Genomic DNA, 96,493 nt, shown 5'->3' on the forward strand with positions numbered 1-96,493 from the left:
GGTCGACTGACACCCATCGAATACGAGACGATCAACACCCCTCAGGTCGCACTCGCCGCCTGAGACCATCTGACACCTATCCGTGCAGCAGACCCCACCGCCCAGATCCTGCACACGCTGCGCGCCAACAACTTGTCCCGGCCGAGTCGTCGCGGGCCCAACACCCTGCCCGACGACATCGACCGGCTCCGCATGGCAGCGCTCATCAACCGCCATATCACGACCGTGTAGGCCACCCGTCACCGACAGGCACGCCAGGCCGAGGGCTTGTGGGACGAACTGGCACCCTGGCACTCGACCCCAACCCTGGTCTTCGTAGGAAGTCCGCGCCACGACCGGCGGCGCTCAGCTACCAGAACCTCCTGAGCTCTGTCCAACAAGTAAGCACCCCTGGCGCGGGCCGAGACTTGTTGGCGACGGAAAACGGATCGCATCTCATGAGCGTTGGTGCGAGCAGTGGCTCTGAGTGCCGGGGACCGACCTGGGCGAACGAGCAGATGGTGTGGCTGCGCGTGGAGGACGTGTTCCGGACCATCCCCCGGCGGCCTCCCGCCAGGTTCTGACTGGCTTGTGTGCGGTCACGCCCATGCGCCTAGGACCGTCGGGGAAATCGGGGTAACAGGGGTCTAACCGGGACGTAGCGGCCGGGTTTGGCTCCCCGGGGGAGGTTTTTCGAGATTGATGCCCCCGCAGCCTTGCACGCGCCCACCGTCCAGATCGGCTTGATACAGCGGTTCTCGCGGGGTCGTAGACGCCCGCTGCGCAGGCTCCCCCGGGGGAGGTTTGGGGGAGGTCCAGGAGTAACAAGTTTGCATAAGTGCAGGTCAGAGCGTTGCAGTTTCCTCCCCTCGCGGGGGAGGCGCCAGAGCGGGGGTGTCAACGTTTTGCGCCTCTGACCTGCGGTTTCACTGTGTGCGCCTGGCCAGATTCGAACTGGCGACACCCGCTTTAGGAGAGCGGTGCTCTATCCCCTGAGCTACAGGCGCGCGGGCACGAACACGGCGGATCGGCCCGGTGGGACGCCCGACAGCCTAGCGTCCCGGCCCGGGAGTCTCCCAACCGCGACGCGCTGTCGAACCCGAGCCGGGCCGGGCCCCGGGGCGCCGGTGCGGCCCGACGCGGCGAACCCGAGGTTGGTCAGGCAACCGGCAGCAGCTGCCTGACCAACCTCGGGTTCGGCACCCTCGGGGCCGCGCACCCTCGGCTTCGGCAGCCCAGGGCCGAGCACCCAGCGGTCGCGCGTCACACGGCCGCGAGCGCCTCCGTCGGGGACATGCGCGCGGCCCGCACCGCCGGGTAGATCCCGGCGACCGCCCCGATCGCGAGCGTCGCGACGAGCCCGCCGACCACGACGACGGGTGGTACGGCGACCGGCCAGCCCTGCGAGGTCGCGTACCCCGCGGTGATGCCGACGCCGATCAGGACCCCGGCGGCCCCGCCCAGGAGGGACAGCACCAGGGACTCGACGAGGAACTGCCCGCGGATCTGGCCCCGGGTCGCGCCGAGCGAGCGGCGCAGCCCGATCTCGGCGCGCCGTTCGAGGACCGAGATGACCATGGTGTTGGCGACCCCGATCCCACCCACGAGCAGCGCGACCGCGCCGAGCCCGACGAGCAGCCCGGTGAACGCCTCGTCGGTGGCCTGCTGGGCCGCGAGCGCGTCCGAGGGGCGCGAGACGTCGACCTCGTTGGGTGCCTGCGGGTTGGCCGTGGCTCCGAGGACGGCACGCACCTGCTCGACCGCGTCCTCGCGGGTGCGCGTGTAGATCGTGGTGGGCAGCTCGTCCCAGTCGAGGTACGTCGCCGCCGCCTCGCGGCCCACGAGGGCCCCGAGGTCCATCTCGGGGGCCAGCGGCACGGGGTCGAGGATGCCCACGACCGAGAACCACTGGTCCCCGATCCACACCAGGACGGCCGGGTCCGGGGCCGTGATCCCGAGGCGCTTCGCGGTCGTGTGCCCCAGGACGACGGCGGGGTATCCCGCCGTCGCCTCCGAGAGCCAGGTCCCGTCCGCGACGGTGCCACCGATGGGGTCGAGCAGGTCGAGGTCCGCGGCGTACACGCCGATCCCGCCGGACTCCCCGGTCGGGATCAGGTCCGAGCGGTACGCCTTGGCCGTGAGCAGCGCGACCGAGGTCGCGGTCTCGACGGGTGCGATGCGGCGCACCATGTCGACCGACTCGGGCGGCAGGGTCGCGGCCTCCCCGAACAGGTCGGTCCCGGGTGCGACGCGCAGGAGGTTGGTCCCGAGGGCCGCGAGCGTCCGGTCCAGCTCGGCGCGCGAGGAGCTGGAGATCCCGACGACCGCGACCATCGCCGCGATGCCGATCGCGATGCCCAGCGCCGAGAGGACGGCGCGCAGCGGGCGGGTGCGCAGCCCGGTCGCGCCGACACGCAGGACGTCCGGGGCTCCGAGGCGTGCGGGGCGCAGCGTGGTCAGCACGATGCCTCCTCGTCGGTCGTGGTCGAGGGGGCGCCCAGAGCGCCCCCAGTGCCCCCAGTGCCCCCAGCGCCAGCGCCAGCGCCGGCGAGGACCGTCCCTGCCCCGCCCGGGGCCAGGGTGCCGTCCGCGACGATCTCGCCGTCGCGCATCGCGACCTGCCGCGGCAGGGAGGCCGCGAGCTCGCGGTCGTGCGTGATGATGACGACCGTCGTCCCGACGGTGTGCAGGTCACGCAGCACGTCCATGACGCCGGCACCGGCGGCCGTGTCGAGCGCGCCCGTGGGTTCGTCGGCGAGCAGGAGAGGAGGGTCCCCGACGACAGCGCGCGCGATCGCGACGCGTTGCTTCTCGCCGCCCGACAGCTCGTGCGGGCGGTGGGTGAGGCGGTGCCCGAGGCCCACCCGGTCGAGCGCCTCGGCGGCACGGCGTCGTCGCTCGCGGCGCCCCACGCCCCGGTACAGGAGCCCGTCGGCCACGTTGTCGAGGGCCGGGACCCCGGCCGCCAGGTGGAACTGCTGGAAGACGAACCCGATGCGGCTCGCGCGCAGCGCGGACAGCTCGCGGTCGTCGAGGTCGTCGACGAGGAAGTCGTCGACGAGGACCCGGCCGGACGTGGGGCGGTCGAGCGTCCCGATCACGTTGAGCATGGTCGACTTCCCCGATCCCGAGGGCCCGACGATCGCGAGGAGCTCGCCGCGGTGGACGTCGAGGTGGACGTCGCGCAGCGCGGCGACCCCGCCGGGGAAGACGCGGGAGACCTCGTGCAGGGTCACGACGGGTCCGCCGCCGTCTCCGGGGGCGGTGCCCGGCGTCCCCGTGCCGGGCGTGCCGCGTGGGTCCGGGTGCGCGACGGCGGCTCGCGCCACGGCGACGGCGCTCACGACGGCATCCCGACGACGTCGCCGTCGGTCACGTCGCCCGTGACCTCGACGCTCCCGTCGGCGAACATCCCGGTCTCGACGGCCACGACCCGTGTCGTGGCGCCGGTGACGACCTCGACGCCGTAGCCGCCCTCGGCGAGCGCGAGGAGCGCGGCGACGGGCACGGTGAGGACGTCGGGGCGTTCGGCCGCGACGAACGTGACCTTCACGGAGCCCGCGTCGGCGTCGGTCCCGTCGGGGAGCGCCACCGTCACGGGGACGACGGTCTGGTCGGAGGCCCCGGGCATGCCGCTCTCGTCCTCGACGACCTCCGGGTTCCCGACGGCGGTGATCACGGCCTCTGCCGTCGCACCGCCGGGGAGCTCGACCGTCACGGTCCCGCCCTCGACCGCCCGGTCCCGGTCGGCGAGGTCGAGGTCGACCGAGATCGCCCGGGTCGACGCCCGTGGTCGTGAGGATCTCCGCGGCCGCGGGGTCGCCGACGCGGACCTTCAGCGCGTCGACGCGCACCGGCCCCGGGGCGACGACGACGTCGGCCGGGGCGACCGTGCCGGTCCTCTCGAGCCCGCGGTCCTTCTGCCAGGTCTTGACGGCCTGGGCTGTCGAGCCCGTGAACCTGGTGTCCACGGTGAACCCGGTGTACCCGAGCGCCGCGAGGTTCTCCTCGAGCTGGCGCACGTCGTCGCCCTCGGTGCCGATCCCCAGCTCGCGGTAGACGGGCAGCGTGCCGAGCAGCAGCACGGTCGGGTGCTCGTCGACTTTGAGGAGGGCTCCTCCGCGGTCGACGACGTCCCCCACCCCGGGCAGCCAGGTCACCGTGCCGCCGCCCCCCTCGGCTCCGCCGGCGCCCTGGACCCCGCGCGTGACGGCCTCGCCGTAGCCGAGCGTGCCCTTGACGGTCGTGCGCTGCACGAGCGTCTGGCGGGTCACGGTGGCCGTCTCGGTGGGGCCCGCCGCGGCGGGTGCGGGGTCGCTCCCCCGGCTGAACCCGGTCAGTGCCACGACGACCCCGGCGCCGATCACGAGTGCTCCTGCCACCCCGCCCAGCACGGCCCGGCGTCGTGGGCGCCGGTCCGGGGCGGGCGCTCCGGGCAGGGCGCCGCGGCGGCTCACTCGTCACCGGCCGGCGTGCCCGACCCGATGCTGAGGCCCGCGGGCGAACCGGGCTCGTTGCAGGCCTCCAGGGCCGCCTCGAACGCCTCGAGGTCGTCACCCACGTCCCCGGCCGCGGTCATCCCGCCGTTCGGGTCGGGGTCCGGCATGTCCATGCCCTGGTCGCGCATGCACTTGGCGAAGGCCCGCTGCGCCTCGAGGTCCTCGGGGCTCGTCCTCACGGGTTCGCCGCCGTCGGGCAGGAACTCCTTGCACGCCTCGAACGCCTCGTCCATCTCGTCCGCGGTGCCGGCCTCGACGGCACCCGACGTGACCGCCAGCCCTCCGTCGGCGTCCGGGTCGGGCATGTCGACGCCGTTGTCGCGCATGCAGCCCGCGAACTTCCGCGCCAGGTCGTCGCGCTCGGCGTCGGTCAGGTCCTCGGAGGACGTCCCGCCCTCGGTCGGAGCGGTCTGCCCCTCCCCGCCGTCGGCGCTCGCGACGCCGGGGGCGTCGTCGGGCGTGCAGGCCGCGAGCGTGAGGGCGAGGAGCGCGACGACGACGGCCGCCGAGGCCGGGCGGCGCCCCGCCGCCCGGGCGGTCCGCCCTCGCAGGTTCTGGTGGATGGTCATGATGGGTCCTCACGTCGGTCCGGGTCCCGGGCGCCTCGCACGACCGCCCGGGAGCTGCTTCACGAGCAGTTCACCGGACCCCCTGTGAGACCTCCGTGAGCCGGTCCCTCACAGAGATCTCACAGCCCCCACCGTCATGCTCTTCAGGTGCGGGTGCTGGTGGTGGAGGACGAGGAGCTGATCGCGGAGGCCGTCGCGACGGGACTGCGACGGCTCGCGATGGCGGTCGACGTCGCGCTCGACGGGCACGAGGCCCTGGCGAGGATCGACGTGAACGCGTACGACGTCGTCGTGCTCGACCGCGACCTGCCCGGGGTGCACGGCGACGACGTGTGCCGGGCGATCGTGGCCTCCGAGCACGACTCGCGCGTCCTCATGCTCACCGCGTCGGGCGGCGTGCTGGACCGGGTGAACGGCCTCGACCTGGGCGCCGACGACTACCTCGTCAAGCCCTTCGCGTTCGCCGAGCTCAGCGCCCGCGTGCGCGCCCTGGGCCGTCGCGCCCGGCCGGCATCACCGCCCGTCCTCGAACGCTCGGGCCTGCGCCTCGACACGAGCCGGCACGAGGTCTACCGCGAGGGGACGTTCGTGCACCTGTCCCGCAAGGAGTTCGGCGTCCTGGAGGAGCTGCTGCGCGCCGACGGACGCCCCGTGTCCGCCGAGCACCTGCTCGAGAAGGTGTGGGACGAGAACATCGACCCCTTCACGGGCGTCGTGCGGTTCACCATCAAGCAGCTGCGCCGCAAGCTCGAGGACGCCTCGCTCGTCGAGACCGTCACGGGTGTCGGGTACCGGGTCCCGTGAGACCTCCGCGCGGGATCCCGGCCCGCCTCCTCCCCCGCCCGACCCTGCGGGCCCGGCTCACGGCCGTGTACGCCGGGGCGTTCGTCGTCGCGGGGGCCCTGCTCGTCGCTGTCCTGTACGTCCTGCTCGCAGCGGCCATCGACCGGCAGCCGGTCGACTCGGTGGGTGTCGCCGTGGGCGCCGTCGAGGCCACCGAGCCGGGCCTGTACTCGACTCTCGACCCCTCGCTGAGCGCCGGCCTGGTCGCGGGCGGGACGGTGCCGCTGCAGGCCGCGGAGACCGTGGACCCCGCCATGACCGGTTCGACCGGCTCGACCGGCACGCAGACCTTCGACGACCTGCGCAGGATCGTCGAGGCCAACAACCAGGAGGCCCGCGACCGGACCCTGCGCACCGTGCTCACCTGGTCGGTCGTCGCCCTCCTCGGGATCGGCGTCCTGGCGGTCGGCTTCGGGTGGGTCATGTCGTCTCGCGTGCTCGCCCCGCTGCACCGGATCACGGCCACGGCCCGTCGGGTCGCGGACGACAACCTCCACGAACGCATCGCGCACACCGGGCCCGACGACGAGCTCAAGGACCTCGCGGACACCTTCGACGCGATGCTCGAACGGCTCGACCGCGCGTTCGACGGGCAGCGGCGCTTCGTCGCGAACGCGTCGCACGAGCTGCGGACCCCGCTCACGATCACCCGCACCGTCCTGGAGGTCGCGCTCGACGACCCGGGCACCGGGCGCGACGCGCGTCACCTCGGCACGACGCTGCTCGCCGTGAACGCCCGCCAGGAACGCCTGATCGACGGTCTCCTGACGCTCGCCGCGGCCGACCAGTCACCTCTCGTGCCCGAGCCCGTGGACCTCGCGGAGGTCGCGGCGCAGGCCGGCGCGACCGCGGGGGCCCCGGCCCGGGAGGCCGGCGTCGCGCTGCACGTCGACACCGAACCGGCCCGCACCCTCAGCGACCCGGTCCTGCTCGAACGCCTCGTCCAGAACCTCGTCGACAACGCGGTCCGCTACAACGAGCCCGGCGGTCGCGTCGCCGTCGTGACCCGCCCCGGGCCTGGTGGCACGGTCGAGGTCGCGGTGTCCAACACGGGGCCCGTCGTCCCGTCGTACGAGGTCGAGGCGCTGTTCGAGCCGTTCCGTCGGCTCGGGCGCGACGGCGCCGTCGCCGACCGTCGCGGGGGCTACGTGCGTGGCGGCGTCGGGCTCGGTCTGTCGATCGTCCGCTCGGTCGCGGCCGCGCACGGCGGCCAGGTCACGGCCGAGCCGCGCGAGGGCGGCGGGCTCACGGTCTCCGCCCGGCTCCCGGGCCTTCCGGAGGGAGACTCTGCGGCGGGGCGTCCGCCGTCGGCGCGCGGCTCGACGGCTCAGCCGGGCATCGGGACAGGCATCGGGACCGGTACGTCCGAGCCGCCCTCGACCGTGCGGCGCGCCCCCATCTGGACGATCGCGGGCGCCGGCACGAACCCGCCCGCGATCAGCGCCTCGCCCTGACGGAAGAACGGGGTGGCCGCGAGCAGCTCGGGCGGCGCGAACCCGTAGACGCTCTCGAGCTCGACCAGGTCGGCGGGCGAGCTCATGCGCATGACGATCACGTTGTCGCACTGCGAGAGCACGTTCGGGTGGATCTTCGAGGGTCGCTGCGTCGAGAGCAGCAGCCACAGCCCGAACTTGCGCCCCTCGGCCGCGATCTGGACGACGCGCTCGGTCGTGAGCCGCTGGAGCTGGGTCGAGGGCTCGGCCGAGACCACGTTGTGCGCCTCGTCGATCACGATCAGGCGCGGCGTGCGCTCGGCGCGCGCGGCCCACAGGTCGTCGAGGAGCGCGAGCGAGACCGCGAGCTGCTCCTCGTGCGTGTGCAGGCTCCCGAGATCGACCACGACCGCACGGGGCCCCTCGGACAGGACCTCGCTGACCGACTGCCCGACGCCCGCCCACACGTCCCAGTCCAGGATCCCCAGGTTCTCGACCCGCTGGGCCAGGCGGAGCGCGTCGGGCTCGCCCGTCGCGCGCAGCGCCGAGGGGATGGTGTGCGGGTCGAGCCTGCCCTGGGTCGCGATGCTGCGCGGTCCGGCGGTCCCCCCTGCGGCGCCTCCCGGTACGGAGGCGTCCTCGATCATCCGCAGGAACGTGTTGTACTCGCCGCGGTCGGTCAGCGGGTCGAGCTGGAGCACCGCGGCCTGGCTCGCGGCCTCCATCGCGGTCAGCCGGGCGGTCACGGGGTGGTGCTCGCCGTCGTTGCGCAGGACGCGCACGTCGAGCGCGCGCAGGCGCGCGGCGTCCTGGGGCGACGCGGTCTCGAGCAGCTCGCCGATCCGCACGAAGTCCGAGTTCGGGTCGAGGATGACCATGGGCAGGTCGGTGTCGATGAGGAGCTGTTCGAGCAGCACCCCGAGCGCGTACGTCTTGCCCGAGCCCGACTGCCCGCACAGGAACGTGTGCCGGTTGAACCGGTGCGGCTGGAGCAGGGCGTCGACGTTCCCCCGGACGTGGTGCAGCTCGCCGATCCGCAGCGTCGCCCGCTCGCGCGCCTGGAGCGCCTCGAGGACCCCGGCGCCGGCGGGCGAGAGGTCCTGCGACGTGAACGGGTCGCCGCCCGAGGTCGCCACCGTGCCGTCGGGGCGCAGCTCGCCGAGGACCCGCCCGTGCCCGACGGCGTCGCCCGCCTTGGTCGCACGCGTCAGGACCTGCCCCATGACCAGGGCGGCGCCGGGGTGCGCGGCCGTCTCGGGGAACGTCACCCCGATCGTCACGAAGTCCCCCGGCCCGATGCTCGACGAGCGCGGCAGGCGGTACGTGAACCGCCGCCCGTCGAAGGACTCGGACAGCGTCGTCTCGGTCGTCATGCGGGGCCTCCGGGGTCGCAGGTCGCGGTGCACGACAAGGATCGACCAGCGCGGGCGGAAGCGCACCCGCAGGCGCGGCCCGCCGGGCGGAACCCTGCCCGACGGCGCAGCCCGCCCGCGAGGTCCGTCCCGCCGGGGGCGGGGGCCGGGTGACGTCAGGCGGCCGGCGGCCGCCCGTACGTGAGCACCCGGAACCGGACACCGTCCTGCGAGGTCTGCCAGGCGTCGCCGACCGTCACCGGGACGCCGGTGCGGTCCGTGGGGCCCGCGAGCACCCAGTCGCCGTCCGGCCCGGCCTCGATCCCGGGAGCGAACGCGTCGCCGTCGACCTCGAGGTCGATCTCGGTCACGACGCAGCGGTCCGCGAGCGGCAGGGTCGCGGCGTACACCTGCGCGCCGCCCATGACCCAGACCTGCCCCGAGCCCGACTCCTCGGCGGCAGCCGACGCGAGCGCGAGCCCCTCCTCGACGGACGGGGCGACCACGACGCCGGTGCCGGTGGCGCCCGGGCGGGCGGCGCCGTCGGGCACCCAGCCGTCCTGGCGCGTCACGACCACGTTGAGCCGCCCCGGCAGGGGGCGGAAGCGCACGGGCAGCGAGTCCCACGTGACCCGACCCATGACGACCGGGTGGCCCGTGGTGACGCGACGGAAGTGCGCGAGGTCCTCCGGCAGGTGCCACGGCATGACGCCGCCCGCACCGATCACGGGGCGGCCCGCGGCGTCGCGCGCCTGGGCCCAGATCAGTCCGACGACCGGACGGCTCACACCGCCACCGGCGCCTTGATCGTCGGGTGGTGCTGGTAGCCCACGACCTCGACGTCCTCGTACGTGTAGTCGAACAGCGAGTCGCGCGGGGCCAGGCGCAGCGTGGGTGCCGGGTAGGCCTCGCGGCTCAGCTGCTCGCGCACCTGCTCGACGTGGTTGTCGTAGACGTGGCAGTCGCCGCCCGTCCACACGAAGTCTCCGACCTCCAGGCCGGACTGCGCCGCGACCATGTGCGTGAGCAGCGCGTAGGACGCGATGTTGAACGGGACGCCCAGGAACAGGTCCGCGCTGCGCTGGTAGAGCTGGCACGAGAGCCTGCCGTCGGCCACGTAGAACTGGAACATCATGTGACAGGGTGGCAGCGCCATGCCCCCGAGCTCGCCCACGTTCCACGCCGAGACGATCATGCGCCGCGAGTCCGGGTCGGTGCGCAGCGTGTCGAGGACCTGGCTGATCTGGTCGACGTGCTGCCCGTCCGGCGTGGGCCACGAGCGCCACTGGACGCCGTAGACGGGGCCCAGCCCGCCGTCCTCGTCGGCCCACTCGTCCCAGATCTTCACGCCGTGCTCCTGGAGCCAGCGCACGTTCGAGTCCCCGCGCAGGAACCACAGCAGCTCGTAGACGATCGACTTGAGGTGCACGCGCTTGGTCGTCACGAGCGGGAAGCCCTGCGACAGGTCGAAGCGCATCTGGTGGCCGAACACGCTGCGCGTGCCCGTCCCCGTGCGGTCCGACTTGTGCGTCCCGGTCTCCAGGACGAGCCGGAGGAGGTCTTCGTAAGGGGTCTCGATCGGGCCAGGCATGGTCGGATCCTAGGCAAAGTTTCCACCGTATCGTGAACCGCCACGCGAACGTTCCACACATCGGCCGCTAGGATCGGCGTCTCCTCAAGGGTGAGAAGATCAGCAGCATGACGAACCCCACAGCCGCAGCCGAAGAGATCCCCGCGTCGTCCCCGTCACCGGCGGACGCCCTGTGGGTCGAGCGCACCGGCACCCGCACGTACACCGGCTTCTCCGCTCGCGGGGCGAGCGTGTCGATCGGCCCCGCGAGCGCGGGCGCGGTCTTCACCCCGGGCGAGCTCCTCAAGATCGCGCTGGCCGCGTGCGCCGGCATGAGCAGCGACGCGCCGTTCGCGCGCCGCCTGGGCGACGACTACGAGGTCACGATCCGCGTCGACGGCGCCAAGGACATGGCCGAGGACCGGTACACGGCGATCACCGAGCACTTCGAGATCGACCTGACGGGCCTCGAGGACGACGCGCGCGAGCGCCTGCTCAAGGTCGCGGACCGTGCGATCGAGACGACGTGCACCGTGGGGCGAACGGTCCGGAACGGTGCCACAGTGGAGCACACCTTCGGCCCGGTCGTGGGAGCCGTCGGCGAGTAGCGGGTCTGCCGCAGTCGTCGCGGGTCCCCGCGTCGAGGCGTCGAAGGACAGCCGCCACCACGAGGAGGGAGTCGTCCGATGAGTCGTAGGAAGAAGGACGCAGAGGCCCAGGTGGCCGTGTGGGGGACGTCGGACAGCGTGCGGCCCGAGCCGCAGCGCGGGCGTCTGACCGCGGTCGAGGACGCCCCCGAGGGGCAGCCCGCCGACGACTGGGGCGACCTGCGGAGCACGCCCCTGCTCGACGCAGCCCTGGACAAGGCCGTGACGATCCCGTCGTCGGTCATCCGCGCGCACGTCGACTCGGTGCGCCGGCGCAACCCGCACGCGTCCCCCGCGCAGGTCATCGGGATCCTCGAGCGCGAGTACCTCATGGTCATCGGGGCGGCGGGCGGTGCGGTGGGCGCGGCAGCGGCGTTCCCGGCCGTCGGCACGGGCATCGGCATCGCGCTGACCGCGAGCGACGTCGCCACGTACTTCGGCTCGTCGGCCGCGTTCTCGCTCGCGGTCGCGGACGTGTACGGCTTCGAGGTCGACGACGCCGCACGCCGCCGTGCCCTGCTGCTCGCCTCGGTCCTCGGGGACAAGGGGTCGGAGCAGGTCGAGAGGGCGGCCGCGGGGTCGGCCATGGCGTGGGGCAAGGTCCTCATGACGAGCATGCCGTCGAGCACGCTCAAGAAGGTCAACAAGGCCCTGACGAACAAGTTCCTGCGCACCCAGATGGTCAAGCACGGTGGCCTCGCGCTCGGGCGGCTCGTGCCGTTCGGGGTGGGCGCGGTCGTGGGGGTCGCGGGCTCGCGCGCGCTCGGCAAGACCGTGATCAGCCAGACGCGGCGGGCCTTCGGTCCGCCCCCCTCGACGTTCCGGCAGGTCCTGGAGGTCGTCGAGGTGCCCGACGGCGCCGCTCCCCCGCTGCTCGTCCCCGCACCTGCGGAACGGCTCGGCGTGGTCGACGCACCGGTCCCCGGGGCGGGGCCGGGGGTCGTCGACGAGGCGGCCGGACGTGCGGCCGTCCGGGACGCCCACGGCGGGGCGGGGGCGCCCCGCGGCATCCGGTCGGTGCGTTGGCGCCGACCCGGGAAGTCCTCGTGACCGCTGCCGACGAGCGACGTCCGGCCGCCGGCCGCGTCGAGCTCACGCACGTGCTGCCCCTGAGCGCCGAGCGGGCGTTCGCGCTGGTCGCGGACGTCCGCACGCACCCCCGCTGGGTGCCGCTGAGCCGTGGGACGTTCCACGGCGCGGACGGCTCCACGGTGCCCGCGACCGCGTGGCGGCCGGGGGTGGGGGCCGAGTTCACGATGGTCTCCGGACCGTTCGCCCCCCAGGGGGCGCCCGGGTTCCCCGACCGGATGCGGGTCACGGAGTGGGTGCCGCCCTCCGACGGCAGGGCGGGCCGGGCGACGTACCTGAAGCTCGGGCCCGCGCTCCTCGGGGAGGCGGGGATCGTCGTCGTGCCCCTGGCCGCGCACCACCTGCCGGACGTGCACCGGCGCGAACCGGTGGGCCGCTGCGCCGTGACGTGGTGGGAGGACGTGTATCTCGCGGGTCCCCTGCCGCGGGCCGTGACGGCCCCGTTCGCCGCGCGCGTGCTGGACCTCATGATCCGGCTGTCGCTGCGCCGTCTGGACCGGATCGTGGCGCGGGGGCGGTGACGCTCCGCTGCCGAGAACGGGGTTGAGGCCGGGAACCATCAGGTTCCCGGCCTCGACCCCGTTCTCGCCCGGTCAGGCCTGGTCCGCCTCCAGGTCAGCCGGCGGCTCGGTCGCGGGCTCGGCCGACGCCTCGGCGTCCGCCGTCTCCGCCGGGCCCGCGAGGATCAGGTAGAGCTCGCGGCGCGTGCGCTCCAGGAGCGCGAGCGCCTGGGCGGCCTGCTCGTCGGTGCCCGTGCGGGCGACCTGCCGCAGGGCGTCCGCGACCGACGCGAGCGCGCCACGGAGCTGACGTGCCGGACGGGTCCCGGCGTCGGCGACGTCCTGCCACGGGGTGCCCAGGTCGTCGGCGTGCTCGGTGACGTAGGTGCGGCCGGCGTCGGTGAGGCTGGCGAGCTTGCGCCCGCCCGAGGCCGTGATGGTCACGAGGCCCTCGTCCTCGAGCAGGCTCAGCGCGGGGTAGATCGCGCCGGGGCTCGGCCGCCACGCACCTGACGTGCGCTCACCGATCTCCTGGATGACCTGGTAGCCGTGCATGGGCTCCTCGGCGAGGAGCAGCAGGACCGCGGCGCGGATGTCTCCGCGGCCCGCGCGGCCGCCCGGGCCACGACCTCCGGGGCCGCGGTGCCCGCGACCACGGGGACCGCCGGGGCCGCCTCCCGGTCCGCGGTGGCCGCGGGGACCGCGGCCCTCGAACCGGTCGTCGAAGCGCTCGTCGTGACCGTGGTGGCCGGGGTGCTCCGGGTGGTCCCGGTGGTCGTGGGTGTCGTGACCGTCCTCGGGTCGGCCGGGGCCGTCGGGACGACCACGGCCGGGGAGCCCGGGGCCGTCGGGGCGTCCTCCGCGGCGACCGCGAGGGCCCCCCGGGATGTCGCCGAAGTCCGGGCCGAAGCCCTCCGCGGACGGAGGGAAGTCGTCGCGTCGGCGACGGGTGCGGCCCCCGAAGGGGTCGAGGGCGCCTGCGCGGCCGGAGCGGTCGCGGGGCGGGCGGGAAGCGTCTGGGTGCTGGTGGGGGGTACGCATGGGGATTCTCCTGCAGGGTCGTGTCGTGTGGGGCCCTTCGCGGGCGTCCGAGCATTCGGGCTCGGGAGGCGGGTGCCGGCGGGTTCTCGTCGGTTCTCCGACGGGTCCTCGGCCTGGCGTCCGGGTCCTCGGCGCGGTGCGGTCTGCCCGCCTGCCGCGTCGATGAATTAAAGATATATCGTTGACGTATCGATAGTCAACCCCCGATCTCGATCAGGTTGCGGGACCCGCCCCCCACCCGGTTCGCCCGCCACGAGACACCGTCCAGGTCGTACAGTGACGGGAAGGCCCAGGCGGCGCTCGCACCGCCCGGGACCGGCAGTCAGCAGCACCCGTGCAACGACGCACGACCCCGCACCGTCGCACGTCCCACGCCCACCGAGACCCGACAGAGGCGCAGATGACGACCAGCACACCGGGACCCACGCGGGTCCCCCGGCACTACCTCATGTGCCGCCCCACGTACTTCACGGTCAGCTACGAGATCAACCCGTGGATGGACCGCGCCCGACCCGTCGACACCGCGCTCGCCGTCTCCCAGTGGGAGCGCCTGCGCGACGTGTACCTCGACCTCGGGCACCGCGTCGAGCAGATCGCCCCCGAGCCCGGCCTGCCGGACATGGTCTACGCGGCCAACGGCGCGACCGTGGTCGACGGCCTGGCCTACTCCGCGCTCTTCCGCCACCCCGAGCGCGCCCCCGAGGGCCCCGCCTACCTCAAGTGGTTCGCCGACCGCGGCTACGTGACCCACTCGGCCGACCACGTCAACGAGGGCGAGGGCGACCTGCTCGTCGCGGGCGACGTCGTGCTGGCCGGCACGGGGTTCCGCACCGAGCGCAGCGCGCACCAGGAGGCCGCGAACCTCTGGGGCCGCGAGGTGGTCACGCTCGAGCTCGTCGACCCGCGCTTCTACCACCTCGACACCGCGCTCGTGGTGCTGCGCGGCAGCGAGGGCGCGCCGCGCCTGGCGCCCGGCGGCGCACCGCCGCCGTTCCTCGCCCCCCTGCCCGACGGCGCCGCTCCCCCACCCGAGGCCCCGCACCTCGCGCCCGCCCCCACCGCCCAGGTGCCGCTCGACCTGGCCTACTACCCGCCCGCCTTCTCGCCCGCCTCCCAGGAGGTCCTGGCCGAGAGGTTCCCCGACGCGCACCACGCGACCGAGGACGACGCCCTGGTGCTCGGGCTCAACGCCGTGAGCGACGGGCGGCACGTGGTCCACACCCCGGCCGCGACCCACTTCGCGGGTGCCCTCGCCGAGCGGGGCTACGAGACGATCGCGGTCGACACGTCCGAGCTGCTGCGCGGCGGCGGCGGCGCCAAGTGCTGCACGCTGGAGATCCGGTCATGAGCGCGCAGAGCCAGGCCGTCCCGGCCGCCGCGACCACGACGGGCAGCGCCGCGCCCGCCGCACCGGACCGCGCGACGGGAGCGACGCCGTCGGGCGGTGCGCACCCGGGCTCGCTCGCGCACAACTACCACCCGCTGCCCGTGACCGTCGCGACCGGTGAGGGCGCCTGGGTCACCGACGTCGACGGTCGACGCCACCTCGACCTGCTCGCCGGGTACTCGGCCCTGAACTTCGGGCACCGCCACCCCGCGCTGATCGACGCCGCGACCGAGCAGCTCGGGCGCGTGACCCTGACCTCGCGCGCGTTCGACCACGACCTGCTGCACCCCTTCGCGGACCGCCTGACGCAGCTCGTCGGCCCCCTCGTGCAGGGCGGAGGGCCGGGCGCGGTCCCGATGATGGTCCCCATGAACACGGGCGCCGAGGCGGTCGAGACCGCGATCAAGATCGCCCGCAAGTGGGGCTACGAGGTCAAGGGCGTGCCGGCCGGGCGGGCGAGCATCGTCGTCGGGCACGGGAACTTCCACGGCCGCACCACGACCATCGTGTCGTTCTCCGACGACCCCGACGCGCGCGACGGGTACGACCCGTTCACCCCCGGCTTCCGCCTCGTGCCCTACGGCGACGCGCAGGCCGTCGCGGACGCGATCGACGAGACCACGGTCGCCGTCCTCATGGAGCCCGTCCAGGGAGAGTCGGGCGTCGTCGTCCCCCCGGACGACTACTGGCCCGCGCTGCGCCGCGTGTGCGACGAACGCGGGGTCCTGCTGGTCGCGGACGAGATCCAGTCCGGCCTGGGCCGCACCGGGACCACGCTCGCGTGCGAGCTGTGGGACGTGAAGCCGGACCTCGTGACGCTCGGCAAGGCCCTGGGCGGGGGTGTCGTGCCCGTCTCCGCGGTCGTCGGGAGCAGCGACGTCCTGGGGGTCCTGACGCCCGGGACGCACGGGTCGACGTTCGGCGGCAACCCGCTCGCGTGCGCCGTCGGGCTCGCGGTCGTCGGGCTCCTCGAGACGGGCGAGCACCAGGCGCGCGCCCGCGACCTGGGGACGCACCTGCACGCCCGGCTCGCACGCCTGGTCGACGAGGGGCTGCTGACGGGCGTACGAGGCGTGGGGCTGTGGGCCGGGATCGACCTCGACCCCGCCCGCGGGACGGGCCGCGACCTGTGCGAGGCGCTGCTCGTGCGCGGCGTCCTGGCCAAGGACACCCACGGCTCGACCATCCGGCTCGCTCCCCCGCTGGTGATCGACCGTCCAGACCTCGACCTCGGGATGGCCGCTCTGCGTGACGCACTGACGCAGCTCGCCGCAGATCGGTAGAGTCCGGAGGGTGACCACTCCTGCCTCCGACACCTCCACCCGCCTCGCCGAGTGGCAGCAGGCCTACGCCGACCTGCAGTCCCTCGGCCTGAAGCTCGACCTGACCCGCGGCAAGCCGTCCGCCGAGCAGCTCGACCTCTCCGACGCCCTCCTGGCACTGCCGGGCGCAGGAACGGTCACCGACGAGAACGGCACCGACGTGCGCAACTACGGCGGGCTCGACGGCCTGCCGCAGCTCCGTCGCATCTTCGCCGAGCTGCTCGACGTCCCCGTGGACCAGCTCCTCGCAAGCGGCAACTCGAGCCTCACGCTCATGCACGACACGCTCGCGTTCGCGATGCTGTTCGGCGTGCCCGGCTCGCCGCGTCCCTGGTCGCGCGAGGAGAAGGTGCGGTTCGTGTGCCCCGTCCCGGGGTACGACCGTCATTTCGCGCTGTGCGAGGCGTTCGGCATCGAGATGGTGACCGTCCCCATGACGGCCGACGGGCCCGACGCGGAGGCCGTCGCCGCCCTCGTCGCGGACGACCCGACCATCAAGGGCATGTGGGTCGTGCCGACCTACGCCAACCCGGACGGGTCCGTGGTCTCGCACGAGGTCGCCCAGCGCCTCGTCTCGATGCCCACCGCGGCCCCCGACTTCCGCATCATGTGGGACAACGCGTACGCGGTGCACCACCTCACGGACGTCGAGACCGAGTCCGCGCCCGCGCTCGCCCTGGCCGCGGAGGCCGGCAACCCGGACCGGGTGCTGCTCTACGCGTCGACCTCCAAGATCACGTTCGCCGGGGCGGGCGTCTCCTTCCTGGGCGCCTCCCCCACCAACGTCGCCTGGTACAAGAAGCACCTCGCGGCGCAGGCGATCGGCCCGGACAAGGTCAACCAGCTCCGCCACGCCCAGTTCTTCGGCGACGCCGACGGGGTGCGCGCCCACATGCGCAAGCACCGCGACATCATCGCGCCCAAGTTCGAGGCCGTGGACACGATCCTGCGCGAGCGCCTGGGCGCGGAGCCCGGCGTCTCCTGGACCTCGCCGCGTGGCGGGTACTTCGTGTCGCTCGACGTCGTGCCCGGCACCGCGTCGCGCGTCGTCCAGCTCGCCAAGGAGGCCGGGATCGCCCTGACGCCCGCGGGCGCCACGTTCCCGTACGGCAAGGACCCTCGTGACGCCAACATCCGCCTGGCCCCGACGCTGCCCCCTCTCGACGAGGTCCGCGTCGCGATCGACGGCGTCGCGACGTGCGTGCTCCTCGCGGCCGCCGAGAAGGCGGCTGCCTGACGCCCTCCTGCACATCGCCGTACCCGACGGGCGGCCGCGGACCCCTGGTCTGCGGCCGCCCGTCGTCGCATGATGGAGGTCTCGGTCGCTGCGGCGCCCGCCCCCGTCGGCTCGGTCGCCTGGTGGACAGGGTCACCCGGTCGCGACAGGACGTGGCAGGACGGGCCGACGCGACCAAGGACCCGGCCGCCCGGGGCACCGATGAGTTCTCGCTCCTCCCGCGGTCGGAACTGGACAGACCCGTGCACCACCCCTGAAGGGAGCACGCATGACCAGCCCACCAGATCTCGCGATCGAGGCCCACGGCCTCGTGAAGCACTTCAAGGAGACCCGCGCCGTCGACGGGATCGACCTGGTCGTCCCGACCGGCACGGTCTACGGGGTCCTCGGCCCCAACGGCGCGGGCAAGACGACGGCCGTCCGCATGCTCACGACCCTCCTGCGCCCCGACGCCGGCACGGCCCACGTCCTGGGGCACGACGTCCTGGCCCAGCCCGACGCGGTCCGCTCGCTCGTGGGCCTCACAGGCCAGTACGCGTCGGTCGACGAGGACCTCACGGGCGCCGAGAACCTGATCGTGATCGCCCGCCTGTACGGCTTCACGACCTTCGCCGCCAAGCGCCGCGCCCTCGACCTCATGGAGGCGTTCGGGATCGCCGAGGCCGCGAACCGTCCCGTCAAGACGTACTCGGGCGGCATGCGCCGCCGCATCGACCTCGCGGCGAGCCTCGTCATGAGCCCTCGCGTCCTGTTCCTCGACGAGCCGACCACAGGGCTCGACCCCCGCAGCCGCAACCAGGTGTGGGACATCATCCGGGTCCTCGTGGCCGACGGCGCGACGGTCCTGCTCACCACCCAGTACCTCGAGGAGGCCGACCAGCTCGCGGACCGCATCGCCGTGATCGACCACGGCAAGGTCATCGCCGAGGGCACCGCGACCGAGCTCAAGCGCTCGGTCGGTGCGGGGTCGGTGAGCCTGCGGCTCGCGGCCTCCGGAGACCGCACCCGGGCCGCGGAGATCGTCGAGCGCACGCTCGGGGCGGAGGTCGTGCTCGCGGCGGACCCGTACGCGTTCTCCGCGCGCGTACCCGACGACGGCGCGGACCTCGCGGCGCAGGTCCTGCCGGCCCTCGCGGACGCCGGGATCACGGTGCCCGAGTTCACGCTGGGGCAGCCGAGCCTCGACGAGGTCTTCCTCGCCCTCACGGGCCAGCCGGCCGACGAGGGCGACGAGGACGGCGAGAGCCGCCCGGCCGGCGGCGACGGCGACGGGGGCGACCGGTCCACGCGCCGGGGACGGCGCGCTGCCCGCGGCAGCGCCCCCGGGGCGCGCGGCGAACCCAGCAGCACGATCGACGGGGAGGTGGCCTGATGGCCGCGACACAGACCGAGGTCATCACGACCCCGGAGGCGCAGGCCCTCCGGGCGGCGATCTCGATGGACCAGCACCCGACGCGACCCTCTCCGCTCGCGAACACCCTGACGTTCGCGTGGCGGGCGCTGCTCAAGATCAAGCACGTGCCGGAGCAGCTCTTCGACGTGACCCTGACGCCGATCATCTTCACGCTCATGTTCACGTACCTGTTCGGCGGGGCGATCGCCGGGGACCCGGAGACGTATCTCCAGTACCTGCTGCCCGGCATCCTGGTGCAGACGGTCCTGATCATCACGGTCTACACGGGGTTCACGCTCAACACGGACATCACCAAGGGGGTGTTCGACCGGTTCCGGTCGCTGCCGATCTGGCGGCCGGCCCCCATCGTGGGCGCGCTCCTGGGTGACACCGTCCGCTACACGATCGCCTCGGTCATCACGGTGGGCCTGGGGCTCGCGATCGGGTTCAGGCCCGAGGGCGGGGTCGTCGGGGTGCTCCTGGCGGTCGTCCTGCTGCTGGTCTTCGCGTTCGCGATCAGCTGGATCTTCACGATCCTGGGCCTCGTGATGCGCACGCCCAACGCGGTCATGGGGGTCTCGATGCTGATCCTCATGCCGCTGACGTTCGCGTCGAACATCTTCGTTGACCCGGACACCATGCCCGCGGTGCTCAAGGCGTGGGTCGAGGTCAACCCCGTGAGCCACCTCGCGACCGCGGTCCGGGCGCTCATGGCCGGCACGGCGACGTTCGACCAGATCGGCTGGGTCCTGCTCGCCTCCGTGGTCCTGACCGCGATCTTCGCGCCGATCACCATGCACCTGTACCGGACGCGCAACTGAGCGCTCCTCGCCGGTGCCTCAGGACGGGCGCGACCCCGCGGTCGCGCTCGTCCTGACGCTGCTGTGGACGGCTCTCAGCTCGCCGACGCCCCGTCACCGGCGGCCGGGACCTTCTCGTCCTCGCAGCGCTTGGTCACGACCATGACCGGGCAGGCCGAGTGGTGCAGCACGGCCTGGCTCGTCGAACCGAGCAGCAGCCCGGTGAAGCCGCCCCGCCCGCGCGAGCCCACGACGATGAGGTCCGAGGCCGTCGAGAACTCGGTGAGGAGCTCCGCGCCGGTCCCGTCCAGGACGATGCGCTTGATGGAGACGTCGGGGTTCTCGGCCTCGTGCCGGTCCACGATGACGTTGAGCCCCTCGGTGATGTCGTCCAGGACCTGCTGGTGGTCGATCGAGGCGGGCAGCCAGGCGAGCAGCCCCGCACCGGCCCCCACGGGGACCCCGGCGACGGCCACGAGCTCGGCCTTCCACGCCCGCGCCTGCTTGATCGCGTGCCGCAGGGCGATGTCCGCCGAGGGCGACCCGTCGACGCCGACGACGATGCGCTTGAGCGGGGCGACGGTCGGCAGGTCGCCTGCCTCGTCCGTCCCCGACTTCAACGGCACGACGACGGTGGGGCACCGGGAGTGCGCGGGGAGCGCCGAGGACACGGTCCCGAGGAGCCGTTCGGTGAACCCACCGCGCCCCCTCGTGCCGACCACGACCAGGCCGTAGTCCTTCGAGAGCTCGACGAGGACGCCGGCCGCGTCGCCGGTCGCGATCGCCGCGGTGGTCCTGACGCCTGCGGCCTCTGCGCGCTGGGTGGCCTCTGCCAGGACGGCCTTGGCACCCTCCTGGATGGCGGTGTCGTCGAGAGCGGCGTAGCCGCCGTCGAGCGAGGCCGCGGTGAAGGAGGGGAGCGAGTACGAGCACACGACGTGCAGGGGCCAACCGACCTGGCGGGCGTACGCAGCAGCCCAGTCCAGCGCGTGCAGGCTGGGGGCCGATCCGTCGACGCCGACGAGCACGATCTCCGCACGGGTCATGGTTCCGTCTCCTTCCGAGGGCAAACGTCCATCCTGAGACAAACCTATCGAAAGAACAGGCAAAGTCCACCGTGGTGCCGGGGTTCGATCGACCGCGCGTCGCGACCGTCCCGGAGGCCTGGGGCCGCCGCCCCGCCCCTGCCGCTCACCACCCCGACCCCGCCCGGGCAGGGCGGGGTCCCACCGGGCACGACAGAGCCCCGCCACCCCGCACGAGGCGGGAGGACGGGGCTCTGGTGGACTGCGGAGATCACTCCCGCGCGGCCTCGGAGGACCGCTGGTGGTCTCAGGCGACGCGGATGAACGTCGGGTTCGACTGCCAGATCTGACGGACCTGGATGGTCTTGCCGGGACGCGGCGCGTCGATCTGCATGCCGTCACCGGCGTAGATCGAGATGTGGCCGGGGGTCCAGATGAGGTCACCGGGCTGAGCGTCGGCACGCGACACCTTGGTGCCCACGTTGCCCTGGCCGCTCGACGTGCGAGGCAGGCTGATGCCGGCCTGCGCGAACACGTACTGGGTGAAGCCCGAGCAGTCGAAGCCGTCGGGCGAGGTGCCGCCGTAGACGTACGGGACGCCCACGTAGCGGGTGGCGATCGAGACGATCGAGGAGCCGGCGGCGGAGGCCGGGACCTCGACCGCAGCCTTCTTCTCGGTCGTGGCCGTGCTGGCCGCAGCGGTGGCCGTGCGCTCGCTGGAGCGCGACGGGGTCGTGGTGGCGCGGGTCTCGACGACGCGCTCGACCACGGGCTCCGGTGCCGGGGTCACGGCGACGGCCGCGCTCTCGATCGCGAAGCCGGCCTCGGCGGCGACCGTGACGGCCGGAGCGGACTCGAGCGCCGCGCGAGCCTGCGTCGTGAGGGCGTTCAGGTCGACGGTGTTGAGCTTGGTCGAGTCCTGCTCGACGGGGGCTGCGGTGGCAGCGGTGCCGCCCAGCATCGAGACGATGAGTCCCGACGAGGCAGCGACGACAGCGGTGCGGCGGCCGACGGAGGAAGCCGTCGCCGCCGAAGCAAGGGTGGAAAGCGGGCGTCGTGCTGCACGATGGCGTGCGCCGTTCGTCACTGCGTTCACTGGATACCTCTCCTGGACGCCTGCGAGGTCAGCTGTCGGGTTCGGGTGGGAGAATCACCCGGCCGTCAGGACCGAGGTCCTTCAGGCTTCACCCCAAGGGCACCGTTGCCGGTACCCGAATTTGGGTCCCCCGTCCCTGTCAGCGGGTCGTGGTGTTCCTCTCGCGGTGACAGGGTTAGGCGTTCCGCGCGAGGGCTCCGACGAATGAGTCTTCCGTGAAGCAGAACCGAACGTACACGACCCGGGGGTGAATGTCACGTTCCCGTCACGACGTTCCGGAAGGGCCGGGCAGAGCGGGACGAAGCACCACAAGACCGCCGCCCGGGAGCCCCTGCGGGGCCGCCACGCGGCTGCCCCCCGACCGACCCCGGACAGCACGCCGCCCCGCGCCCCCGGGAGGGTGCAGGGCGGTGGGAGCCGTCGTGCGCTGCGCTCAGGGCGCGGTGACGAAGATGTGGCGAGCGACGTCGTCGGGCAGGTCGAGGACCGTCTCCGCGCCCGTCGCGGACACCGTGAACGCCCCGGCCTCCGGCGTGACCACGACCTCCTGGCGAGGCAGGATCCCCGCAGCCGCGAGACGCACGAGGAGGTCCGTGTCCGTCTGGAGCGGCTCCGCGATGCGCTGGACGACGACGCGCAGCTCACCAGGAGCGCGCCCCGCACGGTCCTGGGCGGCCACGAACGCCGGCAGGGACACCACGCCGTCGAGGTACTCGATCTCCTGGATGTCCTCACCCAGCTCCGAGAGCCCGGGGATGGGGTTGCCGTAGGGGTCGTAGTGCGGGTGGTCGAGCAGGCCGATGAGGCGCTTCTCGACGAGCTCGCTCATGACGTGCTCCCAGCGGCAGGCCTCGACGTGCACGAACTCCCAGTCGAGCTTGATGACGTCCGTCAGCAGGCGCTCCGCGAGGCGGTGCTTGCGCATGACGCGCTGCGCCTTCGCGTGGCCGTCGGGGGTGAGCTCGAGGTGACGGTCCCCCGTCACGACGACCAGACCGTCACGCTCCATGCGCGCCACGGTCTGGGAGACGGTGGGACCCGAATGGCCGAGACGCTCCGCGATGCGCGCGCGCAGAGGGACGATCCCCTCTTCGTCGAGCTCGTAGATGGTCTTCAGATACATCTCGGTGGTGTCGATCAGGTCGGTCACGTCGCGCTCCTGTCGCTTGGGGGCTCGGGGGCACCTGCCGCACCGGCGGGCCGCTGACCACTAGTTTAGGTCCGAGCCACCGACATTGTGGACGCCTGCCGGTGCGTGCGCCACGCCGGACTATCGTGGCCCTGTGCCTGAGCCCACCCAGATCACCGTCCCCCCGCACCTCCTGCCCAGCGACGGCCGCTTCGGCTGCGGCCCCTCCAAGGTCCGCGAGGCCCAGGTCCGCGCACTGACCGAGGCGGGCACGTCCCTCCTGGGGACCTCCCACCGCCAGGCCCCGGTCAAGTCCCTGGTGCGCCGCATCCGCTCAGGGCTCGCCGACCTGTTCCACGCCCCCGAGGGCTACGAGGTCGTCCTGGGCAACGGCGGCGCGTCGGCGTTCTGGGACGTCGCGACGCTGTGCCTGGTGCGCGAGCGCGCCCAGCACGCGGCGTTCGGCGAGTTCGGCGCCAAGTTCGCGACCGCGACCACGCGGGCGCCCTTCCTCGAGCCGTCGCAGGTCGTCACCGCTCCCCCGGGGTCGGTCGCGGTGCCGCGGCTCGCGGACGGCGTCGACGTCTACGCGTGGCCCCACAACGAGACCTCGACGGGCGCCATGGCCCCGGTCCGCCGGGTCCCGGGCTCGCGCGAGCAGGGGGCGCTGACGCTCGTCGACGCGACGTCGGGCGCGGGCGCCCTGCCGGTCGACCTCGCGGAGACGGACGTCTACTACTTCGCGCCGCAGAAGGTCTTCGGGTCCGACGGCGGGCTGTGGGTCGCGATCCTGTCCCCCGACGCCGTCGCGCGCGTCGAGGAGATCGAGTCCGGCGACCGCTGGGTCCCCGAGTTCCTCTCGCTCCAGGCGGCCCTGACGAACTCGCGCCAGGACCAGACCCTCAACACGCCCGCGGTCACGACGCTCGTGACGTTCGCCGAGCAGGTCGACTGGCTCAACGAGCAGGGCGGCCTCGCCTGGTCGAGCGCCCGCTCGGCGACGTCCGCCGAGACCCTGTACTCCTGGGCCGGGGCGCGCGAGTGGGCCACGCCGTTCGTGACGCGCCCCGAGGACCGGTCCACCGTCGTCGGGACGATCGACCTGGACGAGTCGATCGACGCGACCCAGGTCATCGCGGCCCTGCGCGCCAACGGGATCCTCGACGTCTTCCCCTACCGCAAGCTGGGGCGCAACCAGCTGCGCATCGGGATGTTCCCCGCGATCGAGCCCACGGACGTCGAGCTGCTCACGCGCAGCATCGACTTCGTGGTCGACGCCCTGGCCTGAGTCACCGCGACGCAGACGTGGCCCCCCCCCGGGGGGCCCGGCCGGGCCCCGCCCGGGGTGCCCGGGGCGGGCCCACGTCCGTTTCACGCACCTGCTCGCCGCGACCGCCCGGACCGCCGAGCGGTGCCGCCCGGCTCACGGCCGAGCGGGGTCACGCCGCCTCGGCGACCTCCTGCGCGTCCTCGACGCCGAGCCGCTCACGCGTGTCGCTGCGGCCGGCGCGCCGCGCGGCGCCGCCCGCGGGGTAGGTGACCAGGAGGTGCGGGCGCTGGGTCACGCGGTAGGAGACCGTGAACTTCCAGTTCCGCATGGCCCAGATCGCGGCGCCCACGGAGACCAGCAGGGCCGTGATGGACCCGATCCCGATCGCCCAGCGCGGACCGTACGCCTCGGCGATCCAGCCGACGATGGGCGCACCCACGGGCGTCGCGCCCAGGAACACGATCATGTAGAGCGACATGACGCGCCCGCGCATGACGGGGTCGGTCGTCATCTGGATGGTCGTGTTGGCCGCGGTCATCATGGTCAGCGACATGAAACCGACCGGGATGCACGCGAGCGCGAACGTCGTGTAGCTGGGCATGAGCGCCATGACGCCGGTCGCGACCGCGAACCCGAACGCCGACCCGATCACGAGCCGCACGCGCGGCCGCTCGCGGCGCGCCGCCATGAGCGCACCGGTCAGGGAGCCGATCGCGAGGATCGACCCGAGCATGCCGTACTCGCCCGCGCCCATCCCGAACTCGACGCGCGCCATCATGGCGGACGTGAGCTGGAAGTTGAGCCCGAACGTCGACACGACGCTCAGCACGACCATGATGACGATGATGTCGGAGCGGCCGCGCACGTAGCGGATGCCCTCGCGGATCTGCCCCTTCTCGCGCGAGGCGCTCGGCAGCCGGTGCATCTCCCGGGTCCGCATGCGGGACAGCGCGAAGATCGTCGCCCCGAAGCTGATGCCGTTGATGATGAAGACCCAGCCGGTGCCCACGGCGGCGATGAGCAGGCCCGCGACGCCGGGGCCGATGAGCCTCGCGGCGTTGAACGACGCGCTGTTGAGGCCCACGGCGTTGGAGAGCTTGTCGCTGGGCACCATCTCGGCGACGAACGTCTGGCGCACGGGTCCGTCGAGCGCGGACACGCAGCCGAGCGCGAGCGCGAACCCGTACACGTGCCACAGCTCGACGTGCCCCGAGAGCACCAGGGCGCCGAGCCCGAGCGCGAGCAGCCCCGAGGCCCCCTGGGTCGCCATGAGCATCTTGCGGCGCGGGAGGCGGTCCGCGAGGACGCCCGCCCACGCGGACAGCGCGAGGACCGGCGCGAACTGCAGGGCCGTGATGACGCCGACGGCGACGCCGGAGTTCGCGGTCAGGACGGTCAGGACGAGCCAGTCCTGCGCGATGCGCTGCATCCAGGTCCCGACGTTCGCGACGAGCGCGGAGCCGAACCACAGGCGGTAGTTGTAGTACTTGAGCGAGGAGAACGTCGCGCTCATCGGGCGGCGATCCGGGTCAACAGGTCACTGGCGCGGGCCAAGGTCTCTCTTTCCTCCGGGGTCAGGGCGGTCAGCTGCTGGGTGAGCCACGCGTCGCGGCGGCGTCGGGTCTCCTTGACCTCCAGCACGCCGGCATCGGTCAGCGCGACGACGACCTGGCGCCCGTCCGTGGGGTGCTCGACCTTGTGGACCAGGCCGAGCTCGACGAGCGCGTTGACGGTGCGCGTCATGGAGGGCGGCCGGATGCGCTCGTGCGTGGCCAGCGCACCGGGGGTCATGCCGCCGTGCTTGTGGAGCACGGTCAGGACCCCGAACTGGCCCTCGGGGAGGTCGGCGCCGCCGCGCTGCGAGCGCAGTGCGCGCGAGACCCGGGTCAGGGCGACACGCAGGTCACCGCCGAGAGTCGCGGGCCGACACTGCGCCTTCGTGGGGGACGAGGACGTGGTCGGTTCCGCAGCAGGCATTTCCTTACCTTAACTCATTACCTTAGGTAAGGAAAGGGTCCGGGGTGGGTAAGAACGCTCCCGGGGACACCCGACTCGCCCCGAACGTCCGCTATGGTGTGCGCCGTGCATCAGGAACTCACCCTCGCCGAGACGCTCAACCTCCTCGGGCTCATGGGCCGCAATCTGCCGTCCTTCATCACCTCCGTCACGGGGCGCGACGACGCGCTCGACCTCGTCGCGGAACCGCGCCAGGTCAAGCGCCTGCCCGCGCCCCTCAAGCTCGCGACGCGCCTCGCGCCCACCGTCCGTGCCACGCTGCGCGTGGTCGACGTGACCGACGGCGTCGCGACGTTCTCCGTGGACGCGCACGCGGGCGGCTTGCCGGCGCACAAGCTCCTCGGCCTCGCCGCGAACCGGATCGAGACCGTCGTGGCCGCCAAGGGGCTGCCGGCCGGCTCGGTGCGCGTCCTGCCCGACGCCCGCATCGCCCTCGACGTCCAGCGCCTCCTCCAGGCCCGCCTCCCCGGGGCCAGCGTCGCGGACGTGGCGTTCCGGGACGGGCTCGTCGTCCTCGACGGCACCGCCGCCTGACCGACCTCCCCTGGGGCCTCTCGGCCCGTCCCGCCGCTCAGCGACGCCCGGCGACGCTCAGCGGCGGGACCAAGCCGCCGCTGAGCGGGTGGGTTACCGCCGCCGATGAGCGGCGGGACAAGCTGCCCTCAGTGTCGGGGTGACGCCGTCGCTCGGTCGAGCAGGTCGAGGAAGGTCCGGTAGTACTCCTCGACATAGTGGACGGGCGAGCGACCCCACCGGTGGTCGGGGTCACCGACCACGAGATGCGCCGGCACCCGGACGAACTGGTGCGGCGCCAGGTCCCTCCGCAACCGCCCGTACATGTACTCCAGCAGGTGGTTCGCGTCGGCTGACGCCTGGTGGTCGAAACGCGTGCCGTCGGCACACCGTTCGGCCCACCGCGCCTGGTGCACGACGATGCGACCCGCCAGACCAGCCGCCCGCGCCTCGGCCATGAAACGACGACGACCGGCCTCCCAGGCCATCAGGAAGTCGATCGATCCCGGAAGGACCCGGTGGAGATCGGGCGAGATGCCGTCCGCACGCAGCAGCTCCGCCGACGGCGTCCCGACACCGGAGCGGTCGTCCACCAGGACCCCGTAGCGCTCGTCGACGAGATCGACGACGATCACGTCCGCCCGCACGTCGGGGAGGTCGCGCCAGAAGTGCTTGCCCAGGTCACGGTCGACCATCCGTCGCTGGAAGGGCGACGTGATCGTCGAGGTGTCGACCCCCTCGAGGCCGTGGTCGGCGAACGCGCTCGCGAGCGAGCTGCGGGCGTAGTAGTCCACCAGCCGGAACCGCGCCTCCCCGCGGAGCGCGAACGCGTCGCGCGTGACGCAGCTCCCGTGGATCAGGACGGAACGGACGGCGCCGGTTGTCTCGTCGCTCGAGGCGCTCACTTCACCGTCGCGGGGAGCACCGTGAGCACTCCCTTGTTCTCCTCGACGAACTGCGCGGCGGTGTCGCTCGCGAACGAGGCCATGAGGGGATCGAGCAGCTCACGGTTGAGCACCACGATCGACTGGCCGTCGGCCGAGCGCCCAGTGCCGTTGTGCGGGGCCGTGAGGAACGTGACGTCGTTGGTCGACAGGCCACGTGCGCTCATGTAGAGGTTCTGGATCCGGTCCATCGTGAACTGCTCGTCGACCGCGACCGACTGGCTGAAGGCCGTGAAGAACGACGTCATGAGGGGTACGTCGTTGCGGTTGTTGTTGACCTTGGCGAGGATCGAGCGCATCCAGTTCTGCTGGCGCTGAGCACGACCGAAGTCCCCGTTGGGCAGGCCGTGCCGCTGACGCGTGTAGGCGAGCGCCTGCTCACCGGTCATGATGTGCACGCCGGCCTCGAACTGGACCTTCTTGCCGTCGCTGATGTCCTCGGGGATGCGGATCTGCACGCCGCCCAGGGCATCGGTCAGGGACGTGAAGGACGTGAAGTCGGTGAGTGCGAAGTGGTCGATCCGCACGCCCGTGAGCTGCTCGACGGTCTCGATCATGAGCGCCGGGCCGCCGTAGGAGAAGGCCGCGTTGATCTTGGCCTCTCCGTGACCCGGGATCGGCACCCAGCTGTCACGGGGGAACGAGACCACCTGAGCGGACTTCCGGTCCGCCGGCAGGTGGACGAGCATGATCGCGTCGGTGCGCTGCGCCCCCGCCTTCCACTGCGACGGGTCCCCCGCCGAGATGCGGCTGTCCGACCCGAGCACCAGGATGTTGACGGCCTCGTTGGGCAGAGCAGGGTCGCTCGGCGCGGCCTCCGGCCGGTTCTGGATACCCTCGAACGGGTCGGCGAGCTTCTCGATGTTGCTGTCGAGGCTGTTCCGGAACGCGACGACGGCCGCGACGCCTCCCAGGCAGAGCACCGCGACGAGCGCGCCCAGGACGATCAACGCGGTCCTGGCGCCGTGCCTGCGCTTGCGGACATGACGACGCCCAGCCCCGACGTCGCCGGAACCTGGGGTCGACTCGGTCCCGACCGGGAGCAGCTCGTTGTCTGGCACGGGAGAGATCCTAGGGGACCTCACGCCGCCCCGGCCCCGAATCTGGCGCCCTCGCGCGGATGTTCACCCCACCTACCCAACTCTTGGCGTGCCAACGACCCTCTCGCGCGGCGATAGACTGTGGAGGTTTCGCGTCGAACACGTGGGACACACGTGCAATCTTTCGGGCCGAACCGGCCCAAACCACGAGCGGTGTCGATGTCGACCTGCCGGGATCACTGAGAGAAACCAGGGGACATGGCCGGTCGCGCACCGAGGGGGGCGCTCCACGCGCGGCAGAAGCCGTCGTCGGGGCATCGCGTCCTCCTCGTGACCCATCACTACGCACCCGAGACGGGGGCCCCGCAGCGCCGGTGGGGGGCGCTCGTCGCCCGGTTCATCCCGGCTGGCGTCGATGTGAGCGTCCTCACGCCACCCCCGCACTACCCCTCGGGAACCCTCGCCCCCGGCTCTGAGGCGCACCTGCCCGGGACGGTCTCGCGCGGCGCGCACGGTGAGCGCATCATCCGCGTGCGCTACCGGGAGCACACGACGTCGCTCGTCTCCCGCACCCTGGACCATCTCGTGGCGGCCCTGAGCTCGATCCACCTGGGGTGGCGGCGTCTACGCCGACGGACCGTCCGCCCCACGGTCGTGATCGGGACCGTGCCCGGGATCCCGAGCATGTTCGCGGCCTGGGCGCTCGCGCGGATCTTCCGCGCGGCCCTGGTCGTCGAGATGAGAGACGCCTGGCCGGACCTCATCCGTCCCAGCGGGATCATGACCGGCTCGCTCGCCCAGCGTCGCCCTGGGCGGGCGTTCGCGACGACGCTCGCGCACCGGGTCATCACGCGGCTGCAGTCCCGCGCCGACCTGGTGGTGACCACCACGGAGACGTTCGCCGACGTCGTCCGCTCCCGAGGCGCCCGCAACGTGGCCGTCGTGCGCAACGGCACGGCGTTCCCCGTGGTCAGCCGCCCCGCCGTGGCTCCGGGCACGGATCTCGCACCCCGTCCGTTCCGCGTCGTCTACGCCGGGACGCTCGGCAGGTCCCAGGGGCTCGAGGTCGTGGTGCGCGCGGCTGCCGTGGTCGAGTCCCGTGGGCTGCCGATCGAGGTCAGGATCGTCGGCGCCGGCAACGACGCGACGCAGCTCGCCGCACTCGCCCGGTCGTTGGGCGCGCCCGTGACGATCGGCCCGCCCATCCCGCACGCCGAGATCGAGGCCCTCTACGGCTGGGCCGACACCCTGGTGGTCTCCCTGCGCAACTGGGAGCCGTTCCAGTGGACCGTGCCGTCCAAGCTGTACGAGGTCATGGCCTCTGGTCACCACGTCACGGCGTGCGTCGCGGGAGAGTCTGCCGAGCTGGTCCTGTCGCTCGAGGCGGGCGACGTGGTGCCCCCGGGGGACGTCGAGGCGCTCGCGAACCTCTGGGCGGGCTACGCCACGTCCGGGATCGCACCCGTCGCGAGCCACGCGGCCAGCGCGTGGGTCGCTGCCCACGCGAACGACGACGTCCTCGCCGAGACCTACCTCGCGCTGCTCGACGGCCTCGCCCGATGAGCCGCCGGTCCCCCGCGCGCGAGCTCGCGCGCAACGTCCGCTTCGCCGCGTCCTTCGCGACGCACGCAGTCCTCGACGACCCGGTATGGCTCGTGATCCAGGCCGTGCGGCGCTCGCCCGCCCGGGTCCGCGCCGTCGTGATCCGTGCGCTGGGGCTCGCACCGTCCCCCTCGGCCTCGCGCGCTCTCTCGCGCTACCTCGCGGGCGACTCGTCCGGTGCCGCCGACGAGTCGTCACGGCTGCTCCAGACGTCGGGCGGGCGCTCGCGCATCGGCGCCGAGGTCGCCGTCGCCGTCGGACGACCCGACCTCCTGGACGGCGTCCTCTCCCCCGGGCCCGCGGGCCTGCGGGCGCTGTGGCAGCGAGGGGACGTCGCGGCCCTGCGTGCTGCGCACGCGTCGGGTCGCGCCGAGAAGCGGGTCCTGGCGAGCCTGCTGGGTCAGGTCGAGGCGCTCGCGCCACGCGCGGAGGTCCGGCTGCGGGAGGTTGCCGCGCCCTCCCCCGGTCCGACGGCGCCGCTCGCCGTGCTGCACCACCTCACCAACTCGTTGCCGCACACCCAGAGCGGGTACACCCTGCGCAGCCACGCGGTCCTCACCGCGCAGCGCGACGGGGGGCTGCGCGTCGAGGCCACCACACGCGCGGGCTATCCCGTGACGATCGGCTCGTTGGGTGCGCGGGGCGTCGACGTGGTCGACGGGATCCCCTACCGACGGCTCATCCCGACCGGCCTGCCGAACGATCCGGCGCGCCGTTTCTCGGACGCAACGGACCTGCTGGTCCGGGCTGCGGAGAGGTTCGAGCCCGACGTCCTGCACACCACGACGCCCGGGACCAACGGAGAGGTCACGCGTGCCGCCGCGGAGCGGTTGGGGATCCCGTGGGTCTACGAGGTGCGCGGGCTGCCCGAGGAGACGTGGGTCGCGTCGCACGGCACGCCCGAGGCCCGGGAGGTCGCGGAGCGGTCTGAACGACGCGCTCTGCTGCGCGCCAAGGAGACCGAGCTCGCGGTAGCCGCCGATGCGGTGGTGACCCTGAGCGCGACCATGCGCGACGAGCTGGTCTCCCGAGGTGTCCCGGCCGAGCGGATCTCGGTGGTGCCGAACGCCGTGCGCTCGTCGCTCCTGGCCGAGCATCCGGCGCCCGCCGCTGCGCGTGCGTCGCTGGGGCTGCCCGAGGCGTCGTTCGTGGTGGGCACCGTGAGCAGCCTCGTCGGGTACGAGGGGCACGACACGATCCTGCACGCGGTCGCGCTGCTCCGGCAGCGCGGTCTGGACGTGACTGCGCTCGTCGTGGGCGACGGTGTGGCCCGGCCAGGCCTGCTGCGCCTGGCCGACGAACTGGGTCTGGGGCCGCACGCGGTCTTCCCTGGGCGTGTGCCGCACGCGCAGGCCGCGCTGTACATGGCGGCGCTCGACGCCTTCCTCGTGCCGCGCCGCGACGACCGCGTCACCCGCCTGGTCACGCCCCTCAAGCCGGTCGAGGCCATGGCGATCGGGCGTCCTGTGATCGCGAGCGACCTGCCGGCCCTGGCCGAGGTGCTCGACGCACCGCACGGGGGGCTGCTCGTCGCCCCCGATGACCTGCCCGGGTGGGCGGATGCGATCGAGTCGCTGCAGCACGACCCGGCCCTCGCCGGCGAGCTCGTTGCCCGAGGTCGAGTACTTGCGAGCGAACGCACGTGGGCGAAAAACGCGGATGCGTACCGGGGTATCTACCGAGGTTGCCTAGGATTCACCGCATGACCGCATCATCGAAGGCTCCCACGACGGGGCAGACGGAGGGGAAGGCCAGCCCGGTCGACCTCTACTCGATGCTCTTCGAGGGGCCCGAGACCAAGGTCGAGGTCATCTCGGCGGGGCGCCTGACGCGGGTCGGAGCCCGGCCGCCGTTGGGCGAGTACATCGCCCAGCTCTGGGACCGGCGCTACTTCCTGTGGGCCGACGCGCGGGCCAAGGTCACGAGCGGGACGCGCGAGACGCTGCTCGGCACGGCGTGGCTCGTGCTCAAGCCGATCCTGGACGGGCTGACGTACTTCCTGATCTTCGGACTGCTGCTGCAGTCCGGCCGTGGCATCCCCAACTTCTTGGGCTACCTCATCATCGGCACGTTCCTCTTCTCGTTCACGACGCGCTGCGTGACGGGGGGCGCGAGATCGATCACCGCGGGACGAAACCTCATTCGGGCATTCGCCTTCCCTCGTGCCGCGCTCCCGATCTCCGTGGTGCTCCGCGAGATGCTCAACATGATCCCGGTCCTGGGCGCGATGATCGCGCTGCTCCTGGTCCTCCCTCCATCCGAGATGCTCACGTGGCGGGTACTGCTCGTCCCTGCTGTCCTAGCGCTTCAGGTGATCTTCTGTACCGGTCTCGCGCTGCTGCTTGCGCGCGCTGCGGCCAAGGTCCCCGACCTCAACCAGCTCATCTCGTTCGCCATGCGCCTCTGGCTCTACGGTTCCGCCGTGTTCTTCTCCTACGAGAAGTTCATCGACCACCCGACGATCCTCTCGCTCATGGAAGCCAACCCGATGTTCATGGTGCTGAGCATGGTGCGTGACTGCCTCCTCTACGGCGAGACTCCCGCGGGATCCATGTGGCTGTCACTGAGCGCTTGGGCATTCGGCGCCCTCCTCGTTGGGTTCGTCGTCTTCTGGCAGGGGGAAGAGTCGTATGGTCGCCTCTGACCCGTTCGCCTCGGCGACCGTGGCGGTCCAGGACGTCCACGTCCGCTACCGCGTCCCGTCGACCGACGCGTCCGAACGGCGCCGGGCAAACCTCCTGGCTCGCGCCGCCAAGACGCTCCTGGGCCAGCAGCCCATGGTCTTGGTGCGCGCCCTCGCCGGCATCTCGTTCGTCGCTCGATCCGGTGAGCAGATCGGCATCGTCGGTCAGAACGGCTCGGGCAAGAGCACACTCTTGCGCATCATCGCCGGACTCGAGAAGCCGGCCCGCGGTCAGGTGCTCGCGGAGAGCACGCCGGTCCTGATCGGTGTCAACGCAGCCCTCGTCCCTGACCTGTCGGGCGAACAGAACGTCCGCCTCGGTTGCCTCGCCATGGGTCTCACCCCCGAGGAGACCGCCCTGGCTGTTCCGGACGTCATCAAGCTCGCCGGCCTCGGGAAGTCGATCTACCTCCCCATGAAGACCTACTCGTCGGGCATGGGCTCTCGCCTTCGCTTTGCGATCGCCACTGCAGCGAACCCGGACATCCTCTTGATCGACGAGGCACTTGCGACGGGTGACGCCGCGTTCAAGGAACGCAGCGAGGTGAGGATGGAAAAGCTCCGCGAGAACGCGGGCACGGTCTTCCTCGTGAGCCACGCCGCCCAGACCATCGAGGAGACCTGCACCCGCGCGATCTGGCTCAACCATGGGCGCCTCATCCTGGATGGGCCCGCCGAGGACGTCGCTTTGCGCTACCGCAAGTGGGCCTGGGCGATCGCCAAGGAGAAGCCCGAGGAAGCCAAGACCATCATCGAGGACGCGCTCAGCGAGCGTGAGGACACGTTCGTCAAGATCGAAGAACCACCGGGAAAGCTCTACACCCCCCGCCACGTACGAGGGCAGCGGCCGAACATCCGCGCCGACAAGACAGAGAGTAGGTAGCGATGCGCCCCCGCATCATGACCGTGTACGGCACCCGTCCTGAGGCCATCAAGGTGGCTCCCGTGATCAAGGCGCTCGAGGCGAGCGACGAGTTCGACAGCGTCACGGTGGTGACCGGCCAGCACCGCGAGATGCTCGACCAGGTGAACGAGCTGTTCGGGATCGTGCCGGACCATGACCTCAACATCATGAGCCACGGACAGACGCTCGCACAGATCTTCGCGCGGGTGATCGAAGGCCTCGACCCGATCCTCGAGAAGGAGGAGCCCGCGGCCGTGATCGTCCAGGGCGACACGTCGACGTCGACTGCCGCCGCACTCGCCGCGTTCTACCGGCAGATCCCCGTGATCCACGTCGAGGCCGGTCTTCGCTCGGGCAACATCCACTCCCCCTTCCCTGAAGAAGCGAACCGCAAGATCACGACACAGATCGCCGCGTTGCACCTCGCACCGACGCAGACCAGCCGGACGAACCTGGTTGCCGAAGGTGTGGACGACTCGACGATCGTGGTCACCGGCAACACCGTGATCGATGCCTTGCTCATGACCGTCGACAAGGAGGTCGCCTTCAGCGACTACCGCCTCGAAGAGCTCGCGGCATCAGGCCGGCGCATTCTCCTGGTGACGACGCACCGCCGCGAGAACTGGGGCGGTGCGATGGAGGGGGTCGGGCGTGCACTCGCCCGCATCTCGCGCGAGTTCCCCGACATCGAGATCGTCCTCCCGGCGCACAGGAACCCGATCGTGCGCGACGCTGTCCTACCACAGCTCGTCGGCGTCGAGAACGTGACCGTCACCGAACCGTTGGCGTACGGGGAGTTCGCACGGATGATGTCTCTCAGCACCGTCATTCTCACCGACTCGGGCGGAGTCCAGGAAGAGGCGCCGAGCCTCGGAAAGCCCGTCCTCGTCATGCGCGAGAACACGGAGCGGCCTGAAGCCGTCGAGGCGGGCGCCGTCCAGCTCATCGGGACGGACGAGGATCGGATCGTGAACGGGGTCTCGCGGCTGCTGACGGATGCGAGCGCCTATGCGGCCATGTCCAACGCCATCAACCCCTACGGTGACGGCCGAGCCGCCCAGGCGACCCTGTTCGCGCTTCTCGCCAAGACCTCCAGCGCGTCAACAAATCAGGAGATCAGCACGTGCTAGAACTGCTCGACTCGATCGGATGCGACGGCGGAGACGTCGTGTCAACCTGGCCCACCGCACACCTCGACGAGCGCTCAGCGCCCACCCTCAGGTCGAGTGGCGCTCTCGACGAGTCCGGCGACTCGACTCACATGGGCGTATTGTTCGAGGGCGGTTCCCAGGTACACGACCTCCAAGCGCACTTCTCCCTCGCGGGCTCCACCCCGCGGGGCCTCGTGATCCGGTATCGGACATCCGGCTGGCAGACGCTCCAGTACCTGGCGGTGGGCTGGCAGCAGGGAGGTCAGTATTTCCATGTCAAGGTACGTCACGCTAGACAGAACACATGGAACACCGCGCACCTCTTCGTGGACGACCTCATCATGCGGGCGCAGGGCTCATCCCCGCCGGCGGTGCCGAAGATCGACAACATCCGCTTCTTCATCAAGGGCACGCCTACCCACGACGGCGCCCGCCTGGACGTGGCCAGGATGGCGCTCCTGGACAAGCGGTCGGCCACGTCGTCGACCATCGAGTTCTCGGCACGTCTGCACAATGCTGTGGAAGTCATCTCTTCGTCGCTCGTGAGGAATGACAAGGCCGCAACGAATCGTGAGGACCTCGAGGCGTTCGTCACCGCGGGGCAGATCCCTCTTCTCCCTGGGATCCGCGCTGCCTGGGCCCCGTCGGCGATCAGTCCTGTCGCCACAGACGACAACCCGACGCTCCGCTTCTCCTGGAACGCGCTCCACCCGCTGGCATTGCTCGCGATCGAAGCGGACCGCGTCTCCAACGAGACAGCACTTCGATCCGTCGCAGAGATCGCGATCCAGTGGATCACCCTGAACATGCACGCCTTGTCGCCAGATCCGAGATACGCCTGGTATGACCACGGGGCCGCCGAACGACTGAACTCTCTCCTCATCGTCCTCAGGCTGACCGAGCCGCTGATCGGCGGCTATGCGCGCGCGTTGATCTGCGACGCCGTTCTGCAGCATGCCCGACTGTTGGCGAACGAGGCGTTCTACGCTGCGAACCAAGTCTCCCGCCACCACAATCACGCATGGTTCCAGGATATCGCGCTCCTTGTGGCGGCCCAGGCGTTCAGATCGCGCGAAGCCGATGCGTGGCGCAAGCTGGCGATTGAGAGGCTCGACGACCAGTTCAGCAAGCTGATCTGCTACGACGGCCCGTTCGCCGTATTCACCGAGAATTCGATCGGGTATCACAACGGAGTGACCACCCTCATCCGGATCGCCGCCACGCTCGCGGATGGCGCCTCCTCAGGTCGGTTCACGGACATCGCGGACCGCATGGACTCGTTCTCGCACCTCTTCTCATATCCGGACGGAACCTCTCCCGCACAAGGCGACACGTATCGAGCCCGTCAGACATCCCGTCAGAAACTGGCGGTCCGAAACGAGTCCTTTGTGCTTCCCCGCGCTGGCTACGCCGTCGCGCATGGCAGCGACGCGGGCGCACCCTACTCGCTCATGCTCATGAACTCGGGCCTGAACAGCACGCACAAGCACGAGGACAACGCATCCTTCACGCTGTGGTTCGCCGGGGTCGAGTGGCTGACCGACCCGAGCTTCTACTCTCACGCCTACGCGGAGCCCGTCCCGGCCTACCTCCGAAGCCGCTGGGCCCACAACGCCGTCGTCGTCGATTCCTCGCCGTACAGCATCGACCCGGAGCACATGCAGTGCGTCACCTCCGGTCGCGCTGAAGGTCAGGGCTATCGCTTCGCCGCGGAACACACCGCCTACGCGCAGACCACTGTGCATCGTGTCATCGAGGGACGCACCGACGGCCTGGCCTTGTCGATCGTCGACCGTGTCTCGAGCGCTGATCCTGGTTCGGCGTACTCCGTCATCCACCTCGGGCCCGACGTGCGCTGCGTAGCGGCGACGTCTACGGACGACTCCGTCGTCTACCGGCTCGAGCATGCGCTCGCGACGCGGCACCTGACGTTGCGTCTTCCTCGGCACGCGCCGAGGACGGTCGTCGGAGAAGGGGACTCCCCTAGGACGACGAGCATGGTCGGCTATGGCTTCCGAGAGCACGTCGCCACCACCTCGATCCTGGTTCCGATCCAGGCAGGCCACGATCTTCGATGGTCGATCGGTGCCGTCTAGTTGTGCGGGCCAGGATCACCATTGACGTCGTGAGAGACCTCCGTATCGAGTAGGAGCTGGCTAAGAGCCCTGCTCGGACCAACGGAGGTCTCTCATGCCTCACGCTAATGCGGCTCTTCCCAGTTGAGGGTGTAGGTCGGGTTCGCGTGGCGTTGCGGGGGTAGGGGTCGAGGTCTCCCTGAGGATGGAAGTTCTCACACTGCCCATCCGGGAAGACCTCGACATGGTTGACGCTACCTTCACGCCTCCTGATCTGACGACGTTCGCTCGGTTGGACGAGCTCGGTCTCGTGGTGACCGGGCAGTGTCTGAGACCCGACCGGGCGATCCTGGAGTGCCGGGTCGCCGTGCCGGAACCGTGGTGCCAGGAGTGCGGCTGCGCCGGCCTGGTCCGCGACACGGTCGTGCGGGAGCTCGCGCATGAGCCGTTCGGGTGGCGCCCCACCCTGCTGGTGGTGCGGCTGCGCCGCTACAAGTGCACCGGCTGCGCTCGGGTCTGGCGCGAGGACCTCACCGCCGCGGCTGAGCCTCGTGCTCGGTTGTCGCGGCGAGGACTGCGGTGGGCGCTGGAAGCACTCGTGGTCGGTCACCTCACGATCACCAGGATCGCGACGGCGCTCGGGGTCGCGTGGGACACCGCCAACGACGCTGTCCTGGCCGAAGGCAGACGCGTGCTGATCGATGACCCCACCCGGTTCGACGGCGTCGCCGTGCTCGGCGTGGATGAACACGTCTGGCGTCACACCCGGCGCGGGGACAAGTACGTGACCGTCATCATCGACCTCACCCCGATCCGTGACGGGACCGGGACCTCGCGGCTGTTGGACATGGTCGAGGGCCGCTCCAAGCAGGTGTTCAAGACCTGGCTCGCCGGCCGCCCCGCCCAGTGGCGGGACGGGGTCGAGGTCGTCGCGATGGACGGGTTCACGGGGTTCAAGACCGCCGCGGCTGAGGAGCTCCCGACCGCGACCGCGGTCATGGATCCCTTCCACGTCGTCCGGTTGAGCGGTGACGCGCTGGATCGTTGCCGCCGCCGGGTTCAGCAGGACCTTCACGGTCACCGCGGCCGCGCCGACGATCCGCTCTACCGGGCCCGGCGGACCCTTCACACCGGGGCCGGGCTCCTGACCGACAGGCAGCGCTCCCGGATCAACGACCTGTTCGCCGGTGACGAGCACGTCCAGGTCGAGGCGACCTGGGGCATCTACCAGCGGATGATCGCCGCCTACCGCGAACCCGACCGGGTCAAGGGCCGCATCCTGATGCAGGCCCTGATCGACTCCATCAGCTCGGGCGTCCCAGCCGCCCTGACAGAGGTCATCACGCTCGGGCGGACCTTGAAGAAGCGCGCGGCCGACGTGCTGGCCTACTTCGACCGCCCCGGCACGAGCAACGGGCCCACGGAGGCGATCAACGGCCGCCTCGAACACCTGCGCGGCTCCGCCCTGGGCTTTCGCAACCTCACCAACTACATCTCCCGCAGCCTCCTCGAGGCCGGCGGCTTCAGACCCCGACTACACCCTCAAATCGGATGAGCCGCTAATGCCCGGCTGACGCCTGCCGGAAGGTTGACCATGGTCCAGCGCATTACTGCGGGCAGCCCGGCCGCGCATGTCGCGGCGGAGATGGGGGTCTCGCGCACGACGGCGTGGCGGTGGTAGCGCAGGTTCCAGGTCGAGGGGCGCGCAGGCCTCGTCGATCGGCCGACCGTGGCGCGCACACACCCGCACCGGACGCCCGTTTGTGTCGAGACACCGGTGCGGATCGCGCGGATGCTGACGCGGCGTGGGCCACGCACTACAACCTAGAACGACCCCACCTCGGCATCGGCGGCCTCAACCCATCGACCGACTCAACAACGCTCTTGGTCAGTAGACATAGCGCCTCTGCAGCCCTCGTAGCAGGGCCTCACCCGATGAGCTCCGCGCGAACGCGGTGGAGGAAGTGGTTGTCGGCCGCCTCGCGGCCCGCGTACCCCCCTTGTCGGAGCTCAACACAGCGGGAGAGTCCTTGCGCGGCGACCAACAAGGTCAACGGCTCGATGTGGGCCTGCCAGTACCCGGTGTCCGACCCGTACGAGATCGACATCGATCCCCGGAAGCGGGGACCGTAGCGCTCGAAAATACTTGGGACCAGGTTGTCCGCGGCATCGCGATCACCGTCATCGACCCGCCCGAAGATCGCGTACGCCACGCTCCGCTGCCACTCCAACTGCTCCGGCTCTTGGTACAGGAATGCTCCGAGAGCGATCTGCGGCCCACCGGCGATGACTCGCCCGCCGCCGTGCATGAGCCCGAAAGCGATCGCCGCTGTGCCCCCCTTCGAGGTGCCGACGAAGTACACGCCCTCTGGGGGCACGGAATACTGTGCGATCAGCTCCCTGATCAACGACAGGACCACGTTGCGGATCTGGTTGTCGCCGGAGACGCTCAGCAAGTAGCACCCGTGCGCTCCAACATGGTCCTTGAGATGAACCACGGTCGCGTCGAGCTCCGCACCGAGCCGCCAGTGCGACATGCTGGTGACACCCGGAGTCGAGTCCAGGCCAGGGAAGACGAACACGATCCGTCCGGATTCCGCGCGCTCATGGACTGAATAGACGAGGTGCCGCCGGAGATATACGTGCGCCGCGTCGCGCACCGAAACCTCGGCCTCCCCCGGTTCCTTGCCACGCGAGCGATCCGAGGACACGACTGCCCCGCACTCCCATGCAGTGTCCTTGACGTGGCGTGGTCCCGCGGAAGTCCGTGGCTCGATCACAAGCTCCGAGAGGAAGTGCCGATAAAACGGGTCGATGTAGTGAAAGGGTGAGGCGCCCCACTTGTGCCCTGGATCCCCGACGAAGAGCTCAGGCGGGTACCGCACGAACTGCCAGTCCTCCAGGTCCTGCTCCATGATCGAGTAAAGTCGGCCCAGGAACGTGTTCGCCCGATCGATGCCCTTCCGCGAATACGAGCTGGCGAACTCCTCGTCGCCCGTGCACCCGTCGGCCCAGAACACTCGATTGACGCGAAGGCGCGACCGGGCTCCGAGGGAGTCCAGAGTCGCCAACAGGCGGTACCAGCCCACGACCCACAGGCGCAGGAACTCCTCGCTCCCCGACCGGATCGTCTCGTATGGCGGAGCGGCCGTCGCTGAAAGAAATTCGTTCGACACGGTCGCGATGCTCCCGTCGCCCAACTGAGCCAGGTTGAATCGTTCGTCGATCGGGTCGAAGACGAGGAGGTCGAATTCCACCTGGCGCAGAGTGGTCTCAAGCGCCTTGTCCAGGTCCTGCTCGACCGTCCTACGTTGGAACGCTGAGGAGATGGTCGACGTGTCCACCCCGACGAACCGCTTGCGACGAAACGCGCTGGCGAGCGACGTGCGCGCAAAGTACCCAACGAGCTCCATCCCCGTGGACGCGTCGAGCTCGAACGCGTCGCGCGTCACACAGGAGCCGAGGACGAAGACGCGGGTGCTCTCAGACATCAGACCCACCGACGAGCGTCAGCTCGGCCTGGACGACGAGGTCGCCCGCGACCTGGGCTCGAACGCGCTCTGCCGCTCCCGCAGAGAGCCGCAGGAACATCTCCGGATCGCGGACGAGCTCGATGATCGCAGCAGCGAGCGACGACGCGCTCTCTGGCTCACACAAGATGCCCGAGCGTTCGTCGACGAACTCCGGGACGGCCGCCACACGTGTCGTGACAGGAACGAGTCCTGACGACATCGCCTCGTCACGCGACACTCCTTGCGCATCCATGCGTGTGGGGACCAAGAAGACTCCACTGCGCTTGTGAAGGTCCGCGATCTCTCGATGAGATAGGAACCTCCGGTCCAACGTCACGTTCGAGAGGCCCCGCAGCGGCTGTACGGTCGACTCGAAATGGGGGCCATCTCCGACGAACATGAACTCCATGCGCTCGAACTCCGGTTCGTCGCGGAGCAGTTCTACGGCGGCGACACTCAGGTCGTTGGCGTACTTGGGAGAGGCGTAGGGGCGCACCGAGAGGATCCGCAACCGGTCCTCTGCCGACTTCTCCTCGTACGAGAAGAGGTTCGTGTCGACCGGGTTGTGGATGATGCTGTATCGAGAACCCTCCAGCGTGACCCCCACGTCTTGCATGACCTCGTTTGCGAAGTATTTCGACACGAACACGAAGTGAGTGTTCGCCGCGCGGTCCAAGAACACACGTTGCCAGAAAGCCATCCGAGCATCGGAGGCTCCCTTGGCTCGGTCCAGATCTTCATCAGTCGTGTAGTTGTAGCTGCGCCGCCACCAGGGCTGGACCTCGGCACCATGCAGCCAGACGATGACGCGACGACGGCTACCCGCACGCCGGATAACGTCCCACATGGACTCGTCGAGAAAGTGGACGAGGAGCGGCGCCCCCGGGTCCGAGACCTCGAGCGCCCTCTCGAGCAGATCAATGGAACCCGAGTGAACGTCGACGCCCTCGTGAACAAATGTTTCGTACGACCGACGCGCGGACACCGAGAGCACATCCACGTCCAGCCCCGCGTCCTTATACGCGAGCACGCGCGAGTGAACGAATCCGTTCCGATAGCGGTCCATGTGCGAGGGGTAGACGTTGGTGACCACGATGGCCTGCCCACGCATCTGCATGAACGATGGGGCAGTGGCGCGGTGCGCGAACTCCGCAGACTTCAGGATCGCGGAGCCCTCACCTGCGACGCGAAGCGCAAGACGCAACGACTTCGCGCCGTCCGGCGCCGTGCTGGTGGCGTTCTGATTCGTGAAGTGGACGGACGAGCCGCTGCGGCGATGCTCCTCGTCATAGTAGATCACGGCCACCTGCGTGTTGAGGCCGGGCTGACACTCGACGTGGAGCCGGATATCGCCGTCCTCCGAGACATCCGCGATCGCGTGGGTCTCGCGGGAGAAGAGGTAGTCGTGCGTCCCGGGCGCCAACGTGGACACGACCTCCACGCCATCCCCCAGCTCCCGTGTCAGGACTGCGGCCCGGGCGAACCCGGCGAACCCAACCGCGACGTTCTCGCGCACTGGCACGGTGACGGCCTGGAACGGCAACCGGACGTCCAAGGACTCGGCCCTCGCATACAGGCTCTGCATATCGACTCCCGCGTCCCGCACCTCGGCCTCCACCTCTGCGGCCACTGCCTCGGCATCCACCAGCATTCCTCGTGGGACCTGGCAGTAGCCGAAGATGTCGGTGGCGAAGGCCCCAAGAGCCAACCCGTCCAGTGTCAGCAGAGAGGAAGCCATGGCGTTTTCGCCGAGGTCTTCGACGCGGACGACGGGCGTCCGGAGCGACCCTATCGGCGCGTCACCGTAGCGTTGCCCACCTCGTTCACGGACGCCATCGACCGTCCACTCGTAGCCCCCGGCAATCCCGACGACCTTGCGATCCGAGTACCGGTGGGCCAGAGCCAGGTCAAGAAGAAGATGCCGCCCGTGATGATCAGGCATCGTCCACACCGCTGCGAACTCCGCGGTCGGGGCGAGGTCCGCGACTTTGAGCTGCCGCAGATCGGCGCGCGAAAAGATCCGAGGCCCCCCAGCCTGCGTCAGCCGTGCTACGACACTCTCGTCCGGACTCACCGCCACCGGGACGACATCCACGCCAAGCTGCGTCTCAGCCTGGGCGGCGAAGAGCAGCAGTTCCTCGTGCGATCGCACTTCCGCGACGACAAGGATCTTCGGGAGATGGCCCGTGTAGGCACTTCCCATGATGCGAGAGACGAGGTACTCGATCCGATCCGCGTAGGTGTGCTCCTGGAGGACTTTTCTCAGAGCCGCCTGGCGGAGTCGGCGTGACGTCCGGGGGTCGCTCTCCAACTCCTGGATTCGACCGGCCGCTTCCTCGCCCGCATCGACCGAGGTGGTGAGATTCCCGAACAACATCCGCACGCCACGCGAATAGTTCCCGACGATAAGAGTTCCGCTGGCCATCAGTTCGAAGACCCGCCTCGCGAACATCGTGGCGGACTGCTTCACAGAGTTGAGATTCAGGCCGTACTCGTAGGCACGATAGGCGTGATGCACGGAGTCGGGTGACAAGGTCCCCTTGATCAAGGGGAGATACGAGTCCGGGAACTTGTAGTTCTCGTCCTGCTCGTGAAGGTTGCGGTCGAAAATCTCGACCTCGACGACCGAGGATACGTGGGAGACGAGCGACTCCAGATCCCGATTGCGATCCGGGTATCTCCGATAGTATGCGCCAGCGAACATCATCGCGTTCTTGCGAGGAGCATCCGCAACGGGGTTGTGCAGACGCGGCTGAGCGGCGAACGGCATCAACCAGACCTGCTCGTGCCCCAGGGTCTCCCGGTATCTGGGAATCATCTCGATATCGGTGGTGAAGACATGTTCGAAACGCGAAGCCACGTTGAGGAACGTGGAGAAGTGGACGGGGTCCTCCTTGTTCCAAAATGCGGTGGGCACTCCATGCTCCGCGCACCACGCCAGGATGTCCAGCAACTCAGGGGGAACATGGCCGACTGTGTTGCTCCAAAGGTTGTCGATGCCCCGCCAGGCAGACTCGACGAACAGCAGCTGCGGGTCGCCCTCCTCCAGCTGTCCACGCCACCCCTGGGGCGTGAGGTGGATCGTCTCCCACTCAGGATCGACGCCCGCGCCGGTGAAGTCGTCGACGATGACGGCGACCCTCGGCCTCTTCGTCGCTGCCAGGCTCGCAAGCGTCCTCTCCCGACGCCGCGCCCGCCTTTCCCCATCCACGGTCGGCTGTTCGACCGGCCGTTCTCCGGGCTTACGGCGGATCGCGCTCCGGACGTCGACGATCTTTGCCCGCCACTGCTCGATCTCCTTGTCCAGCTGCGCACGAACCTCGTTCTCGGACGGGGCTTCCCCTCTCGTGCCAACCGCGCGAGCCACGGCGACTGGTAGACCGAAGAGCAGGCGTGGAGACCGTGCGTGGCCGATCGCCTGGGCGAGCCTGACCGCTCTCCTGGCCCGAAGACGTCCGAGGGCAAGCCGCGCTGTCGCCGAGATCCGTATGAGATCGCCCTCAAGATCATTCCGAAGAGCGATCTCGTTGTGAAGCTGACGCACCTGTGCGCTGATCTCGATGATGCGCTCGTTCAGTTGCCGCTCATTGGCCATGGCGGCCCGGTACTTATCGTTCGCGCCACGCAACTGGCGCCGTAGGCGCGCGACTTCCTCGTCGTTCGTCGGCGACTGATCGTCTCTCATCGCCAGACGCCCTTCGTGTCGACGACGACCTTCTCTCCGAGGTGGAGCGGTGTGCGGTCTGCCTGTCTGAACTGCGTGTGGTCGACGAGCACGAGGACGATGTCCGCCTCGTCGACCGCGGACTCCAACTCTCGGAGCTCGACGTTCGGACGCCCGGCGAGCACGCCCGGCAGCTCGTCGATGTGCGGTTCGACGGCGAGGATGACGGCGTCGTCGACCTCGACGGCGAGGCGTGTCGCGATGGCGAGCGCGGGCGACTCCCGCAGGTCGTCGATGTCCGGCTTGAATGCCAGTCCCAGCACGGCGATCCGCGGCGTCTTGAAGCGGTTCGCGTGCGCCTTCACCCGCGAGACGACGTACTCCGGCTTCGCGTCATTGACCTCGCGCGCCGTCCGGATGAGCCGCGCGCGCTCGGGCGCGGCGTCGACGATGAACCAGGGGTCCACGGCGATGCAGTGGCCGCCGACGCCGGGGCCCGGCTGGAGGATGTCCACCCGCGGGTGGTGGTTGGCGAGGCGGATCAGCTCCCACACATCGATGCCGAGGTCTGCGGAGATGAGCGACAGCTCGTTCGCGAACGCGATGTTGACGTCTCGATAGGAATTCTCAACGAGTTTAGCCATCTCAGCGGTTACCGTGTCGGTCAGGTGGATCTCGCCCTGACAAAAGACCTGGTAGAGCTCCTTGGCACGCTCTGCGGCTTCGGGAGTGAGGCCACCGACGATTCGGTCGTTGGTCACAAGCTCGATCATCACGCGGCCGGGCAGGACACGCTCCGGGCAGTGCGCCACGTGAATTCTCGCGCGGCCTTCCGATCCATCGAGCGAGAGGTCGGGGCGAGCCGTGAGGATCCAGTCCGCCATCTGCTGTGTGGCACGAGGCGGCGACGTCGACTCAAGAATCACGAGTGCGTCGGCCTCAAGATGCGGAGCGATCGCCTCTGCGGCCGCTTGGATGTATGAGAGATCGGGGGCGTGCCCGTCCATGAACGGGGTCGGGACGGCGACGATGTAGGTCTGCGCTGGCTCCGGCTTCGTCGACGCACGCAGCGACCCCTGGGTCACGGCTCCAGCGACATATGTCGCTAGGTCAGGTTCGACGAACGGTACGTCGCCTCTGTTCACGGCGTCGACCGTACGTTCGTTGATGTCCACCCCAATGACGTTCACGCCATTGGACGCCAAGATTGCGGCTGTCGGAAGGCCGATGTACCCAAGTCCGACGACGCACACAGTGGTGGTGTTCATGATTCCCCTCAGATCAGGACGTGCGAGTCCGCGCGCCCGTAGAAGTGCACCTCGCCGCTCGCAAGCAGCTCGGCGTCAGTGACCGACCAGGTGTGCGCCCCGGAACCGGAGCGCACCTGGACGAAGTTGAAACGGTCCGCCGAGAACACGCGTGCCCCCGCGTCCACAGCGTCCCGAAGGAAGGCGGTGTCCTCGCCCCGGCCCACGTCGTGGAACGGAGTGGTCACCGCGAGGCTTTGCCGGGTCACGATCGTCGGCCCCATCACCCGGTCGGTGAAGCGACGCTCACGGTCTGCGAAACGCAGCAGCGTGGCGTCCATGCCCTCGACGTACATGTAGTGCGCCTGCTTGCCGACGACCTCCGCACCGCTGTATTCCAGGGCGTACAGCTGGTCGGAGAGGTACTGCGCGCCGTAGAGGTCGTCGTCGTCCATCTTGGCCACGACGTCTCCGTCCGCGGCGGCGACCAGGCGGTTGAGGCAGCTTCCGAGCGACACATCAGAGCCAGCAGCCAGGAGCACCAGGTCCTCGACGCCTGCCTCTTTGGCACGCAGACGCAGGTCCGCCTCGTCGACCTCGAAACCGTGGGTCAGCAGCGCCAGCTGCAGCGTGACGTCCTGCTGGCTGCCGACAGTACGCAGGACGTGGTCGAGCTGGTGCGGCCGGTTGGTCGAGACCAGCGCCGTGACCGACGCGCGCGGCACGGCGGGCGAGTCCGCCAGGCCGACGCCGTGCAGCACGCTCTGCACACGGGCCCCGTAGGTGTGCTCACGCCAGATCCTGCGCTGTCCCAGGTGCGTCGCACGATCGCGCAGCTCGTCGGAACGCACGAGCGCCCGCACGGTGTTCCCGGCCTCGACGCGGTCGGAGACCACGAACACCTCGTCCGCGGGGAAGAACTCACCGATCGCGCGGCTCGGGGTCGTCACGACGGGTGTGCCGCAGGCCGTGATCTCGAAGACCCGGCGCGCGCACATGCTCGGGGAGTCCACGATCGAGTTCACGTTGAGGAAGACCTTGTACTCGCGGTACGCGGTGAGCATCCGCTCGTAGTCCAAGGACCCGACGACGCGGTCGGCCAACGGCTCCGGGAACTGGTAGTTCTTGTCGCCGCCCTGGAAGCGGGAGAAGATCTCCAGCCCGTGCTCCATGCGCGGGGAGACGTCGAACGCCCCACCCAGGAGCAGGTCCATCTGCTCACGACGTTCGGGGTACTTGTGGGCGAAGTACATACCGCCGAACGCGACGTCCCGCTCCGGACCGCGCCCGTGCGGCCGGATCGGGTTGTGGATCGCGGGCTGCGCGGCAAAGGGGAGAACGCTCACACGGTCGTGGCCGAGCCGCGCGACGTAGTCAGGTACCCGGTCGACGTCGGTCGTGCAGACGTGGTCGAAGAGCGCCGCCGCATCGAGGAAGTCCTCGAAGTGGACCGGGTCCTCCTTGTTCCAGAAGACCGTCGGGATGCCCCGCTCACGGCAGTACGCGACCAGCTCGACGAACGCCGGCCGGGGGGCCGACGTCCCGCTGAGGTGGTACTGCCAGGCCCCGCCGTTGCCGTTCCATGCCGACTCGACGAAGAGCAGGTCGATGGGCGCGTCCCCGAGCACCTGACGCCATGAAGAGGGCTTGAGCAGCACCTGGTCCCACTCGAACGCGAACGCGAGCCGGGAGAAGTCGTCGAGGATGACGCCCACACGCAAGCCAGGCCGAGCAGGGAGACGATCAGAGTAGTCCCACGGGTCGAACGTCAGACCGGCCTTGGTGAAGTACCCACCACGCCCGTTCCCCGAGGAGGGAACGCGCTGCCGACGGAGGAAGGACTGCAGCTGGGAGACCCCGCCGTGCCGAAGATGCCAGAGAGCCCGGCGCGCTGCGCCCAGACCCCCGCCCCTGCGAGTCGTCACATCTGCCATCCTGCTCGTTGCCTTGGAGCACCCGTATCCAGCGCGGACGCGGGAAGTGCTCGGACGAGCAGGCCTCGGAGTGCGGCACTATAGTACCGCTCCCAGGTGGCTCACAGTGGCATGTGTCTCACGGCACGAAGGCGACGACCACCCGGCCGGACCCGCGCAGCGCCAACGTTCCCGTGGCGTGCGGGACGAAGACCGACTCTCCCGCGCGCACCACTGCCCGCAGAGATTCACCCGACCGGTCGCTACCGACAGCAGGACAAAGCGTCTCGATCTGCCCATCGAGGACGAGGACGATCCGGGGGCCCTCGGCCCGCACCGTCACGGCTCCATCGTCGGCCGACAGCTCACCCATGACGAGCGCGAACTCCGGGATCGCCGCGCGGTACTCGCGGAGCCCACCGCCCTCAGCGAGTGCGCCCCGACGTCCGGCCCCGCGCCCCGTCCCGAGCGGCCGGACCCGCGGGCGCGCCGCGGGCCCCGGCGAGTACACGACGCACGCCAGGAGCGCCTCGACGTCGACCCGCTTGGTGGTGAGCCCGGCGCGCAGCACGTTGTCCGAGCTCGACATGACCTCGACCGCGCACCCGGACAGATAGGCGTGCACGTGCCCGGCCGGGACGAACATCGACTCCCCCGGCTCGAGCGTGACACGGTTGAGCATCATCGACACGATCGCCCCGGGATCCCCCGGGTGCTGCTCCGCGAGGGCCACCACCGTCGCGTCGGCACGCGGCGACGTCGTGCCTTCACCCAGACGAGAAGCGACGTCGGCGACGGTCACGGCCAGGTCCGCCGCGACGTCGGGCAGGGTCCTCGCGTGCAGCGCGAGCGTGAACGCCTCCTGCAACCCGACCGCAGAAGGACGCGCCTCGAGCGCGACTCGCATCCGCGCGACCAGGTCCCCGCGCAGCCCGTCGAGCAGCTCCAGCACCCGCGTCGGGCGACGGAACCCCGAGAGCCCCTCGAAGCGGCTGATCGCGACGACCATCTCCGGCTTGTGCTGGTCGTCGTGGAAGCTGCGATCCGCGGACCCCCGCGGGATGCCCGCCCGGTTCTCGCGGTTGAACCCCGCCCGCGCGCGGTGCGGCTGCGGGTGGACCTGCAACGACAGCGCGCGGTCCGCAGCGAGCACCTTGAGCAGGTACGGCAGGCGGGGCCCGTACTCGTCCAGCACGCGCTGCCCGAGCATCGCGACCGGGTCTGCACGGATCAGGTCCGCCAGGGACGCCGAAGGCCCGCCGTCGGCCGAAGCCGACGACGGGCCTTTCGGGTGTGCGCCCATCCACATCTCGGCGAGAGGACCTCCGTCCTGCTCCAGGCCCAGCAAGGAGTGCAGGGCACTCCTCGAACCCCAGTCGTAGGACTGGAGCGTGGGCGTCAGGTGCAGGATCGGCGAGGTCATCGCCAGCGAGCGTACGTCAGACGCCCAGGGCGTCGCTGATCGGGTCGAGGGTGAAGTAGATGACGAACGCGGCCGCGGCCACCCACATGAGCGGGTGGATCGCCTTGATCTTGCCCAGCGCCAGCTTGATGACCACGAACGCCAGGAAGCCCGCACCGATCCCGGCCGTGATCGAGTACGTGAAGGGCATGAGCGCGATCGTGAGGAATGCCGGGATGGCCACCTCGACGTTGTTCCACTTGATGCCCGTGATCTGGGTCATCATGAGGAAGCCGACGAGGACCAGGGCGGGCGCTGCGGCCTCGCTCGGGACCAGGGCGACGAGCGGCGAGAGGAACGTCGCCAGCAGGAACGCGATGCCGGTCACGACAGCCGAGAGCCCCGTGCGAGCCCCCTCGCCCACGCCGGTCGTCGACTCCACGTAGCTCGTGTTGGACGAGACGCTCGCAGCGCCGCCGGCAGCGGCCGCGATCGAGTCGACGACCAGGATCGCGCGCGACTTGGGCGGGTTGCCCGTCTCGTCGAGCAGACCACCCTCCGAGCCCACGGCGACCATGGTGCCCATCGTGTCGAAGAAGTCCGCGAGGAGCAGCGAGAAGACGAGCAGCACGACCGTGACGACGCCGACCTTCTCGATCGAGCCCAGCAGCGAGAACTGGCCGAGCAGGCCGAAGTCCGGCACGGAGACCGGGCTGCCGTCGAGGGCCGGGGCGTTCAGGCTCCAGCCGTTCGCCGCACCGGCGCCCTTGGTGCCGACGCCCGCGATCGCCTGGATGACCACCGCGAGAACCGTCGCAGCGAGGATCGAGATGAGGATCGCGCCCCGGACCTTGCGGACCCACAGGACGATCATGAGGACCAGGCCCACCACGAAGACGAGGATGGGCCAGCCCGCGAGCGACCCGGTCGCACCGAGCTGGAGCGGCGTCCCGCCGCCCGAGGCGACGAAGCCCGCGTTGACCAGGCCGACGAGCGCGATGAACAGGCCGATACCGACGCTGATCGCGGTCTTGAGCTCGACCGGGACGGCGCGGAAGACCGCCTCCCGGAAGCCCGTGAGGACGAGCACGAGGATGATGAGGCCCTCGATGACCACGATGCCCATCGCATCGGCCCACGTGACGTCGGGGATCGTGGCGATCGTGAACGCGACGACCGCGTTGAGGCCGAGGCCCGCAGCCAGGGCCATGGGGTAGTTCGCGAAGACGCCCATCGCGATCGTCATGATCCCGGCGACGAGCGCCGTGGTGGCCGCGATCATGGCCATGTTCGGCCCGTCGGTGCCGCCGCCCAGGAAGCGGCCCGTGCCGTCCGCACCCGAGAGGATGATCGGGTTCAGGATGATGATGTAGGACATCGCGAAGAACGTGACGAGACCGCCACGGATCTCCGCGCCGATGGTCGAGCCGCGCTCGGTGATCTTGAAGAAGCGGTCGATGCCGCTGGAACGCGGGGGTGCTTCGCGTTCGTCAGTCGTGGTGGTCATGAGGAGAATGTTGCCAGACCTCGTGTCGCGGCCCCGAATCGTCCACATGCCGTGCTAGTGAGACGTGGCGATCGTCACGTCCGCAGCCGACCAGCGGTACCCCTCAGTACGCGCCGTGCCCCGAGAACACGGCTCTGGCCGTCCTGGCCAGGATGAGGAGGTCCCCGAACAGCGTCCAGTTCTCGACGTAGTAGACGTCGAGGCGCACGCTCTCCTCCCACGACAGGTCCGAGCGCCCACCGACCTGCCACAGGCCCGTCAGGCCGGGCTTGACGAGCAGGCGGCGACGCACCTTCTTCTCGTACGTGCTCACCTCGCGCGGGAGCGGCGGGCGGGGCCCGACGAGGCTCATGTCGCCTCGCAGGACGTTGAAGATCTGCGGCAGCTCGTCGAGCGAGTAGCGGCGGATGAAGCGGCCGACGGGCGTGACCCGGGGGTCGTTGCGGATCTTGAAGAGCGGCCCGGAGCCCTCGTTGGTCGCGGCGATCGCGGCCAGGTCGAGGTCGGAACCGACCCGCATGGACCGGAACTTGAGCATCGAGAACGTCTCGCCGTTGCGCCCGACCCGCTCCTGCGAGTAGAAGACGGGCCCACGGCTCGTGAGGCGCACCGCGAGGCCCACGGCGACCAGGACGGGCAGCAGCAGGAACGTGAGGAGCGCCGCACCGAACCAGTCGGAGATCGACTTGACGACGAACTTGGGCCCGGTGAAGCGCGGGGCGTCGACGTGCAGGAGCGAGACCGACTCGGCGGGCGTGATCGTGATGCGAGGCCCGGCCACGTCGACCAGCTCGGTCGTCAGCATGAGGTCGACGCCGACGGGCTCGAGCTCCCACCCGAGGTGGCGCACGACGTCGGCGGTCACGGCGTCCGAGCCGCTCACCGCGACGCAGCCCGCGCCGATCCGGACCGCGACCTCGCTGGCCGCGCGCAGGTCGCCGAGGACCGGCACGCCCAGGATGGCGTCACCCTCCCCCGTGCGCCCGCTCGGGGTGCACACCGCGACGACCCGGTAGCCGGAGCTGTCGCGCTCGTTGAGGTCGCGGATCAGCCGCTCGGCCTGGTCCCGGTGACCGATCGCGAGGACGGCCGTGCGGTGGGTGCCCGCGGTGCGCTTGCGGTGCAGCCACTGGCGCCAGAAGTAGCGCCCCAGGAGCAGTCCGGCGAGGCCGAGGGGGAAGGCGAAGATCAGGTAGCCGCGGGCTTCCTGGAAGCGCAGGAGGAACGCGAGGATCGCGAGGACGCCGAAGAGGCGCCAGGACGCGTCGAACACCCGCTGGTACTCGGTGGGGCCGCTGCCCACGACCCGGACGTCCCGGGTCTTGGCGAGCGCGAGGGAACCTGCCCAGGCCGCCCCGATGAGGATGCTGAGCACGAGGTACGGGAGGAACAGGTTCTCGCGGACGGGCTGGCTGATGAACTGGTCCCAGCGCATGAAGTAGGCGGCGGTGACACCGATCGTGATCGCGAGGAAGTCCGTGGCGACGAGGCGGATCCGGTACGACCGTTCCCACGAGACCGTGGCGAACGCCTCGCGAACCGCCCGAATCGGTCCCGGGGGGGCTGTCGTCAGGATGTGGCGGAGTCCACGACTCGAATCCTGAATGACGCTTCCGGCCATGGCCCGGCTACCTCTCGATCTATCCGGCAGCCGCTTCTGGACCGCCGGAACGCCTCATCGTAAGAGTCGGCAAGCAAATTGATGAACGAACTACTGGCCTTTTCACCCGGGTGAGAAGGACCTTCGCCCGGCGGGTCCGGGCGCCGGATGCCGCCGATCCCTGGACCCGTCCTACACACTGGGCACGATCGGTGAATGGAGATGGACGGATGTCCACCTCGAGGAACATGCTGCATTCTTCGACGTCACGCACCGATCACCTCGAACCATTTCTTGGACAATCGTCCTAGGAATTGGTGGCGTCAAGGCTTCGGATCGTAGCGGCTGGAGATACGGCCCCGGAACCCCGTCCGCAGGCCGCGTCACCCGGGAGGGACGGGCCAGCGGACGCCTTGTGACAGCGGTCACGGGTGAAAAGGGACGACCCGACCTGGCGCGTCGCACCCCCCGTCGGGGCCTACCGCTGCGATACGCGCGGTTCGTCCCGTTTGGCATCGCCATCAGCGTCGCACCCCTACCGGAGGTAAGGCTTTTAGCACGCCGCCTGCGCGGATCGCCCCGCCGACACGCCCTTCGTCCGACGTCCCGTTTTTCACCCGCCGGCACGTGTCCGCGCCCGTCCTCGGACGCCCGGGTCGTAGACTTCGAGCGTGCCCTCGATGCTCTCCCTGCTGATCCACCCGGAGCGACGGCGACCCAACCCGCCGGCGCTGCGCGTCGATCTCCGACCGGTGATCCTGGTCGGCATGAGCCTGTGGGCCGTCGGCCTCGTCGCTGCCGTCGTCCTGCTGGCCCTCGACCGCGCGACGTTCGAGCTCCCCGCGACCTGCGCCGCGGGGATCGCGCTGGGCGTGGTCGCTCTCGGCTGGGAGCGGCGCAACCGGAGCGAGTACCGCTCGGCCGACGGCGACCCGGCAGCGGCCGGCGACGGGACCCCGGAGACCGCGGCCTAGCCCTCGATCCCGGCCCGACGGCGCGTGGTCCGGTTCGCGTGCACCGACCACCGCGGCACCCACCGCGCGAGCGCCACCGCCCCGAGCAGTCCCACGGTCCCGGATGCGACGATCCCGCCCGCCAGGCTGCCCAGCGCCGCCCCCGCCGACACCACGAGCGGTCCGAGCGCGGCCCCCGAGTCCTGGAAGAGCCGCCAGATCCCGAGGAACTGCGCGCGGACATCCGGTGGCGCGACGTCGGCCCCGAGCGTCATGAGGATCCCCGAGCCGATCCCGTTGCCGAAGCCCATGACCATCGCGACCACGGCCACCCCCGCGACCGTGCTCGTGAGCGGCAGGACCACGATCGCCCCGCCGAGGACCACCATGCACGGGATCGCGACCCACAACCTGCCCATGCGGTCCATGACCTTGCCCGCCGGGTAGAACAGCAGCATGTCGACGGCCCCGGAGAGCCCGAAGACCACGCTCGTCGTGGCAGGGCTGAACCCCAGGTGCTCGGACCACAGGGGCAGCACGACCTGACGGGCCGCGCGCGTGGCCCCGACCATCACGACCGCGATCCCGAGCGTCGCGAACACGCGCCAGCTCCCGGCGAGCACCGTGCGGAAGCTTGCCGGGGCCACCGAGCGCCGGTGCGCGGTGGCGCCCGCCGCGACGTCGGGCACGAGGGCCGTGACGAGGCCCGCCACGACGCTGGTCCCGACCGCGAGCCAGTAGACCGCGGACAGCTCCCACACCCACAGCACGGCGGCCGCCGCGAACGGTCCCACGAACGCCCCGATCCGGTGCGTGCCCGCCAGGGTCGACAGGGCCCGGGCCCGCTTGAGCACGGGCGTGACCTCGGTCAGGTACGCCTGCCGGGCCAGCATGAAGACCGCGTTGGTCATGCCCACGCAGAACACGCCGGCCCCCAGGACCCAGAGGTTGGGCGCGAGGGCGCACGCGACGAGCCCGACGATCGAGGCGGCCGCGGCCGTCATCATGGCGCGCCGGTCGCCGAACCGGGCCGCGAACGCGCCCGCGGGCACGTCGCCGGCGATCTGCCCGAGGCCCAGCAGCGCGACCACGAACCCGGCGAGCGCTATCCCGGCCCCCATCGAGATCGCGCTCAGCGCGATCACGGGGACGATCGCGCTGACGCCCGCCTCGAACACGAAGGTCGGGACGTACACGCCGCCCACGAGGCGGCGGTCGAAGATCCCGGACGGACCGTGGGCGCGGGGCTCCGAGACCTCCGACGTCACGCCTCGTCCCACGCGGTCTCGGCGAGCAGATCGTCGGCCGCGGCCGGGTCGGCCAGCGCCGACTCCAGCAGGTGCCTCGCCCCGGGGCGTCCGGCGGCGGTGGCCAGGCCGCGCGCGAGGCCCGCGGTCGTCGCGGCGTGCACCTCGACCCCACGCCTGCCCGCGCACACCCACCAGTCGACCTCGACGCCCCCCACGAGCAGTGCGTCGTGCTCGAACCAGCCCCCCGGCGTTCCCGGGACGAGCGCGGCCACCCGGGGGTCGAGCTGCTGGGGCGAGCCGGCGTCGTCGGGCACGGGGACCTCCTGCGAGCCCGGCGCCGGGAGCAGCGGCAGGTCCAGCAGGTCGGCGAGCGTCGCGGCAGCGTCCTCGGCGTCCTTCCCGTCGGCGACCGGCAGGACCCACCGGGTCTGGGCCCACATCGCGCTCGTCGCCACGGCCAGGTCCTCCGCGCGGACGCACGTCGCGGCCGAGCCGCGCAGGCCGGGCAGCCTCTCGGGCAGGTCGTCGAGCTCCCGTCCGTGGGCCGCGTGCGCGAGCGCGCCCAGCCCCTGCCACACCGCGAGCGCGGCGGGCAGGTCGAGGGGCGTGCCGACGTCGGGCAGCGCGGCCAGGTACTGCGGCCAGTCGTCCGTGCCCAGGTCGGCCAGGCGGGCCGCGCCGCCCAGCGCGCGCACAACCTCGGCGTCCAGCCCGCGCGTCTGCGCGGGCGGGTCCGGCAGGAACGGCACGCTCCCCGGCTCGGCCGCGAAGGGCGCACCGAGGTGCCGGCGCAGCCACCACGCGGTGTACGACGGCGCATCCCCGGTCCGCGGGCCGCCCTGGTTCCGGACGGGGCCGAGCAGGGCCGCACGAGCGTCCTGGTCCTGGGCGATGCGCGCGAGGACCTCGGGCCAGGCGTCGTCCGCGACGGCGTCGAGGTCGGCGACCGCGTCGAGGTCCCCCACGTAGGCCCCTCGCCCGACCTGCGCGCCGAGGAACGCGAGGTAGTCGGCCCAGCCGTCGAGCCAGGACTGCGGGTCGTCGGGCTCGTCGGGCAGGTCCGCGTCGGCCTCCCAGGGCGTCAGCACGTCCCGGACACGGTAGACCGACACGTCCGCCTGGACGCCCACGGCCCGCAGGACGTCCTCCCCCCAGCGCTCGGTGACGCCGTCGGCGAGCGGGACCAGGCCGTCCAGGTGGTCTGCGGCCCACGACCCGGGCACGACGCACTCGCGCCCGGGCGACAGGTCGTCGTCCGCGGTGGGCAGCGGGAGCTCGCCCCACCAGAAGGGGAGGTCCGCCGGCAGGGCGCCCTCCGCGAGGGCCGCTCGCACGAGGGACAGCACCTGCCCGACGGCGTCGGGCACCGGGTCCGGCCCCTCGCCCCGGGAGCCGGTCGCGTCGAGCGGGCCCGTCGTCGGCGCGTCCGACGGCTCGCCCCACGGGTCGCGGTCGGTCGCCGGGTCGGTGAGGCGGTCGAGCAGCTCGCCGTCCGCGGCCTCGTCCGCGAGCCGCAGCACGTGCTCCCGGACCGCGGGCTCGACGAGCAGCCCCCGGGCGGACGACGGCGTCGCCCCCAGCCGCTCCAGCAGGGGGTGCGCGGCCTCGGGGTGGACCAGGCGCAGGCCCAGCGAGCGGGCGAGCGCGAGCAGGTCGGCGCCGCTCCCGTCGGTGCCGTGCTCCCCGTCGGTCCCCAGGAGCAGGGCGCCCCGCGCACCCCGCACGGTGCGGCCGTCCGCGAGCGGGACCGTCACCGCACCGAGCGCGTCGAGCACGCCGGGCTGACCGACGTGCGGCGCGAGCGCCGCGTAGACCTCGCGCCACGCAGCAGGACCCATGCCCGCGGGGAGCTCCTCGAGCACGTCCGCCAGGTCACGGGAACGCACCCCGAGGGACCGGGCGACCGCGAGCAGCGGCGACGGGACGTCGACCAGGTCCGGCACCGCACGGCCGAGGACGGCCACGACCGCCGGGTCGCGGCCCACCTCGCCCGCGAGGACCTGGGCGTCACGCGGCGCGACCAGGTGCAGCGGGCCCGACGACCGGGGGGACGAGGACCCGCCGGGGGCCTCGTCGGAGGCCACGTCGGGCGCCGCGTCGGGCGCCGCGTCGGGCGCCGCGTCGGAGACCGCCGGCACGACGGGTGAGAGGAGCGGGGTGCCGCGCAGCGCGGCGAGCGCGGACTCCCGGACCTGGGCGTCGAGCGCCCCCGCCGGCAGCCCCGTGGGGACCAGGCCGAGGACGGCGGCCCCCCGTTCGGGCGCCACGAGGGCGAGCAGCCTGGTGTACGCCTCGCCCGCGGCCCGGGCGAGGGCCTCCGTGGCCGGGCCGGGAAGGACGTGCCGACGGCTCGGGTCCAGGGGGAACGACGCGACGAGGAGCGCGGGGAAGGTCAGCGGCTCGTCGGTGGGGGTGGGGGCGTGCAGAACGCCGGCGGCCGGCCCGTCCGCCGCGCGACCGGACCGGGGCGACGCCCACAGCAGGCTCCACCCGACGTGCCGCTGCTCGACCGGGAGCAGGTCGAGCACGTGCGGGTCGAGGAGCCCACGCTCGCGCACGACCGTCCAGCGCGCGGCCACGTCGTGCAGGCGCCGCGACCGGACGGCCCCGTCCTCGCCCTCGACCTCGACCAGGACCTCGCCCAATGCCGGCAGGGCGAGGAGCAGCGCGTCGTCGACCTCGTCGACCTGTCGACGGACCGCGTCGACCGCCGCCGCGTCCCGCAGCCGGAGCGCGACCACGGTGTCAGGAGACCCCGTCGACCCGCCGCCCTCGGCAGGTGGCAGCGCGTCGGCCGCGAACGGCAGGCGCAGCACGGGCAGGGCGTCGCCCCGCTCACGGGCCGCCGTGTCGAGACGGCCGGCCGCCGGCGACCCCGACGCCTCGCGCGCCGCCGCGACCACCTCGTCCAGGGCTGCGCGCGTGCGGTCCAGGGAGAACACGACGCCCCCGAGGGTCGACCGCACCGACACCTCGTCCGCGACGGACCGCACCGCGGCGAAGCCGACCCCGAACCGGCCCACCCGCCCGGGCGGGCCGTCCGCGGCAGGAGGCTCCGCCGTCGGGCCGGACCGGTCGGCGACCTTGGCCGAGGCCCTCATCGAGGCCAACGACGCGACCCCGTCGGCGTCCAGGGGTGCGCCCGAGTTCTCCGCCACGAGCCACCACGCACCCGCCACGTCGCGCACGAGGCGCAGCACCAGGCGTCCCGGGACGCCCGCGTGCGCCGCGGCGTCCGCCGCGTTCTGCGCGAGCTCGACGACCACGCGGTCGCGGTAGTAGCCGCGGGCGTGGTCCTCCTCGGTGTTCGCGTCCTCCCGGAACCGCGTCGGGGACGCGAGCCACGCCTCCGTGACGGCTCGGCGAAGAGCCGAGGTCCCGAAGGCGTCCCCCGTCACCGGGCCGGCTCGTCCGGGTCCGGGTCCTGCGCCGAGGCGTCCTGCGCCGTCTCCGGTGCGTCGCTCCGTGCCGTCGACCCGCCCGGCTCCGGGAGCGAGATCTGCGACAGCGCGAGCTCGATGCTCGCCGCCGCCTCGGCCGACCGCTCGGCCGTGGGGGCGGACGAGGGTGCGGCGGCCGTGGCGTCTGCCGCGCGCGCCGCGTCGAGGAGCTGCACGATCTCGACGTCCATCTCGTCGATCAGGGGGTCCGCCGCGGGCCAGTCCGTCGGGTGCGGCTCGACGTCCGTCTCCGAGTGCGCACCGCACCCGTGGTCGAGGCTCACGACCTTGCCGTCGTCGGGCGACCAGGCGTTGGCGCACACGCCGAAGACCTGCCCCAGGGCTCCCTGCAGCGGGACCAGGAAGCCGCACGAGCCGCAGTCGGCCCCCGAGACGACGGCGCCCGGCGCCGTCGGACCACGCGTCCCGCGGTACCAGCGCTCCGCGGCCTCGTCGCGGCCCTCGGGCGAGAGCACCCGCGCACGAGCCAGCGCGAGCTCCTCGATCGCGACCGTGTCCTGCTCCTCGTCGCCCGTGGGGACGTAGCCGGGCTCGAGCCGCGGGTCGTCCGCCTGGAACGGCAGCACGTCGCCCACGCCGATGTCGCCGGGGCGCAGGCGCTCCGACCACGGCAGCCACTCGGGCGCGAGGATCGACCCCTCGCCCGGCAGGAGCTCGACCTCGCACACCGTCGCGGTCCGGCCCCGCGGGACGCGGGCCAGCGTCACCGTCCAGCGCCACCCCCGGTACCCGGCCATGGTGCAGGCGAACTGGTGGGAGATGAGACGGTCCTCCTCGACGACCGTCCCCAGGTGCTCGCCCACGTCCCCGACGTGCTCGGCGACCTGCTCCGCCGCAGCACGCGCCAGGTCCACCGCGCCCATGAGCACGGCGTCCTTGGCGGCGCGCGCGCTCACACGACGGGTCGAACCTTCAGCAGCGGCCACGGCAGCCATGTCATGCCTCCAGGTCGTCGGCGACGGCGCGCAGCACCTTGGCGAGCTGGGCTCCCTGCGCGGCATCCGGGTAGCGGCCACGGCGCAGCGAGCCGCCGACCTTGTCCATGACCTTGATGAGGTCCTCGATCACGACCCCCAGGTCCTCGGCCGGGCGGCGCTGGGCCTTGGCCACGGACGGCGCAGGGTCGAGGAGCTTGATCGCGAGCGCCTGCGGGCCCCGACGGCCGTCGGCCACGCCGAACTCGACCCGGGCACCGGGCTTGGGCGCAGCCGCGCCCTCGGGCAGAGCGGAAGCGTGCAGGAAGACCTCGTCGCCCTCATCGCTCGCGATGAAGCCGAACCCTCGTTCGGTATCGAACCACTTGACCTTGCCGGTGGGCACGTGAACCTCGTTTGTGCTCGTGGGGAATCAGAACTCCCAGGTTACCGGGACAGCGCCCGTGCAGTCGCATCGCCGGGCCGGGCGCCGCCCGGCGCGCAGCAGACGGCGCCCCGGGCGCCCGTCCCCGGGCGGTCTCAGCGGGGCTCGAGCGCCCCGAGGACCGTGGCCGACGCACCGGCGGCCAGCAGGCGACCGCGCACAGCCGCGGCCGCGAGCGCGTACGGGCGCTCGTCGCCCAGGAGCAGGGACCGGGCGTTGGCCGCCTCGTAGAGCGCCAGGAGCTCGAAGGCCAGCAGCTCGGCCTCGTCCTGGTCGATCGTGAGCTCGCCCGCGGTGATCGCCGCCCGCACCTGCACCTCGACGTACCCGTACCAGTCGGTGTGCGCCGCCCGCACTGCGTCGCTCACGGGGCCGGGCTTGGAGTCGACGTCCGCCGCGGTCGCGGCGAAGAAGCAGCCGCCGGGGAAGACGCGGTCCCGGGAGTAGACCAGGGCGTTGCGCAGCAGCGCGACCAGGCGCCGGAGCCCTCGGGGCTCGGCGCGGGCGGGCTCGACGATCGTGGCGAGGAAGATCTCCCTGGCCGCGGCGACCGTGGCGAGCTGCAGCCCTTCCTTGCCGTGGAAGAGCGTGGCGACGCTGCTCTTGCTGCGGCCCGACTCCTCGGCCAGGCGGCCGATCGTCAGTCCGTCGAGCCCTTCGACCGAGGCGAGGTCGGTCGCCCGGGTCAGGACGGCCTGGCGCGACGCGTCGCCACGGATGCGTCGGCCGTCGCGGGCAGGAGGAGGGGTCGGCATGCCCCTAGCGTACGAACGATCGATCACATAGTCTACGAACGAACGTTCGTATTTCTTACTGGAGGGGTCCGTCATGCTGTCCACCCTGGTCGGCCGCAGCCTGCGGGCCGCCGCCACCGTGTCCCCCGCGCTCGCCGGTCGCCTCGCGCTGCGCGCCTTCTTCACCACCGCACCGCGCCTGCCCGTGCGTGACGACGACGCCGTCACCCACCACGCCGCACGCCGGTCCTGGCTCCTCGCACGTGGCCGCGAGCTCGCCGTCCACGAGTGGGGCACGGGCGACCGCGTCGTGCTCGTGCTCCACGGGTGGCGCGGGCGCGCCTCGCAGCTCGCCCCTCTCGTGCGGGAGCTGGTGGCCGAGGGGTTCCGTGTCGTGTCGTTCGACGCCCCGGCGCACGGATCGTCCCCGGACGGTCCGGCCGACATCCGCGACTGGGTCGCGGCCGCCGAGGGCCTGCACCGGACCCACGGCCCGTTCGACGCGATCGTCGGCCACTCCCTGGGAGGCCTCGCCGCGCTCACCGCGGCCCGCTCGACCGTGCCGACCGGTCGCGTCGCCGTCGTCGCCGGCGTCGGGCGCCCGGACCCGTTCCTCACCGAGTTCGCCCGCACGCTCGGCCTGGACGACGCCACCCGCACCCACCTGGAGAGGGCCTTCCACGCCCGGATCGGCGAGTCGCGAGAGTCCGCCGCCGAGCGCTACGACGCCGTCGAGCACCCCCTGCCCGCCGGGACCGAGCTCCTCGTCGTGCACGACCGGGACGACCGCCGGATGCCCGACCACGACGCGGTGCGGCTGCACGACGCCCACGCAGGAAGGTCCCGCCTGGTGCGCACCGCCGGGCTCGGCCACACCCGCCTGCTGTCGTCCGACGTCGCCCTCGACACCCTCACCGCGTTCGCCACGGGCGGGCTCGCGGCCGTCGACGCCCTCGACACCGGGCAGGAGGCCCGGCAGGTCCGGGAACCCGGGCCGGACCCGGCGTGCACGACCCCGGGTGACGACCGCCGGGTCGCGGCAGGGACGACCGGGCGCTGAGGCCGCCGCGGGTGCCTGCGTACCGTCCGCGCCTCGGGGACACGTGAGGGGCGCGCCCCCGACCCGCGTAGCATCGGACGAATGGCCTCAACGCCTCCGGCTCCGCGCCGGACCTTCCCCGAGGCTCTTCGCTCCCGCAGCGACGAGCACCTCGTCGCGCTGCTGCTGCAGCGCCCTGACCTGGCCACTCCTTCGCCGTCGACGCTGCGCTCGCTCGCAGCACGCGCCACCAGCCGTACCAGCCTGGACCGGGCGATCACCCGGCTCGACGCCCTCGAGCTCCAGGTGCTCGAGTCCGTGCTCGTCCTCGGGGACCTCGCCCCGGCCCCGCGGGCCACGACGCCCCGCGGCCGCCGCGCACCGAACCCCTCCCACCCGGGCGACGACGCCGGGTCGACCGTCACCGTGGACAGGGTCCTCGACGCGCTCGGCGCGGGTCCCGCGGACGCCCCCGTCGTGCGGGCCGCGGTCGCGCACCTCGAGGAGGCCGCGCTGCTGTGGGACCGCGACCCCTCGCCGGGCACCGACCTCGCGGTCTCCCCCGGCCTGTCCGAGGTCCTGGGCCCCTACCCGGCGGGCCTGGGCCCCGCCGACCCGTCCTCCCCGCTCTCCCCGGCACCCACGGGGGAACCGCCGGTCCCCCTCGACGAGATCCTGGCCGACGCACCGCCCGGGGCGCGCAGCATCCTCGACGCCCTCACGTGGGGGCCGCCCGTCGGGGTGGCGCCGCGCGCCGACCCCGTGGGCCGCGAGGCGACGACGTGGCTCCTGCGCCGTCGCCTGCTGCTCGCGTCCGACGAGCGCCACGTGGTCCTGCCGCGCGAGGTCGCCCTCGCGCTGCGGGGTGGACGCACGCACGCCCGCCCTCTCGCGCATCCGCCCGAGCCCGAGTCCCCGCACTTCGCGGACGACACCATCGCCGCGGAGGCCGCGCGCGCCGCACAGGACGTGGTGCGGCTCGTCGCCCACCTCCTCGCCCTCTGGCAGGCCTCCCCGCCCCCCGTCCTGCGGGCGGGCGGCCTGGGCGTGCGCGACCTGCGCCGCCTCGCGACGACCCTCGAGGTCGAGGAACCGACCGCGGCGTTCGTCGCCGAGCTGGCCCTCGCCGCGGGCCTCGTGGCCGACGACGGCGAGGACCCGCCCTCGTTCACGGTCACGGTCGCGGGCGAGGACTGGCTCGACCTGCCCCTGACCGGCCGGTGGGCGGTGCTCGCCGCAGCCTGGGCCGCGTCGGGCCGGACGCCGTGGACCGTGGGCAGCCGCGACGACCGCGGCACGCTGCGGGCGGCGCTCGAACCGGACCTGAGCCGCCCCTGGGTCCGACGCCTGCGGCTCGACCTGCTGTCCGCGCTCGCCGACCGGCCGGGCGCGGCCCTGACGTCTGGCGACCTCCTGGAGATCCTGCGCTGGGGCTCGCCCCGGGCCGTCCCGCCGGTCCAGGCGATCGAGGGCCTCCTGCACGAGGCGCACCTGCTGGGCGCCACGGGGGTCGGGGCGCTCGCCCCGACGGGCCGGGCGCTCCTGCTGCCCGACGGCGCCGCGCCCGTCGCGGGGACCGGGTCGCCCGTCGCGTCGCACCGGCCCGGCAGGGTGGCCGGGCCGACCGGCCCCGTGCCGTCGGCGCTGGAGTCGGCGCTCGCGACCGCGCTCGACTCGGTCCTGCCGCCAGAGGTCGACGACCTGCTGCTCCAGGGAGACCTCACGGGGATCGTGCCCGGTCGGCCGAGCACGGCCCTCGAGCGGCTCCTCGAGGACGCCGCCGAGGTCGAGTCCCGCGGCGCCGCGATCACGGTCCGCTTCACACCGGAGTCCCTCACGCGCGCGTTCGACGCGGGCCGTTCCGCGGAGGACCTGCTGACCGAGCTCGCGGCGCACTCGCGCACCCCGCTCCCCCAGCCGCTCGACTACCTCGTCCGGGACACGGCCAGGCGTCACGGGCGCCTGCGCGTCGGGACCGCGTCGAGCTACGTGCGCGCCGAGGATCCCGCACTCCTCACGGGCCTCGTCGAGGACCCGTCGCTGCGGCACCTGTCGCTGTTCCGCATCGCCCCCACGGTCCTGGTGGCGCTCGTCCCCGCGGCGACCCTCCAGGCTGCGCTGCGCGACCGCGGGCTCGCGTCGACCGTCGAGGGCCCGGACGGGCGGGTCGTGCGGACCGAGCGCCTGCGGTCCGCCGCCCGCTCCCGCACGGGCGGGCGACGCCCGCTGGACACGGCCACCCGGGGGCGCTCCGACGTCGGGCCGGGGTGGGCCACCGAGGACGCCACCGTGGCGGACGAGGCCGCCCGACGCGACCGGTACGCCGAGCTCGTCCCGCGCCTGCGCGCCGCCGACGACGCGGCGCTCGCCGCGCCCCCGGTCTCGGCGACCCACCCCGACGTCCCGCCCGAGCCCCGCGGAACAACAGAACCCCCTGCGGCGTTGGGACTCCTGCGCGACGCGATCGACGCGGGCGACCACGTGGTGCTCGAGACGATCGACCCCACCGGGCAACCCGTCCGGCGCCGCGTGAAGCCCCTGGTCCTCGAAGGCGGGCGGTTGCGGGCCCTCGACCCCGCCCGCGACGCCGAGCTCACCGTGGCCGTCCACCGCATCGCGGGCGTCTTCACCGACGCCCCCGCCCCAGCCCAGGACGCCCCGGCGGACTCCCCCTCGGGAGCCCCGTCGGAGAGCTGACCCCCGCACCACCCCGCGTCACGACACGGCGCACCACCGGAAGGACGCACATGGCCGACGGCCCCCTGATCGTGCAGAGCGACAAGTCGCTGCTGCTCGAGGTCGATCACCCGCTCTCCGGCGACGCCCGCCGGGCGATCGCCCCGTTCGCCGAGCTCGAACGCGCGCCCGAGCACATCCACACGTACCGGCTCACGCCGCTGGGCCTGTGGAATGCGCGGGCCGCGGGGCACGACGCCGAGCAGGTCGTCAACGTCCTGCTCGAGTACAGCCGCTACCCCGTGCCGCACGCGCTGCTCGTCGACATCGCGGAGACCATGTCGCGCTACGGGCGGCTCCAGCTCGTCGCGCACCCCACGCACGGCCTGGTGCTGCAGGCGACCGACAAGGCCGTGCTCGCGGAGGTCCTGAAGTCCAAGCGGACCGCGGGGCTGGTGGGTGAGCGGCTCGGGGACGACTCGGTGATCGTGCACCCGTCCGAGCGCGGGCACCTCAAGCAGGTCCTGCTCAAGCTGGGCTGGCCCGCCGAGGACCTCGCGGGCTACGTCGACGGCGAGAAGCACCCCATCGACCTGTCGCCGACCGACCCTGCGCACGAGGACAAGCCGTGGGCCATGCGGCCCTACCAGCAGCAGGCCGTCGAGGGGTTCTGGCACGGGGGCAGCGGGGTCGTCGTGCTGCCGTGCGGCGCGGGCAAGACGATCGTCGGGGCCGGGGCCATGGCGAGGTCCGGGACCACGACCCTGATCCTCGTGACCAACACCGTGTCCGCGCGCCAGTGGCGCGACGAGCTGGTGCGGCGCACCACGCTCACCGAGGACGAGATCGGCGAGTACTCGGGAGCCCGCAAGGAGATCAAGCCCGTCACGATCGCGACCTACCAGGTGCTCACGACCAAGCGGAAGGGCGTCTACACGCACCTCGAGCTGCTCGACGCGCGTGACTGGGGCCTCGTGGTCTACGACGAGGTCCACCTCCTGCCCGCACCGATCTTCCGCATGACCGCGGACCTCCAGGCGCGCCGCCGCCTGGGCCTGACCGCGACGCTCGTGCGGGAGGACGGTCGGGAGGACGAGGTCTTCAGCCTGATCGGTCCCAAGCGGTACGACGCGCCCTGGAAGGACATCGAGGCTCAGGGCTACATCGCGCCTGCCGACTGCGTCGAGGTGCGGCTCACGCTCTCCGACCGCGACCGCATGGCGTACGCGACGGCCGAGCCCGAGGACAAGTACCGGCTCGCCGCGACGGCGCCGGGCAAGAACCGCGTCGTCGAGCAGATCGCGGCCGCGCACCCGGACGACCAGGTGCTCGTGATCGGCCAGTACCTCGACCAGCTCGAGGAGCTCGGCGAGCACCTCGACGCGCCCGTCATCACGGGGGCCACGACGGTGCGCGAGCGTCAGCGCCTGTTCGAGGCGTTCCGGTCCGGGGAGATCTCCCGGCTGGTCGTGAGCAAGGTCGCGAACTTCTCGATCGACCTGCCCGAGGCGTCGGTCGCGATCCAGGTGTCGGGGTCGTTCGGGTCCCGCCAGGAGGAGGCGCAGCGCCTGGGCCGCATCATGCGCCCCAAGCAGGACGGGCGCACCGCGCACTTCTACGCGGTGGTCTCGCGCGACACCGTGGACCAGGACTTCGCGGCGCACCGGCAGCGCTTCCTGGCGGAGCAGGGGTACGCGTACCGCATCGTCGACGCGGAGGACCTGGACGTCGTGCAGTGACCGGTGGGGACCGCAGCGGAGCAAGGTACCCGCCGGTCACGGAACGACGCCCAAGGCCGACCGGGGGTGGAGAGGACCTGGACGTCGTGCAGTGACCGGTGGGGACCGCAGCGGAGCAAGGTACCCGCCGGTCACGGAACGACGCCCAGGGCCGACCAGGAACACCGTGGACCTGGACAGCCCGCGCGACAGCGCAGCAGAGGGCGGGGGTGCCGTCCGCGACGGGGCCCGTCTCAGAGCTCCCGGTAGTAGTGCACGACCGGCAGCGCGGTGAAGCCGCCGGCCTCGTACAGGGCCCGCGCCGGTCCGTGCCCGTCGTCGCCTCCGGTCCAGACGCTCGCGTAGGCGCAGCCTGCGTCCCGCATCAGGTCGAGGGACGCGTCCAGGAGGGCGCGGCCCACGCCGTCGCGGTGCGCCGACGGGTCGACGGCGATGAGCTCCAGGTCGCCGGTCCGTGCGTCGGCGCCTTGCTCCCCGAGCACGACCGTGGCGAACCCGACCGGCTGCCCGTCCCGCTCGGACACGAGCGTGGTCGTGGCGTGCTCGGTGCACGCCGAGCGGACGGTGTCGGCCTGGCTGCGACGCCAGTCCGGGTAGGCGAGCGCGTAGATCCGTTCGCCGAGCAGGGTGCGCCACGAGTCGTACACGGGCTGCCAGGCGCGCAGCGACAGCTCCACGAGGGCGTCGAGATCGGTGGGGTGCAGGGGCCTGATCGTCGTCATCGGCGGAGGCTATCGCCGGTGACGACGACGAGGCCCGGCATTTACCCCTCGGTCGCCGTGACGCGGCGCGCGCCCGACGCGAAGCCGAGCCACGTGTGCCGGTTGCCGGCCCAGCACCAGCCGACCTTGGGCGCGCCGTGGCGCTCCTTGCCGTCGCGTCCCGTGCCGTTGGAGATCCACAGCGCGGGCGTGCGGGGGTCGAGGCGCCCCTTGTCCTTGCGGAGCCTCGACCCGATCGTCATGAAGCAGTGGTTGCGCGCCACGACGTCGGGTGTCTGCAGGGCCCAGTGGATGCCCTCGCTGAGGACGAGGGGGGTGCGCCCCCGCCGGGTGATCTCCGGGAGGGCCTCGTCGGGGGACCAGTTCGCCAGGTCGTCGCCGCGGTCGACGTCGGTCACGACGTACAGCGGCCCGTCCGGCAGCACGAGCCCGTCGAGGGGCTCGAACCGGTCGACGTCCTCCATGTCGACCACGACGAACCCCTCCTTGTCGCCGAGCCGCAGCAGGGGCGCGAGGGCGGACGGCGGGGCGAGGCGCGGGTGCACGGCGAGCAGGCCGCCGTGGGGCGCGCTGCGCGTGAGAGGCCCGACGGCGTCGCGCACCTCGCCCGCGGACAGTCCGGCGAGGGCGTGGACGCCGAGCGCGAGCAGGCGTTCGGCCTGGTCGGCGAGCGGCGGCGGTGCGGTGCGCGGCAGGCTCGGCGTGGCGGGCGGGCTCGTGGCGGCGGTCGTGGCGCGTGCGGTCGGCGTGCTCGTCGTCATGGGTTCCTCTCGTCGTCGTCCCCCTTTCAACATGGTACGCCGTACGAACATTCCCGCTCGTCTGCGTCGCCCCGCCGCGCACGGCACCGACGGCCGGGCCAGGCCCCCGGACAGGGCCACCCGGACCGGCCCGGCGGAACTCGTGGGCGAAATGCCCCCGGTGTCCTGTGTCGCGATTGCGGGCCTCGTACCCGTGGGAAAGGATCACGACGTGGCCTCGTCGTCCCCGTCCCCCGTCAGCACCGCCGTGACCGCCCGTCCTCACCGCGGGCGCCGCCCCGCCCTGCGACACGGCCTGTCGCTCGCGGTCGCGGGGCTGCTGGCCGTCCTCGGCCTCGGCTCCCCCGCAGCCGCCGACGGAGCTACGACGGGGACGAGCAGCGCGCCGCTCGCAGCCACCCTGCTCGCGGGAGCGTCGCTCCCCGCCGAGCAGCCGCTCGACCTCCCGGGCCGGGTCACCGACCCCGCCGGGGTGCTCGGCGACCAGACCGACGAGGTCGAGGCCGCGATGGACCGCCTCGAGGCCGACACCCCCTACCAGCTCTTCGTCGTGTACGTCGACACGTTCGACGGTCAGGACGCGCAGACCTGGGCCACCGCGACCGCGAACCTGTCCGGCATGGGCAGGGACGACGTGCTGCTCGCGGTCGCGACCGAGGACCGCCGCTACGACCTCTCGGCAGACCACAACATCGGCCTGTCCGACGCCGCCCTCGACACGGTCCAGACGGCGGTCGAGGACGAGCTCAGCCAGGACGAGTGGGCCGGCGCAGCGATCGCCGCGGCGGACACGCTGCGCGCCGAGGCGACCGGCTCGTCGTCCGGAGGGTCGGGCTGGCTGATCGCGCTCGTCGTGGGCCTGGTCGCCATCGCCGGCTTCTTCGTGGTCCGCGCGATCCTCAGCAGGCGACGCGGCACGGCCGGCGGCCCCACCCGCCCCGACGAGGCCGACGAGCTCGCACAGCTCCCCACCGCCGAGCTGGACCGGCGCGCCAGCTCGGCCCTCGTCGCGATCGACGACGCCCTCAAGACCTCCGAGCAGGAGCTCGGCTTCGCCCAGGCCCAGTTCGGCCTCGAGGCGACCCAGGAGTTCCAGGTCGCGCTCGAGTCGGGCAAGCAGAAGGTGTCCCAGGCCTTCGCGCTGCGCCAGCAGCTCGACGACGACACCCCGGAGGCCGAGCCCCAGGCCCGCACGATGATGGCGCAGATCATCGCCCTGTGCACCGAGGTCGCCCGGTCGCTCGACGCCGAGTCCGCCCACTTCGACGAGCTGCGGGACCTCCAGTCCCGCGCCCCCGAGGTCCTCGACGAGGTCGACCGCCGCGCGGACGAGGTCGAGTCTCGCGTCGGCCCGGCCCGCAGCACCCTCGCCACCCTGGCGGCGGCCTACCCGCAGACGGCGCTCGCCTCGGTCTCGACCAACCCCGACCAGGCGCTCCAGCTCGTCGCAGGCGCCCGGGAGGCCGTCGCCGCAGGACGTGCCGCCCTCGAGGGCAAGGACCGCGCGTCGGCCGTCGCGCACGCCCGCGCCGCCGAGAACGCGGTCGGGCAGGCCGTGACGCTCCTCGACGCGATCGACTCCGCGGGCGAGGTCCTCGCGCAGGCCGGTCAGCGGCTCGACGTCGCGGTCGCGTCGATCACCGCGGACATCTCCGACGCCGCCCGCCTGGCCCCGGACGACCCGGCCGTGACCGCGCGCGCCACCGAGGCCCAGGCCGCCGTGGCCGACGCCCAGGCCGCCCGCGAGGGCGGCGACCCCATCGCGGCGCTGCGCCGGCTCACCGACGCCGAGGCCGCGATCGACGCGGCGCTCGCGCCGTTCCGCGAGAGCGCCGAGCAGGCCGCGCGCGCCGCGGCGCTCCTGCGCGACACGATCGGGCGCGTCGACTCCCAGATCCGCGCGACGAACGACTTCATCGAGACCCGGCGCGGCGCCGTCGGGCCTGAAGCGCGCACACGGCTCTCCGAGGCGATCCGCTACCTCGGCGAAGCCCGCTCCCTGCAACCCACCGACCCCGTCCGCGCGCTCGCCACGGCCCAGCAGGCCGACTCCCTGGCGCAGGCCGCGGCACAGCTCGCGCAGCGCGACGCGTCGGCGTGGGAGTCGCAGCAGAACGGGCCCGGCATGTTCGGTGGCGGGTCGGGCGGCGGGAGCAACGTCGGCGGCATGGTCCTCGGCGGGATCCTCCTCGACCAGATCCTGCGCGGCGGAGGCGGCGGGGGCCGGCGCTCCGGCGGCGGGTTCGGGGGCGGCTTCGGCGGGGGCGGCTTCGGCGGGGGCGGTCGGTCCTCCGGCGGTTCCTCGGGAGGCCGCTCCAGCCGAGGGGGGCGGTTCTAGACCCGCAGCCAGTCGCAGAGCGTCGCACGTCAGGACGGCACGCACGTACCCGTACCCACGAGCAGGAAGGCACGACCGATGGCAGAGAAGCAGAGCATCTTCGGACGCATCACCCAGCTGGCGAAGGCGAACATCAACGCGCTCCTCGACAGCGCCGAGGACCCGCAGAAGATGCTGGACCAGCTCGTCCGCGACTACACCAACAGCATCGCCGACGCCGAGCAGGCCGTCGCGCAGACCATCGGCAACCTCCGGCTCGCCGAGCAGGACTACAACGAGGACGTCGCCGCCGTGCGGGAGTGGGGGGACAAGGCGGCCGCCGCCTCCGCCCGGGCCGACCAGTACCGCGCCGCGGGCGACACCGCGAACGCCGACAAGTTCGACAACCTCGCCAAGGTCGCGCTCCAGCGGCAGATCTCCGCCGAGGGCGAGGTCCGGCAGGCCGAGCCGCTCATCACGTCCCAGCGCGAGACCGTCGAGAAGCTCAAGACGGGCCTGGCGCAGATGAAGGGCAAGCTGGGCGAGCTCAGGTCCAAGCGCGACTCGCTGATCGCCCGACAGAAGTCCGCGCAGGCCCAGCAGACCGTCCAGGGCGCGATCAGCTCGATCAACGTGCTCGACCCCACGAGCGAGATCTCCCGCTTCGAGGAGAAGGTGCGCCGCGAGGAAGCCCTCGCGCTCGGCCAGGCCGAGGTCGCCGCCTCCTCCCTCGACGCGCAGTTCGAGGAGCTCGAGACCTCGGGCGAGAACATCGAGGTCGAGGCCCGGCTCGCGGCGCTCAAGGGCGGCGGGTCCTCCCCCGCGCCGCAGATCACGCCCACGACCGTGACAGCGATCGACGCGAGCACGCAGGACGCGCCGGCCGGGGGCTGGTGACCTCGTCCCGCAGGGACGGCGTGCGCCGCAGGACCGGGACGTCCCGGTCCTGCGGCGCACGCGTCAGCCGGTGGTGAGCGGCTCGTAGTCGATCTCGAGGAAGTCCTCGACCTCGGGCACCCACCGCTGCGCCACGAACGCCCGGTGGTCCGGGTGCCCGTCGTAGGCCGCGTACGCCTCGGCGTCGACGAACTCCATCGAGAAGCCGAACGTGAACGCGTTCTTGGTGCTCGTCTGGCGCAGCTGCTCGAACCTCTCGACGCCCGGGATCTGCGCCAGGACGCGCGCGTCGGACAGGAAGTCGGCCTCGGCGGCGGACCCCGCGGGGTGGCGCAGGCGGAAGGCGACCGTGTGTCGGATCATCCGGACACCCTGCCACCGACCGGCCCGTAGCGACCGCGGACACGCAGGGCACGCGGCCCGCCGGCCACGAGACGGGTGGTCCCGCACCGGACAGGTCCTGCCGTCACGGCCCCGCGCACCCGTCTCGTGCGCACGCACCCGTCTGGTGCCCCGGGCCGCCCGCCTCGCCGACGCCGGACCTACGCCCGCACGCCCCGGCGAGCGACGTCGTCGTGCACCACGGCGAGGAACGACTCCGCGAGGAGGCGGCCCGTCCCGAGGACCTCGTCCTCGAAGGGGGCGGCCTCGGCCACGACCGCGTCGGCGTCCACGTCGGGGTGGCCCTCGGCCCAGCGGCGGATCGTGTCGAGCGTCGACTCGGGGTGGAACTGGACCCCCAGGGCCGAACCGTGGCGGAAGGCCTGGTACGGGTACATGTCGGACATGCCCAGCCAGGTGGCGTCCTCCGGCAGGTCGATGACGGCGTCGGCGTGCATGCTGACCGTGAGCGAGCGGGCCCGCTTGCCCGTCCCCGCCGCGGCGCGGGCCAGCGGGCCCAGGACCGGGTCCGCCTCCGCCCCCGACTTCCAGAACACGCGCGTCAGACCGACCTCACGGCCCGGAGGGGCGGCCACCTGCACGTGCCCACCGCCCGCGACCGCGAGGAGCTGCGCACCCAGGCAGATCCCGAGCGTCGGCACCGCGGAGATCACGGCCGCGCTCAGCAGGTCGCGGAGAGCGGGGAGCCAGGGCGCGACGTCGTCGGCGTAGGCGGACATCTGCCCGCCCAGGACCACGAGCCCGTCACCCAGGTCGGTCACGTCCGGCAGGGCCTCGCCGTCGAACGGGCGCACGAGTCGGACGTCAGGACCGAGCCGGTCCGCGAAGGTGTCCAGGGTGACGTCCGGGGAGTTCTGGACGACCGTGATCCGGACCGGGTCGAGAAGCTGGAGGTTCACCGCTGAAAGGTACTCGTTACCCGGGGTTCACGTGCAAACGGTGCCCACGCCTCGACCCGATCCGTGTCGGGGACGCGACCACGCGCCGGACCGCCCGCCCTGCCACGGCGGATAGGCTGGACCCCATGTCGGACTCCAGCACGTCGAACGGCCTCGTCAGCACGCAGGGTGAGGCCAGGCGCCGCACCTACCTGATCGTCGACGGGGAGAACATCGACGCGACGCTCGGCATGAGCGTCCTGGGCCACCGGCCGAACCCCGAGGAGCGTCCCCGCTGGGACCGCATCGTCGACTTCGCGGCGAACCTGTGGAACCAGGACGTCACGCCCCTGTTCTTCCTCAACGCGTCGTCGGGGCAGATGCCCATGGCGTTCGTCCAGGCGCTGCTCGCGATGGGCTACCGCCCCATCCCGCTGGCCGGGTCGAGCAGCGAGAAGGTCGTCGACATCGGTATCCAGCGCATGCTCGACGCGCTCCAGGACCGCCCGGGCGACGTGCTCCTCGCGAGCCACGACGGCGACTTCATCCCGCAGGTCGAGGACCTCCTCGACGACACCGACCGCCGCGTGGGGCTGCTGTGCTTCCGCGAGTTCGTGAACTCGCGGTTCACCGAGCTCGCGTCGCGAGGCCTGAGCTTCTACGACCTGGAGGACAACGTGGGCGCGTTCCAGACGGTCCTGCCGCGCGTCCGGATCATCCCGCTCGAGGAGTTCGACCCGCTGCGCTACCTCTGAGTCCGTCCCGGGTCGTCGGGCCCACCGGAGGGCGGGGCTGCGCACGTCGCGCCGCCCCGCCCTCCTGCGTCCCGCCAGCGGCCGGGCGGGCCAGGCGGGCCTGGCGGGCCGGGCGGGATCAGCCCCGCAGCTCGCGGTACAGCGGCGTGGGGAACGACGCGGTCACGCCTCCGCCGTCGAGGAGCCCGGTGATCCGCCGGGCCTCGGCGTCGACGGCGGCCACGCCGTCGGCCCCGACGTCCTCGAGGAGACGCACCGCGGGCGACCCGTCGGGGCGCACGGCCCACGCGCCGACGATGCGCCCCTCCCACCAGACGGTCGCGCCGATGTTCCCGGCCGTGTCGAACAGGTGCTCCCGGTGCGGGCCCAGGTACCAGTCGCGGTGCTTCCACCCCATGGCCGTGGGGTCGAGGGAGGGCAGCAGGGCGACGTGCCCGGCAGCGGCCCCGGGGGCGGGCGTCAGGTCGGAGGACCGCAGCGCGACGCCTGCCCCGAGCCCGTCGAGCTCGACCTCGCGCACGTCGAGCGCCGCGAGCGCGGCACGGGTCTGGCCCAGGTTCCACCCGGTCCACCACTGGAGGTCCGCGACGGTCGCGGGGCCGAACGCCTCGAGCCAGTCGTGCGCGAGCCGCACCCGGGCCTCGGCCTCGTCCAGCGCGGGAACCCCGCCGGGCAGCCAGTCCTCGACGGGCCGCCACAGGAAACGGTTGGAGGACCACCCGCCGGTCGGCTCCCCCCGCACGATCCGCCCCTCGGCCGACAGCAGCGACAGCAGCGGAGAGGTGAGCGAGCGCCGCACGTCCCAGGACCTGGTCGTGGTGGGCAGGAACGCGGTCCGCAGCACGGGGGCCCGCGCCGAGAGCTGTGCCCCGGTCAGCGGCCCGTGCTGGGCCAGCGCGTCGTGGACCTGCTCCTCGGCGTGCTCCAGGAAGGCCGCGGCGTCGGTCACGGGCGGGTCCGTGGGGAGGGTCGCGAGCTCCTTGAGGAGGCGTGCCCGCAGCCGGCGCCCGACGGCGGCGCTCGCCCCGGCGTGGACGACCGGCACCTGGTCGCGGGGCACGACGAACAGGGTGCGGCGCATCGCGAGGACGCGCACCAGGGAGCGCCGGTCGTACATCGCGGCCTGCACGTCCTCGATGCGCAGCCCGGGGACGCGCGCGAGGACGGACAGGTAGACGCTGGGCGCGTCGGTCGCGTGGAGGGCGACGAGCCGGTCGACGACGCCCTCGACCGTGCTCTCCGGGGCGGGACCGCCCGCCCCGAGGTCGAGCTGGTGCGCGACGAGGCGCGCCCTCCTCTGGTCGTCGCTGATCCGCATGCCTGCATCCTCCCGCCTCGACGGCCTCGTGTCAGGACCGGGTCGGCCCGCGGCACCATGCTCCGGCACGCCACCCACGGCCCGGGCCCACCGCTGCCGCCCAGGCGACTCCCAGGGTTCGGTCGCACACTGGAACCATGAGCGAACCCGAGGCACGGCTGGTCGTGGTCGACGACGAGCCCAACATCCGTGAGCTGCTGTCCACGTCGCTGCGTTTCGCCGGTTTCGAGGTCTTCGCGGCCGCGGACGGCACGAGCGCGCTCAAGCTCGTGCGCGACGTCGAGCCGGACCTCGTGGTCCTGGACGTCATGCTTCCCGACATGGACGGGTTCACCGTGACGCGCCGCATGCGTGCCACGGGTCAGCACACGCCCGTGCTCTTCCTCACGGCGCGCGACGACACGCAGGACAAGGTCACGGGCCTCACGGTCGGCGGCGACGACTACGTGACCAAGCCCTTCAGCCTCGAGGAGGTCGTGGCTCGCATCCGTGCGGTGCTGCGCCGCACGCACGCGGAGCCCGAGGACACCGCGGTGCTGCGCTTCGCCGACCTCGAGCTCGACGAGGACTCGCACGAGGTGCGGCGCGCGGGCCAGGTCGTGGACCTGTCGCCGACCGAGTTCAAGCTGCTGCGCTACCTCATGCTCAACGCGGGCCGCGTGCTCTCGAAGTCGCAGATCCTCGACCACGTCTGGCAGTACGACTGGGGCGGCGACGCGAACATCGTCGAGTCCTACATCTCCTACCTGCGTCGCAAGATCGACAACCTCACGGTGACCGGTCCCGACGGCACCGAGGAGCCCGTCCAGCCGCTCATCCACACCAAGCGCGGCGTCGGGTACCTGCTGCGCACGCCCCCGGAGTCGGGGAGCGCCCGCAGGTCATGAGCACGTCTCCGCCCTCGTCGCCCGGCAGCGCGCCCGGGTCGCCGGGCTCCTCGGGCGCGCTGCCGCCGGTCCCCCCGCCCCCCGGCCCGACGACGTCACGCCCCTCCTCGACGCCCCTCACCCAGGGTGCGGCGCGTCCTGGGACCAGGGCCGCGCCGTCGGGCCGCGGCGACGGCCCGAGCGGTGCCGGCCCCAGCGGTGCCGACCCGAGCGGTGCCGGTGGGCCCAGCCCTGCCGCGCACGACGCGCCGACCGTCCCCTCGCCCGACGAGCCCCGGCCCTACGGCAGGCCCGTCCCCACCGAGAACTGGGGCTGGTTCGCCCGGGTGCCTCTGCGCGCGCGGCTCGTCGCGATCATCGCGCTGCTGCTCGCCGCGGGCCTGGGCATCACGGCTCTCGCGACGACGACCGTGGTCGCGCAGTACCTCGTGGGGCAGGTCGACCAGCAGCTCCAGCGGACCTCGGAGAACGTCGCGAACAACCCTCTGAGCCAGTTCAGCCAGGGCGAGGGCGCCCTGCCCAGCGACTACTACATCGTCTACCGCCTCTCGTCCGGCGTGAGCAGTCCGCTGTACGACACGGACACCGTCGAGCGTTTCGGGGCGCCCGACATCCCGGCGATGTCGACCGAGGAGGTCCAGCGCATCGTCGGCGAGCCGTTCACCGTCGGCCCGAAGTCGATCGGGTTCATCGTCCCGACGGACCCGACGCAGTGGCGGGTCATGCCGCTCATCAAGGGCGACGGTTCGACCGCCTTCGTCGCGCTCCCGCTCAGCGGCATCCACGAGACCGTCAAGGTGCTCGGCAGGACGCTCGCGGTCAGTGCCCTGGGGATCGCGCTGATCGGTGGCGCGGTCGCGTACCTCGCGGTCAAGCGTGCGCTGCGCCCGCTGCGCGAGATCGAGGAGGCCGCCGCGGACATCGCCGGTGGCGACCTGACACGCCGCGTGCGGCCCGCCCCGCCGAGCACCGAGGTCGGCTCGCTCGCGGAGTCGCTCAACACCATGCTCAACCACATCGAGCGGGCCTTCGCGGCCTCGGAGGCCTCGGAGGCGCGGATGCGGCGCTTCGTGTCGGACGCCAGCCACGAGCTGCGCACCCCGCTCGCGACGGTGCGCGGCTACGGCGAGCTGTACCGGATGGGAGCCCTCACGACGTCCGAGCAGATGGACGACACCATGCGGCGCATCGAGGACTCCGCGACGCGCATGGGCACGCTCGTCAACGACCTGCTCGCGCTCGCCCGGCTCGACGAGGGCCGTCCGATCCGGCGCGACCCCGTGAACCTGGCGGCGCTCGCACGCGACTCCGCAGGCGACCTCCACGCGCTCGACCCGACGCGCGAGGTGCGGATCGTGGGGTTGGGCGGGGCGGCCGACGACGCGCCCAGGGACCTCACCGTGATCGGTGACGAGGACCGCCTGCGGCAGGTGCTCGCCAACCTCATCGGCAACGTCTCGCAGCACACCCCCGACGGGACGCCGGTCGAGATCGCGCTCGGTGTGCAGGCGCCGGAGGGCGGCGGTCCCGCGCCCGTCGCGGTCCTCGAGGTCCGTGACCACGGCCCCGGCATCACGCCCGAGCAGGCGGCCCACGTGTTCGAGCGGTTCTACCGCGCGGACTCGTCCCGCAACCGCGCCTCGGGGGGCTCCGGCCTGGGCATGGCGATCGTCGCGGCGATCGTCGGCGCGCACCACGGGCACATCTCCGTGGCCCCCACGCAGGGCGGTGGCCTCACGGTTCACGTGGAACTCCCGACACAGGGCTACGATGGCGGGTCGTCGGCGGATCGGACGTAGGCTCGAAGGAGCATCCGTGCTCGTCGACGCACCCTGTACCCGCATCGAAGAAGGCTGATCTCATGGGCGTCACCACCTCTGACGCACCGCAGTGGTTGCTCACCTCCTGGACCCGTAGCTGCAAGGGCGCCGGGGCGACGGCCCCGCTCGAGGAGATCCGCGCCGTGGGCGAGGGACTCCTCGAACGGTGGAACCAGCCGGACCGGCACTTCCACAACCTGCGCCACCTCGCCGACGTGCTCGGACGCGTCGACGAGCTCGCGGAGGAGACGCACGACGCCGACGTGGTCCGCCTCGCGGCCTGGTACCACGGCGCGATCTTCGACGCGGCGCGCAAGGCCGCGTACGCCAACAAGGGCGGCGAGGACGAGAGCGCGAGCGCGGCGCTCGCGTTCGAGCAGCTGTCCGCGCTGGGGGTCCCGGAGAAGGCGTGCCGCCGTGTCGCGTTCCTCGTCAACGCGCTCGTGCGCCACGCGCCGGACCCTGCGGACTTCGACTGCGCGGTGCTGTGCGACGCGGACCTCGCGATGCTCGCGGCCGAGCCCCAGCGGTACAAGGAGTACCTCAAGGACGTGCGCGACGAGTACGCGCACATCCCGCTCGCCGACTACCTGCGCGCGCGCACCGCGATCATCACCAAGCTGCTCGACCGCCGTTCGCTGTTCTCGAGCCCTCTCGGTGCCGCGTGGGAAGAGCCCGCGCGGCAGAACCTGGACGCCGAGCTGCAGCGCCTGCGCAAGGAGCAGAAGAAGCTCGAGGCGTCGGCCCCGCCGGCGCTCGTCGCGCCGTCGCCGCACTGAGCAGCCCGGCGCGTGCCGGCGTGTCCCGGTTCGCCACGGGGACGAGCCGTGCACAGGCCCGCGCCCTGAGGCCGCGCGCACAGGTGCTGCGTCTGCCCCTGCCCGACGGCGCCGCTCACCCCTAGCGTCCTGCCCACCCGGTCGCGACCGTCACGCCGGGCGGGGCCCGGACGGAGCCCCTCGGAACCGGAGAGAGGCAGGACGACATGAGCAGGTACGAGGTCGACAGCGCACGGGTCGCGCAGGCGAGCGCGGCGGTCGGAGGGTCCGTGATGGCCATCCGCGCCGAGGTGGGCGCCATGCTGCGCAACCTCCAGGACCTCCAGGCGAGCTGGCAGGGCGGGGCCGCCACGGCGTTCGCCGGGGTCATGGTCGAGTGGCAGGGCGCGCAGGTGCACGTCGAGACCGCGCTCGACTCGATCACGACCGCGCTCGGCTCCGCGGCGCAGACGTACGCCGACGCCGAGGCCCAGGCCGCGCGGCTGTTCCTGCGCTGAGGGTCACGGGCGTCGCGAGCCGGTCCCCGGGGGTGCGGATCCCTGCGGGTCGCTAGGCTCCCCTGCATGCCGCGCCGCCGCCAGTCCGCCGCCCCCCGGGCGGTGCCGTTCGAGGTCGTCGAGGACCTGGACCACGAGCCCGTCACGCCGGGGGGACCGGCGGGACCTGCTGGGGACGGGGAACCCCCGACCAGCAGGGGCGACGACGAGCGTGGTCGCGACGGACAGGACGAGGGCCCGCCCGGGGCGGGGGACCCGCCGTCGGGCAGGAGGACGGTCCGCTGGACGCCGTGGGCGGCCGGCGCCGCCGTCCTCGCCCTCGTGGTCGGCGGGCTCGCGATCGGCGGGAAGATCGAGGAGCGACGCACCGCGGCGCGGCTCGTCGCGAGCAAGGGCGGCGTGCTGCCGTTCACCGGGCCCCCGCGCGAGCTGTGGTCCCTGGACACCGGTGACCACGTCTGGATGCCGTTCGGGGGCATGCTCCTGCGCCGCGACGCCGCCGGCACGAGCGAGACGGTCACCGCCGTCGACGTCCTGACCGGTCAGGAGGTGTGGCAGACGACCGTCGGGCCGCAGGCGTTCTGCGGCCGAGACGTCTACTGGTCGGCCTTCACCCCGGACGAGGGGCCCCTGCTGTGCCTGTCCGGTACCCCGGACGCCATGGTGGTCTCGGTGCTGGGCGCGGACGGGCAGGTCACGGGGAGCCGAGAGCTCGGCGCGGTCGACGAGGCATCGGGGTACGCGGTGGGGCCGGGCAGCACGGTCGTCCACGTCCGCCGCGACGGCCCCGTCGGTCCACCGGTCGGCCCTCTCGAGCTCTACGACGAGAACGGGGACGCCACCTTCGTCGAGGCGCCCGGAGGGCGAGAGGTCGTCGTGACGCTGGAGGACGCGCTCTCGGGGGACGTGCTCTGGGAGAACCGGGTGCCGTTCGTCGCACCGACCCAGGCCTGGGAGTGCCAGGTGCTCGACGACGGGATCGAGGCCGCCCTCATGCTCGACCAGGTGACCTCCCGGACGACGGGCCAGGTCGTCACGGTCGACGGGTGCGGGATCGACGCGGCGTTCGACGCGGACGGGACCCGTCTGGACGACCCCGTCATCCGGGACGACGAGGTCCTTCCGTTGACCCCGGGAACCGTGAGCCGGTTCGATCCCTCGACCATGCGCTCGGTCGTGCTCGACCGCACGGGCTCTGCACTGTGGGAGGTCACCGGGCAGATCCTCCGGCCGTCCGCCTCCGACGGGACGAGCGAGGACACCGTCGTCGTCGGCACCCTGAGCGGCCTGGCGGCGTTCCACCCCGACGGTAGGCAGCTCTGGCAGGTCTCGACGTCCGGCAGCACGCTGCACGTGCACACGAGCGTCGCCATGGTCGTCGACGACGGCGCGAACGGCCTGACCGCGATCGACCCAGCGACGGGCCGCACGCTGTGGACCGTGCCCGGCGAGGACTCGGTCTACCCGTTCGGGGCCGCCACCGACGGTGCCCAGATGGTCGTCCTCTCCCGCACCGCCGACGGGTCCGCCCGGTCCGTCGGGTACGACCTCGCGACCGGCGAGGTGCTGTGGACCGGCACGGACACCCAGGACGTGGGCATGGTCGGCTACCGGGGTGCGCTGCTCCAGCTCTCCGAGAAGCGGGTGAGCAGGGTCGGCTGACCCTGCGCGCCGCGTGCCTCCGGCTCGTGCGCGGCCTCGTCGTCGAACCGGTCGCGGGCGCGTTCGACGTCCTCGCCATACGTCGCGACCCACCCGAGAAGCGCGTCGATCGGTGTCCGGAGCGACTTGCCCAGCGCTGAGATGCGGTACTCGACGGCGACCGGGCGCGAGCGGACCACGACCCGCTCGACGATCCCGTTGCGCTCCAGCCGGCGCAGGGTGGCCGTGAGGGACTTCTGCGTGACGGCGGGGATCGCGCGGCGTAGCTCGTTGAAGCGGGAAGGGCGTTCGCAGAGCTCGTCGAGGACGTGGACCGACCACTTGTCCAGCACCTGGCCGAGCAGGTCCCGGTGCGAAACAGTGATCTCCAGACGGTCGCCGGCATGGCGAGAGGTTTCTGTCACGAGACCTAGTCTCGTTGAAGTGTCCTTCGGCAACCACGTATCACTGGGGTACCACCCCGACCATCGACGAAGGACCACCCATGACCGTCAGTCTCCTCTCCCCTGCCACCCTGGTGGCGGGCACTCCCTATCACCACGTCGCGATCAGCACCGGAACCCGCCAGGTGCACGTCGCCGGGCAGGTCGCCGCGGGCCACGACGGTCGACCGGTCGACCCGGACGACCTCGCCGGGCAGGTCGCGCAAGCGCTCGTGAGCACCGCGAACGGGCTCGAGGCGGCAGGGGCCACGTTCCGCGACGTGGTCCGTCTCACGTTCTACGTCGCCCGCTGGACGCCCGACAGGATGGGCGAGTTCCTGGCCGGCATCGAGACCGTCGCCGCCCGCCTCCAGATCCCGCAGCCCATGCCGCCCTCCTCGCTCATCGGTGTCGAGGCCCTGTTCGAACCTCATGTCCTCGTCGAGGTCGAGGCGACAGCCGTGCTCGACTGAGACGCACGGATCACACACCGCTCTCGCAGCCCCAGGGACCGTCCCGGCCCCTAGAGTGTCGACGTGCCGACTCCCCTCCTGACCGCGAGCGTCACCGTCTGGTGCGCCGCACCCGGTGCGACGGGAGCCGCTGGATGGCTCTCCCGCGACGAGGGGCTGAGGGCAGCCACGTTCCGGCACGAGGAGGACCGCCGGCGCTTCGTCACCGGCCGGGCCCTGGTCCGCGCAGCGCTGGGCGAACGCCTGGGCGTCGACCCGGCCGACGTCACGGTCCGGCTGGGGCGGCGGGACGGCGCCTCCCCTGGCCGGCCGTTCGTCGAGGGGGCACCGTCGTTCTCGATCGCCCACGCGGGCGGCTGGGTGCTGGTCGCGGTCGTCGGGACCGTGACCAGCTCCCGAGGCGTCGCGGGCGACGCCACGAGCGACGGCGACCCGGACCTCGCAGCGGGCGTGGACGTCGGCGTGGACGTCGAGTCCACGGCACCGGCCCGGGACCATCTCCGGGACCTGCTCGACGCCGTCCCCCCGGAAGAGGTCCCGGTCGGTGGCTGGGACGCCGTGACGTTCACGCGGTCGTGGGTGCGCCGCGAGGCCGTGCTCAAGGCGGTCGGCACGGGGCTGCTCGCGCCGCGCGACGACCTGCTCCTGTCCCGGGCGGACCGCCCGGCGGCGGTCGTCCGCAGCGGGGGCGCGCTCCCCGCGCCAGATCGGCTCGCGGTCTCGGACGTGGGCCTGCAGCAGACGCTCCGCGCGACGGGCTCCGTCGTCCGGGGCGGACCCGACGACGGCACCTCGTCCCTCGCCGCCGTCGCGCTCGGGACGGTCACGCTCTGCGCCGGGTCGACGCTCCTCGCACGGCACGGTGCCGGGGCGACCGCCCGGCTCGGCCTCCCCTGAGGCCCGGTGCGCTCGGCGCACCGCCCCCTCAGCGCACCTCGCGGCTCTCGCGCAGGAGCAGCCACAGCAGGAACGGCGCGCCGACCGCCGAGGTCACGACCCCGACCGGCAGGTCCACGGGCAGCGAACGCGCCCCGAGATCCGCCGCGAGGACCACGCACGCCCCCACGAGCCCGGCGCCGAGCGGGGGCGGGCCCTGGGCCGCGAGCGCCAGCCACGCGATCTGGGGCGCGACGAACGCGACGAACGGGACGGGCCCGGCCGCAGCGGTCGCGGCTGCCGCGAGGACCACGGCCAGCCCGATCTGCACCAGCTGGGCGGCCGACCGGCGGACGCCCAGGCCCACGATCACGCGCGAGTCGAAGCGCAGGACCGCGAGCCAGCGGGTCGAGAGCGCGCTGAGCACGACGGCGACCACGACCACGGCAGCGACCGGGCCGACGATCGCGAGGCTCGCCCGGTTGAGGCTCCCGGTCATCCAGACGAGGGCCGCGTTGAGGTCCGGCAGCTCGGCCCGCACCAGGAGCCACGACGTGATCGCCGACGCACCCGCGTTGACCCCGAGCCCCACGAGCACGAGCCGGTACCCCTCGATCCCGCCGCGCCACGCGAGCGCGCAGACGAGCGCGGTCGCGACCAGGCCGCCGAGGACGGCGACGACCGGCAGCCCGGACGCGATCAGGAACCCTCCGACCGCGCCCGTGCCCGTTCCGGCGAGCACGATGGCCGCGACCGCGGCGGCGGTGGCCCCGGCGGTGACGCCCAGGATGTCGGGGCTCGCGAGCGGGTTGCGCGCCACGGACTGCGTGATCGCCCCGGCGGCACCGAGCGCGAAGCCCACGACGAGCGCGGTCAGGGCGCGCGGGGCGCGCAGGCCCAGGACCACGAACCGGTCGCCCGGGTCTCCCGCGCCGAGCAGCGTCCGGACCACGTCGCCCGCGGGCAGCACGTACTCGCCGACCATGATCGAGGCGACGAACAGCCCGAGCACCAGCGCGACGAGCCCCGCGCCGACCAGGACCTGACGACGGCTGCCCGGGTGCCGCCGCAGGGGTGCGAGGGCGCGCTCGAGCCGCCCGGACGGCCCCAGGACGCGGGGGCGCCTCTTCGGGTCGTCGGAGCAGCGCCCCTCCGGCACCTCCTCGGTCGGGGCCGGGAGCCGTTCGCGAGGTGCGTGGTCATGAGCGGTCAAACCTTTCCTCACTGAGGTAGACCTCAGCACAGACTTCACCCGCTCGGAAGACCCCGTCCACGGAACGGACAGATGGCGACAATCTGCCATCTCGATCCCTGCGGTCGAGGCCCCGGGGACGACGAAGGGCCGCCCGGCCAGGTCTCCCTGGCCGGACGGCCCTTCGAGTCGGCTGCGCGGGCTCCTACGAGCCCGGCCGCGCGAGCGGACGGATCAGAAGTCCATGCCGCCCATGCCGCCGTCGCCACCCGGCATCGGCTGGTTCTTCTCCGGCTTGTCCGCGACGACCGCCTCGGTCGTGAGGAACAGCGCGGCGATCGACGCAGCGTTCTGCAGCGCGGAGCGCGTGACCTTGACCGGGTCGTTGACGCCTGCGGCGAGCAGGTCCTCGTAGACGCCGGTCGCGGCGTTCAGGCCGTGGCCCGAGGGGAGGTTGCGGACCTTCTCGGCCACGACGCCACCCTCGAGACCCGCGTTGATCGCGATCTGCTTGAGCGGGGCGTCGATCGCGGCGCGCACGATCTGCGCACCGGTCGCCTCGTCACCGACCAGGTCGGTGATCGCCGAGGTCTCGAACGCCACGGCACCGGCCTGGATGAGGGCCACGCCACCACCGGCGACGATGCCCTCCTCGACGGCAGCCTTCGCGTTGCGGACGGCGTCCTCGATGCGGTGCTTGCGCTCCTTGAGCTCCACCTCGGTCGCGGCACCGGCCTTGATGACCGCGACACCACCGGCGAGCTTGGCGAGGCGCTCCTGGAGCTTCTCGCGGTCGTAGTCGGAGTCCGACTTCTCGATCTCGGAACGGATCTGGTTCACGCGACCCGCGATGAGGTCGGCGTCGCCGGCACCCTCGACGATCGTGGTCTCGTCCTTGGTGACGACGACCTTGCGAGCCTGGCCGAGCAGGTCGAGGGTCGCGGTCTCCAGCTTGAGGCCGACCGTCTCGGAGATGACCTGGCCACCCGTGAGGATCGCGATGTCCTGCAGCATGGCCTTGCGGCGGTCGCCGAAGCCCGGAGCCTTGACGGCGACGGACTTGAACGTGCCACGGATCTTGTTCAGCACGAGGGTGGCCAGGGCCTCGCCCTCGACGTCCTCGGCGATGATGAGGAGGCTGCGGCCGGCCTTCATGACCTGGTCGAGCAGCGGCAGCAGGTCCTTGACGTTCGAGATCTTCGACTCGACGATCAGCACGTACGGGTCCTCGAGGACCGCTTCCTGACGCTCGGGGTCGGTCTCGAAGTAGCGGGCCAGGAAGCCCTTGTCGAAGCGCATGCCCTCGGTGAGCTCGAGCTCGAGGCCGAACGTGTTCGACTCCTCGACGGTGATGACGCCTTCCTTGCCCACCTTGTCGAGGGCCTCGGCGATGAGCTCGCCGATCGCGGGGTCACCGGCCGAGATCGCGGCCGTGGCGGCGATCTCTTCCTTGGTCTCGATCTCCTTGGCGGCGACGAGCAGCTGGGCCGTCACGGCCTCGACAGCCTTCTCGATACCGCGCTTGAGGGCGATCGGGTTGGACCCGGCCGCGACGTTGCGCAGGCCCTCGCGCACGAGCGCCTGGGCGAGCACGGTCGCGGTGGTGGTGCCGTCACCCGCGACGTCGTCGGTCTTCTTGGCGACCTCCTTGACGAGCTCCGCACCGATCTTCTCGTACGGGTCGTCGAGCTCGATCTCCTTGGCGATGCTCACACCATCGTTGGTGATGGTGGGCGCGCCCCACTTCTTGTCGAGGACGACGTTGCGGCCCTTGGGGCCGAGCGTGACCTTCACGGTGTCGGCGAGGACGTTGAGCCCGCGCTCCATCCCGCGACGAGCCTCCTCGTTGAAGGCGATGATCTTTGCCATGGGGATTGATCCTCCGCTGGTGGCGTGTGGCGGTCGGTCGGCGCCCGCGACGGACGGCTCGCGCACACCGGCGTTCATGTCACGCCGACTCGCGGGCCTCACCTGACGACCAGAGAATTCTGTCACTCTCATGACGAGAGTGCTAACGCCATTATTGGCACTCCCCCGGTGCGAGTGCAAGACCGGGCAGCCCCTATCGCCCCCAGCGGAACGACGAGCGTCCGCCTCGCCCTAGGATGCCTAGCGTGAGGTTCGCGACGACGAGGTGGCGGCTGGCGGTGCTGGGGGCGGCGATCGCCCCCGTCGTCGTGCTGGCCACCGCGGGCGCGACCCCCGCCCCGCTCCCGACCGACGCGCAGGTCGACCTCTACCAGGACGGCGTCGCCACGGCCGGCGCCGACTCCCTGCTCCGCCTCCCCCGGGACATGGCGGCCACCTACCTCGACGGGAGCCGGGTCCTCGACCCCGCGGCGCTCGACCCGGCCTGGCTCGCGACCGGCCTCGACCCGGCGGACGGCGAGGTCGACCGGCTGACCGTGGTCGCCGGCTCGACGCTCGCGACCGACCAGCTCCTGGACCCCCGCGCCGCCCGGCGCGCCGCGGACGCGTCGCGTGCCTGGCTCGCAGCGGGAGACGTCCCCGGCGCCGGCACCCGGTTCGCGGACCTCGGGGAGAGCGCCCTGCTCGACATGCACGCGATGACGCTCACGAACGGGGCCTCCCTCGCGGCCGCCTCCCCGCGCTGGCGCTACGTGTGGCCGCGCGACTCCTCGTTCACCGCGGCCGCGTACGCCCGGACGGGGCACGTCGACGACGCCTTGCGCGTGCTCGACTTCCTGCGCTCGGTCCAGGAGCCCGACGGCTCGTTCCACGCACGCTACCTCCCCGACGCGTCCGGGGTCCCGGACGAGCGCGGCCTCCAGTCCGACGGCAACGGGTGGGCCCTGTGGTCCGCGTGGACCGTGATCGACGAGATCGAGGACCCCGGCGAACGCGCCGCGGCGCACGAGCGCCTCGCCCCGCTCGTCGACGCGTCGACCGACTACGTGCTGGGGCTCCTCGACCCGGAGACCGCCCTGCCGCCGCCGTCGAGCGACTACTGGGAGGTCCACCCGACCGAGCTCACGCTCGGCACCGCGGCCCCGCTGCTCGCAGGCCTCGAGGGGGCCCTGTCGATCTACGCCGACGCCGAGCGCTGGGACCGGGCGGCCGACGCGGCCCGCGCAGCGCTCCGGCTGCGGGCCGCGGTCGAGGAACGGTTCGGCCCCCAGGGGTACCCGCGGCACGCGTCCGGCGGGCCGCAGGACGCCGCGACCACGTTCGCCCTGCCACCGTTCCAGCCCACGGCGCTGAGCGGCGCCGACGAGGCGTGGCGATCGTCGGTCATGTCCATGCTGCGCCCTGCGGGCGGCGTCGCCCCCGGAGCCGGGTGGCGCACCGACGGGATCTCCTGGACGCCGCAGACCGCGCTGTTCGCCCTGGCGGGCGCCTCGACGGGAGAGATCGAGGTCGCGGAGAGCTGGCTCGACTGGCTCGACCAGCACCGGACGGCCTCCGGGGCCATCCCGGAGAAGGTCCTCGCGGACGGGTCCCCCGCCGCGGTCGCCCCCCTCACGTGGAGCGCGTCGCTCGTCGTGCTGACGCTGGCCGAGCTCGAGGACCAGCGCGCGGCGGGCGCGACGCTCCCCTGAGCCGCCAGGGCCCGGACCCAGAGGTCAGGGCGCCAACCGTGGCAGGTGAGGCACGTCGAACTCCCGGCGCAGCACGCGCTGCGCCGCGTACCAGCCGCCGAGCCCGTGGACCCCGGGGCCCGGAGGCGTCGAGGCCGAGCACAGGTAGACCCCGTCGAGCCCCGTCGCGTACGGGTCGAGGCGTGCGGTCGGGCGGGCGACCATGCGCCACAGGTTGACGGCCCCGGCCGAGATGTCGCCGCCCACGTAGTTCGCGTTGTGCTCGCTCATGCGCGCGGCGGGCACGCAGCGCGAGGACACGACGACGTCGCGGAAACCGGGCGCGAACCGTTCGACCTGGGCCGTGACGGCCTCGGTGACGTCGACCGTCGAGCCGGCAGGGACGTGCGCGTACGCCCACAGGGGGCGCAGGTCCCCCACCCGGCGCGACGGGTCGACGACGGTCGGGTCGCTCACGAGCACCATGGGACGCTCGGCGTGCCGCCCCTCGGCGACCGCGGCCTCGGCGGCGGCCATCTGGGCCCGCGTGCCACCGACGTGGACGGTTCCCGCCCGCCCGACGTCGGCGTGCTGCCACGGGACGGGCCCGCGCAGGACGAAGTCGACCTTGGCCGCCGCGTTGCCGTACGGGAACGCCGTGAGCGCACGTGCGGCCCGTCCCGTCAGGCGGGACCCGAAGACCTCGACGACCGTGCGCGGGGTCGTGTCGAAGATGATCGCGCGCGCCGGCGGGAGGTCCGACTCCGAACGGACCGGGTGGTCGGTCACGACCTGGCCCCCGTGCGCCTCGAGGTCTGCGACCAGCGCGGTCACGATCGCCCCCGAGCCGCCGCGCGGGACGGGCCAGCCACCCTCGCTGTGCGCGAGGGACGCGAGGAGCATCGCGACCCCGGCCGAGGCGAGCGACGGCATGGGGGCGATGCCGTGCGCCGCGACGCCCGTCAGGAGCGCCGGCGCGACGTCCCCCACGAACCGCCGGTCCCACAGGCCCGTGCCCTGCTCGAGGACCCCGAGGGCGAACCGCGCCGCGGTCGGGACGCCGCGCGGAAGGAGGCCCGTGGGGATGCTGCGCTTGTCGAAGAGGGCCGTCGCGACCGCGTGCCCGGGGTTCCGGGACAGCGAGCCGACGAGCGAGCGCCACGCGGCGCCGTCGGGCCCCAGCCCGTCGACCGTCCGGTCGAGGTCCCGGTACGCGACCCCCGCCCGGCCCCCCGGCAGCGGCTGGGCGTACGAGACCTCCGGGACGAGCAGCTCGACCCCGCGCGAGGGCAGGTCGAACGCCTGGAAGAACGGCGAGGCCCACGCCATGGGGTGCACGGCCGAGCAGATGTCGTGGACCATGCCCTCGGCCAGCCCCAGCTCGAGCGTGCGGGACCCGCCACCGACCGTGGGCTGCGCCTCCAGGACGCGCACGGACAGCCCCGCCCGAGCGCACGTGACCGCCGCGGCGAGCCCGTTGGGCCCGGAACCGACGACGACGACGTCCACCTCGGCCAGGTGACGAGCTGGGGTCACGGCACTCAGAGCGCGCGCACCTGCTCGGCCTGCGGGCCCTTCTGGCCCTGCCCCTGCTCGTACTCGACCTGCTGGCCCTCGTCGAGGGACCGGTAGCCGTCGCTCTGGATCGAGCTGTAGTGGACGAACAGGTCCGGACCGCCGGCGGCCGGGGTGATGAACCCGAAGCCCTTCTCGGCGTTGAACCACTTCACGGTGCCCTGAGCCATCTGCGTCTCCTCGCGGGGTGCGGACCTGCGTACGGACCTCGGGACACCAGCGTCCCGGGGTGCGTCCGAGCCTAGTGGCAGGGCTCACGCGCCGAAAGCGCGCCCGACGAACCGGCCGGTCGGGCGCAGCCCGTCAGGACGCCGGAGTCAGCTTCTCCTTGACGATGACCATGACGTCGCCCTCGCGAAGAGTCTGCTGCGTGACCTGCTCGGCGGGGATGCCGAGCACGGCAGCGACCGCGAGCGCCGTCTCCCGGCGGTTCTCGACGTACCAGATGGAGTTCGCCGTGACACCCGAGTCGCCGGGGTACGCCTCGAACTCGACGCCCGTGAACCCCTGGGCGTCCAGCGCGGCCTTGCCGACACGGGACTCGCCATCGGGGCCGTCGTCGTTCATGACACGGACGAACGCTGCCTTGTCCGCGGCGGCCAGGAGGGTCGCGACGTCGACGGCCGGCGCGACCGGCTCCTCCGCCGTCCCGTCGTCCGCCGGGGGCTCCTCGGCCGTCCCACCGTCCGCGGGCGGCTCCTCGGCCGCGCCCTCGTCGGCAGGCGGTTCCTCGGCGTCCGTCCCGGCCGGCGTCTCGACCGCAGGCTCCTTGGGTCCTGCCGACGGCGTCCCGGCGAACCCGCCCGAGATCGCCGCGACCCCACCGATCGCGAGACCCGCGAAGATCACCGCGACGAGGAGGAAGGGCCAGGTCTTGCTCCAGCCGCTGCGCGGAGCGCGATAGACCCCCACGGGCGCGCCCTCGGGCGCGGGGACGTCGAACTCGTCAGGCGCGTAGGGGTAATCGCTCTTGCTCACGGCGACAGGTTAGCCCGACTTGGCTCAGCGACTAAATGTCGCCGAGGCGGCGGGCGGACCGCGCACGCTGCCGGGTGGACCGCATGCGGCGCAGGCGCTTGACGAGCATCGGGTCGTGCGCGAGCGCGGCCGGGGAGTCGATCAGGGTGTTGAGCGCCTGGTAGTAGCGGGTCGCCGTCATGTCGAAGAGCTCACGGACCGCCTGCTCCTTGGCCCCGGCGTACTTCCACCACTGCCGCTCGAAGGCCAGGATCTCCTGGTCCCGGGTCGAGAGACCCGGTCCCGTGACCGACGCCTCGTCCGTCCCGGCGGGCGCGACGAGGGGCTCGGTCGCGGCGAACGCTTCGCTCATGGGCAGGTTCCTCACTCGTCGGACGCGTCCGGCCCCTCGACGGGGCCAGGACCTGGACCGCTCCAGCCTACGCGCGAACCACACCCGTGTCATTCACCCGGTCGCGTACCCTCACGGCGTGAACAGCTTCGCGACGCCACCGTCCGCGGGTGCCCTCGAGCAGGTCCCCGACGGCAGCACCCCTCGCCCGCTCGCCGAGATCATGGCCCCCGACTGGGCCGAGGCTCTCGCCCCCGTCGAGCCCCGGCTCCGTGCCGTGGGCGACTTCCTCCGCGCAGAGTCCGCGGCCGGACGCGCCTACCAGCCGGCGCCGTCGGACATCCTGCGTGCCTTCCAGCGACCGCTCGCCGACGTGCGCGTCCTGATCGTCGGTCAGGACCCGTACCCCACGCCCGGGCACGCCATGGGACTGTCCTTCTCCGTCCAGCCGCACGTGCGTCCCGTCCCCCGCTCGCTGCAGAACATCTACGCCGAGATGGCGACCGACCTCGGCACACCCACCCCCGTGCACGGCGACCTGTCCGCGTGGAGCGACCAGGGGGTCATGCTGCTCAACAGGGTCCTGACCGTCGGCGCGGGCGACGCAGGCTCGCACCGCCGCAAGGGCTGGGAGGCCGTCACCGAGGCCGCGATCCGCGCGCTCGTCGACCGCGGAGCGCCCCTCGTCGCGATCCTCTGGGGCCGCGACGCCGCGACGCTCAAGCCCCTGCTGGGCGAGACCCCGGTCGTCGAGAGCGCGCACCCCAGCCCCCTGTCCGCGCGCCGCGGGTTCTTCGGGTCGCGCCCGTTCTCGCGCGTCAACGAGCTCCTCGTGGCCCAGGGAGCGACGCCCGTCGACTGGACGCTGCCCACGGCCTGACCCTCGCGCGGCCACCCGGCCGCCCGGGCCCCGCGACGCCGTCGGGCAGGAATCTCCCGGGACGGACGGCGCCCGGTGGCGGACAATGGACCCGTGACCACCTCGCAGCCGGACACGCAGCCGGACACGCCACCGGAAGAGAACGCGCCCCGCTGGGGCAGCTACGTCGCGATCGGCGACTCCTTCACGGAAGGGCTCTGGGACCCCTACCCGAACGACCCCGACCGCCAGCGCGGCTGGGCCGACCTCCTGGCCGGGCACCTGTCGACCCGCCGCACGGCCGCGGGCGAGGCCCCGCTCGAGTACGCCAACCTCGCGATCCGCGGGCGGCTCCTGCGCTCGATCCTCGCCGAGCAGGTCTCCGCGGCGCTCGCGCTCGAGCCCGACCTGGTGAGCCTCATCGGGGGCGGCAACGACATCCTGCGCCCCGCGGCCGACATCGACCGCCTCGCCCGCAACCTGGACCACGCGGTCGGGAGGCTGCGCGCCGAGGGCATCGACGTGCTGCTCGGCACGGGCTTCGACACGTCCGGCTCGCCGCTCGTGGGGCTCACGCGCGGGCGCGTCGGGGTCTACAACGCGCACATCTGGTCGATCGCGCGCCGCCACGGCGCGCACGTCCTGGACCTGTGGGGCATGGCGTCGCTGCACGACTGGCGCATGTGGTCGTCGGACCGCATCCACCTCACGCCCGACGGGCACCGGCGGGTCGCCCAGGCGGCGCTCGTGGGCCTGGGGCAGGTGCCCGACGACGCCACGTGGGACGACCCGCTGGCTCCCCTCCCGCCCGTCCCGGCCCTCGACCGGGCCCGGCAGAACGCCGAGTGGGTGCGCGTGCACGTCTACCCGTGGGCGACGCGGCGGCTCCGTGGCCGGTCCTCGGGCGACCTGCGCGTCCCCAAGGCGCCGGCCCTCACCCCCGTGCAGTCGGACCTCGGGACCGACTGACACGGGTGGTGCTCCGGCTCGCTCACTTCACGACCATGGACTCCGTCTCGCGGCGGTCCCCGCTCAGGTACCCGGCGAAGTCGACCTCGCGGTCCCCGATCCGGTAGGCGAACCGCCCGGTCCTCTCGATGCGTGGCCGCGCCACGAGGAAGTCCCGCAGCCGCTCGCGCTCGTCGGCGTCGAGCCAGGCGATGGGGTCGGAGGTGGACCTGAACCCGGTGATCAGGGCCAGGTCGACGAGCGCCTGGCCGGCGTTCTCGTCGAGGAGCGTGCGGCGCGAGCGGAAGTACACGACGTCCGGGTCGACGTCGTACCAGTCCTTCATCCACGTCCGCGCGACGGAGCTGGCGAGGCTGTTGAGCGCGCCGGGGCCGCTGGGGTCGCGCCGGCGCTCGGAGTTGTCCCAGTACGGGGCGACGTCGGGCCCCACCCGCACCCCGTCGAAGAGCCCCACGGAGGCCAGCATCGGGACACCGCACCCCAGGAGGTAGGTGTCGGGCCCGACCGCGTCCCGGACGAGCTCGACCGCGGCGCGGTAGACCTCCTCGCGGTGGCCGCCGCCCGAGCGGACACCGGGGAGCGCGCCGGCGTACATGAAGTCGAGCTTGAAGTAGGCGAAGCCCATCCCGGTCAGACGGGTGAAGAGCGCCCGCAGGTGGTCCTGGACGTCGGGCCGGGTCGTGTCCAGGGCGTAGTAGTGCGTGCCCCAGTTGTACCCCGCGACCAGCGGCCCACCGTCGGCGTCCTGCACGAGCCACTCGGGGTGGTCGCGGGCCGTGTCGGACTGCGGCAGGCAGATGAACGGGGCCAGCCACAGGCCCGGACGGGCGCCGACGCCGGTGATGCGCGCGACGAGCCGCTCCAGCCCGGACGGGAACCCCGGCCCCTCCGTCCAGTCGCCGACGACCTTCTCCCACCCGTCGTCGACCTGGACGACGTCGAACGGGTACCCCGCGAGGTCGTCGATCGCCTCCCCCAGGGAGACCTCGTCGATGTTCTCGAAGAACGAGTACCAGGACGACCACACCGGGCCGACGGAGCCCGTCGCGCGCCCCAGCCGGGACGCGACCAGCCCCGCGTACTGCGCGAACACGACGGTCTCGTCGCCGATCGCGAGGTACCACTCGGTCCCCGTGGACTCGCCCGTCCCCCACATGCGTCCGTCGTCGGCGCCGACGAGCGACGTCCCCAGGTCGAGCGCGCCCAGGAGCAGGACCTGCCCCGCGCCCGCGTCGAGGGCCCCGAGGACGCTCCCCTGGTGGCGGGTGGGGTCGTCGACCGCGGCGTCGTCCGCGGTCAGGAGCCGCTCGGGGTTGTCGTAGATGCGCAGAGGCTCGTCGGACAAGGATCGCCACCCGGTGGGCGACCAGGAGTTCCAGCCGTTGCGGTAGAAGCTCGTGGCCCCGAAGGGGTGCTCGATGCTGAGGTTCGCCCCGCGCAGCAGGAACCCGCCGGCGCTCTCCTCCGGTCGGCTGCTCGAGCGGACGGTGAGGGGGCCGTCAGCGGTGTGGATCGTGTGGGTGTGCGTCACGGTCGTCGGTCTCCGGTCTGGGATGCGGGTGGTGCCGCGGTGTCGACCACGGCACCACCCGCGTGGTGCGGCTAGTCGAACAAGTTGTTGATGCGGCCGTTCAGGGTCGCCAGCGCGGTGGCGGGGTCGACCTTGCGCTGCTGGATGTCGTCGATGACGGCCTGCGCCTCGGACTGGATCTCGTTGGCGTGCAGCGTGATGGGGTAGTACGCGACGCCGTCGGGGTCCTGGGCCTGGTCCAGGAACGCCGAGACGTCGACGCCCTGCTCCGCCCGGACCTCTGCGGACCGCTGGGCCGCCTCGGTGATGGCGGGGAAGACGACCCCGGTCTCGGCCACGAGGTCCTGGCACTCGGACGAGCCGATGAACTTGACGAGCTCCCAGGCCTCGTCGGGGTGCTCGGTCCCCGCGATGATCGACGGCGCGAGGCCGTTGATGATGGTCTTGCGCCCCTCAGGCCCCACGGGCAGCGGCGCGAACGCGAAGTCCTGCTCGCTCGCACCCGCCCACGTGCCGATGCGCCAGGACCCGTCGGAGATCATCGCCGCCTTGTTCTGCAGGAGCTGCGGCTCCAGCCCGAGCTGGCCGGCGTTCTCGAACGGGACCATGTAGCCCGCCTCGATCTGCTGCTGCCACCAGGTCAACGTCTCGGCGAGCCGCGGGTCGTCGAGCTGGTACTCGGTGCCGAACGGGTTCTCGTCGAGGTACTCGAAGCCCGTGGAGAGCGCGCTCCACGACCACTGCGTCTGCCCGACGACGCCTCCGCCGGTCTCCAGACCCCACCCGTAGGTCTGGACGGCGTCCTTGTCGAAGCCGGGCTCGTCGCCGCGCACGCCGTTCTTGTCGATCGTGAGCCGCGCGATGAGGCTGCCGAAGGTCCCGCCGTCCGTCGGGTTCCACGTCAGCTCGTCGAGCGCCGCGGGGTCGACCCCCGCCTCCTGGAGGTCGGCGGTGTTGTAGACGAGGCCGATCGTGTCCCAGTCCTGCGGCAGCCCGTACCGGGCGCCGTCCTTGACCCACAGGTCCGCGAGCCCCGCGGTGTACCGGTCGAGGTCGATCCCGTCCTTCTCGACGTAGGGCTGCAGGTCGAGGAGCTGCCCGTTCGCCGCGAGCTCCGGGTAGTACTGGACGTGGTCGGTGATCACGTCGGGCGCGGTCCCCGAGACGATGCCGGTGGTGATCGTCTTCCAGTAGTCGTCCCAGCCCTGCTGGTTGATCTCGACCTCGATGCCCGACGCCGCGGTGAAGGCGTCGGTGCACTGCTGGTAGGCGGGGAGCTGGTTCGGGTCCCACAGCGAGTACGTCAGGGTGACGTCGCCGCCGTCCCCGCCGCCGCTGCCGGATCCCGCGGAGCAGGCCCCGAGGGCGATGGTCGACGCAGCGATCAGCGCCACTGTGCGCAGATGCCGAGTGTTCATGGGAGTGCCTTTCAGGTGACGGCCCGCTCAGGCGCGGGACCGGTGGGGGTGGCGACTACTTGACGCCGGAGAAGCCCAGCGAGTCGACGATCTTGCGACCGAAGACGATCAGGAGCAGGAGCATCGGGACGACCTGCAGGGAGGCGGCAGCCATCAGACCCGACCAGTCCGGCGACGTCGAGGGCGAGGACTGGGCGAACGTCGCGACCGCGACGTTGAGGAGCCGCACGCTCGGGTCCCGCCCCACGAGCTGCGGCCACAGGTACTCGTTCCAGGCCGTGACTGCCTGGATGATCGCCAGCGTCGCCATCGGTCCGGACGCCATCGGCAGGATGATCCGCGTCAGCACCCGGAACCTTCCGGCGCCGTCCAGCAGCGCCGCCTCCTCGATCTCCCGGGGGATGCCGAGGAAGAACTGGCGCAGGAAGAAGATGGCGAACGGTGTCATCAGCAGGTACGGCGCCACCAGGCCCGCGAACGTGTCGATCCACCCGAGGTTCCGCATGAGGACGAAGTTCGGCAGCACGGCGAAGATGGGCGGGACCATCATCCCGGCGAGGAAGACCGTGAAGATCACGTCTCGCCCCGTGAACCGCAGCCGGGAGAACGCGTACGCCGCCAGCGCGCTGAAGCCCACCTGGCAGGTCACGACGACCCCGGTGAAGACCAGCGAGTTGCGCAGGTAGAGGAAGAAGTCGACGTTCTGCCCGCTGCCGCCCGCGGCCGCGGCCTCCTCGGGCGTGGCGAGCCCCAGCACCCGGCTGAAGTTGATCGCGGTGGGATCGGGTGGGACCAGGGACATGCTGCCGGAGAAGATGTCGCTGTTCGCCGTGAAGGCCGTCCGCAGCATCCACAGGAACGGGAAGACGGTGATGACCAGGAGGACGATCAGCGCCGTCCACGACAGCGCCGTGCTCGGGGTGAGCCGTCTGCGCGGTCGACGCCTCACGAGGGTTCCGCGGGCGGCAGGTGGGGTCGAGGAGGACATCAGTTACCGTCCGATTCCGTCGCGCGCAGAGCTCGGAGCTGCACGAGGCTGAAGGTGAAGATGATCGCGAAGAGCACCACGGCCATCGCGGCCCCGTAGCCCATGTCGAACTGCTCGAACGCCTTCTGGTAGATGTAGTAGTAGATGACGCGGGTGGAGTTGCCCGGGCCGCCGGAGGTCGCGACCGCGACGGTGTCGAAGATCTGGAACGAGCCGATCATCGACACCACGAGGACCAGCGCGGTGATGGGCCGCAGCAGCGGCAGCGTGACGGACCGGAAGGTCCGCAGGTACGAGGCCCCGTCGAGGGCGGCGGCCTCGTAGACGGACGGCGAGATCGTCTGGATCCCCGCGTAGAACAGCAGGGCCGTGTAGCCCATGTTGCGCCAGGTGTTGACCAGCGCGACGGTGACGATCGCCAGGTCCGAGCTGCCGTAGAAGCTCTGCGTGCGGGCACCGACGAACTCCAGGACGTGGTTCACGAACCCGACGTTGGGGTCGAGCATGAACAGCGTCACGATCGCGATCGTGACGTTCGGGATCAGCCAGGGGAGCAGGATCGCGCTGCGTGCCGCGAGCCCGATGCTCAGCCGCTGCATCAGGAGCGCGATCGTGAGCCCCAGGGCCATCTGGGTCGTGATGTTCACGACCACGTAGACGGCGGTGACGCGCAGCGCGTTCCAGAAGAGCGGGTCCTGGAAGAGGTCGGCGTAGTTGTCCAGGCCGACCCACCTGGCCTCGGTGAGCAGGTTCCAGTCGGTGAGGCTGATGCCGACCCCTCGGATCATCGGCCAGGCATGAAGACCACGAAGCCGACCACGGCCGGTAGCAGGTACAGCGCGGCTGTCGGGCCGTCGGAGCTGCGCCGGCGCCGACGACCCGGGGGTCGGTCGCGGCGCTCGGGGGCGCGCCGGGCGTCCGGCGGGCGCACCGTCACGGTGGTGTTCGTCATCGAAGCCAGCCCATCAGGAGAAGGAACTTATTTATGCAAGTTGGAAATGTAATGCCGATGCAGTAGCCTGTCAACTGCCATGGACACCGCATCCTCAGCCCGCACCGGCGACCGCTCCTACCTGCGACGACGCAACTCGATGGCCGTCCTCGAGCAGATCTGGGACACGCCCGCGACCGTCGCCGAGCTGGCGCGCGCGACGAGCCTGTCGCGCACCGCAGCCGAGGCCGTCCTGGCCGACCTCCTCGCCGCCGGATGGGTGCGCGCCGGCGGCCCCCGCAGCGACCGGGCCGGGACCGTCGGCCGACCCGCGGCCTTCTACTCCCTGGCCCCCGAGGGCGGATACCTCGCGGGTGTGGACATCGGCGCCCACCACGTCTCGGGGGCGATCGCCCGCATCGACGGCGAACGCCTCGCGACCGTCCACCTGCCCGCCGACGAGGACACCCCCGCCGAGGATCGTCTGCAGGCCGCGGCGGAGGCGCTGACGGCCGCCCTCGACGAGGCCGGCGTCAGCGCCGACGCCCTGTGGGCCGTCACCGTCGGGACCCCTGGCGTCATCGACGACGGCAAGGTGATCCACTTCGGTGGTCAGGGCATGCCGGGCTGGGTGGGCACGGACGTCGCCCGAGCGTTCGACGACGTCACCGCTGCCCCCGTCTTCGTCGAGGGCGACAGCGCCCTCGGCGCGCTCGCCGAGATGGCGCACGGCGCCGCCAAGGACGTCGAGGACTTCGTCTACATCCTCAGCGGCGTGCGCACCGGCGCGGCGATCGTCGCGCACGGGGAGCTCCATCGCGGACACCGCGGCGGGGCGGGTCTCGTCGGCGAGCTTCCCGCGGTGCGGTGGCGCGAGCTGGAGCACGAGCTCTACGGCGCTCCGGACCTCCCGGCCCCTCGGCCGACCCGCCAGGAGATCTTCGCGCGAGCCGACGCAGGAGATCCACAGGCCATGGCCGCGGTCGCCGACTTCGGCCGCACGCTCGCGGTCGGGTCGGCCGTCATGGTCCTCGCGGTCGACCCTGCGGTCCTGGTGCTCGGCGGCCCCAACGCCCAGCACGCGCACCTGTTCCTCGACCAGTTCACCCAGGTCCTGACGGACCTGTGCCCGCTGCCACCGACGGTCGAGGTCTCCACGCTCGGCCCCGACGCCGTCCTGGCCGGGACGATCAGCCGAGGGATCGCGTCCCTGCGTCGCGGCCTGTGGCAGGCCGTGGAGTCGCAGCCCGCGTTCCCGCCCTCGACCCCGACGCCCGGCGCGCTCGCCCTCTAGGAGGGCGCGCCGCGAGCAGCAGGGTCCACGAACGCCGACAGGCCAGGTCCACGGAAGGACCTGGCCTGCTGGGACGGAGCCGCCTGTCGGGTTCGAACCGACGACCTTTCGCTTACAAGGCGAGTGCTCTACCAGCTGAGCTAAGGCGGCGTGCCACCCGGAGGGCGGCGGCACCGTGAGGTGCGCGAACAGCCTACCCGGTGCCGAGCAGGCGGTTGACGTCCGCCGAGCAGGCGGTCGTGGTCCGTCCCGGGCCG

81 protein-coding genes, 2 tRNA genes, 2 pseudogenes and 1 riboswitch are annotated in these 96,493 nt (G+C 72.2%); of the genes and pseudogenes, 38 read left to right on the forward strand and 47 right to left on the reverse strand.

What is annotated here, in order from left to right; translation table 11 throughout:
• Positions 1-913: 913 nt before the first annotated feature.
• The 4 genes from NHG27_RS09680 to NHG27_RS09695 all read right to left on the reverse strand — a co-directional run bounded on the left by NHG27_RS09680 (position 914) and on the right by NHG27_RS09695 (position 3,697).
• Positions 914-986, reverse strand: a tRNA-Arg gene (locus NHG27_RS09680).
• Positions 987-1,242: 256 nt separating this feature from the next.
• Positions 1,243-2,442, reverse strand: a complete 1,200-nt coding sequence (locus NHG27_RS09685) for an ABC transporter permease (protein WP_497016165.1) — start codon at positions 2,440-2,442, stop codon at positions 1,243-1,245.
• A complete protein-coding gene (locus NHG27_RS09690; protein ID WP_497016212.1) occupies positions 2,436-3,323 on the reverse strand; it encodes an ABC transporter ATP-binding protein in 888 nt (295 codons plus the stop codon). Before NHG27_RS09690 ends, NHG27_RS09685 begins: the two co-directional genes overlap by 7 nt.
• Positions 3,320-3,697 (reverse strand): hypothetical protein, encoded by a 378-nt coding sequence (locus NHG27_RS09695; RefSeq protein WP_497016214.1) that lies wholly within the window; start codon positions 3,695-3,697, stop codon positions 3,320-3,322. The genes NHG27_RS09690 and NHG27_RS09695 overlap by 4 nt, the downstream gene beginning before the upstream one ends.
• A gap of 77 nt (positions 3,698-3,774) precedes the next feature.
• On the opposite strand from NHG27_RS09695, the gene NHG27_RS09700 reads away from it, so the two are divergent.
• Positions 3,775-4,038, forward strand: a complete 264-nt coding sequence (locus NHG27_RS09700; RefSeq protein ID WP_497016215.1) for a hypothetical protein — start codon at positions 3,775-3,777, stop codon at positions 4,036-4,038.
• Here NHG27_RS09700 and NHG27_RS09705 read toward each other — a convergent pair.
• Both NHG27_RS09705 and NHG27_RS09710 read right to left on the reverse strand, forming a co-directional pair.
• Positions 3,927-4,436 (reverse strand): annotated as a pseudogene (locus NHG27_RS09705) (hypothetical protein); the annotation flags it as partial. The gene NHG27_RS09700 and the pseudogene NHG27_RS09705 overlap by 112 nt on opposite strands.
• Positions 4,433-5,047: a hypothetical protein gene (locus tag NHG27_RS09710; protein WP_193720715.1), complete on the reverse strand. Its 615-nt coding sequence runs from the start codon at positions 5,045-5,047 to the stop codon at positions 4,433-4,435. The gene NHG27_RS09710 and the pseudogene NHG27_RS09705, both read right to left, overlap by 4 nt.
• Before the next feature lie 147 nt (positions 5,048-5,194).
• Between NHG27_RS09710 and NHG27_RS09715 the strand changes: the two genes are divergently transcribed.
• Positions 5,195-5,851 (forward strand): response regulator transcription factor, encoded by a 657-nt coding sequence (locus NHG27_RS09715; protein ID WP_193720716.1) that lies wholly within the window; start codon positions 5,195-5,197, stop codon positions 5,849-5,851.
• A gap of 461 nt (positions 5,852-6,312) precedes the next feature.
• Positions 6,313-7,146: pseudogene (locus NHG27_RS09720) on the forward strand (sensor histidine kinase); the annotation flags it as partial.
• A 71-nt stretch (positions 7,147-7,217) separates the two neighbouring features.
• Here NHG27_RS09720 and NHG27_RS09725 read toward each other — a convergent pair.
• The 3 genes from NHG27_RS09725 to NHG27_RS09735 all read right to left on the reverse strand — a co-directional run bounded on the left by NHG27_RS09725 (position 7,218) and on the right by NHG27_RS09735 (position 10,266).
• On the reverse strand, positions 7,218-8,696 hold the full coding sequence (locus NHG27_RS09725) for an ATP-binding protein (protein WP_227748703.1): 1,479 nt from the start codon (positions 8,694-8,696) through the stop codon (positions 7,218-7,220).
• A gap of 155 nt (positions 8,697-8,851) precedes the next feature.
• Positions 8,852-9,463 (reverse strand): dihydrofolate reductase, encoded by a 612-nt coding sequence (locus NHG27_RS09730; protein WP_193720718.1) that lies wholly within the window; start codon positions 9,461-9,463, stop codon positions 8,852-8,854.
• Positions 9,460-10,266: a thymidylate synthase gene (locus NHG27_RS09735; protein ID WP_193720719.1), complete on the reverse strand. Its 807-nt coding sequence runs from the start codon at positions 10,264-10,266 to the stop codon at positions 9,460-9,462. Before NHG27_RS09735 ends, NHG27_RS09730 begins: the two co-directional genes overlap by 4 nt.
• Positions 10,267-10,373: 107 nt before the next feature.
• Between NHG27_RS09735 and NHG27_RS09740 the strand changes: the two genes are divergently transcribed.
• From NHG27_RS09740 to NHG27_RS09750, 3 genes are all read left to right on the forward strand, one after another.
• Positions 10,374-10,853 carry an OsmC family protein gene (locus tag NHG27_RS09740; RefSeq protein ID WP_497016166.1) on the forward strand — a complete coding sequence of 160 codons (480 nt, stop codon included), beginning with the start codon at positions 10,374-10,376 and terminating at the stop codon, positions 10,851-10,853.
• A 78-nt stretch (positions 10,854-10,931) separates the two neighbouring features.
• Positions 10,932-11,942, forward strand: a complete 1,011-nt coding sequence (locus NHG27_RS09745; protein ID WP_193720721.1) for a hypothetical protein — start codon at positions 10,932-10,934, stop codon at positions 11,940-11,942.
• Positions 11,939-12,502, forward strand: coding sequence for an SRPBCC family protein (locus NHG27_RS09750; RefSeq protein ID WP_497016167.1), 564 nt, complete (start codon positions 11,939-11,941; stop codon positions 12,500-12,502). Before NHG27_RS09745 ends, NHG27_RS09750 begins: the two co-directional genes overlap by 4 nt.
• Before the next feature lie 72 nt (positions 12,503-12,574).
• On the opposite strand, the gene NHG27_RS09755 is transcribed toward NHG27_RS09750, so the two are convergent.
• Positions 12,575-13,522, reverse strand: a complete 948-nt coding sequence (locus NHG27_RS09755) for a PadR family transcriptional regulator (protein WP_497016168.1) — start codon at positions 13,520-13,522, stop codon at positions 12,575-12,577.
• Between the two features lie 400 nt (positions 13,523-13,922).
• Here NHG27_RS09755 and NHG27_RS09760 point away from each other — a divergent pair, with 400 nt between their 5' ends.
• The 5 genes from NHG27_RS09760 to NHG27_RS09780 all read left to right on the forward strand — a co-directional run bounded on the left by NHG27_RS09760 (position 13,923) and on the right by NHG27_RS09780 (position 19,682).
• Complete coding sequence (locus tag NHG27_RS09760; protein ID WP_497016169.1) at positions 13,923-14,870, forward strand: dimethylarginine dimethylaminohydrolase family protein; 948 nt, start codon at positions 13,923-13,925, stop codon at positions 14,868-14,870.
• Complete coding sequence (gene rocD, locus NHG27_RS09765) at positions 14,867-16,192, forward strand: ornithine--oxo-acid transaminase (protein ID WP_497016170.1); 1,326 nt, start codon at positions 14,867-14,869, stop codon at positions 16,190-16,192. The genes NHG27_RS09760 and rocD overlap by 4 nt, the downstream gene beginning before the upstream one ends.
• A 10-nt stretch (positions 16,193-16,202) precedes the next feature.
• Positions 16,203-17,468 (forward strand): aspartate aminotransferase type Ic, encoded by a 1,266-nt coding sequence (locus NHG27_RS09770; protein ID WP_497016171.1) that lies wholly within the window; start codon positions 16,203-16,205, stop codon positions 17,466-17,468.
• A 268-nt stretch (positions 17,469-17,736) separates the two neighbouring features.
• Positions 17,737-18,840 (forward strand): ATP-binding cassette domain-containing protein, encoded by a 1,104-nt coding sequence (locus tag NHG27_RS09775; protein WP_497016172.1) that lies wholly within the window; start codon positions 17,737-17,739, stop codon positions 18,838-18,840.
• Positions 18,840-19,682, forward strand: a complete 843-nt coding sequence (locus NHG27_RS09780; protein WP_193720728.1) for an ABC transporter permease — start codon at positions 18,840-18,842, stop codon at positions 19,680-19,682. Before NHG27_RS09775 ends, NHG27_RS09780 begins: the two co-directional genes overlap by 1 nt.
• Positions 19,683-19,756: 74 nt before the next feature.
• Here NHG27_RS09780 and NHG27_RS09785 read toward each other — a convergent pair whose 3' ends face one another.
• From NHG27_RS09785 to NHG27_RS09795, 3 genes are all read right to left on the reverse strand, one after another.
• Positions 19,757-20,707 (reverse strand): universal stress protein, encoded by a 951-nt coding sequence (locus NHG27_RS09785; RefSeq protein WP_193720729.1) that lies wholly within the window; start codon positions 20,705-20,707, stop codon positions 19,757-19,759.
• Positions 20,708-20,993: 286 nt separating this feature from the next.
• The gene (locus tag NHG27_RS09790) at positions 20,994-21,782 is read right to left on the reverse strand and encodes a C40 family peptidase (protein WP_193720730.1); all 789 of its coding nucleotides are present in this window, start codon (positions 21,780-21,782) and stop codon (positions 20,994-20,996) included.
• Positions 21,783-21,784: 2 nt separating this feature from the next.
• A riboswitch (cyclic di-AMP (ydaO/yuaA leader) is annotated at positions 21,785-21,947 on the reverse strand.
• 268 nt (positions 21,948-22,215) lie between these two features.
• A complete protein-coding gene (locus tag NHG27_RS09795; protein WP_497016173.1) occupies positions 22,216-22,932 on the reverse strand; it encodes an iron-dependent transcriptional repressor DtxR in 717 nt (238 codons plus the stop codon).
• Positions 22,933-23,065: 133 nt separating this feature from the next.
• Between NHG27_RS09795 and serC the strand changes: the two genes are divergently transcribed.
• Complete coding sequence (gene serC / locus NHG27_RS09800; protein WP_497016174.1) at positions 23,066-24,199, forward strand: phosphoserine transaminase; 1,134 nt, start codon at positions 23,066-23,068, stop codon at positions 24,197-24,199.
• A 151-nt stretch (positions 24,200-24,350) separates the two neighbouring features.
• Here serC and NHG27_RS09805 read toward each other — a convergent pair whose 3' ends face one another.
• Both NHG27_RS09805 and NHG27_RS09810 read right to left on the reverse strand, forming a co-directional pair.
• On the reverse strand, positions 24,351-25,694 hold the full coding sequence (locus NHG27_RS09805) for an MFS transporter (protein WP_497016175.1): 1,344 nt from the start codon (positions 25,692-25,694) through the stop codon (positions 24,351-24,353).
• Positions 25,691-26,158, reverse strand: a complete 468-nt coding sequence (locus NHG27_RS09810) for a MarR family winged helix-turn-helix transcriptional regulator (protein WP_497016176.1) — start codon at positions 26,156-26,158, stop codon at positions 25,691-25,693. Before NHG27_RS09810 ends, NHG27_RS09805 begins: the two co-directional genes overlap by 4 nt.
• A gap of 105 nt (positions 26,159-26,263) precedes the next feature.
• Between NHG27_RS09810 and NHG27_RS09815 the strand changes: the two genes are divergently transcribed.
• On the forward strand, positions 26,264-26,731 hold the full coding sequence (locus tag NHG27_RS09815; RefSeq protein WP_497016177.1) for a hypothetical protein: 468 nt from the start codon (positions 26,264-26,266) through the stop codon (positions 26,729-26,731).
• 128 nt (positions 26,732-26,859) lie between these two features.
• On the opposite strand, the gene NHG27_RS09820 is transcribed toward NHG27_RS09815, so the two are convergent.
• Both NHG27_RS09820 and NHG27_RS09825 read right to left on the reverse strand, forming a co-directional pair.
• A complete protein-coding gene (locus NHG27_RS09820) occupies positions 26,860-27,615 on the reverse strand; it encodes a DUF6270 domain-containing protein (protein ID WP_497016178.1) in 756 nt (251 codons plus the stop codon).
• Complete coding sequence (locus NHG27_RS09825) at positions 27,612-28,715, reverse strand: LCP family protein (RefSeq protein WP_497016179.1); 1,104 nt, start codon at positions 28,713-28,715, stop codon at positions 27,612-27,614. The genes NHG27_RS09820 and NHG27_RS09825 overlap by 4 nt, the downstream gene beginning before the upstream one ends.
• A 309-nt stretch (positions 28,716-29,024) precedes the next feature.
• Here NHG27_RS09825 and NHG27_RS09830 point away from each other — a divergent pair, with 309 nt between their 5' ends.
• The 7 genes from NHG27_RS09830 to NHG27_RS09860 all read left to right on the forward strand — a co-directional run bounded on the left by NHG27_RS09830 (position 29,025) and on the right by NHG27_RS09860 (position 38,664).
• A complete protein-coding gene (locus NHG27_RS09830; RefSeq protein WP_497016180.1) occupies positions 29,025-30,257 on the forward strand; it encodes a glycosyltransferase family 4 protein in 1,233 nt (410 codons plus the stop codon).
• Complete coding sequence (locus NHG27_RS09835) at positions 30,254-32,002, forward strand: glycosyltransferase family 4 protein (RefSeq protein ID WP_056645439.1); 1,749 nt, start codon at positions 30,254-30,256, stop codon at positions 32,000-32,002. Before NHG27_RS09830 ends, NHG27_RS09835 begins: the two co-directional genes overlap by 4 nt.
• A complete protein-coding gene (locus NHG27_RS09840; RefSeq protein ID WP_082608420.1) occupies positions 31,999-32,940 on the forward strand; it encodes an ABC transporter permease in 942 nt (313 codons plus the stop codon). The genes NHG27_RS09835 and NHG27_RS09840 overlap by 4 nt, the downstream gene beginning before the upstream one ends.
• Entirely contained in the window at positions 32,927-33,862 is a 936-nt protein-coding gene (locus NHG27_RS09845) for an ABC transporter ATP-binding protein (protein WP_082608419.1), read from the forward strand. The genes NHG27_RS09840 and NHG27_RS09845 overlap by 14 nt, the downstream gene beginning before the upstream one ends.
• Before the next feature lie 2 nt (positions 33,863-33,864).
• Positions 33,865-35,013, forward strand: coding sequence for a non-hydrolyzing UDP-N-acetylglucosamine 2-epimerase (wecB, locus tag NHG27_RS09850; RefSeq protein WP_056645435.1), 1,149 nt, complete (start codon positions 33,865-33,867; stop codon positions 35,011-35,013).
• Positions 35,007-37,130 carry a heparinase II/III domain-containing protein gene (locus tag NHG27_RS09855; RefSeq protein WP_056645431.1) on the forward strand — a complete coding sequence of 708 codons (2,124 nt, stop codon included), beginning with the start codon at positions 35,007-35,009 and terminating at the stop codon, positions 37,128-37,130. Before wecB ends, NHG27_RS09855 begins: the two co-directional genes overlap by 7 nt.
• A gap of 223 nt (positions 37,131-37,353) precedes the next feature.
• The gene (locus tag NHG27_RS09860) at positions 37,354-38,664 is read left to right on the forward strand and encodes an ISL3 family transposase (protein WP_193719181.1); all 1,311 of its coding nucleotides are present in this window, start codon (positions 37,354-37,356) and stop codon (positions 38,662-38,664) included.
• 373 nt (positions 38,665-39,037) lie between these two features.
• On the opposite strand, the gene NHG27_RS09865 is transcribed toward NHG27_RS09860, so the two are convergent.
• The 7 genes from NHG27_RS09865 to NHG27_RS09895 all read right to left on the reverse strand — a co-directional run bounded on the left by NHG27_RS09865 (position 39,038) and on the right by NHG27_RS09895 (position 51,975).
• Positions 39,038-40,600 carry a DUF6270 domain-containing protein gene (locus NHG27_RS09865; RefSeq protein ID WP_056645426.1) on the reverse strand — a complete coding sequence of 521 codons (1,563 nt, stop codon included), beginning with the start codon at positions 40,598-40,600 and terminating at the stop codon, positions 39,038-39,040.
• Complete coding sequence (locus tag NHG27_RS09870; RefSeq protein ID WP_056645422.1) at positions 40,593-44,306, reverse strand: glycosyltransferase family protein; 3,714 nt, start codon at positions 44,304-44,306, stop codon at positions 40,593-40,595. Before NHG27_RS09870 ends, NHG27_RS09865 begins: the two co-directional genes overlap by 8 nt.
• Positions 44,303-45,553, reverse strand: coding sequence for a UDP-N-acetyl-D-mannosamine dehydrogenase (gene wecC, locus NHG27_RS09875; protein ID WP_056645419.1), 1,251 nt, complete (start codon positions 45,551-45,553; stop codon positions 44,303-44,305). Before wecC ends, NHG27_RS09870 begins: the two co-directional genes overlap by 4 nt.
• Before the next feature lie 8 nt (positions 45,554-45,561).
• On the reverse strand, positions 45,562-47,247 hold the full coding sequence (locus NHG27_RS09880; RefSeq protein ID WP_497016181.1) for a glycosyltransferase family protein: 1,686 nt from the start codon (positions 47,245-47,247) through the stop codon (positions 45,562-45,564).
• Positions 47,248-47,584: 337 nt separating this feature from the next.
• Positions 47,585-48,868, reverse strand: a complete 1,284-nt coding sequence (gene manA / locus NHG27_RS09885) for a mannose-6-phosphate isomerase, class I (RefSeq protein ID WP_497016182.1) — start codon at positions 48,866-48,868, stop codon at positions 47,585-47,587.
• A gap of 16 nt (positions 48,869-48,884) precedes the next feature.
• A complete protein-coding gene (locus tag NHG27_RS09890) occupies positions 48,885-50,354 on the reverse strand; it encodes an NCS2 family permease (RefSeq protein WP_191801964.1) in 1,470 nt (489 codons plus the stop codon).
• Between the two features lie 103 nt (positions 50,355-50,457).
• On the reverse strand, positions 50,458-51,975 hold the full coding sequence (locus tag NHG27_RS09895) for a sugar transferase (RefSeq protein ID WP_497016183.1): 1,518 nt from the start codon (positions 51,973-51,975) through the stop codon (positions 50,458-50,460).
• 659 nt (positions 51,976-52,634) lie between these two features.
• On the opposite strand from NHG27_RS09895, the gene NHG27_RS09900 reads away from it, so the two are divergent.
• Positions 52,635-52,928 carry a DUF2530 domain-containing protein gene (locus tag NHG27_RS09900; protein WP_497016213.1) on the forward strand — a complete coding sequence of 98 codons (294 nt, stop codon included), beginning with the start codon at positions 52,635-52,637 and terminating at the stop codon, positions 52,926-52,928.
• Here NHG27_RS09900 and NHG27_RS09905 read toward each other — a convergent pair.
• From NHG27_RS09905 to NHG27_RS09925, 5 genes are all read right to left on the reverse strand, one after another.
• Positions 52,925-54,175 carry an MFS transporter gene (locus tag NHG27_RS09905; protein ID WP_321575461.1) on the reverse strand — a complete coding sequence of 417 codons (1,251 nt, stop codon included), beginning with the start codon at positions 54,173-54,175 and terminating at the stop codon, positions 52,925-52,927. The two genes, NHG27_RS09900 and NHG27_RS09905, sit on opposite strands and share 4 nt — an antisense overlap.
• A complete protein-coding gene (locus tag NHG27_RS09910) occupies positions 54,172-57,555 on the reverse strand; it encodes a sacsin N-terminal ATP-binding-like domain-containing protein (RefSeq protein WP_497016184.1) in 3,384 nt (1,127 codons plus the stop codon). The genes NHG27_RS09905 and NHG27_RS09910 overlap by 4 nt, the downstream gene beginning before the upstream one ends.
• Entirely contained in the window at positions 57,552-58,553 is a 1,002-nt protein-coding gene (locus NHG27_RS09915; protein ID WP_497016185.1) for a DUF3027 domain-containing protein, read from the reverse strand. Before NHG27_RS09915 ends, NHG27_RS09910 begins: the two co-directional genes overlap by 4 nt.
• A 1-nt stretch (position 58,554) precedes the next feature.
• A complete protein-coding gene (locus NHG27_RS09920; RefSeq protein ID WP_193720751.1) occupies positions 58,555-58,938 on the reverse strand; it encodes a cold-shock protein in 384 nt (127 codons plus the stop codon).
• Between the two features lie 134 nt (positions 58,939-59,072).
• A complete protein-coding gene (locus NHG27_RS09925; RefSeq protein WP_497016186.1) occupies positions 59,073-59,732 on the reverse strand; it encodes a TetR/AcrR family transcriptional regulator in 660 nt (219 codons plus the stop codon).
• Between the two features lie 73 nt (positions 59,733-59,805).
• Between NHG27_RS09925 and NHG27_RS09930 the strand changes: the two genes are divergently transcribed.
• The 3 genes from NHG27_RS09930 (at position 59,806) to NHG27_RS09940 (ending at position 65,165) form a co-directional block, all read left to right on the forward strand.
• Positions 59,806-60,771, forward strand: coding sequence for an alpha/beta fold hydrolase (locus tag NHG27_RS09930; RefSeq protein ID WP_497016187.1), 966 nt, complete (start codon positions 59,806-59,808; stop codon positions 60,769-60,771).
• Positions 60,772-60,852: 81 nt separating this feature from the next.
• Entirely contained in the window at positions 60,853-63,447 is a 2,595-nt protein-coding gene (locus NHG27_RS09935) for a helicase-associated domain-containing protein (protein WP_497016188.1), read from the forward strand.
• Between the two features lie 50 nt (positions 63,448-63,497).
• The gene (locus tag NHG27_RS09940; RefSeq protein WP_193720755.1) at positions 63,498-65,165 is read left to right on the forward strand and encodes a DNA repair helicase XPB; all 1,668 of its coding nucleotides are present in this window, start codon (positions 63,498-63,500) and stop codon (positions 65,163-65,165) included.
• A gap of 233 nt (positions 65,166-65,398) precedes the next feature.
• Here the strand turns inward: NHG27_RS09940 and NHG27_RS09945 are convergent, their stop codons facing one another.
• Both NHG27_RS09945 and NHG27_RS09950 read right to left on the reverse strand, forming a co-directional pair.
• The gene (locus tag NHG27_RS09945; protein ID WP_497016189.1) at positions 65,399-65,887 is read right to left on the reverse strand and encodes a GNAT family N-acetyltransferase; all 489 of its coding nucleotides are present in this window, start codon (positions 65,885-65,887) and stop codon (positions 65,399-65,401) included.
• A 41-nt stretch (positions 65,888-65,928) separates the two neighbouring features.
• Positions 65,929-66,648 carry a DUF5701 family protein gene (locus NHG27_RS09950; protein ID WP_227748041.1) on the reverse strand — a complete coding sequence of 240 codons (720 nt, stop codon included), beginning with the start codon at positions 66,646-66,648 and terminating at the stop codon, positions 65,929-65,931.
• 211 nt (positions 66,649-66,859) lie between these two features.
• Between NHG27_RS09950 and NHG27_RS09955 the strand changes: the two genes are divergently transcribed.
• On the forward strand, positions 66,860-68,986 hold the full coding sequence (locus NHG27_RS09955; protein WP_497016190.1) for a TPM domain-containing protein: 2,127 nt from the start codon (positions 66,860-66,862) through the stop codon (positions 68,984-68,986).
• Positions 68,987-69,064: 78 nt separating this feature from the next.
• Positions 69,065-69,862 (forward strand): PspA/IM30 family protein, encoded by a 798-nt coding sequence (locus NHG27_RS09960; RefSeq protein ID WP_193718591.1) that lies wholly within the window; start codon positions 69,065-69,067, stop codon positions 69,860-69,862.
• Positions 69,863-69,925: 63 nt separating this feature from the next.
• On the opposite strand, the gene NHG27_RS09965 is transcribed toward NHG27_RS09960, so the two are convergent.
• Both NHG27_RS09965 and NHG27_RS09970 read right to left on the reverse strand, forming a co-directional pair.
• Entirely contained in the window at positions 69,926-70,225 is a 300-nt protein-coding gene (locus NHG27_RS09965) for a Dabb family protein (protein ID WP_497016191.1), read from the reverse strand.
• Between the two features lie 179 nt (positions 70,226-70,404).
• Entirely contained in the window at positions 70,405-71,163 is a 759-nt protein-coding gene (locus tag NHG27_RS09970) for a type 1 glutamine amidotransferase (protein ID WP_497016192.1), read from the reverse strand.
• 125 nt (positions 71,164-71,288) lie between these two features.
• On the opposite strand from NHG27_RS09970, the gene NHG27_RS09975 reads away from it, so the two are divergent.
• On the forward strand, positions 71,289-71,897 hold the full coding sequence (locus tag NHG27_RS09975; protein WP_497016193.1) for an NYN domain-containing protein: 609 nt from the start codon (positions 71,289-71,291) through the stop codon (positions 71,895-71,897).
• A gap of 118 nt (positions 71,898-72,015) precedes the next feature.
• Here NHG27_RS09975 and NHG27_RS09980 read toward each other — a convergent pair whose 3' ends face one another.
• A complete protein-coding gene (locus NHG27_RS09980) occupies positions 72,016-73,215 on the reverse strand; it encodes a winged helix DNA-binding domain-containing protein (protein WP_497016194.1) in 1,200 nt (399 codons plus the stop codon).
• 137 nt (positions 73,216-73,352) lie between these two features.
• On the opposite strand from NHG27_RS09980, the gene NHG27_RS09985 reads away from it, so the two are divergent.
• From NHG27_RS09985 to NHG27_RS10005, 5 genes are all read left to right on the forward strand, one after another.
• Positions 73,353-74,102, forward strand: a complete 750-nt coding sequence (locus NHG27_RS09985) for a response regulator transcription factor (RefSeq protein ID WP_056645367.1) — start codon at positions 73,353-73,355, stop codon at positions 74,100-74,102.
• Positions 74,099-75,901 (forward strand): sensor histidine kinase, encoded by a 1,803-nt coding sequence (locus NHG27_RS09990; protein ID WP_497016195.1) that lies wholly within the window; start codon positions 74,099-74,101, stop codon positions 75,899-75,901. The genes NHG27_RS09985 and NHG27_RS09990 overlap by 4 nt, the downstream gene beginning before the upstream one ends.
• 62 nt (positions 75,902-75,963) lie before the next feature.
• Positions 75,964-76,701, forward strand: a complete 738-nt coding sequence (locus tag NHG27_RS09995) for an HD domain-containing protein (protein ID WP_193718586.1) — start codon at positions 75,964-75,966, stop codon at positions 76,699-76,701.
• A gap of 206 nt (positions 76,702-76,907) precedes the next feature.
• The gene (locus NHG27_RS10000) at positions 76,908-77,198 is read left to right on the forward strand and encodes a WXG100 family type VII secretion target (RefSeq protein WP_497016196.1); all 291 of its coding nucleotides are present in this window, start codon (positions 76,908-76,910) and stop codon (positions 77,196-77,198) included.
• A gap of 66 nt (positions 77,199-77,264) precedes the next feature.
• The gene (locus NHG27_RS10005; RefSeq protein ID WP_497016197.1) at positions 77,265-78,860 is read left to right on the forward strand and encodes an outer membrane protein assembly factor BamB family protein; all 1,596 of its coding nucleotides are present in this window, start codon (positions 77,265-77,267) and stop codon (positions 78,858-78,860) included.
• On the opposite strand, the gene NHG27_RS10010 is transcribed toward NHG27_RS10005, so the two are convergent.
• Entirely contained in the window at positions 78,806-79,264 is a 459-nt protein-coding gene (locus tag NHG27_RS10010; RefSeq protein ID WP_497016198.1) for a winged helix-turn-helix transcriptional regulator, read from the reverse strand. The genes NHG27_RS10005 and NHG27_RS10010 overlap by 55 nt on opposite strands.
• A gap of 80 nt (positions 79,265-79,344) precedes the next feature.
• Here NHG27_RS10010 and NHG27_RS10015 point away from each other — a divergent pair, with 80 nt between their 5' ends.
• Complete coding sequence (locus tag NHG27_RS10015; RefSeq protein WP_497016199.1) at positions 79,345-79,755, forward strand: RidA family protein; 411 nt, start codon at positions 79,345-79,347, stop codon at positions 79,753-79,755.
• Positions 79,756-79,818: 63 nt separating this feature from the next.
• A complete protein-coding gene (locus tag NHG27_RS10020; RefSeq protein ID WP_497016200.1) occupies positions 79,819-80,652 on the forward strand; it encodes a 4'-phosphopantetheinyl transferase family protein in 834 nt (277 codons plus the stop codon).
• Between the two features lie 28 nt (positions 80,653-80,680).
• Here the strand turns inward: NHG27_RS10020 and NHG27_RS10025 are convergent, their stop codons facing one another.
• Positions 80,681-81,844: a FecCD family ABC transporter permease gene (locus NHG27_RS10025; protein WP_497016201.1), complete on the reverse strand. Its 1,164-nt coding sequence runs from the start codon at positions 81,842-81,844 to the stop codon at positions 80,681-80,683.
• A gap of 213 nt (positions 81,845-82,057) precedes the next feature.
• Entirely contained in the window at positions 82,058-83,692 is a 1,635-nt protein-coding gene (groL, locus tag NHG27_RS10030; protein WP_193718577.1) for a chaperonin GroEL, read from the reverse strand.
• 236 nt (positions 83,693-83,928) lie between these two features.
• On the opposite strand from groL, the gene NHG27_RS10035 reads away from it, so the two are divergent.
• The gene (locus NHG27_RS10035) at positions 83,929-85,383 is read left to right on the forward strand and encodes a glycoside hydrolase family 15 (protein WP_497016202.1); all 1,455 of its coding nucleotides are present in this window, start codon (positions 83,929-83,931) and stop codon (positions 85,381-85,383) included.
• Between the two features lie 24 nt (positions 85,384-85,407).
• Here NHG27_RS10035 and NHG27_RS10040 read toward each other — a convergent pair whose 3' ends face one another.
• The 4 genes from NHG27_RS10040 to NHG27_RS10055 all read right to left on the reverse strand — a co-directional run bounded on the left by NHG27_RS10040 (position 85,408) and on the right by NHG27_RS10055 (position 88,267).
• Positions 85,408-86,898: a phytoene desaturase family protein gene (locus tag NHG27_RS10040; protein ID WP_497016203.1), complete on the reverse strand. Its 1,491-nt coding sequence runs from the start codon at positions 86,896-86,898 to the stop codon at positions 85,408-85,410.
• A 5-nt stretch (positions 86,899-86,903) separates the two neighbouring features.
• The gene (locus NHG27_RS10045; RefSeq protein WP_193718575.1) at positions 86,904-87,107 is read right to left on the reverse strand and encodes a cold-shock protein; all 204 of its coding nucleotides are present in this window, start codon (positions 87,105-87,107) and stop codon (positions 86,904-86,906) included.
• 133 nt (positions 87,108-87,240) lie between these two features.
• Complete coding sequence (locus tag NHG27_RS10050; protein ID WP_497016204.1) at positions 87,241-87,915, reverse strand: LytR C-terminal domain-containing protein; 675 nt, start codon at positions 87,913-87,915, stop codon at positions 87,241-87,243.
• A gap of 31 nt (positions 87,916-87,946) precedes the next feature.
• Positions 87,947-88,267, reverse strand: a complete 321-nt coding sequence (locus tag NHG27_RS10055) for a DUF3263 domain-containing protein (protein WP_497016205.1) — start codon at positions 88,265-88,267, stop codon at positions 87,947-87,949.
• Positions 88,268-88,469: 202 nt separating this feature from the next.
• Here NHG27_RS10055 and NHG27_RS10060 point away from each other — a divergent pair, with 202 nt between their 5' ends.
• On the forward strand, positions 88,470-89,126 hold the full coding sequence (locus NHG27_RS10060; protein WP_227748091.1) for a uracil-DNA glycosylase: 657 nt from the start codon (positions 88,470-88,472) through the stop codon (positions 89,124-89,126).
• 93 nt (positions 89,127-89,219) lie between these two features.
• A complete protein-coding gene (locus NHG27_RS10065; RefSeq protein ID WP_321575248.1) occupies positions 89,220-90,074 on the forward strand; it encodes an SGNH/GDSL hydrolase family protein in 855 nt (284 codons plus the stop codon).
• Between the two features lie 22 nt (positions 90,075-90,096).
• Here NHG27_RS10065 and NHG27_RS10070 read toward each other — a convergent pair whose 3' ends face one another.
• From NHG27_RS10070 to NHG27_RS10090, 5 genes are all read right to left on the reverse strand, one after another.
• The gene (locus tag NHG27_RS10070) at positions 90,097-91,605 is read right to left on the reverse strand and encodes a glycoside hydrolase family 36 protein (protein WP_497016206.1); all 1,509 of its coding nucleotides are present in this window, start codon (positions 91,603-91,605) and stop codon (positions 90,097-90,099) included.
• Positions 91,606-91,676: 71 nt separating this feature from the next.
• Positions 91,677-93,023 (reverse strand): ABC transporter substrate-binding protein, encoded by a 1,347-nt coding sequence (locus NHG27_RS10075; RefSeq protein WP_497016207.1) that lies wholly within the window; start codon positions 93,021-93,023, stop codon positions 91,677-91,679.
• A gap of 55 nt (positions 93,024-93,078) precedes the next feature.
• The gene (locus tag NHG27_RS10080; RefSeq protein ID WP_497016208.1) at positions 93,079-93,972 is read right to left on the reverse strand and encodes a carbohydrate ABC transporter permease; all 894 of its coding nucleotides are present in this window, start codon (positions 93,970-93,972) and stop codon (positions 93,079-93,081) included.
• Between the two features lie 38 nt (positions 93,973-94,010).
• Positions 94,011-94,799, reverse strand: coding sequence for a carbohydrate ABC transporter permease (locus NHG27_RS10085; protein ID WP_497016209.1), 789 nt, complete (start codon positions 94,797-94,799; stop codon positions 94,011-94,013).
• A complete protein-coding gene (locus NHG27_RS10090; protein ID WP_497016210.1) occupies positions 94,796-94,963 on the reverse strand; it encodes a hypothetical protein in 168 nt (55 codons plus the stop codon). The genes NHG27_RS10085 and NHG27_RS10090 overlap by 4 nt, the downstream gene beginning before the upstream one ends.
• A 79-nt stretch (positions 94,964-95,042) precedes the next feature.
• Here NHG27_RS10090 and NHG27_RS10095 point away from each other — a divergent pair, with 79 nt between their 5' ends.
• Entirely contained in the window at positions 95,043-96,236 is a 1,194-nt protein-coding gene (locus NHG27_RS10095) for an ROK family protein (protein WP_497016211.1), read from the forward strand.
• 77 nt (positions 96,237-96,313) lie between these two features.
• Here NHG27_RS10095 and NHG27_RS10100 read toward each other — a convergent pair.
• Positions 96,314-96,386, reverse strand: a tRNA-Thr gene (locus NHG27_RS10100).
• Positions 96,387-96,493 lie beyond the last annotated feature (107 nt).

It is taken from the genome of Oerskovia sp. 140933 (genome assembly GCF_059651515.1).

What these genes read in the sequence shown, in the direction of transcription:
- NHG27_RS09725 (WP_227748703.1), bottom strand. Translation starts at nt 8,696, where the DNA reads ATGACGACCGAGACGACGCTGTCCGAGTCCTTCGACGGGCGGCGGTTC.
- NHG27_RS09995 (WP_193718586.1), top strand. Translation starts at nt 75,964, where the DNA reads ATGGGCGTCACCACCTCTGACGCACCGCAGTGGTTGCTCACCTCCTGG.
- NHG27_RS10045 (WP_193718575.1), bottom strand. Translation starts at nt 87,107, where the DNA reads ATGGCTCAGGGCACCGTGAAGTGGTTCAACGCCGAGAAGGGCTTCGGG.
- NHG27_RS09925 (WP_497016186.1), bottom strand. Translation starts at nt 59,732, where the DNA reads ATGCCGACCCCTCCTCCTGCCCGCGACGGCCGACGCATCCGTGGCGAC.
- wecB (WP_056645435.1), top strand. Translation starts at nt 33,865, where the DNA reads ATGCGCCCCCGCATCATGACCGTGTACGGCACCCGTCCTGAGGCCATC.
- NHG27_RS10085 (WP_497016209.1), bottom strand. Translation starts at nt 94,799, where the DNA reads ATGATCCGAGGGGTCGGCATCAGCCTCACCGACTGGAACCTGCTCACC.
- NHG27_RS09960 (WP_193718591.1), top strand. Translation starts at nt 69,065, where the DNA reads ATGGCAGAGAAGCAGAGCATCTTCGGACGCATCACCCAGCTGGCGAAG.
- NHG27_RS10095 (WP_497016211.1), top strand. Translation starts at nt 95,043, where the DNA reads ATGGACACCGCATCCTCAGCCCGCACCGGCGACCGCTCCTACCTGCGA.
- NHG27_RS09860 (WP_193719181.1), top strand. Translation starts at nt 37,354, where the DNA reads ATGGTTGACGCTACCTTCACGCCTCCTGATCTGACGACGTTCGCTCGG.
- wecC (WP_056645419.1), bottom strand. Translation starts at nt 45,553, where the DNA reads ATGAACACCACCACTGTGTGCGTCGTCGGACTTGGGTACATCGGCCTT.
- NHG27_RS09940 (WP_193720755.1), top strand. Translation starts at nt 63,498, where the DNA reads ATGGCCGACGGCCCCCTGATCGTGCAGAGCGACAAGTCGCTGCTGCTC.
- groL (WP_193718577.1), bottom strand. Translation starts at nt 83,692, where the DNA reads ATGGCAAAGATCATCGCCTTCAACGAGGAGGCTCGTCGCGGGATGGAG.
- NHG27_RS09890 (WP_191801964.1), bottom strand. Translation starts at nt 50,354, where the DNA reads ATGACCACCACGACTGACGAACGCGAAGCACCCCCGCGTTCCAGCGGC.
- NHG27_RS10060 (WP_227748091.1), top strand. Translation starts at nt 88,470, where the DNA reads ATGGCCCCCGACTGGGCCGAGGCTCTCGCCCCCGTCGAGCCCCGGCTC.
- NHG27_RS09845 (WP_082608419.1), top strand. Translation starts at nt 32,927, where the DNA reads ATGGTCGCCTCTGACCCGTTCGCCTCGGCGACCGTGGCGGTCCAGGAC.
- NHG27_RS09760 (WP_497016169.1), top strand. Translation starts at nt 13,923, where the DNA reads ATGACGACCAGCACACCGGGACCCACGCGGGTCCCCCGGCACTACCTC.
- NHG27_RS09900 (WP_497016213.1), top strand. Translation starts at nt 52,635, where the DNA reads ATGCTCTCCCTGCTGATCCACCCGGAGCGACGGCGACCCAACCCGCCG.
- NHG27_RS09915 (WP_497016185.1), bottom strand. Translation starts at nt 58,553, where the DNA reads ATGGCTGCCGTGGCCGCTGCTGAAGGTTCGACCCGTCGTGTGAGCGCG.
- NHG27_RS09965 (WP_497016191.1), bottom strand. Translation starts at nt 70,225, where the DNA reads ATGATCCGACACACGGTCGCCTTCCGCCTGCGCCACCCCGCGGGGTCC.
- NHG27_RS09950 (WP_227748041.1), bottom strand. Translation starts at nt 66,648, where the DNA reads ATGACGACGAGCACGCCGACCGCACGCGCCACGACCGCCGCCACGAGC.
- NHG27_RS09990 (WP_497016195.1), top strand. Translation starts at nt 74,099, where the DNA reads ATGAGCACGTCTCCGCCCTCGTCGCCCGGCAGCGCGCCCGGGTCGCCG.
- NHG27_RS09935 (WP_497016188.1), top strand. Translation starts at nt 60,853, where the DNA reads ATGGCCTCAACGCCTCCGGCTCCGCGCCGGACCTTCCCCGAGGCTCTT.
- NHG27_RS09895 (WP_497016183.1), bottom strand. Translation starts at nt 51,975, where the DNA reads ATGGCCGGAAGCGTCATTCAGGATTCGAGTCGTGGACTCCGCCACATC.
- NHG27_RS10005 (WP_497016197.1), top strand. Translation starts at nt 77,265, where the DNA reads ATGCCGCGCCGCCGCCAGTCCGCCGCCCCCCGGGCGGTGCCGTTCGAG.
- NHG27_RS10090 (WP_497016210.1), bottom strand. Translation starts at nt 94,963, where the DNA reads ATGACGAACACCACCGTGACGGTGCGCCCGCCGGACGCCCGGCGCGCC.
- NHG27_RS09745 (WP_193720721.1), top strand. Translation starts at nt 10,932, where the DNA reads ATGAGTCGTAGGAAGAAGGACGCAGAGGCCCAGGTGGCCGTGTGGGGG.
- NHG27_RS10015 (WP_497016199.1), top strand. Translation starts at nt 79,345, where the DNA reads ATGACCGTCAGTCTCCTCTCCCCTGCCACCCTGGTGGCGGGCACTCCC.
- NHG27_RS09985 (WP_056645367.1), top strand. Translation starts at nt 73,353, where the DNA reads ATGAGCGAACCCGAGGCACGGCTGGTCGTGGTCGACGACGAGCCCAAC.
- NHG27_RS09735 (WP_193720719.1), bottom strand. Translation starts at nt 10,266, where the DNA reads ATGCCTGGCCCGATCGAGACCCCTTACGAAGACCTCCTCCGGCTCGTC.
- NHG27_RS10035 (WP_497016202.1), top strand. Translation starts at nt 83,929, where the DNA reads ATGCCTAGCGTGAGGTTCGCGACGACGAGGTGGCGGCTGGCGGTGCTG.
- NHG27_RS09980 (WP_497016194.1), bottom strand. Translation starts at nt 73,215, where the DNA reads ATGCGGATCAGCGACGACCAGAGGAGGGCGCGCCTCGTCGCGCACCAG.
- NHG27_RS09805 (WP_497016175.1), bottom strand. Translation starts at nt 25,694, where the DNA reads ATGAGCGCGACGTTCTCCTCGCTCAAGTACTACAACTACCGCCTGTGG.
- manA (WP_497016182.1), bottom strand. Translation starts at nt 48,868, where the DNA reads ATGACCTCGCCGATCCTGCACCTGACGCCCACGCTCCAGTCCTACGAC.
- NHG27_RS09865 (WP_056645426.1), bottom strand. Translation starts at nt 40,600, where the DNA reads ATGTCTGAGAGCACCCGCGTCTTCGTCCTCGGCTCCTGTGTGACGCGC.
- NHG27_RS09975 (WP_497016193.1), top strand. Translation starts at nt 71,289, where the DNA reads ATGTCGGACTCCAGCACGTCGAACGGCCTCGTCAGCACGCAGGGTGAG.
- NHG27_RS09755 (WP_497016168.1), bottom strand. Translation starts at nt 13,522, where the DNA reads ATGCGTACCCCCCACCAGCACCCAGACGCTTCCCGCCCGCCCCGCGAC.
- NHG27_RS09740 (WP_497016166.1), top strand. Translation starts at nt 10,374, where the DNA reads ATGACGAACCCCACAGCCGCAGCCGAAGAGATCCCCGCGTCGTCCCCG.
- NHG27_RS10000 (WP_497016196.1), top strand. Translation starts at nt 76,908, where the DNA reads ATGAGCAGGTACGAGGTCGACAGCGCACGGGTCGCGCAGGCGAGCGCG.
- rocD (WP_497016170.1), top strand. Translation starts at nt 14,867, where the DNA reads ATGAGCGCGCAGAGCCAGGCCGTCCCGGCCGCCGCGACCACGACGGGC.
- NHG27_RS10055 (WP_497016205.1), bottom strand. Translation starts at nt 88,267, where the DNA reads ATGAGCGAAGCGTTCGCCGCGACCGAGCCCCTCGTCGCGCCCGCCGGG.
- NHG27_RS09810 (WP_497016176.1), bottom strand. Translation starts at nt 26,158, where the DNA reads ATGCCTGCTGCGGAACCGACCACGTCCTCGTCCCCCACGAAGGCGCAG.
- NHG27_RS09945 (WP_497016189.1), bottom strand. Translation starts at nt 65,887, where the DNA reads ATGACGACGATCAGGCCCCTGCACCCCACCGATCTCGACGCCCTCGTG.
- NHG27_RS09835 (WP_056645439.1), top strand. Translation starts at nt 30,254, where the DNA reads ATGAGCCGCCGGTCCCCCGCGCGCGAGCTCGCGCGCAACGTCCGCTTC.
- NHG27_RS09780 (WP_193720728.1), top strand. Translation starts at nt 18,840, where the DNA reads ATGGCCGCGACACAGACCGAGGTCATCACGACCCCGGAGGCGCAGGCC.
- NHG27_RS10075 (WP_497016207.1), bottom strand. Translation starts at nt 93,023, where the DNA reads ATGAACACTCGGCATCTGCGCACAGTGGCGCTGATCGCTGCGTCGACC.
- NHG27_RS09840 (WP_082608420.1), top strand. Translation starts at nt 31,999, where the DNA reads ATGACCGCATCATCGAAGGCTCCCACGACGGGGCAGACGGAGGGGAAG.
- NHG27_RS09710 (WP_193720715.1), bottom strand. Translation starts at nt 5,047, where the DNA reads ATGACCATCCACCAGAACCTGCGAGGGCGGACCGCCCGGGCGGCGGGG.
- NHG27_RS09775 (WP_497016172.1), top strand. Translation starts at nt 17,737, where the DNA reads ATGACCAGCCCACCAGATCTCGCGATCGAGGCCCACGGCCTCGTGAAG.
- NHG27_RS09785 (WP_193720729.1), bottom strand. Translation starts at nt 20,707, where the DNA reads ATGACCCGTGCGGAGATCGTGCTCGTCGGCGTCGACGGATCGGCCCCC.
- NHG27_RS09930 (WP_497016187.1), top strand. Translation starts at nt 59,806, where the DNA reads ATGCTGTCCACCCTGGTCGGCCGCAGCCTGCGGGCCGCCGCCACCGTG.
- NHG27_RS09870 (WP_056645422.1), bottom strand. Translation starts at nt 44,306, where the DNA reads ATGAGAGACGATCAGTCGCCGACGAACGACGAGGAAGTCGCGCGCCTA.